Here is an 88,523-nt window from a genome sequence, read left to right on the forward strand (position 1 = left end):
ATTCACCACAGCCACATGCCGTCCGAGGCGACCGATGCGGTCGGTGAGCTTCAGCCCTCGCATCCACCCCAGAGTTGAGCCATGTCGACAGCGCCGAGCCCTTGAGGTTGTACTGCCGGGCAGCCGGCGGCGAAGCGATGGAAGTACTGAAGGAGCAGTTCCAAGACGAACGCGTAGGGGCCGGTGTCCGGGGGCCCGTTGCGGAACGCGGTGACCTGCTCGTCCAGATGCGTGGCCACCACGCCGACTTGGGACTTCGACAGTTGGGGGACGCCCAGGCGCGGACCGGTGACGTCATCGCCGCCATCGAACTCCTGGCCGCAGTCCACGTGCCGCACGTCGTTGACGGCAAACGGGTGCGTGGTTGTGGACCCTGTTGGCGCTGGCCCCGCTGCCGATCAGGTGGATGCCGGGCGCGGACGAGGTGGAGGTTTCTGTGCTGAGTGAGTCCTGCCAGTGTTTCAGTCATCGGCTTCCCCTTTGCTGCTCAGTGAGCCACTAACTGGTAGGAGAGGCGCTGTTGCTGCCTGAAGGACTGGCGGAAGGACTGACGGAAAGACTGGCGGAGGGCCTCGCGGAAGAGGTTGCCGTCTGCGAGGGCGAGCTGGGGCGGCGGCTGCTGGAGGCTCGGGGGGTCGGCTTCGCCTTCTCTGGTGGCGGCGCACTGGTGGTGGCGGGAGGCCGAGAGACCGGTGACGTGCTGCGAGTCGCCGTTGGCAGAGGACGCCGGGTGCCGTCACCGCTTCCGTCCTGGACGCCCTTTCGGGCCGGGTGCGTGGTCGCACGCTCCGGTGAAGCCTGTGGATCGGGAACGCGGACCCCGGGCTCTTCGGGTGCCGACTGTTCTGGGATCGAGGCTGCCCGTGGGGCCGTCGACTGGGGAAACAGCGATGCGGTGGCCAGGCCTCCGAGAAGAGCGAAGGCGGCTGCGGCGAGAGACCGGACGGCATATTTCTTCAGCCGCGCCGGACGGTCACACCGGTCAGTCGACAGGTCCTCCGAGACAGTCGGTGGCCCGGGAAGGGGCGACCCGGATGAGCTCGGTCCCTCGCTCAAGCAGACCTCCGGCATCGCGGCCTCGACGGCCGGAGCACCGCCTCTCCGATCGCTCAGCTGTGCCATGCCGTGGTCGTATGCCCCACACTCAGGGCAGGTTACGGCGCCGTTGAGCGTACGGCTGCACGGGACGCAGTAGTCCATGAAGCGACCGTTCTCAGTTCTTGAGTTGACGGGAGCAAAGGTGCACCCGATCCGGGCAGCAGTGAGTGGTGGGGAGACGCCGCTCGGTTTGTTTCGGACCGATCTTTGACATGTACGAACCTCACTTACCGGTCTGCAGGTGGGTCACCGGTTACTGGGCTCAACGGGGCGCGTCGAGTGAGTGCTCACCTGCAGGCTGAAAAGTGGGATATGTAACTCCGCTGGAAGGGATGTTGATGACCGGGAGGGCGCGGCAGCCTCGGTGTACGAGCCGAACGGTTGCAGCTCGATCCGGGCCGAGTGCTGCTCACTTCCCACGGCTCGACGTCCGATGCGCGCGACTTCTTCGCTCCTGCGATGTCCTGGGGCGGGGTGGTCAGGCGGAGGAGAGTCCCCCGGGCAGCAGCAACCGCACCGCGGCCACAACCGGTCGTCTTGGGCGGCCGCCGCGCCGGCTCCCACCTTTGAGACCTGTCAGACCGCGGAAAGGCACCCCGGAATTGAGCACTTACCGGCAAGGAGGTGAGGCGCGCCAGGCTGCCGGGCCTGGCGCGGCGACAGCGGTCGCACCAGCGTCGACGCTGCGGAACACCACCCTGGTCACGCAGCATGCGGCCAGGTTGTGAGCACCCTGTGCCGGCCTGCCCAACGGTGATGCTGTTGCCCCGCCCCACCCCGGAAGTGACGGTGATGGTGGTGCCGGTCTTGTTCACCAGCGTCGTGGTGAGACCGGGCGCATTGCTCTCCGGTGTGACGGCCGGTGTGCGGCCAGGGGCCGGCACCCCTGTTCTTCGATTACCGGATCGACCGCGAGCAGCAGTTCTTGCCAACTGCCTCGCATGGGCGGAGGGCCCAGTGGGAGATCGTGAAGGCGATCGCCACGGGATGGGAGCGGTCATGCCATGGGCTACGGCGCTGCACGCCAGGCGCGGACGCGGTGACGGTCCACAGTTCGGCGAATTCGGGGCTCTGCAGGACGAGATGTGCGGCTGTGCCACCGCTCAGGTTCTGAATGAGGCGTGGGTTACATACCGGCCGCAGGATGAAGACAAAGCCGCGCAGCCTACGTATTGCCTCCCTGAGAAGAAGAAGACGGAAACCCGCCACCGGGGCGCCCTGCGCAGAAGCCCTCGCAGTGATCACCACCCCCGCACCTGGGCTCCTGACCGCCGCTGATGAAAGAAATGGACCGTCAGAAACAAGACAGCTGAGGAGGACTCGGTGGGTCACAACGACGCCAACCCCGAGCGGACTCCCGGCTCGGTCCCTGACCTCGCGCAAGAGATCAGGGACTCCTTCCAAGCCGTGCTGGACGCTTTGGATGCCGCACGCGCCGACCTCCTGCGCGACGAGAACCAGGAACACTCCGAGGGCCCGTCTCAGCCCCAGAGCCGCCACGGTCACCCGACCGAGGATGCCCGCTTTCCCCAGCCGACCTCGTCCCCGCCGCCCCCGGCATCCTCCACATCCGGCCGGGCACTGCCAGTCAGACGTGTGCCGTCAGGAACGCAATCAGAGCGTCCCGGGCCCCACCGCCCAACTGCCATTGAATCGCTGCCGACTGGTGTCCCGCGCCAGGACACCCCGCAGGCTTTCGTGGCGGAGCCACCGGGGCTGCCCAGCGGGCTGGAGGCCATCCCGCCCCCGTCGATGGAAAAGCCGCCGACGGCTGATAGACCGGGCCCGGGGGCTGCCGCACCAGCCGTGCCTCATCCAACTCCGGCTCCATGGCAGGAAAGCGCGCCGAGCAGGAGTCCCTGGCCGGGCGCCTCTTGGTCGGACGTCCCCCACTGTCCTGCCGTCCCGCTCGACCAGCCCGACACCACGCCCTTGAAGGAATCTGCGCCATCCGCCCGCGCACACGGGAGGAAGGCCGGCGGCAGATGGAGGCGATTCACCGGCCGCAGGGACCTACGAATCACCGGAATCTTCGGGCTGGGCGCGGCGAGCGGATTGATCCTCGCCACTTGCCTATTGACCTACCACAACGCCGACCCTGCGACCTCCTCTTCGCCTCCCCGGCACATGAAATCCCCACTGCCGGGGGCTCCCGCGCCGAAGGACCCCTATCCCCCGACTGCAGGGCAGTCGAACCGCCCACAGCCCGGCACACCAGACCCGCCGCTCCCCGAAATCCCGGGCACGGGCGCCCTGCGCCAAGGCGACAGCGGCCATGGCGTCTACGAGTTGCAGGTACGTCTCCTGCAGATACCCGGCATCTACGACGGTGGGCCGATCGACGGCCGCTACGACGCGGAGGTCCGAGCGGCAGTGACCCTGTTTCAGAAGCGGTACAGGATCCGCGGCGATGAGACCGGGGTCTACGGCGACAACACACGTTTCGCCCTCACGCTGCGGACCAAATAACCAGCGCCAGAAGGTCGACGCCCTGTCATGGGTGATCGACCTCAACGGCGTCGGTATCGCACTGCCGTGGCTGCGCGCATGGCACAAGTTCGGCCGACCCGGACGACCGCCGATGGACTGGGTCGCGTACACGCCCGAGCGTGTACTCGCCATGGCGCAAGCGCTGCTGAACATCGCGAAAGCCCAAAAGCCCGGATACGCCGACCTCATGATCGCGGCCGACGACGACAAGCTGCCAGTGGCGGCCGAGACTGATCTCGACGGCGGGGTTCCCCGCTCCCCTGTCCCTGGTCCTGGAAGCGGGTCCCGGGTTCCTACTGGACGTCGACGAAGTCGCTGGCAGACGTCGCGGTGCCGGTGGCCTTGGTGCCCGCGTAGGAGAGGCGGTAGTACCCGTCACTCGTCGCGGTCGTGGTGGCCGTCACCGCTCCGCCGGAGCCGCTGGTGACGGTCTTGAGGGTCGTGTACGTGCTGGTGCCCGACTTGCGGTACTGGAGCTTCACCGACACGTTGCTCAGGCCCGCGTACGCATGGGTCTCCCAGTTGGCGCGGGTGAGCGTGCCCTTGACCGTGATGGTCCGGCCATGGACCACCGGCTCGGGCGAGGCATCCGCGGTCAGCGTGGTGTTGCGCTTGATGTGCACGGAGCCGGCGTAGCCGTCGCTGACGGAACCGCTCGGGCGGCCGTACGCGATGGCGTACGCGTGCCAGGTGCCCGCATAGGAGTTCGTGGTCATGTCAACCTTCGGCGTCACGGTGAAGTGGACCGTGCACGTCGACGTCTGGGCATCGGCCGCCACGCATGAGCCCGATCCCTCCTCGGCGGGCACCAGAACGCCGTCCCTGCCCTGGTCATCGAAGGAGGTGCCGTGCCACAGGGCGACCCAGCCGCCGGTGACGCCGTCCGGGTCGGTCGCGGTCACCGTGGCGGTGAACGACTTCTTGGCGGAGGTGCCGAGGACGATGTCCTTGCCCCCGTTGACGACGACCTTCGTGATCGTCGTGTCGTCACTGGTCATAGGCCCCGCGTGCGCCTGCGCGGCGGCGGGAGACACCAGAGCCGAAGAGAGAACCAGGGCGGCGGACAGAGCGGCGACCGAAGCGCGTATGAGCATATGCATCCCCACGGTGAGAAGAAGGGCCCCCGCGGGACGTTTCCCGACAAGTGCCCATGGGCGGACGCATCGTACAGATTCTTTCGAAGCTCAGCAGCAGCCCTCTACAGCTGCCGTATCAGACGTGGCTGCAGCATCGCCAGGAGTCGGCGTCCTCGACCGGCGCCTGAGTCGTTTCTGTTGGCTCATGGCCGATGACGTGGCAGACCTGAAGCTCAGCGTGGACATCGACCTCACTCGATGGAGACGACGGGCAGTGCTGCAGCGCCACTGCGCTCCCGGACTCCGGCACGTATCTCATGGCAGGCCATGTCACTTGGGGAGTCCGCGGTAGCAGATGAAGGCGACTGCGAGCGTGATGAAGGTCAGGAAAGTGGTCGGGCTTGCGCTCGTGTCGAAAGCACCGCTCCCACAACCGGTCCGGCACCGTCCACCATGATTATCAACCTCCTGAACGGCCTTCCGTCCTGGAGTTCTGCCGCCATTCACCGACGCCGCTCTGTTTGTGAAGAAAACGCGGGGGCACATGGGCGATACCACGACAGCGGGATACGCCCTACGGGGAAGCGCTCTTCCGTGACTTCCGACGAGAGGGCCAGGGACGCATTCAAGAAGTCATCGGAGGTGAGAGCATCCGCTCCATGGAGAATGGAGATGGTCGGGCGGCTCGGTGGTGGGCGGCGCTGCGCCGGGTGCCGGTCGCCGTCTGGGACGACGACGTAACGGACTGGGCCGCTGCGCTGACCTATTACGCGATGCTGGCCCTGTTCCCACTGCTGCTGGTAATCCTCTCGATCCTGGGTCTCACCGTGCCCACAGCCAAGCCGGAGGTCATCGACCGCATGTCGCAGGCCGCCCCGGTCGCGTCCCGCGCTCTGCTGCGCAGCGCCCTGCAGCAAATGGCCGGACAGTCGTCAACGGCATGGACGCTGGTCTTTCTCGGAGGTTTGGCAGCCCTGTGGTCAGGTTCCAGCTATCTCAGTGTCTTCCGCCGGGCGTTGCACGCCATGCATCGGATCGATGCGCACCGGCCGGTCTGGCGAACCGCTCCGCGCATCATCGCCACAGCCCTCGTCCTGATCACCCTGCTGCTGACGTCAACCCTGGCGTTGTTCCTCACCGGCAACCTGGCCCGGCGTCTGGGCCGTGCACTGAATCTGGGGATCGGGCCGCAGGCCGCCTGGGACGCACTCCGATGGCCGGTCGCGGCCGCGGTTGCCGTCGCCCTGGTGCTCGTCCTGTACCACTCGGGCCCTGCCTCCTCCCGCCCCGTGCGGAAGATGGCGCCGGGCGGCATGCTGGCGGTGGTGCTCCTGTTGAGCGTCTCGCTCGGATTCGCTGCCTACACCTCGCACGTCAGCACCTACCACCGTCTGTATGGATCACTGGCCGGCGTCGTGATCTTCCTGATCTGGCTGTGGCTGTCCAATCTGGCCCTTCTCGTGGGCGCGCAATTCAACGCAGAGTTGGCGAAGCCCGCTCATGGGGAAGGAACCGATCGTCCGTCACCTGCGGCGCCGCGCCCCTAGCTGACGGCCGCTACAGGCACCACGACACGCACGTGCCGACCCCGCCCCCACCGTGAGGGGACCGCTCGGGGCGGGTGCTTGGCGCGGTCGGCTGGTCGTGCCACGCACCCGCCGCTTGCGCTCCGGTTCCCCGGGCAGGGCGATGGAATATCGGTTGTTCCTGCACCATCCGGATCTGCGGCTGCGGGGTCCGCTCTACCGGCAGGACCCCGCGAGATGCAGTTACATCCGACATCTCCTCCGCTCCGCGAGGACACCGGGTCACCATCCGGCTGCCGGGCTGCCGGCCGTCAGGTGGTGCTGAGCATGCCTGCGCGCAGGCGTGTCAGGAGACGGGAGGTCAGGCGGGAGACGTGCATCTGGGAGATGCCGAGACGTTCGCCGATCTGGGCCTGGGTGAGTTCCTCGACGAAGCGCCAGTGGATGATCTTGCGGTCACGCTCGTCGAGTTCGGCGATCATCGGGGCGAGGGCGTGGAAGTCCTCGACCAGGCCGAAGGCGGCGTCCTCGTCACCGATGAAGTCCGCCAGCGCGGACTCGCCCTCCTCGCTGCCGCCCAGCGCCGCGTCCAGGGAGGCCGACTTGTAGCCGTTCGAGGCGAGTTGGGCCTCGACAACCTCGTCCTCCGGAAGGCTCATCAGCTCGGAAAGTTCTTCGGTCGTCGGTGCCCGGCCCAGCCGGCTGCGCAGTTCCTCGTCGGCACGGGCGAGTTGGACGCGTGCCTCCTGCAGCCGACGCGGCACGTGCACGGCCCAGGAGGTGTCGCGGAAGAACCGCTTGATCTCACCGACGATGTAGGGAATGGCGAAGGTGGTGAACTCCACCTCCCTCGTCAGCTCGAACCGGTCGATGGCCTTGATCAGGCCGATCATGCCTACCTGGACAATGTCCTCCATCTGCTCCGGACCCCGGCTGCGGAACCGGCCGGCGGCGAAGCGGACCAGTGACATGTTCATCTCGATGAGCGTGTTGCGCGCGTACTGGTGCTCGGGCGTGCCCTCCTCCAGCGTCGCGAGCTGCCCGAAGAACAGCCTCGACAACTCCCGCGCATCCTTGGGCGCGACCTGCGAAGGATCGGCGATCTCCGGCACGCCCACCTGCTCGGCAGTCTGCACGGTCGTCGTCGCCATGATGTGCCCCTCCCCATCAATCAGTCTTGGCTCAGCCAGTCCATGCTCCAGCAAGCACCCGCATACCCCGTGCGCGGACCAGCACTCCTGTGACCTCCGCCGGTCGACTCGGTGGGAACCTCGTTGGGGCCGCAGAGTCGACGTCCCGGCCGACACGATCGCCCATCTCAGGGCCTCGATGCCGCGCCGCCGGAGCGTTCGGCTTCCCGTTCGTAGCGGTATCGACGGTCATGGTGGTGCGCGGCCTGAACAACGAGGCGGCTCCTGACCCCACCCGGATCAGCATTGGGGAAAGTTGAGAGCGAGACCGCCGCGGGCGGTTTCCTTGTACTTGGTACTCATGTCGGCGCCGGTGTCGCGCATGGCGCTGATGACGCTGTCCAGAGGGATCAGGTGTCGTCCGTCGCCATGAAGGGCCAGGCGCGCCGCGGCGATGGCCTTGGCGCTGGCGATGGCGTTGCGTTCGATGCAGGGGATCTGGACGAGTCCGGAGACGGGATCGCAGGTCATGCCGAGATGATGTTCGAGGGCGATTTCCGCGGCGGCTTCGACCTGGGCGGGGGTCCCGCCCATGAGTTCGGTCAGACCCGCGGCGGCCATGGCGGCAGCGGTACCCACCTCTCCTTGGCAGCCCACTTCGGCACCGGAGATGGAGGCATTGCGTTTGACGATGATGCCGATGGCGGCAGCGGTGAGCAGGAAGCGGACGGTGCTGTCGTCGTCCGTGCCGGGTATGAACTGGTGGCAGTAGTGCAGGACGGCCGGGATGATGCCGGCGGCACCGTTGGTGGGCGCGGTGACGACGCGTCCCCCAGCGGCGTTCTCCTCATTCACCGCCAAGGCGTAGAGCGCAACCCAGTCCATGGCCGTCAGCGGGTCGGCCGGGTCGGTCTGCTTGCGGAGACGCCGGTACAGGGCGGGGGCGCGACGGGGCACGTTCAGCCCGCCGGGCAGGGTGCCCTCGTTACGGCAGCCGCGCCGGACGCAGTCGCGCATGACGTTCCAGATGTGCAGGAGCCGGTCGCGGACTTCGGATTCCGATTGCCATGCGGTCTCGTTGGCCAACATCAGTTCGCTGATGGGGCGTTCACCGACCAGGGCGAGTAGCTGCTCGGCGTTGGCGAACCGGCAAGGGGAGACGCCGGGTTTGTGGTCGGGGGTGTCGGACGGGTCGTCGAGCAGAAAGCCGCCTCCGATCGAGTAGTAGGTCTGGCTGTCGAGGACGATCCCGCGGCGGTCGAAGGCACTGAGAGTCAGGGCGTTGGGATGGGCCGGCAGGGTCCTGTCCCGGTGGAATCTGATGTTGAACGCGGCGGCATTCGATCCCGGCAGCCGGATCCGGCGCTCCGCAGAGAACTGACGGAACCGCTCGTCGGAGGTGGTGACGTCGACTGTTTCGGGCTGCTCACCCGCCAGTCCGAGCAGGACGGCCTTGTCGGTGCCATGACCGATGCCGGTGGCGGCCAAGGAGCCGTACAACTCGATGTCGATGGCGGCGACCTCGGCCAGCACGTCCCCCTTGCCGAGCCCGTGGACAAAACGGTGGCCGGCGCGCATCGGAGCCACCGTATGTGAGCTGGAGGGGCCGATGCCGATGGTGAAGAGGGCGAATGTACTGATCACAGAAGCTCCATGCGGCTGGATGAAGGAGAGCGCGGCGGCGGGGCACTTCTGGAAATGTGTACTCCCGGAAAACCCGGTGGGGTGGCACACGATGGCCACTGACGCATACGGGCGTATTCCTCTTCCTCTCGCTATGGCACCGACCACATACTCACCGGTTATATGGCGCCCCACGGACCGGGCGTGCCACGATGCCGCGCACCAACTCGCCCTGGAGGAACGGGAGTACGAGCGTTCCTTCCGAGCAGGTGAATGGTCCCCCGTTCTCACTGGGAGGTGCTCCAATGGCCGACGAGGACCTGCGGACTCATTTGTGTCGTCTTGGGCTGACCCGCCGACAGGCGGAGATCTATATGGCTCTGCTTGCCCTCGGTCCCTGTAAACGAGAGAGTCTGGCCGAGGACCTGGGACACGACCGCGGCGACCGGAGGAACGGGAGCCCCGACGAAGAAACTCGGAACCAGAATCAGGATCAGGACCCCTGTCTGGAGCGGGAGTTGGCTCAACTCCGCAAGCTGGGCCTGATCACCGTCTCCGGGACCGACGTCCGTGAACATGTGCCGGTCGAACCGACCATTGCGCTGGAATACCTGGCGCACGCCCGCACGGCCGAACTCCGCCAGTCACACCAGGCCGCCGTCAACGCCTATCGTGGCTACCGGCGCTCCGTCAGCCCACAGGCCACCGACAACCTGGTCGAGGTCGTCACCGGTCCATCCATCGCCGAACGCATCTGGAACATCGAAGAAGCAGCCGAGAGTCAGGTCCTGCGCTTCGACTCGCCGCCGTATCACACCCACGGCAGCGCCAATCCGATCGAGGTCGAGAAGCTCAAGAACGGTGTCGAGTACCGGGTCGTCTACTCCAAATCCGCGGTGGAGAATTCTGCCTACTACAGCATCAACATCCAGCCCTGCATAGCCGCCGGGGAACATGCCCGTGTCCTTCCGACCGTCCCCGTGAAGCTGACCATCTTCGACCACCGCCTGGCCATCGTGTCGATGTCCTTCGTCGAGGCCGAAGTCAACGACTCGCTGCTCATAGTCCACCCTTCCAGCCTGCTGTCGGCGCTGACGGGGCTGTTCGAGACCTCATGGCGGACGGCTCTGCCCATGCATCTGAACGAACGCGTGCCATCGGCACTCAGCCCGATGCATCGCCGCATCCTGGAGCTGCTGGCCACCGGCGTGACCGATGACACCATCGCCGAACTGCTGGGCGTGAGCCGCCGCACGCTGTCCCGCCATCTGGAGCAGCTCAACACCCGTGCCGGATCACTCACCCGGTTCCAGATGGCCCTGCACGCGACCCGTAGCGGATGGCTCTGATCCGCAGTGGACCGCTGATCGGGGCGGGCATCATCACGCCTCCGCCGCAAGCATCCGCAGCAGGAGCCGAACGCCGGCCCGAGTGAGCGACCAGCGAGCCGAGTCGTACGCAGCTCCGCCGGCGGCCACATCAATGCCGGCGGCGTCGGGTGCCGGGTGGGCCCCTGGCGGCCGTACGGGCAGTACTGCCCAGCAGCGCTTCCCGGCCGGCAGGCTTTCGCTGCCGTGGAGCAGGCACAGCGCGTCGACGAGCGTGAGGCCGCGTCCACCTTCGTCATCGTGATCCGCCGCCCTCGGCCGAGGCACTTCGGTGCTGCCGTCGACGACCTCGATCACCACGAGCCCGCCTTCCAGCGCGACGCCGACGGTCAGCGGGCCGTACGCGTGACGGATCGCGTTGGTGAGCAACTCCGTTGCCACCAGCTCCAGATGAAAGCGCACCTCCTCGTCCGACCGCACGTCCCACATCCGTACGGCGGCCGAGATCCGGTGGCGTGCCGCACGGACCGCCGCTGGGGTTGCCTCGAGAGCGAAACGGATCCGATGGCGGGACATGGCACATCTCCTCGGGAGCACGGCTCGTTTGCTTCACTCCTATCCGCCCCCGGTCCGCGAGGGTGGCCAGCCGTCGCTGATGGCATCGGATGGTCACAGGAGCGAGCATCGTCGTCCGGATGTCACGGATCGCACTCGCGCCCTTCTGCGCCACTGGCGACACGTCGTCACCGCGCGGGCCCGACTGGCGGTACACCGGTTCGCACTTGGATCCCGGAGGACCTCCCATCCCCCCTCTCTCCCTGGAGCCGACGTGCGCCCATCTGCCCGAATAGCCGCTCTCGCCGCCCTGGTGGTCACCGCCGCCCTGTCCACACAGGTCTCCCACGCGGCCGGCGCGAAGACACCGTCCGGCGGCGAGATCCGCACCACGGCCGACGCCGTCGCTGGGCGGTACATCGTGGTCCTCAAGGACACGGCCACCGCTCCCGTGCGGGACACGGCCCTGCGGCTCGCCCGCGCCCACTCCGCCAGAATCCGGCACACCTACAGCACCGTGCTGCACGGGTACGCCGCCGAGATGACACCGGAACAGGCACGTGCCACGGCCGCCGACCCTCGCGTGGCCTACGTGGAGCAGGACGCGGAGCTGCACGGCTCCGCCACGCAGAACAACCCGCCGTCCTGGGGCCTGGACCGCGTCGACCAGCGCAACCTCCCCCTCGACAAGAGCTACACATACCCCACGACCGCGAGCAACGTCACCGTCTACCTCGTCGACAGCGGACTTCGTACCACCCACAAGCAGTTCGAGGGCCGCGCCTCCATCGGCGTGGACGAGGTGGGCGACGGCCGCAACGGACAGGACTGCATGGGCCACGGCACCCATGTGGCCGGAACGGTCGGCGGCAAGGACTACGGCGTCGCCAAGGGGGTCAAGCTCGTCGCCGTGCGTGTCCTGACCTGCAACGATTCCGCGAGCACCTCGTCCATCATCGCCGCCGCCGACTGGATCACCGCACACGCTGCCAAGCCGGCCGTGGTCAACATGAGCATCAACGGCTCACGCAGCAGCAGCGAGGACGACGCGATCAAGAAGTCCATCGCCTCAGGCGTCACCTGGGTCGTCTCCTCCGGCAACAACGGCAAGGACGCCTGCAACAACTCACCCGGGGACATCACCTCGGCGATCGTGGTCAACAACGCCGATTCCAACGACACCCGGCGCTCCAGCTCCAACTTCGGCCGCTGCACCGACCTGTTCGCCCCCGGCACCGGCATCGTCTCGGCGTGGAACAGCAGCGACACGGCCACCCACACGCTGTCCGGCACCTCCATGGCGGCTCCCCACGTCACCGGTGCCGCCGCGCTGTGGCTCTCCGCCCACCCGAACGCCACGCCCGCGGATGTGCAGACGGCGCTGACCAACAGCGCCACGCCCGACAAGATCCGCGACGCGGGCAGCAACACCCCCAACCGCCTGCTGTACACGGGCAGCACCGCTGCCGGTGCCGGCAGGTAACCCCACCGTCCCCACCAATCACCACAAGGAGGGTTACACGATGCGTCTTTCCCGCATCGCCCCACTGCTGTGCGCACCCGCGCTGGCTCTCCTGGCCATGCACGTGCTCCCGGTGAAGTCGGCGGAGCATGCCCACAACGGCTCCGCGACCAAGCCGGTCGCCTCGGCGATCCCGCAGTACGACCACGTGGTCATCGCCATGTTCGAGAACAAGAACTACACGTCCGTCAAGGGCAGTTCCAGCGCCACCTATCTCAACTCCCTCGCGTCCCAGGGAACGCTGTTCACCAGCTCCTTCGGCCTGACCCACCCCAGCCAGCCCAACTACATCGGACTGTTCTCCGGCTCCCAGCAGGGCGTCACGAACGACGACTGTCCCAAGTCGTTCCGGACCGGCAACCTGGGGCAGCAGCTCCTGGACGCCCACAAGACCTTCAAGGGCTACTCCGAAGCCCTGCCCAAGGCCGGCTCCACCGACTGCAAGAGCGGCAAGTACCGGCGCAAGCACGCCCCCTGGGCGGACTTCCCCACCGTGAGCGGCTCCGCGTACAACGTGCCGTTCTCCTCGTTCCCGAGCGACTTCACGAAGCTGCCGACGGTGTCGTTCGTCATCCCCGACATGTGCAACGACATGCACGACTGCTCGATCGGCACCGGTGACTCCTGGCTCAAGAAGCACATGGACTCGTACATCCAGTGGGCCAAGACCCACAACAGCCTGTTCGTCGCGACCTTCGACGAGGACAACTTCACCAGCGTCAACCAGATCTACACGGTCATGGCCGGCGCCCACGTGAAGGCGGGCCACCAGTCCAGCACGCAGATCAACCACTACAACGTGCTGCGCACCCTGGAGGACATGTACGGGCTGCCCGCCCTCGGCAACGCCGCGAACAAGTCCGCGATCACCGACGCCTGGGACACCTCCTCGGCCGCCTCCGCCAAGGGCTGACCCAGCCCGACGCGAACCCGCCGGCGGCCGGACCCCACACCTGATTCCGGCCGCCGGCTCCTCCCCCGCCGCCCCGAGGAAGCGAGCACGGCCGTGTATCTGTCCACCATCGACCGACCGCCGAAAGACCGCCCCGACCGAGGCCGGCGCGCCGGCCCGGCCTCGGTCGGGGCCACCGTCCTGGCACTGGGGACGGTGAGCCTGCTCACCGATGTCTCCGCGGAGATGGTCACGGCCGTCCTCCCGCTCTACCTCGTCCTCACCCTGCACATGAGTCCGGCGGCGTACGGCATGGTCGACGGCCTGTACACGGGCGCGACCGCCCTGCTGCGACTGGTCGGCGGCTTCATCGCCGACCGCTTCCGCAGGCGCAAACCCGTGGCCGCAGTCGGCTACGGTGTCTCGGCGCTGGCCAAGCTGGGCCTCGTCGCCGCCGGCTCCTCGGTGCCGGCCCTCGGCGCGGTCATCGTCGCCGACCGCACCGGAAAGGGGCTGCGTACGGCCCCGCGCGACGCGCTCATCACACTGTCCGTCCCCGAACCGCTGCTGGGCAGGGCGTTCGGGGTCCACCGCGCCATGGACAGCGCGGGCGCGTTCGCCGGGCCGTTGGCCGCGCTCGGCGTGCTGGCGGCCGTGGGAACGGTCACCCCGGCCGCCTTCAACGCACTGTTCCTCACCAGTTTCTGCGTGGCCGCAGCCGGACTGCTGGCCCTGGCGTTCCTGGTCCGCGACCACCGCGACAAGCGCCCGTCGGCCGCGCCCGTCACCCTGCGCGCCGCCGCCGGACTCCTTCGCGAGGCACCCGTCCGCAGACTCCTGTACGCCGCCGGGCTCCTGGGGCTGGCCAGCATCGGCGACGGCTTCGTCTATCTGCTGCTGATGCAGCGCCACACCGTGACGACCGGCTGGTTCCCGCTCCTGGCCGTGGGCACGAACCTGGTGTACCTGCTGCTCGCCACTCCCCTCGGTGCGCTCGCCGACCGGTTCGGCCGCCGCACGGTGCTGCTGTCCGGTTACGGCGCGCTGGTGGCCGTATATCTGCTGCTGGGCAGCCCGTTGGACGGGATGCCGCTGGGCGTCGCGGTGCTCTGCTGCCACGGCGCCTTCTACGCCGCCACGGACGGAGTCCTGATGGCCCTGGCCGGCCCCGCCCTCCCCGCCGACCTGCGTACCACCGGCCTGGCCTGCGTGCAGACCGTCCAGGCCCTGGCCTACTTCGCCTCCTCCGTGGCCTTCGGGGCCGCCTGGGCGAACTGGGGAGGCACCACCGCGGCCTGGGCCGCCGCGGGCGCCGCCACCATCGCGGCCACGGCGACCGCCACCCTGCTTCCGCGCCCCACGATCGAGAAGGAATCGGTCACGTCATGAGCAAGCGCAACACCCGGCTCCTCACCGCGATCATCATCCTGGGCCATCTGGCTGCGCTGGCCGCCCTGGCAGCCCTGGCCATCCTGGACGCCCGGGACGCCGGTGCGTCCTCGCGGTCGGCGGCGACGGGCACCGTCTCGCTCGCCCCCGGGCCACGTCTGCTGGCCCGCAGCACGGCTGCGGACAGCCAAGGCCGTCTGGTCGCCGTACCGGCGAACGCCCCGGGCGGGAAAAGGGTGGTGTCGGCGCTGTCGTGCAGCAGGCTCTACGCGGCCGGGGGCACGGGCCTGTGCCTGCGCCTCGACCCGGGGCTGACGACCTACCAGCTCGTGGTGCTCGACCGGCATCTCAAGCCCACCCGTGAGATACCCCTGGTCGGAGTGCCCAACCGGGCCAGGGTCTCGCCCAGCGGACGGCTGGTCGCCTGGACGGTGTTCGTCGCCGGTGACTCCTACAACGGAGGGCGGTTCTCCACCCGAGTCGGCATCCTCGACACCCGTACTCAGGAGCTCACCCCGACGTTGGAGGACTGGAAGGTCACCGTGTCGGGCAAGCCGTACAAGGCCAGGGACCTCAACTTCTGGGGCGTCACCTTCACCGCCGACGACCGCCGCTTCTACGCGACCATGTCCACCTCCGGCCACCGCTACCTGGTCCTGGGCGACCTGGCCACCCACCGCCTGCGCACGGTCAGGGACAACGTCGAGTGCCCCTCCCTCTCCCCGGACGGCACCCGCATCGCCTTCAAGTCGGCCGTCGACGGCGACCCGCACCACGGGTGGCGGCTCTCGGTCCTCGACCTGGCCACCCACCGGGTCACTCCGCTCGCCGAGACCCGCAGCGTGGACGACCAGGCCGCGTGGCTCGACGAGCACTCCGTCGCCTACTCGCTGCCCCGGGGACGGGGCCACGCCGACGTCTGGAGTGTGCCCGCCGACGGTACCGGCACCCCTCGCCGGATCATCCCCGACGCGGAGTCGCCCGCCGCGCTCGACCCCGCTCCGCACAACCGCTGACCCCGGCGGAGCCGCAGCGTCCGCGCCCGCGCCCCGGTTAGGTACCGGCCTGCGTGATTGCACCGATGCCGAGGCGGCACGGGGTGCGACAGGCTTACCGGTGCTGCACCGAAACGACCTGTACTGGTCAGGAAGTTCCGCACCGTGCGGGCGGTGCGCGGTGGGAGGCAGAGTGGCTCAAGTCGTACGTGCTCACCATGTCGGCGCGGTCCGGGCGTTCGCGGAGCGCTTGCTGGCGTCGGTGATCGATGACGCGCCGGTGCGGGCGGCGAACGGTGATTTCGCCTGCTCGCCCATCGGTCTGTGGCTCGCGCTGTCGGCCGTTGCCGCGGGGGCCCGGTCACAGACGGCGCAGGAACTGCATGAACTGCTCGGTGCGGCCGGCGCGGAGGCCGCCTCCGCCGCCACCGAGGTGGCCGCCCGACTGTCGGAAACGGAAGGGCTGGCGGTCGCGACGGGCGTGTGGTCACGGATCCCGGTCTACCGGGATTTCCGGGACGATCTGCCGGACATCAGCTTCGGTCACCTGGACCCCGCCAACCCTTCGGCGATCAATGCCTGGGTGCGGAGAGCGACCGGCGGACTCTTCCGTGAGCTGCCGGACTGCCCGGACGAGGACGACCTGCTCCTGCTCGTCAACGCGCTGACGGTGGAAGGCAAGTGGGCATCCGGGTTCAAGCAGCAGAACACCGCCGACCGGACCTTCACCGACGCCCGGGGCGTCGAGCACCTCGTCCCGACCATGGCCAAGACGCTGCCGGGGCCACAGTGCGCCTGGACGGTGGAAGACCCCTCCGGCAGCGCCGCGGACGAGGTGGATGTGGTGGCGCTGCTCTGCGAGGCGGAGTCCGGTCGGCTGCCGCTGCAGGTGAGTCTCGTGCTGGGAGCGCCGGACCGGGGCCCCGCGGAAGTCCTGCCCGCCGCCTGGGCCCCGCACGAGCACCGACGGCCGGTCGACGCGGACGAGGTGACCATCGCCCTCCCGCGGCTCCACCTGCGTACGCGTCTGGAGGCGGAGCGGCACCTCGCCCCGCTCGGCGCGCCCTTGTCCGTGTCCGCTCGCGCCGACTTCTCCGGCATGTCTCCCGAACCGCTCCGTATCGCCGGGGTCACCCAGGAATCGGTACTCAGGATGGATGAGGAGGGTGTGCGAGCGGCGGCCGTGACGCAGGTCCGGAAGAGCACCCGGAGCGTCTCGGGCCGCGTGCCGCGGACCAGGCACAGAGCGTTCGACAGGCCGTTCGGCCTCGTACTCTTCGCCGGTAGCAGCGGACTGCCCCTGTTCGCCGCGTGGCAGGCCTCCGCGCCCCGGTCGCCTCATTCCTGACATGGAGCGACGAGTCGTGAAGGGAGTCCGGTCGGCGCGGTGTTCGCGCCCCTCCGGCTCCGGCACACAAGGGGGAGGCAGGGGTTGGTGAAGCTGCTGAGCGGCGACTACTGGAGGCGGGCGGTCCGCGCACGGTCGGGCACCGACATGCGGGGCGTGCTGTGGCCCGCCTCCTTTCCGCACGTGCCCAGGGCCCGGGTCACGGCTCACGCGCTCGCCGCGCTCGTGATCGTCACCGCGGTGTGCGGGGCGTACATCATCTTCTACTGGGCCGATGACCCACAGGTCACCGGCCGGTACCGCGTCGACGCTCTGTCCCGGGGCGCGTGCACAATGGCGATACCGGTGCTGTCGATGTGCATGGTGCTGTCCCGCGCGGTGCGGGGCCGGTTCGGCGCGCTGTACTGGCTGCTGTCCGCCCTGGCCTGGGTGACAGCGACGATGGCAGTCCCGTTGCTGGTGGTGGGAACCGCCGTGACGAACGACAACGACTACTGCACGGCGTTGCTGCCCGAGCATCCGCCGGCGGGCCATGTGCTGCCCGCGAGTTTGCTGGCCGCGCTGGCCGCGGGTTCGGCCTCCGCGTGGATCGCGTGGGCGATCTCTCACGGACGGGTACGGCCGACGGCTCTCTACACGGCCTGGCTCGTCACGGTGGCCGTCGTCGTGGTCGCGACCCTGGCCCCGCAGTTGCACTCGGCCCAGACCTGTGGTCCCGAGTCAGGGGCCGCGGCGATACCCAGTGGCTCTGCCCGGGAGTACTCATGGTGAGCTCGCTGATCGTGCTCACGCTCTGTCCAGTGCTGTTCGGGGCCTTGGTGTACGCCGTGCGCAGACGCGAGGCCATGGCCGCCGTGCCGGTTCCTCCGCCGCCTCAGGAGTTGGCTGCGGCGCTGGTGAACCTGCTGCTGGGGAAGGGCGAGGTCACCCCGAAGGCCATCGAGACGACCAGTCTCGAACTGGTCCACGCGGGCCGGCTACGGCTTGAGCAGAAGGCCGACGGCACGCGAACCGTCCGGCTCGTCGATGAGGCGGACAGCCGGCGACCCCTGCGCGCCTTCGAGGAGCTCCTGCTCGAACGTGTCCGCCACCGCTGCCGAGTCCACGTCGACCGAGTGCCGATGGAGGCGCTCGGGCCGGGGGACGGCGACGAGTACTGGCTGTGGTGGCGGGACTATCAACGCAGCGTCCAGGAGGAGGCGTTGGCCCTCGGGTTGATCCGGAAGACGCGTGATGAGTCCGTGACCTGGATGCTGAGAATCGCCGGGGGACTTACGTGGGTGGGCGTGCTGTACGCCTGCTCAGGATTCGGCCAGGTCGTGTTCGACGTGGTCTTCAAAGCGACCGTCCTGCCCTTGGTACCGGTGCTGTTGTGGTTCCAGCGACTCCCGCGCAGGTCCCGCTCCCGTCTTACGGCCGCCGGCCGGAAGGCGTCGACCTGGTGGCGAGCGTGCCCGCACGCCGCGGCACACCGGCTACCGGACCGGCAGGTGGGGTCGAACGGCCCGGAGTCGGCGTTGCCCGTGCGCGCGCCCCGGCGGATCTGGTCGTCGTACGAGAAGTCATGGCACGTCGTCGACACGGCGCCGCTGGACCGACCGCGCTGGGGCCACGTATGGCAACTCGTCATCCTGGCCGTCGTCGTGTGCGCCGCGACGGTCACGCTGTCTCTGACCGCACGCCTTCCTCATGGTGTGACACTCGACGCCGGCCCTGCACTGGTCGGCGCAGCCGTGGCGGCTCTCTGGCTGCCCGCTCACCGCCGGATCCGAAGGGTCCCGGCGGAGTCGGCCTTCCGCGGTGCGGTCATCTCCCGCTGGGACTACACCACGCATCACGACGATCCACCCACCATCACCGTGCACTACTGCTGTTCGATCGAGGACCCCGGGTCGCACAGGGCGTGGTCCTTCAAGGTGGACGAGTGGCGCCGCCCGATGTTCTCGAACAGTTCGAACCCGCAACTGGAGAACCGCTTCCGGGTGGGCGACGTTGTCGACGTGCACTGCAGTCCGCGCCGGCGAAAGATATACAGCATCACCATGGTCGAGGCCGTACCACGCTGACGGAATGCGCTCTGCCGTGGTCCGGTCTTTCTGAAATGCCAGGAGTGAAGAGCCGCTTGTCAGCGGAGACGGTTATCGTGCGCTGCATGGCTCACGATGTTCAGGATGGCGATTTGTCCGCCGCGCGTTCGACGCTGCCGGCTGACCGGTCGAATGTCGGGATCTCCGGTGGCGTCGATGCGGAGGGGCCGGAATCCTCTGAGCCTGACGGCACAGCACTCGCATCTCATGGGGTGCCTGCCCTCGCTCGTCGCCTGTTCGGTCGGGCGGCTCAAGTCGAGAAGCTGGTGGCCGCACTTGCCGATGTGCGGTCGGGCCGAGGACGGGCGATCGCGCTCGCCGGGGAGCCGGGCATCGGCAAGAGCGCGCTGATGTGGACGGTGGCTGCACATGCCCGGGCGACCGGCATCCAGGTGTTCGCGAAACACGTGCAGGGCTCGAACGCGCCCTTCCTTCCGGACACCCTGGACCTTGTGACCAGGGGCGGCTCGAACCGCCCTGCAGCGCAGCAGGCACCCGACCCCGCTCTGTTGGCGGCCGTGGACGACCTGCATCATCTCTCCGGCGAACAGATTGCGGACGCGGAGCGGCTGATCGAGGCGGCTGCCGTCAGTCCCGTGTTGTGCCTGATGGCCTATCGGCAGCGCCAGCTCTCGCCCGCGCTCGCTTCCGTACTGTCCCGCGCGGCATCAGCGGGTCTGCTGGAGGTGTGGAACCTCGGACCGCTGTCCCAGGAAGAGGCCGAGGAGCTGCTCCGTAACCATCCCGACGTGAGAGACGTCGACGAGGTCCGGCGTGAGGCCATGGGCAACCCCCAGTACCTCAAGGTGCTCGCCACCAACGGTGAGGCGAGCACCGACGCGGGTATGGCGATCCTCGGTGAACTGGCCGGTCTCGACCGCACCACTCTCACCACGGTCCAGGCCGCAGCGGTCATCGGCGAACGTTTCCGCCCTGAGCTTCTCGCCGCGGTGGCGGGCCTGGCGATGCCGGAGACCATGCGCGCGCTCGACACACTCACCCGCCTGGACCTGGTCCGGCCTGTCGAGCCCGCCCCGCAGCTGTCGCTGCGTCACCGGGCGGTGGGGGACGTCGTCTACCACCGGCTCGAACCCACCGTGCGCTTCGTCATGCACCAACGTGCCGAAAGGGCACTGGCCGAGCGGGCGGCTCCGATCACACAGCGCGCGCATCACATCGCACGCGCCGCCGACCCGAGCCAACCGGAGCACGTCACGACCTTGATAGCCGCGGCACGCGACTCGCTCCACACCTCCCCCCGGGTGGCAGCCCGCCATCTGCGGACCGCCTTGTCGCTGATCAACGAGGGCGAACCCCACTGGCACGAGGCGCAGGTCCTGTTCGCCCGCACTCGGCTGCTGACCGGAGACGCATCCGAGAGCCGAGCGCTTCTGGACGCACTGCGTTCGACCATCCCGGGCCAACCGCCCCACGACGCGAGCGCGATCGCCGACTCCAGCCGCCTCGAACGACGGCTCGGCCACTACTCCGAAGCCGGCGCCATCGCCCGCTCCGGACTCGAAGCGCTGGCCGACAACGACACCGCGACCGCCGCCGCCCTCCACACCGAACTGGCCGACTACGCCTACGACCGGCAGGACTACCGGACATCCCGGACGCATGCCGAAACGGCCGCGGAGATTGCGCGCAGGCACCATGACCGCGCCGGTGAGGCCAAGGCCCTGGCGCAAGCCGCCGTCGCCCATCTGTTCACGGCCGACCAGACCGCGGCACGGACGACGGCGACCAGGGCGGCCGAAATCATCGACGCCGCCTCCGACGCCACTCTCCTGGCCAACCTGGAGGCCACACACCAACTGGGCATGACGGAGGGCATGCTCGGACGGCTGGCCGACGCCGAACGCCATCTCGAACGCGGTGCGGCACTGTCCCGGCGCACCGGACAGACGTACATGCAACGGGAGATACTCTCCACGCTCGCGAACACCCAACTCCGTTCCGGAAACCTGCGTCGGGCGCTGGTGACACTCGACGAAACCGCTCGCCACGTCGAAGGCCTCGGCGGACCCGCTGCTCAGGCGATCATCGCGATGGTGCGGGCCGAGATCCTGTTCTGGCTGAACAGCCCCAGCGATCTTCAGGAGGTGCTGGCACTGGCCGAGCGCGCCGAAACCCTCGCCAGCACCTCCCCTTTCGCCTGGGCCGTCAGTGTCCGCTGCTTCCACGCGGAGTTCGTGCTGCTCACCGGCGACGCGGCGCGCGCCCGGTGGCTCCTCGTCGATGCCGCGGGAGGGCCCGAACTGCCCAGGCTCACCACCTGGCGCAAGCCGCGTTGGTGCGACACCCTCGCACAGGCGGCGCTTGCCGAGGGCGACCACGTGTCGGCCGAACACTGGGCGCGACTGGCGGAGGTCTCCTACGAACAGCTTCCCTCCACAGGCCGACGTGGCTTCCCCCTGCGCGCACGCATGCGCGCCCACGCGTTGAACGGGGACACCGATCGGGCGGTCGAGTGCGCACACGACGCCATCGCGGACTTCTCAGCCGGCGGTCAGCGCATCGAGACCTGCCGGACGCTGCTCGCGGCAGCGGACGTGTCCCGGGCCGCAGGACGAACCGATGACATGGACGGCCTGCTGGGCCGGGCCGCGGACCTGGCCCAGCAGTGCGACTCGGCCCGTCTGGCCGCTGAAGTCGGCGACCGGCGAAGCAGAGCTTCCACGCTCCCCGGTTCACCCGGCGCCGACGACGCGCTTGCCGTTCTCACCGGACGGGAACGGGAGATCGCCGGTCTTGTCAGCACCGGACTGACCAACCAGGAGATCGCCGCCAGTCTCTTTCTCAGCGTGCGGACGGTGGAGAGTCACCTGGCCCGGATCTATCGAAAACTCGACGTACCCAACCGTGCGAGCCTCACCCGCACGATGCTGAACGCGGTATAACGCACCCGGCCAGGGATCCTGCGCAAGTCACCCTCCTTTCACACGCTGCCAGCCGCTACTTGACGTCGACGTAGTCATCGGCCGACGTGGAGGCGGCGGTCGTGGCGGTGGCCGCGAAGGAGAAGCGGTAGTAGCCGTCGGCCGTGGCTCTGGTGGTGGTCCTGAGCGCGCCGCCGGCGCCGCTGGTGACCGTCTTCAGGGTGGTGTAGGTGTGGCTGCCCTTCTTCCGGTACTGCAGCAGGACCTTCTGTCCTGTGGCACCCACGTACGTGCCGGCGTTCCAGTCGGCGCGCTTCAGCTTGCCGGTGACGGTGATGGTCCTACCCTTCCTCACCGGTTCCGGGGTGGCGTCGAGGGTCAGCTGGGAGGCCTTCTTGATCCTGGTGGTGGCGACGTCGTCGTCGTAGCTGGCGTTCGCGTAGAGGTCGTAGCCGCCGAGGAACAGCTTCCAGGTCCCAGCGACACCGTTGTTCTTCAGATCGGAAACCGCGTTGATGTGGAAGACGGCCTTGCAGCTGTAGACACCGGTCCGGGTCGTCGACTCGGTGCAGACGGGGTCGTCGCCGGTACCCAGAGACCCGGTGATGGTGTCCGTGCTGGAGCTGTCGGTGCCCTGCCACAGAAAGGCTTCCGTGAGCGCGACACCGCTCGAACTGGTGGCGGTGTACGTGACGATGACGGTCTTCTTGGTGGTGACGCCCAGGACGATGTCCTTGCCGCCGTTGATGACGGCCTTCGAGAAGGTGATGTTGCCCAGCGAGGTGTCCGGGTGGGCGGTCTTCGCGGTGAAGCCGCCGAGCCCAGCGGACGTACCCGGACGCTCCGCCGCCTGAGCGGCTGCCGGAAGAGCGAGCGCGGACACAACGATGGCACCGGATACAACGGCGGCCGTGGCATGCGTACGCATGTGAATCCCCCCTGGTCGAGAGTGGCCCGCCGAAGTACCTTCTTCGGCCGGGTCTGTTGGCATGTGCACAGTACGCAGCACAGGGCACGGCCCCGCATCCGCGCAATCACGCAGTCCACTACGCAAGTCCGCCGCAGAAACCGCTGAACGGGTCGGCATGAGCAACGCCGCCCGAGCACCCGCGGTCCGCCATCACGCCGGCTGAAGTGAGCGGCCGTACCACATGGTGAGCGAGAGGCTGAAGACCCCGCAGTCGTGTCCGACGATCACCTCGGAACCAGCGGCAGCCAGGCAGGTGACCGCCACGTCCAGGACGACGTACTGCACCGTGCCGGTCTCCGGTTCCCATACCCGCAGGCTCCGCCCCTGCTTGCTCCCGGTGAGCAGGACGGTGCTCCGGCCCGGGAGCGTGGTGACAGCCATGGCCGTCAGTGAGCTGCCAGGACTGTCCGGGGGCAGGCCGTCACCGACCGGGGCGCCGGTCGCGGGATCCCAGAGCATGACCACGCCGTTGCGATCTCCGGTGGCCAGCAGCGTACGGTCGCGCACGGGCACAGCTGCCAGGACTGCCACGCGGTGACGTCGCTCCTCGAGTGCCCGTTTGCTCAGCGGTACGGCCGCGCCCGGTTCCCAGGGGTCGTCGACGGCCGGATCCCACATGTGTACGTCACCCTGTGTGTCCGAGGCCGCGATCAACGTGTGGCCGGGAGCGATCCGGACCGCAGCGATCGATTCGATCGGACGGCCGTAAGGGTTGAGACGCGCGACCGACTCACCCGTCGACGGATCGCGCAACCGGACCGCGCCTCGGGACGTAGCGGTGACGAGCAGGGTCCGGCCGTCCGGCACGGTCGCGGTGCACATCCCGCTCACTGCGCCGAGCCAGTTGCCGACCGGTTCGCGGACCGGACGCCCGGTGATCGGGTCCCACAGGGCGATCGTCCCGGTGTCGCCCCCGCTCGCCAGGAGGATGTCACCCTCAGGCAGAGGAAGAGCCGTCATCGACCTGACGGGGTCGGGATGTCCCGGCAGCGGGTCATGACGAAGTCGGCCGTCGGCCATGTCCCACAGCCACACCACAGCCCTGTCCCCGGCTCCCGCCACAAGAGTCGGTCCACCGGATCGTGACACGACCGCCAGCGAATTGACGCCCTCGTGAGAGCTGGGCGCGGAATCGGCGAACACGGTCACACGGCCCCGGGACGTGCCGTCGGCCGCAAGCAGAGCGCTCCCGTCGCGCCGAAGCCCGCTCACTGCCGCATCGGCTCGCCCGGCCGCTGCGGACGCCACCGCGGTGGCCGACCAGTCGGCGATCGTCCACGCCTGCTCGGCATGGTCCTGGGGCTGCGAGCCGCCGGGAGCATCCGCCAGACAGTCGGCGATCGTCCACGTCCGCTCGCAGTTCGGGCAGCGAAAGCATCCGGTGAGCAGCATCAGTTTCCGGGCCCATTCCCTCCCGGCCCATTCCGGGGTGCCCTTGACCGCGACCATGGCGGCGACCAGGCAGAGGACGGCCTGCCCCGGCGTCTCGGCGGGCACGCCTGCCGCCGCGACCGCGCGTGCCACCCCCAGGAAGGGTTCCCATCCTTCCCCCAGCGCCGCTTCCCGCAGCGCCGCGGCGACCTCGCCCCAGGGGTGATCTCCCTGACGGAGCTCAGCGGGATCGGGCAACCCCGGAGCCGGGAAGGGCGGACGCAGGGGGTCGACGAAGAACTCGGGAATCTCGGTGTCGATGTCGCACCCGGGGCACACCAGCTGGAGATGACGTTCCTCGGGCACGAGGAACCACCACAGCGCCTTGCCCATGTGGTGACCGGCGAGAGCCACGCAGGAGAGCGCGAGGTAGGCGCAGTCCGTCGCAGGAGTGTCGGCGGCGAGGAAGCTCTGCACAGCCGCCTGCTCGGCCGGACGAAGTGCGGCACGGAAACCCTCGTCGAGATCGGCAGGGACGGGAGCACTGCCCTCCGCGGTCACCATGAGTCCCATGTCCACCCACAGGTCCACGAACCGCGCCGGAGACTGCGCCGCTGCCACCTCCACGAGGTGCGGCAGCACTGCGTAGGCTCCGTCGAAGACGGTTTCCTGCTGCAACAGGCCGTCGGCCACGCACCTCCAGGCCGCTTTCCATGCGTCACCGGTGTCGGTGGCACCCGTGGACGCCATCGCCCCCAGGACCTTCTCCACCTCCTCGACCGCCACACCGTCGAGGTCGAGCCAACGGGGGCTGTGCAAGGGCAGCTTGGGAATCATGGGATGAGAACTCTCCATCAACTCTGACGACCGGGGCGCACGGCATCTCGCAGCCACTCTGCGCACATCAGCTCATCACCTGATCGACGACGGCGGCCATTGAACCGGGCGCGATCCGGTCCAGGAGCCTGAAGACAGGGGCCCAGCCGCCGAGGACCACGGCCTGTGCGGCGAATCTGCGGGCCTGGGAAGGCTCTGCCGACGTGGCGAGTACGACCATGGCTTCGGTTCGGGGCGAGCGGTAGGGAATCGAGCGGGCGAGTGCCTCGGCCCGGTCCCCATTGCCGTGGCGTGCGAGTTCCCGGACGACTTCGACGAGCGCCTCGGCTTGTGCCCAGCGGCAGGCGATCGAGTGGGCGACGGCCTCGGCCCGGTCCCAGTCGCCGCGGCGTGCGACCTCACGGACGATGTGTGCCAGCCGTTGCGCGCGCACATCAGGAGAGTCGATCGAGTCGGTGAGGGCTGTGGCCCGCTCCACCTGCCCGTGCCGGGCCAACAGGAGTGTCACTGCCCTCAGCAGATCGTCCCGGCCGAAAAGGTCGTCGTCCGTGCCGAGCAGTGTCTCCGCCCGGTCGGCCAGGGCGAGGGCCACGTCCTGACCTGCGGTGTCGGAGACCGCGTCCAGCACCGCCGCCAGGACCTCGCCATCGAGGGGTGTTCTCGGGGGAGCGACGCAGGAGAGCGTCGATCCGGTCCAGGTCTCCTCTGCGGGCTTCGGAGGCCAGGACCGCCGCGAGCATCCGCTCCTTCTCGGGGTCGAGCCGCCGGTAACGGTTCTTCCAGGATCGTGCGAAGTTCTCCACGCGGTCGGCGAACTCACCGGCCCGGACCTGGTCGCCGGTGGCCGCGGCCACCTCCACGAGCAGGACCAGTACGTTCACCGACCACAGCTCGTCGGCGGGGACGTGACGGCTCATCTCCTCGGCACGAGCGGCGAACCTGAGCGCATGACGGGTGTCGCCGTTGCCGGCCGCCACCTTCGCCAGCATGGCCCAGGCCCTGAGCTGCTCGTGCGGATAACGGAGCCCTTCTGCCAGGGCCGCAGCCCTGTCGTGTGCGCCGGTACGGGCCCACGACAGGAGCAGGGCGACCATTGCCCGATCCCGCAGCGGACGCTGGGGAATCGATTCGACCAGTGCCTGGGCGCCCCGGAGATCTCCGGCGCCGGCCGCGGCCTGCACCAGTTCCACCAGCACGTCGCCCCGGCAGTTCTGATCGCTGATCGTGTACGCCAGCTCAGCCGCGCGGGCGAGCCGGCGCGCGCGGGCCAGCCGCGTAATGAACCAGCGGGGATCCCACTTGTCGCCTCTGACCGCGTCGCACCACGCCGACAGACGCAGAACCGCCGACAGGCACGGCTCGAACCCGCTTCGAAGGATGTCCTGGCCGGCGTCGTTCTCGGGGACCAGACCGCCGCCGTCCTCCCCATCCCGTTTCGCCCGGAGCCAGGTGCCCCAGTTGTCCAGCCGGTCCAGCATGCCTGTGGTGCTCCCCTGATGCTTCCGTGGGCGCCGGTCTCCTCGGTCGGCCTGGACGCCGATTCTGCCGCGCACAGCATGGCTTCGAGTCCGTGGAATCACGTAGGTGATCACGGAAGTCCACGGGAGCGGAGCGTTCAGACCGGGCTTGCGGGGTGCGCCGCCGTCGAGGACCGGGGCGGCCAGGTCTGTGGTGAGAGGATGCCGAGTACGTAGGCTCGGGCGACCAGCGCCGGGCGGGTGGCGGCGTCGAGCAGGGCGCGCAGGCGGCTCAGGTGGTAGTCCAGCGTCTGCCGGGACAGGCACAGCGTCGCTGCGATGTCCGCGTTGCTGTGCCCGGCCGCCAGCAGGGCGAGTATGCGGACCTGGGCGGCCGTCAGATCCGGTCGGGCCTGATGGGGCAGGCCGAGGTGAGTGCCGACGGCCCACACGCCGGACACACCGGGGGTCGTACCGCACACGGTGCTCAGATGGATTCGGGCCCGGCGCCGCCGGCCGTCCTGGTCGACGAGTACGGCACAGGTGCGGGCGCTTCGGCGCCGGCCACTGATCAGGTCGTCCCAGATCCGGTGCAGGGCGCTCCGTTCGGGTGTCCTGGCGAGCAAGGTGTCGGCCGGCAGGCCTATCAGGTCGGAGAGCCGGATGCGCAGGACATCGGCGACAACGGTGCCGGCCTCGCTGACCCGGCCGTCCGGGGTCAGGCGGACGCAGAGCAGTCCGCTGTGGTCGCGCAGGGCCTGTAAGTCGGCCTCGGCCTGGTGTCGTTGGTCCAGCACCTGGGCGTAGTCGGTGACGTCGACGTAGATGCCCGCGACACAGCGGGCCGCGCCCCAGCGGACGGGGAAGCGGTAGCCCGCCGCACGGCCCGAGCAACCGTCGACGCGCCGGTAGGTGAGGGTGTGCCGTACCGGCCGGCCGCGCGTCAGGACGTCCTGGTCGAGGGCGAGGAACCGGGTGATGTCACCGGCTTCGTCGACGTCGGCGAGGTGACGGCCGATCACGGCGTCACGCGTGGTGCCGTACAGGTGGGCATAGGCATGGTTGGCCCACAGGTAACGGCCCGTGGCGTCGCGCACGAATGCCGCGGCCGGGGCGAGGTCGGCGAAGGTGGCGTACGGGTCGTCGTCCGGCCGGTCGACCACCTCGATCGCCACTCCCCTGCTGCCGTGCCGTCCCGGCCCGCCGCCGAGTTCCGGCCAGTGGACGTGGAAGGTTCTGCCCTCGAAACACGCACGGTACGGGCCGCAGCCGGACGCGCCGGACGGGCCGCCGCCGTCCGCGTGGAGGGCCTCGAGGAACCGGCGGGTGGCGCGCCGGTCGTCGAACGCGGCGCCCCCGCTGTCGACCACGCTCAGGCCGCTGTCGGCTTCCCACCAGGACACCGCAAGAGGCGCGAGTAACGCCTTGAAATCAGCTTCGTCCACGTCCAACTCCTTCAACCCTGCACCACATCACTTTGGGTGACACCTCATGCGTATCCCGTAGGGGATGGGGCATGCGAGCGGGGCAGACGCTCCGTGCTGTGGGTCGGCGGCGCTAGCGCATGACCACACCCTCACCTGGCGCGGATCGGCGGCAGCAGTAAGGCATTTGCCTGAGTGCTTCGGGAATCTCGGCGCCTCGGACGCGGGCAGGTGCTGGTTCGCTTGAGGGAGACGGCGTGGGCGGCCCAGTGACCGCCCGACGACAGCAAAGGAGTTGGAGTTCCGTGGACAAGGTGCTGTACGTGCATGCCAAGGGCGGCCCTCCGGTGGGCCATGCCCTGACGCGGGTGGCCGCGAGGTCCGCGGTGCACCTACTGGCGCTCAGCGAACTGCCCGCCCCCGTGGCCTCTGACGCCGCGAGGCTGTGCGCGTCGGTCGTCACACCCCTCGACGCCCGCGGTGGCGACCTGGCCGAGCTCATCACCGCCCGAGCCCGCGAGGTGGGGGCGGACGCCGTTGTCACCTTCTCGGAGTACGCGGTGGTCGCGGTCGCCGAGGCGTCCCGGCAGCTCGGGTTGAGGGGTGCCGGTCCCGCCGCCGCCCTCGCCCGCGACAAGCGCCTGATGCGCGCCGCGTGGGAGAGCCGCGACATACCGCAGCCGCGGTTCCGCGCCGTCACCGGCGCGGCCGAACTGGAGCGCGCGACCATCGAGTTGTCATGTCCACTACTTTTAAAAGCGGCCTGGAGCGCCGGCTCGACCGCACACCAGATCATCGAGCGGCCCGCGGACGCGCCGGCCGCCTGGCAGCGGTCGCGCGCGGTGATGGCCGAGTCCGCACTGCTCGGATTCGCGGAACTGCACGTTCCCGGCGCCTCGGAGGACTTCATCGTCGAGGAGATCGTCAGAGGATGTGCCGAGGAGTGGTTCGACGGCCCCGGCTGGGGTGACTACGTCAGCGTCGAGGGCGTGGTCGTCGACGGAGAATTCCGCCCCGTCTGCCTGAGCGGGCGGATGCCGACGGTGGCGCCCTTCACCGAGCGCGCCGGCATCACCCCGGCCGCCGTCGGAAGCGAGGCCCAGCACACCATCGTGGACCTCGCCCGGCACGCCGTGGATGCCCTGGGGCTGGAGAACTGCGGCACCCACACGGAGATCAAGCTGGGCAGGGAAGGCCGAATGTGGGTCATCGAGACGGCCGCGCGGTTCGGCGGGGCGATGACCGTGCCGCAGATCGAGGAGGTCTTCGGCCTGGATCTGATCGGTATGTTCACCGACCAGCTGCTCGGCGGCTCACCCGCCTGGCCCGCACGGGCGTTGACACCCGAGGATGCCACGGGCGCGGCCGGATCGCTGGTGGTCCTCGCCGTGCAGGGCGACGGCACCCCTTGGCCCCGCCGCCATCGATGGGACGCCTCGGCGGTCGTCCGTTCGGCGCCGGTCAGCGCCGGCAGCACGCTGTCCGTCGTCCGCGAGAGCTCTCTGCCGGACGGGGCCCCCGTGCCGGTCTACGAGCCTGCCGCCGGAGCCAACACCATGGCGGGCCTGTGCCTGTTGTCGGCGGACCGGCCGCAGTCCGTCGTCAGTGACTTCACCGCCCTGGTCGACGCGCTGCCGCGCATCCTGCCCACGGACGCCACCGAGGGGGCCCGGCCATGACCCACGCACCGCACAAGGCCGACATCCCCGACACGGCGGGCGATCGTACCGTCGTCGGCGCCAACCTCTCGCTGCCGTTGTTCCGCGCGCTGTCCGGCGTGCTCGCCGGACACCCGTACCTGAAGATCGTGGTGGACAGGTCCGAGGACACCTGGCACCTGCTCGACACCCGGGTGCACCCCTTCCACGTCGACTACATCGCCACGCGCATCCTCGGCATGAGGATGGACGAACTCGACACAGCTCTGGACGCGTTCAACGCATCCGTGTACATGGCACCTGACCGCCGCTTCCTGCTCGGGGTGCTGTCCTTGCACAGCGACGAGGACGCCGAGGGTTCCGAGCGGCCCTTCCTGGTCCTGGAGACGACCGAGGCGGACACCATGCACGCCGCACTGCTGGAGGAGTTCCACCACTACGTTCGCGCAAGGGTGGACGGACGGCTTCCCCTGCTGCTGAAACCGGCGAACCACGGGCAGGAGCACGAACTCGCCTCGGTCAGTGAGGCACGCGTACCGCGCATCCTCAGCCAGGAGCTGTTCGGCAACCGGACCCGGACCTGCCTCAACCCGGGCGTGACTGAAGGCCGACTGCGCTGGTTTCGCCATCTGGCGGAGTACCGCAGCGCCGCCCCACAGCTCGGCTGGGCGGACATCGTCGCGATGGCCTGCCTGCCCGACGACGTGCCCCGGGTGGCGGGGTTCGTCAACACGGAGCCCACGACGCCGCTTTCGCACACCAACGTCCTGGCGTCGGGCTGGGGCATCCCGAACGCCATCGTCCGCGACCTGGACGCTCTGGTGCGGCGAGACGGACTGGACGGCGCGTGGGTCCGCTACCGGGTGTCCGAGGACGCCATCACCCTGGAGCGTCTGTCCGACGCCCCGGTCCTGGAGAGGCCGGTCTGGCACCAGCAGCGCATCCGCATCGACGCACCCCTGCTGGACGAGGCGCCGATCATGGCTCTGCACCGGCTGCGGCGCGCCGACCGCGACAGCTACGGCACCAAGGCCGCCAACCTCGGCGAACTGCACCATGTCCTGGACAGCCGCACGGCGGACCTGACCGCGTTCTACGCACGCCCGCGCCCGCCGCGGCCCGATCTGCTCACCCACCTGGCCCTACGGCTCGGCGTGCCGGCAGCGCCCGTGGAACGGCTGCAGGCCGCGGCGGCCGAACGCGTGGCGGCCACCGTCCGGGCACCCGAGGGGGTGGCGCTCCCGTTCCGCCTGCACCATCTCTTCCTGACGTCGTCGAGCGCTCTGCAGCAGGGCATCGGCAAGCTGAAGATGGCGCTCGAACTCGAAGCGCTCGACGTGATCGACTCCCTCTGTCTGGACCTGCAGCGCCTGATGCACAGCACGCCGATCCCCGACGAGGTGGCTCGGGCCGTCACCGGCGCGGTGCCGGGTCTGCTGGCCGACGGACGTCGTCTCGTGGTGCGCTCGTCCTCCAACGCCGAGGACCTGCCCGGTTTCTCGGCGGCCGGGATCTACGACTCGGTGACCACCGTGCGTGGTGAGGAGCAGTTGCTGGACGCGGTGCGGCAGGTGTGGACGTCGTTGCTGTCGCCACGGAGCGTACGTCTGCGGCACGAGGCCGGCATCGTGCTGGACGACACCTACATGGGAGTGATCATCCAGCAGTACGTGCCCGCCGATCTCGGGGGTGTGCTGGTGACCTGCAATCCGACCCGGCGTGAGGACTTCCGCAACGTGTACGTCAACTGCACGGCCGGTTCGCCGGAGCGGGTGGTCGACGGCAAGGTCCTGCCCCACCAGTACTTGTACAACACGGTCGAGGGCGGCGGGCGCACCGTGGACGTCGGCTCGTCGGGTGAGGACCTCCCGTCGGACACCCGCACGTCACTGGGCGAACTGGCCCTGGTGGGGCGTCTGCTGCAGTCCCACTTCAGCGTGGGCGACCCCGACGACGCGCTGGACATCGAGTGGCTCATGACCACCGAGGGGGCGTTCCAACTGGTCCAGGTCCGCCCGTACGCCCGGTGAGGCGCTCCATGACCTCTGTGTGGCGCCGCTCCGCGGATCCGGCCATGACCCCGGCCGCCCGCCGCATCATCCGCCTCAACAACGGGTTCCAGCTGTTGTTCAACCTGTTGTGGTGGATGCCCGTGTTCTACGCCTACCAGCGTGCCGCGGGTCTGTCGGACGGCCAGATCTTCGGCATCCAGAGCATCTACTACGTCGCCTTCTGCCTGTTCGAGATACCCACGGGAGTCGTCGCCGACCGCGTCGGTGCCCGCAACTGCCTGCGCGCGGGCGCGGTGGTCATGACGGCGGCGAACATGGTGCCGGTGCTGGCGCCCTCGTACACGGGCTTCCTCGTGCACTTCCTCGCGATCGCCGCCGGGCGCTCCCTGACCTCGGGCGCGGCGAGCGCCTGCCTGTACGACGGCTTGCGCGCCGAGGGAGCGGACGCCCACTACCTCAGGGCGGAGGGAACGGCGCGTGCCCTCGGGCTCGCCGCCAAGGTCGTCTGCTGGCCGCTCGTCGGACCGCTGATGTCCGTGGCCCACCAGTCGCCGTACGTGCTCAGCGCGGCGAGCGCGGCGGGCTCTCTCGGCTGCGCCCTCGCCCTGCCCCGGATCGCCGCCGGCAACACGGGGGCGAGCACTCGGGGGCGGCGGAGGGGAGCTCTGCTGCGGGACACGGGCGCCGCCCTGCGCACCGTTCGGTCGTCGCCGTGGCTGGCCCTGCTCATGGTGCAGGGCGTGGCGGTCTTCACCTTGTCGCGGATCTGCCAGGTCAATCTGTTCCAGCCGGTGTTGCTCGAGCACGGCATCGCAGAAAGCAGCCACGGCAGTGTCCTCGCTGCGATGACGGTCGCCGAGGCGGTGACCTCCGCGCGGCCCCAGTGGCTGAGCCGGCGGTTGTCGCCCGCGGCCTGGGTGTCCCTGCTGAGCGTCGCGCTCGCCGCCGCACTCGCCGGCACCACTGTCGGCGGCCCCTGGGCCGTGGTCGGGCTGCTGTGTGCGTTCGCTGCGATCACCGGGTTCGGCTATCCGGTACAGCGCAAGCTCATCAACGACGCCATCCCGAAGGGGGCCCCGCGTGCCACGCTGCTGTCGGTGGAGAGCATCGTGGACCGCGGCGTGTGTGCGGTGGCGGCAGTGGCCGCGGGCGCTTATCTGGCGGCGGGCCGGCTCGACGCGCTTCTGTGGCAGTCCGCCGCGGTCACCTGCGTGCTGATACCGGTGCTGCATCTGGCTCTGCGCCGCGTGAGTCCGGCACCGGCCCCGCGTGGGACGCGTGGAGCACACGGTGCCGACGCGGCCTCCGCCGAGGCAGTCGCACAGCCGGTGGAGGAGCCCGTAGCGCTGCCCGTCGACGAGGGCGTGGCCCCTCACCCCTGACGCCTCCCCGAGCAGGCCACTGGGCGCGGTACCGGCAATGACGTCGAGGGCCAGGGACGGCACCCGGGGGCCCGGCTGCCGTCCCTGGCCTGTGAGGATCAGCTCACGTTGACTGCGGACCAGGCGGCCTCGACCGTCTTGTACTCGGTGCTCGAGGCACCGTAGAGGTCGGATGCCGCCTTGAGGGTGCCGGCGCGGGCGCCCTTGTAGTCGGTCGTCGAGGTGAAGTACGAGGTCAGCGCCTTGTACCAGATCTGCAGCGCCTTGTCCCGGCCGATGCCGGTGACCGTGGAGCCGTTCTGGGTGGGCGAGTCGTAGCTCACGCCGTTGATCGTCTTCGCGCCGCTGCCTTCGGACAGCAGGTAGAAGAAGTGGTTGGCGACGCCGGACGAGTAGTGCACGTCCAGGCCGCCCACGCTGGAGGACCAGTAGTCGGCGGAGCCGCCGTCCTTGCTGGGCTTGTCCATGTAGCGCAGCGGCTTGCCGTCGCCGTTGATGTTGATCTTCTCGCCGATGAGGTAGTCACCCGGGTCGGACGCGTTGTCGGCGTAGAACTCCACGCCGGTCCCCATGATGTCGCTGGTCGCCTCGTTCAGACCGCCGGACTCACCGGTGTACTCCAGCCCGGCGGTGTTGGACGTGACACCGTGGCTCATCTCGTGCCCGGCCACGTCGAGCGCGGTGAGCGGGTCATTGTTGCCCTCACCGTCGCCGTAGGTCATGCAGAAGCAGCTGTCGTCCCAGAACGCGTTCACGTACGAGTTGCCGTAGTGCACGCGGGAGTACGCGCCCACGCCGTCGTTCTTGATGCCGCTGCGACCGAAGGCCTTCTTGTAGAAGTCCCAGGTCTCCTGCGCCCCATAGGCGGCGTCCGCGGCGGCGGTCGCCGCGTTCGACACCGTTCCGTCGCCCCAGGTGTCGCTGGACTGGGAGAACAGCGTGCCGGTGCCAGAGCTTCCGTGGTCGAGGTTGTTGGTCTTGTGACCACCGCGCGAGGCGTCCGTCAGGGTGTAGGACGAGCCCGACTGTGTCGTCGACAGGTCCACCTTGCCGCTGTAGTGGGTGTTGCCGACGCCGGTCTCGATGCCCTGGTACTGGAAGAGCTTCTTGCCGGTGGCGGCGTCGGTGATGACGTGCAACTGGTTCGGGGTGCCGTCGTCCTGCAAGCCGCCGACGACCGTCTCGTAGGCCAGGACGGGCTCGCCGCTCACCGCCCATACGACCTTGCGCGGAGCCTGGTCCGCGGCAGTCTTCGCCGACCCCGCCGCCTCGGCCAGGCCCAGGGCCTGCTTCTCGGCCTTGGCGGCGGCGATCCGCGGCGTGAGCGAGGCTAGCTTCAGCTTCGCCCTCGTGGCAGTGGAGATGCCCTCGGTCCGGCCGGACTTGGTGGTGTGGACGACCAGGTCGCCGCCGAGCACCGGCAGGCCCGCATACGTGCGCTCGTAGCGGGTGTGGACGGTGCCGTCCACATCCTTCACGACGTCCTTGACGACCAGCTTCTCCTTGGCGCCGAGGCCTATGTGCTGCGCGGTCTCGGCCGCGTCGGCCTGCGCCTGCTGGAGCAGACCCGTACGGGCGGCCGCCGACAGCGTGACCGGAGCTGCGGCAAGGCGGGCGGGACCGGCGGTGGGCTGGGCGGTGGCAGTGGTGGTGAGCGCGGTGCTCAGAAGTGCCGATGTGGCGGCGACGGCTGTGGCCGCGGCCAAAGCGGTGCGCCGGCTGCGTGTGTCACGGGAGGTCACACAAGCTCCTTTGTGGGGGGAACGTCCGGCCGGTATGGGGCCGACCTGGACGGTTGTGGATGTTGTCGTGCTCGTGCGGCGGTGGGAGAGAGGGTGCCATGAATGGCATGTACATGCCATCACCATCAAGATGATGTCGATGACAAAGCGCCAATCCCCGAACGAGGTCCGAGGGGGGCTCAGGGCATGCCGACTGCGGCCCTCGCGGACACTGCATCCGCGGGCCGACGCGTTCTCCGACTTCGAACTGTTCGAGGACTCCGGCAAACCATCGGCACCGGAGGTCAGAGGGCGGTGCGGGAGGCTCAGTCAGGGCCTGCGGCGGCACCTGTTCCGCTCAGGGTCAGGGCAGTGGCAAGCAGGCCGAAATCGGCGGGGTGCATGAAGTCTCCATAGAGCGTGGGGGGTTGGAGATACACACACGAGGCAACCTCAGTCTCGACAGGATCCGCTACGCGCGTGGACCAGATACGACAACTCCCCCACCCAGCCTTCACGGGCAGCGCACAGAGACAGGTGCAGTGAGGTTCGCCCGCGCCTATGCCGCCAAGCTGGCATGGTGGCCACACGCATAACCAACCCCCGAACTATGTTGCCCCACCATATGTGCCCCTGACCTGCCTCTTCCTACGGTGTGCCGACACGTACCCGTCCCCACCGCACACGAGGAAGTGGCGCACATGGCCTCCGCAGCAGCATCCGCTCCCCCACCCCCCGCCAGCCTCCCCCGCATCGTCGCCGCCAGCCTCATCGGCACCACCATCGAGTGGTACGACTTCTTCCTGTACGGCTCCGCGGCCGCGCTGGTGTTCAACAAGGTGTTCTTTCCGGACTCCGATCCGCTCGTCGGGACGCTGCTGTCGTTTCTGACGTACGCCGTCGGGTTCGCGGCCCGCCCGCTGGGTGCGCTCGTGTTCGGGCACTACGGTGACCGGCTGGGGCGCAAGAAGTTGCTGGTGCTGAGCCTGCTGCTGATGGGCGGGGCGACCTTCGCCATCGGGCTGCTGCCGACGCACGCGACCGTCGGCTCCGCCGCGCCGGTGCTGCTGACCGCGCTGCGTCTGGTGCAGGGGTTCGCGCTCGGCGGTGAGTGGGGTGGCGCCGTGCTGCTGGTGTCCGAGCACGGGGACGCACGGCGGCGCGGGTTCTGGGCCGCGTGGCCGCAGACGGGGGCGCCCGCCGGGCAGTTGTTGGCCACCGGTGTGCTGTCGCTGCTCACCGCCGTGCTCTCGGACGACGCCTTCGGCACCTGGGGCTGGCGGATCCCGTTCCTGCTCTCCGGTGTGCTGGTGATCATCGGTTTGTGGATTCGACTCTCTGTCGATGAATCGCCTGTCTTCAAGGAGGCGTTGGAGCGGGCCGAGTCACGGCGGTCCGTCGAGACGGAAAAGCTGCCGATCGTCTCCGTGCTGCGGCACCACTGGCGGGACGTGCTCGTCGCCATGGGCGCCCGCATGGCGGAGAACATCAGCTACTACGTCATCACCGCCTTCATCCTCGTGTACGCCACCACGTCCGCCGGCGTCTCGAAGCAGACGGCGCTCAACGCCGTCCTCATCGGCTCCGCCGTGCACTTCGCCGTGATCCCGGCCTGGGGCGCGCTCTCCGACCGGGTCGGGCGGCGGCCGGTGTACCTGCTGGGCGCGGCCGGCGTGGGTCTGTGGATATTCCCGTTCTTCTCGCTCGTCGACACCGGCTCCTTCGGGTACCTGGTGCTCGCCGTGACCGTCGGGCTGGTGCTGCACGGTGCGATGTACGCGCCCCAAGCCGCCTTCTTCGCCGAGATGTTCGCCACCCGGATGCGGTACTCCGGTGCCTCCATCGGTGCCCAGTTCGCCTCGGTGGCGGCCGGTGCGCCCGCCCCGCTCATCGCCACCGCGCTGCTCGCCGACTACGACAGCTCCACCCCGATCGCGCTGTACGTGATCGCGGCCGCCGTGCTGACGCTGATCGCCGTGGGCGTGGCCCGCGAGACCCGTCACCGGGATCTCGCCCAGGTGGAGGCCGGGGACGGCGATCAGACCGCCGTGAGTGCGGCGGCCGACGCTCGGACGGTCTGACCGGCGCGACGGCGCGATCCGACGACCGGCCCCCGTGCGGGGGCCGGTCAGCGCCGTACCGGTGCCGCCAACCGGTGCAGGCGCAGGGCCAGTTGGATCTCCAGGGCGCGGGCGGGGCTCTGCCAGTCCTCGCCCAGGAGGCGGCCCACCCGCTCCAGCCGCTGGGCGACCGTGTTCACGTGCACGTGGAGTGCGTCCTTGGTGCGGGCCGGGCTCAGCCCGCAGTCGAAGTACGCGTCCAGGGTGCGCAGCAGCTCCGTGCCACGGCGCGCGTCGTAGGCCACGACCGGGCCGATGGTGCGGTCCACGAAGCCGCCGATGTCCCGTTCGCCCGCGAGGAGCAGACCGAGGAAGCCGAAGTCCTCGGCCGCCGCGCCGTCTCCGTCACGGCCGAGGAGGTGCAGCGCGTCCAGGCAGCGGCGGCCCTCGGCGTAGGCGGAGGCCACGGTGTCGGGGTGGGCGGCGAGGTCGGTGACGGGGGCGGAGGCGCCGACCGTGACGGGCTGGTGGACGGCCGTGCCGAGGTGGCGGGCGGTACGGCGGGCCACGTCCGTGGCGGTGTCGCCTGCGGCGAGCGGGAGCAGCAGGACCGTGCCGCCGTCGCGGGCCGCCGCCAGACCGTGCCGGGTGGCGGCGAGGTGGGAGGCGGCGGACCACAGGCGGCGGCGGGCGGCGGCTTCCTCGTCGGCGTCGGCCGCCGGGCCGTCGAGGCGGGTCGCGAGGACGACGTGGGTGGCGTCCAGGTCGGCGTGGAGCCGGGCGGCGCGTTCGCGCAGCAGGCGTGGATCCCGGTCGCGGGCGTCGAGCAGGTCGTCCAGCAGTTCGCCCCGCACACGCTGTTCGGCCTCGGAGGCGGAGCGGCGGGCCAGCAGGAGCAGCGAGGTGACCATCGCCGCGCGCTCCAGGGTGCGCTGGTCGACCGGGTCGAGGCCGGGGTGGCCGCGCAGCACCAGCGCGCCGAGGAGTTCGCCGCCCGCGGTCACCGCGGCGATCCAGTCGCTCCCGTGCCGTACGGCGTGCCCCTCGGCACGGGACGCCTCCAGAGGCTCGGCCGGTGCGGTACCGGCCTCGGTGAACTCGACCGTTCCGTCGAGGACTTGGGAGACGGCCGCGGCCACGTCGTGCACCCCGCCGCCGCGCAGCACGAGTTCGGCGAGCCGGTCGTGCACGTCGGAGGCGCGCTCGATGACGGCGCTGCGGTCCCGGATGATCTCGTTGGCGTGCTCCAGCCCGGCGAGGGCCGCGCGGGTCTCGGTGAGCAGGTTGGCGGTGTCGATGGCGGCCGCGGCGAGCGCGGCGAAGGAACCGAGCAGGGCGATCTGCTCGCGTTCGAAGACGCGGGCCCGCCGGTCCGCGGCGAAGAGGACTCCGATGACGTGCGGGCCGAGCATCAGCGGCACACCGAGGATGGCGACCAGGCCCTCGTCGTGGACGCCGGCGTCGATGGTGAGGGTGTGCTGGAAGCGGCCGTCCTGGAAGTAGTCGTCCGTGACGTACGGCCGCGCGGTCTGGGCGACGAGTCCGCCGAGCCCCTCGCCCATGCCGAGGCGCAGCTGCTGGAAGCGGGCGGAGACCGAGCCCTCGGTCACGCGCATGTAGGTGTCGCCGCGTGCCGGGTCGTTGAGGCTGAGGTAGGCGATGTCCGTGCCGAGCAGGGAGCGGGCGCGCTGCACGATCGCCTGGAGGACGGCGTCCAGGTCCCTGAGCCCTGCCAGGTCGTGAGCGGTCTCGAAGAGCGCCGACAGTTCCGCCTCGCGCCGCCGTCGCCCTTCCAGTTCCGAACGCACACGCAGGGCGAGGAGCTTGGCGCGCTCCAGGGCGGCGATCCGGTCCGCCGGCTGTCCCTCCGCGCGGGCGAGCAGCACCGGCTGCTCGTACGCCTCCACCGAGGCGTCGCGGGCCAGCAGCTCGAGATACGGGGCCTCCGCGCTGCCGTCGGACACCCCGGTGGCGCCCTCGGTGGTGGGGCGCTCGGCCGGCTGGACGTGATCGCGAGACATGGTCACAGGATTCCGCATCGTGCGCCCGGCCCGTCGGGCCTGTGGAAAACTCTCCGGCCGGGCGCCGCCGGCCCGCTCAGTGGGCCGTCCATCCGCCGTCCAGCACCAGCGAGGTGCCGGTGACGAAGGACGCGTGCGGGCTGCACAGGTAGGCCACGGCCTCGGCGACCTCCTCCGGTTCGATGAGCCGCCGGACGGCGCTGTCCCTGAGGAGGATGTCGGACAGGACGCGCTCTTCGGGGATGCCGTGCGCCTGGGCCTGGTCGGTGATCTGTTTCTCGACCAGTGGGGTGCGCACATAGGCCGGGTTCACACAGTTCGAGGTCACACCATGGGGGGCGCCCTCCAGGGCAGCGGTCTTGGAGAGGCCTTCGAGACCGTGTTTGGCGGCCACATAGGCGGCCTTGAAGGCCGAGGCGCGCAGCCCGTGGACGGAGGACACGTTGACGATCCGGCCCCAGCCCTGCGCGTACATGTGCGGGAGGGCGCCGCGGACGAGCCGGAACGGCGCCTCCAGCATGACGGTGAGCACCGTGTGGAAGACGTCGGGCGGGAACTGCTCGATGGGGCGCACCAGCTGCAGCCCCGCGTTGTTGACCAGGACGTCGGTGCCGGCGGCGGCGTGTTCGGCGGCATCCAGGTCGGTGAGGTCCAGGACGTGCGGCTCGACAGTGCCCGCCAGGTCCTGGGCCCGGTCGGTGAGTGCGTCCAGGCCGGCGGCGTCCCGGTCGACGGCTCTCACCTTGGCCCCGGCGGCCGCCAGCCGCAGCGCGCAGGCCCCGCCGATGCCGCCGGCGGCACCGGTGACGAGGGCGGTGCGGCCGCCGAGGTCGAGCGAGGGGGCGTGGGGGCCGGGCAGGGCACTGGGCTGGCTCATGTGCCGACCCTAAGCAGCACCCCCGCCCGGCCACATGTGGTCAGACCCCATACTTCATTCGAAACTCGTAGGGGCGAACCATGTGGGTTCGTCCGACAGGGCCTGCTTGATCCGGACCAGCTGATGTTCGTCCATCGGCGGCAGCGCATCCACCTCGAACCAGCCGACGTCCAGCGACTCGTCGTCGTTGACCCGTGCCTCGCCGCCGACGGCCCGGCAGCGGAAGGTGATGTCCATGAACTGGCAGATGTCGCCGTTGTTGTAGGTGATCCGCTCGCCGGACTTCACCATGACGATCCGTTCCGCCACGCACCGTACGGCCGACTCCTCGTACACCTCGCGCACCGCGGCGGCGGCCGGCTGCTCACCGGGCTCCGGGATGCCGGAGAGCAGCGCCCACTGGTGGTTGTCCGCGCGCTGCCCCAGCAGGATCCTGCCCTGGTCGTCGAAGACGACGGCGCTGACTCCCGGGAGCCACAGCAGTTGGTGGCCCGCGGAGGCCCTGATCGTGCGGATGAAGTCAGGAGTAGCCATGGAACCGACCCTAACGGGCCGGTTCCGTCAAGCCGACGGGTCATCGGGCGTACACAGGGCGTGCGGCTACGCGTCACCCGAGCGCCGGGCACGTGTCCCGGACCCGATCGCCCAGCCGAGACCGCCCGCGGCGACCAGCACCAGGGCGATCTCCGGCAGGATGCCCAGCTTGGTCGCGGGCGTCTCGGAAGTGCGCAGCGGGACCTTCTGGACGAGGTAGGCGGGCACGAACATGCCGGTCTTCTGGGTGATCTTCCCGTCCGGCATGATGATCGCGCTGACGCCGCTGGTCACCGGCACGGTCACGGTCCGGCTGTGCTCGACGGCGCGGATCCGGGACATGGCGAGCTGCTGGTAGGTCATCTCGCTGCGGTCGAAGGTGGCGTTGTTGCTGGGCACGGAGATCATCTCCGCGCCGTGCGTGACGGTGTCCCGCACGGCCCAGTCGAAGGCGGCCTCGTAGCAGGTGGCGAGGCCGACCTTGGCGCCGTCGATGTCGAACACGCCCGGCTCGCTGCCCCGGCTGAAGTCCTGGCGGACCATGCTGGTCCAGTTCTTGTTGATCGCGCCGACGAGCCCGCGCAGCGGAAGGTACTCGCCGAACGGCTGCACCTGTCGCTTGTCGTACGTCTGGGTCGGCCCCTTGGCCGGGTCCCACAGGATCTGCTCGTTGAGCAGCCTGCCGCCCTTCTCGACGACTCCGCCGACCGAGATGGGCACCCCGACGGCCCTGGCGGCATTGTCGATGACGGCGGCCGCGTCGGAGTTGGTGAAGGGGTCGATGTCGGAGGAGTTCTCCGGCCACAGCACGTAGTCGGGCTTGGCGACCTTGCCCGCCTTGATGTCGGCGGCGAGCTTGAGGGTCTCCCGCGCGTGGTAGTCGAGGACGGCCCGCCGCTGGGCGCTGAACTCCAGCCCGGCCCGGGGCACGTTGCCCTGGATGACCGCGACGGTCGCATTGCCGTCCTCGGCCTTGTCGCTCACCAGCGGCCGCGCGGCGACCGCTCCCGCCACCGGTACGGCGACGCTCAGCAGCGCGACGGCAGCGGCCCCGCGCCGGAGGGTCCGGGTGCGGCGCCGCTCGGCGATCAGGCGCCCCGCCTCGTACAGACCGAAGCCGCACAGGACCACCGCGAAGCCGAGCACAGGGGTGCCGCCCACAGCGGCGAGCGGCAGGAAGACGCCGTCGGCCTGGCCGAAGGCGATCTTGCCCCAGGGGAAGCCACGGAAGGGCACGCGCGCGCGTACCGCCTCGCCCGCGATCCACAGGGCGGCCGCCCACACCGGCCAGGCAGGCAGCTTGGCCACCGCGGCGACACCGACGCCCACGAGGGCGACGAAGACCGCCTCGATGGCGACCAGCGCGAGCCAGGGGCCGGGACCGACCTCCACGCCGGTCCACACCAGCAGCGGCAGGAGGAAGCCGAGGCCGAAGAGGTAGCCGAGGCCGAACGCCGCCTTCCGGGTGCGGCCGCGCAGTACCCAGGCGAAGCCGGCGAAGGCGGGCAGGGCCAGCCACCACAGGGGGCGCGGCGGGAAGCTGACGTAGAGCAGCACTCCGCAGAGCGCGGAGGCGACGGCCGGGACCAGGCGCAGCAGTCGGCGGCCGCGCGCGCTCGGCGCGGGGGACGGCTGGAGGCCGGACTGGTCCACGGAAGTTGCGGTGACGGTCACCCGGGGAGTGTACGGCGGTTGACGTTGCCGCCGACAGCACGGGCTGGTGCGAGCGGTGCCCCCACCTGCACCGCGCCGGAATCACGACGTTCCTGCTCTGCACGTGCCCAAATCGGTCATCAGCCGTTACGGTGTGCCCGAGCCTCAGTGGTGCGGCCGGTCCCGGTGCGTGCGGCCGGGGCCTGCCACAGGTCGGGGGACCGGGGTGCGAGGGGCGACGGGTGGGGTCGACGGGGACGAGGTCCGCCACCGGTGCGGACGCTTACAGAGACAGACGAAACGTTTCTGACGGGGCGGGCATGATCCTGCTGGGAGCATGCGCCGCCTGGTCGCTGATCACGGCGGCGGCCCACGACGGGCGGCCCGAAGGGATGCTCCTCGCGGTGCTCGCCGTGATCGCCGGTTATGCCGCGGGCCGGATCTCCGGTGCGCTGCTTCCGGTGGCCGCGCCCTGCGCCGGTGCGTCGGTGGGACTCGCACTGGCCGTGGTCCTGCCCGACCTCTCCCCCGGCCCCCGGTACGCCGCCCCGCTCGGGCACGCCGGGGCCACCGCGGCCCTGCTGGCGCTGGCCACCGGCGCCGCGTGCTGTGCCGCCTGGGCCGCGCGCGGGCCCGGGTTGCGACTCGGTCTGCGGCTGCTCGCCGCCGGGATCGCGCTGACCGGGGCCGCCATGGGCTCGGCCATCGGCTGCGCGGCCAGTGCCGCGGTTCTGCTGTGCTCCCTCGCCGCGGGCTCGATGCCCCGCCGGGGCGTCGGAATCGCTGGTCTCGCGCTCGCGGCGGCCCTGGCGGCGGGGACGATCTGGGCGGTCGCCGCCGGTGCCCTGCCCGAGGCGCTGGAGAGCCGGTTCACCCCGCACCGGGTCCAGCTCTGGCAGGACGCGCTGCGACTGGCCCGCCGGGACACGGGCCTGGGCATCGGCCCGGGCCGCTTCGGCGAGCTGAGCGACGCCGCGCCACAGGCCGTCCTGGCCGACGACAGACCGCATTCGGCCCTGCTCCAGCAGGCGGCCGAACAGGGCCTCGTCGGGGTGCTCCTGCTCGCCGCCGGATTCGGCTGGGCCCTCTACGCCCTGTGGCGCACCCCGCGCTCCACACCGATCGCCCTCACCGCGGGCGCGGCACTGACCGCCCTGGCCGCGATCGCCTCCGTCGGCAACGCACTGAGCTTCACCACGGTGACGGCCGGCGCGGGTCTGCTGGCGGGGTGGGCTACGGCACGGCCGTGGACGGGCGACAGCACGGAGCTTTAGCGAGGCAGAGGGCGGGAGCGCGGAGTCCGGCGCGCGCGGGGTCAGCGCCTGGTGTCAGCGAGTGGCGGCGTCCGACGCGAAGCGGCCCGGATTCCCGAACGAGCCCGGCAGCCCGACGCTCTCAGCCCAGCCGGTCCTGATGGCCCGCGCCGCTCGCCTCGGCGCGCTCAGGCGCAGAGCGGGAGCGCGGCGTCCGGCGCACGCGAGGGCAACGTCCGGTGTTTGCGAAGGCAGCATCCGACTGCAGCCCGCCGCCTACGCGCGCTCAGGCACAGGCTGAGAGCCTGGCGTCCGACTCGAAGCGGCGTGCGTTCCCCACATGACCCGGCCGCCCGCCGCTCTCAGCTCGCGCCCCCCGGCGTCATCGTCCGCAGCCGGTCCCTGATGGCCCGGACCGCCGCCTCCGCGTTGTCCACGGTGATCGTGAAGGTGTGGCCGTCCCACAGACGCAGGACGATGCCCTCGCCCCGGCGGACGACGACCGCGGTGCCCTTCTCGGGGCGCCAGCGGTAGCCCCAGCCGCCCCAGTGACGCGGGGTGACATGGGCGGTGAAGTCGGCGCCGGCGACCTGGGAGAGCGGGATGCGGCGGCGCGGCACGCCGATGTGGCCGCAGCGCACCTCGACGCACTCCTTGTCGAGCTTGAGGTCGACGTGCACGAAAGCGAGCGTGCCGAAGAGGACCAGCAGTCCGGCGGCGATGCAGCCCACGACGGACATCACCAGCGGGGCGATGCCGGAGCTCCAGGCCGAGTCCACGGCCAGCTCGATGCCGAGCGCCATGCAGGCCGCGCCGCCCAGCGCCAGCAGCCACTGCACCCGGTTGGTGGCACGCCCGGTCCAGACGTCGGGGTGCGAGGTGTCCTCGGGGTCGCGGTGCTCCCTCATGTTTACGAGGTTACTCAGGTTTCGCTCCGCGGGTACCGGCGTGCGGAGGGTGACTGTTCCGGGCGGCGCGCCCGGTGGAGGCGGCCGCCCCAGGTCACCGGCGGTCGGCGAGCAGTACGGCGGCGGGCAGCAGCCGTCCTTCGGCATAGTGCAGCGCGGGCGCGGGCAGCACGCCCTCGCGACCGCTCAGCAGCACCGTCAGCGTGCCCTCGGCCGGGGCCTCGGGGGCGGGCTGTTTGCCGAGGCGCCGCAGGGCCTGGGCGACCACGGCGCCGGCGGAGCCGTGCAGCGCGAGCGGAGCGGCACCGGGGCGCTGGACGGCGGCGCGGATACGTTCCGCCACCAGCTCGTAGTGGGTGCAGCCGAGGACGACGGTCGTCACGTCCTCCGGGGTCAGCGCGGCCGCGGCGGCGATCGCCACGTCGATGGCCGCCTCGTCCGCGTGCTCCACGGCCTCCGCGAGCCCCCAGCAGGGCACCTCGGTGACCCGGACGCCGTCGGCGAAGTCCTCGATGAGACCGCGCTGGTAGGGGCTTCCAGTGGTGGCGGGCGTGGCCCAGATGGCGACGGGGCCGCCGCCGGCGGCGGCCGGCTTGATCGCCGGGACCGTGCCGATCACCGGGACGCCGGGCTCCAGGCGCGCGCGCAGGGCGGGCAGGGCGTGCACGGTGGCGGTGTTGCAGCCGATGATCAGGGCGTCGGGCCGGCGGGCCACGGCGGCCTCGGCAACGGCCAGGGCACGTCGGGTGAGGTCCTCGGGCGTGCGCGGCCCCCAGGGCATGCCGTCGGGGTCGAGGGAGAGGACGAGATCCGCATCGGGGCGCAGGCGCCGTACCACGGCGGTGGCCGCCAGCAGGCCGATTCCGGAGTCCATGAGCGCGATCTTCACCCGGCCACGATAGACGATGCGCCCTTGCGCCCCGGTCCGGTGGGGCAGACTGCGCCCGTGAGCGCGATCGTGTGGACCACCGTCGTATCCCTCGCCGCCTGGTGCTGGCTGCTGCTGTGCCAGGGCTTCTTCTGGCGCACGGACGTCCGGCTGCCTCCGCGCCGGGAACCTGCCGTGTGGCCGTCGGTCTGTGTGGTCGTACCGGCCCGTGACGAGGCCGGTGTGCTGCCCGCGAGCCTGCCGTCGCTGCTCGCGCAGGACTATCCGGGGCGGGCCGAGGTCTTCCTCGTGGACGACGGGAGCACGGACGGCACCGGGGAGCTGGCCCGCGAGCTGTCGCGGCGGCACAGCGGGCTGCCGCTCACGGTGGACTCCCCCGGTGAGCCGCCCGCGGGCTGGACGGGCAAGCTGTGGGCGGTGCGGCACGGCATCGGCCTCGCACGCGCGCGTGAGCCCGAGTATCTGCTCCTGACGGACGCGGACATCGCGCACGCCCCGGACAGTCTGCGGGAACTGGTGGCGGCGGCCCGCACCGGGGGTTTCGACGTGGTGTCGCAGATGGCGCGGCTGCGGGTGGAGAGCCTGTGGGAACGGCTCGTGGTCCCGGCGTTCGTCTACTTCTTCGCGCAGCTGTATCCCTTCCGGTGGATCGGCCTGCGGGGGTCGCGGACGGCGGCGGCCGCGGGCGGCTGTGTCCTGCTGCGCGCGGACATGGCCGAGAAGGCGCGGATCCCGGACGCCATCCGGCACGCCGTCATCGACGACGTCGCCCTCGCGCGCGCGGTGAAGGGCTCCGGCGGTCACATCTGGCTCGGGCTGGCCGACCGGGTGGACAGCGTGCGTCCCTATCCGCGGCTGCGCGACCTGTGGCGGATGGTCTCGCGCAGCGCGTATGCCCAGCTGCGGCACAACCCGTTGCTGCTGCTCGGCACGGTAGCCGGGCTCGCCCTGGTGTACCTGGTGCCGCCCGCGGCCGTGGTGGCCGGTGCCGTCACGGGCAGCGCGGCGACGGCGATCGTGGGCGCGGCCGCGTGGGCGGTGATGACGGGGACGTACGTGCCCATGCTCCGGTACTACCGGCAGCCGCTGTGGACGGCGCCGCTGCTGCCCTTCACCGCACTCCTCTACCTCCTCATGACGGTCGACTCCGCCGTGCGGCACTACCGGGGGCGCGGGGCGGCCTGGAAGGGCCGCACCTACGCGCGTCCGGACGCCGTGCCCGACGAGAGCTGAAATGCGGCTACTTGCGGCCCGGTGTCCAGTTCATTCCCCACCCGTAGGCGTGGTCTATGGTCCGCTGCGGGCTCACTCCGCGCTCCGGTACCAGGTAGCGCGCCTCACGCTGGACGACGAGGTCGCCGCCGGTGTTGGTGATCAGGGCGAGCGCGCACACCGTGGAGGGGATCGTGCACTCGTCCAGTGAGAAGTCGATCGGGGCGCCGTGCTGGGGCTGGAGGGTGACCGTGGCGTGCAGGTCGGCGAAGGAGGCCGCGCCTTCGTAGATGGTGACGAAGACCAGAATGCGCCGGAAGTCCTGTTTGTGGTCGAGATTGACGGTGAGGTTCTCCCCGCTCGCCACGGCGCCCGTACGGTCGTCGCCGTCGAGGTGGATGTACGGCGGCCGGTTCAGGGACCCGAAGGCGTTGCCTAGTGCCTGTACGACGCCCTTGCGGCCGTCGGCGAGTTCGTACAGGGCGCACAGGTCGAGATCGAGGTCCCCCTGGCCACCGCCCCATCGGCCGCCCCAGCCCGGGAACTGCTTGCGCACCTGCCAGTTGAGGTTGACCCGCATGGCGCCGGAGGTGCCGCCCTGCTTGGCCAGGGAGACGGAGGGGGCCGCCTTGGTGAGGGTGACCTTGGAGAGGCGGACCGGCGCGGCCGGAGGGGTCGCCGGGGGTGGCGGCAGGGGCACGGGAGCGGTGGTCGGCGGTGGCACGGTCGAGGCCGGCGGAACCGGCGGCGCGGCGGGGGACGCGGAATGCGGTGCGACTGCCGTGCGAGGAGGCGCGGCGTGCTGCGGTTCGTCGACGGTGATGCCGAAGTCCGTTGCCAGGCCCTCGAGTCCGCTGCTGTAGCCCTGGCCGACGGCGCGGAACTTCCAGCCGCCCTGACGGCGGTAGAACTCGCCGAGCACGAAGGCCGTCTCCACGGTCGCGCCGGGGCTGTCGAAGCGGGCGACCGCGACACCGGCGCTGTCGGTCACTTCGATGTAGAGGTCCGGGACCTGCCCGAACGTCCCGCCGTCCGCGGAGGCCGCGAGGACGACCCGCTCGATCCCGCTCTCCACGCGCGCGAGGTCCACGAAGAGGGTGTCGATGACGCGCCCGCCGACGGTCCGCTTGCCCTCGTGACGGACCGCGCCGGAGAGGTGCGCGGGCTGGTTGTAGAAGACGAAGTCCCCGTCGGAGCGGACCTTTCCGGCCGCGAGCAACAGTGCCGAGGCGTCCGCGTCGGGCACGCCGGGTCCGGAGCGCCAGCCCAATTCGACGCGCAGGGCCGTGGTCGGCACCGGCGCATTCGATCCTTTCGGCATTGTCATGTCCGCCCCCATCGCGTGTCGACGTCCCGGACGTACCCGGGCTCCCGAGATCATCCCTACCCGCCCAACCTATTCCCGAGGACGGGGAACGCCCCACGAGCAGCACAGGAAGATCGCCGGTCAACCGCCGGTAACCCGCCAGGAAGTCGGCATTTACACGATCCAAACGTTGAACGGCGTCCATTTTTGCCAAGTTCGCTCGGATTGGGGATCCCGAGTCACTGCGGACACGGAAAACAACCCTCTTATCGGTCTCCCCAACCAGCACATCGTGGGCTTAACTTATGTGCCATGACCTCCCCCCGCTCCACCTATGGCGGCGGCTACTACTCCGCCTCCTTCCCGGACACCCCGATCTACGACTCGCTCGTGGCCGAGCGGGGCACCCCGCAGATCGCCCCGATCCGGGTCCCCGCCGCGTACGACACGGGCAGCAACCTGCCCGCGCTCCCGTCGGCGCTGCCCGCCCTCCCGGCGGCTCCGTCCCCACAGGTCCCCGCCTACGGCTACGGCTACCCACAGGTCCAGCCCGCCCCGCTGCAGCAGGCGCCCACGGCGTACATCCCGCAGCAGGCGAGCGCGCCCCGCGGCTATCCCGGCCAGCAGGCCCCGCAGCCGCCGCGTCCGATGGCGGGCGGCACGGGCTACGAGGCCATGCGCCCCGCCGCGCCGCGGCCCGCCCCGGCTCCGTACCAGGACCCGTACAACAACCAGCAGTACCGCGGCTACTGACCGGCGCGCCCCGGCTGTCGGTGCCACCTGGCACGATGGCGTCATGGGGAACGCCGAACTGCAGTCGATCCACGTCCATCCGGTCAAGGCGTTCCGGGGTGTCGCGCCCCGGGCAGCCGTGGTGGAGCCCTGGGGGCTGGCCGGAGACCGGCGCTGGACTCTCATCGACGACGGGGGAAAGGTCGTCACACAGCGCGAGGAGCCGCGCCTCGCACTGGCCGCCGCCGAGCCTCTGCCCGGCGGCGGCGTTCGTCTCTCCGCGCCCGGTCAGGAGCCGCTCACGGTCCTCGTCCCGGAGCCGGGAGCGACGGTGCCGACGCACGTCTTCGGCACGAAGGTGGAGGCGGTCCTCGCCTCCGACACGGCTCACGACTGGTGTTCCGCCTATCTCGGTGCCGATGTCCGTCTGGTTCACATGGACGATCCGGCCACCCGGCGTCCGGTCGACCCGGAGTACGCACTGCCGGGCGAGACGGTCAGCTTCGCCGACGGCTACCCCCTGCTGGTCACCACCGTCGCCTCCCTCGACGCCCTGAACTCCCTCATAGCCGAGGGCGACGACGCCGCCGAGGGCCCCCTGCCCATGAACCGTTTCCGTCCCAACGTGGTCGTGGCGGGGACCGAGGCCTGGGCCGAGGACGACTGGGCGGAGATCGCCATCGGCGAGGTGGTCTTCCGGGTCGCCAAGACCTCCGGGCGCTGCGTCGTGACCACGACCGACCAGGACACCGCCGTACGCGGCCGTGAGCCCCTGCGCACGCTCGCACGGCACCGCAGGGTCGGCTCGCGGCTGCTCTTCGGCCAGAACCTGGTCGCTCTCACATCCGGCACGATCCGGGTCGGGGACCCGGTGCGAGTGCTCACGTAGCGAAACGGCTCGGCGGGCGGGGAACCCAGGGGCGGGGCCCGGTCGTTGAGACGACGTGAGAATTGCGTGAGAGGCCCCGGGCCCGGAGTGATCTCGATCTCTCCGGGTCCGGGCCGGGGGTGAGCGGCTCCGTCGGGGGTTGTCGCGGAGCGGAAGGGGGTGGGGGGGACGTGCGAGCAATCCGCGGCCTGTGGCGCTGGCGGCGCAATCCGCTGCGCCGCGCGACCGACATGGCCGAGGCCTGGGTGGCCCTCGTGGCGCTGGTGCTGGTCACGGTGGCCGCGCCCGTGATCGGTTGCCTGGTCGGCGTGGCCGCGCAGGACTCCCTGCAGCGCTCCGTGCGGGAGCAGCAGCACTCCCGCCACCTCGTCACGGCCACCGTGGTCCGCGGGCTGGGCAGGGCCCCGACGGAGACCGACCCCGACACCGGCACCGCGCACGACGTCCGCAGTCGCGTCCTCGCCGACTGGACGGCGCCGGACGGCACCCGGCAGCACGGAGCTGCGCTGGCGAACCTCAAGTCCCCGCACGCGGGTGACCACTTCAGGCTCTGGACGGATCCGCACGGCCGAATAACGACCCGCCCGCTGGACTCCCCCACGGCGACGACGCACGCGGTGCTCGCCGGATTCGGTGCGGCTCTGCTGACCGTGGGCCTGGTCGAGAGCGGCCGGCGGCTGATCGTCTGGCGCATGGTCCGCCGCCGGTACGCGCGTTGGGATCAGGCCTGGGACCGGGCGGGTCCGGACTGGGGCAAGGCGGGCACCGGCAGCTGACGGCCTTTCCGGCTCTGGTCAACCCACCACCCGCGCGCACGCTACGGTGGACCGGCCGACTCGCTTCGGCATCAAACCCGCGTACTACGAGGTGGGGGCACAGCAACGCCATGGCACAGGGCACGGTCCAGGTGACGCACACCGGTACATCGCGGTGGCGGCGCCGCACGGGTGAGTACGCTTCGCTCGCCGCCGCCCTGGAGGCCGCCGCCGACGGCGACGTCCTCACCATCGCGCCCGGTACCTACCGGGAGAACCTCGTCGTCCAGCGGTCGGTGACGCTGCGCGGGCCGGAGGGCTCGCCGGGCTCGGTGCGGATCGCGCCCGTGGACGGGGTGCCGCTGACCGTGCGGGCCTCAGCGGTGGTGCAGGACCTGCACGTGGAGGGTCAGGACGCGGCGGCGCCCGCCCTGTTGGTGGAGGACGGCACGCCCGAGCTGATGGACCTGCGGATCGTCACGCGGTCCGCCGCGGGCATCGAGGTGCGGGGCGGGGCGCGTCCGACCGTGCGGCGCTGCACCGTCGACAACCCGGCCGGCATCGGCATCGCCGTCCTCGACGGCGGCGGCGGGGTGTTCGAGGAGTGCGAGGTCGTCGCGGCCGGACAGGCGGGCGTGGCGGTCCGCGGCGGCGCCCATCCCCGCCTGGAGCGGTGCCGGGTGCACCACGCCTCCGGCACCGGCCTGACCGCGACCGGGGAGAACTCCGCTCTGGAGGCCGTCGGTTGCGAGGTGTACGAGGTCCGGGGTTCCGGGGTGCAGGTCACCCAGCGGGCCACGGCGCACCTGACCGACTGCGACGTGCACCGCACCACGGCCGACGGTGTCACGCTCGACACGGACGCGGTGCTCACGCTCGCGGACTGCCGGATCCACGACATCCCGGAGAACGCGGTCGATCTGCGCTCCCGTTCGGTGCTCACGCTGACCCGGACAACCGTGCGTCGGTTCGGGCGCAACGGCCTGTCGGTGTGGGACCCGGGCACCCGGGTGGACGCCAACCAGTGCGAGATCTTCGACAGCACCGGCGACTATCCGGCGGTGTGGGTGAGCGACGGCGCCACCGCGGTGCTCGAGTCCTGCCGGGTGCACGACGTGCCGGACGCACTGTTCGTGCTGGACCGCGGCTCGCGCGCGGACGTCGTGGACAGCGACCTGTCCCAGGTGCGCAACACGGCCGTGTCGGTGAGCGACGGCGCGACCGCGCAGCTCGACGACTGCCGGATCCGGGAGGCGGCCACCGGCGCCTGGTTCCGCGACCACGGCAGCGGCGGAACGCTCAACAACTGCACCGTGGACGGCACGCAGACCGGTGTGATCGTCACCAAGGGCGCCGACCCGACCATCGAGCGGTGCACGGTCGACTCGCCCGCCGAGGCGGGTTTCTACGTGTCCGCCGGCGGCCGGGGCAGCTTCCTGAACTGCCGGGTCAGCGGCAGCGGCGGCTACGGCTTCCATGTGATCGACGGCTGCCGTACGACGCTGCGGAAGTGCCGCACGGAGCGGTGTTCGCGCGGCGGTTACGAGTTCGCCGACGCGGGGCCGGACGCGGGGGCCGGAACGGGACCCGTCGTGGAGGACTGCACCAGCGACGAGAGCGGCAGCCTCAGGCCGCCGGCGGCCCGCGAGACGGTGGTACAGACCTCCTCCCCCTCGACCGGGCTGCTCGGCGCGATCCCCGGGCAGCGCACCACGGAGCAGGAGCCGCTCGTCGCCGCGGCCGAGCCGGAGAAGGCGGCCCGGACGTCGAAGGCCGTGCTCGGTGAACTGGACGCGCTGGTCGGGCTGGAGAGCGTCAAGCGCGAGGTGCGGGCGCTGACCGACATGATCGAGGTGGGCCGGCGCCGGCAGCAGGCGGGCCTGAAGGCGGCCTCGGTCAAGCGGCACCTGGTCTTCACCGGCTCCCCCGGCACCGGCAAGACGACGGTCGCCCGGCTGTACGGCGAGATCCTCGCCTCGCTCGGGGTACTGGAGAAGGGCCACCTGGTCGAGGTGTCCCGGGTCGACCTGGTCGGCGAGCACATCGGCTCCACCGCGATCCGCACCCAGGAGGCCTTCGAACGGGCGCGCGGCGGTGTGCTGTTCATCGACGAGGCCTACGCGCTGTCCCCGGAGGACGCCGGACGGGACTTCGGCAAGGAGGCCATCGACACGCTGGTGAAGCTGATGGAGGACCACCGGGACGCGGTGGTGGTGATCGTCGCCGGCTACACGGCCGAGATGGAGCGCTTCCTCTCCGTCAACCCCGGTGTCGCCTCCCGCTTCTCCCGGACCATCACCTTCAGCGACTACGGCCCCGACGAACTGCTCAGGATCGTCGAGCAGCAGGCCGACGAGCACGAGTACCGGCTGGCGCCGGGTGCTTCGGAGGGCCTGCTGAAGTACTTCACGGCGATCCCGAAGGGCCCCGCGTTCGGCAACGGCCGTACCGCGCGCCAGACCTTCGAGGCGATGGTGGAGCGGCACGCGAGCCGTGTCGCGCAGCTGGAGGACCCCAGCACCGACGACCTGACCCTGCTCTATGCGGAGGACCTGCCGGAGCTGCCCTGAGGACTCACTCCGGCGCCCCCGGTACCAGGCGCTGCCCCGGGAGGTCCGGGTGCAGGCGGGCCAGCAGCCTGGCCCTCTCCCGTGCGAAGGCCGGGTCCGCCTGGTAGTCGGAGTGGCCGAGGATCGGGGCCGGGAGCGGTTGGCGGGAAGTGCGGCCGTAGGCGAGCGGGTCCTTCAGGGGCTGGTGGTCGACCTCCGGGCCGCAGTCGCCGGGGAGGCGGACCGGGCCGCCGATGGGGTCGGTGCGGCGGTGGAGGTTGCGCCAGCAGGCGACGTCGCCGTGCAGGGCGGCCAGTGCCCGCGGGCCGAAGTGGGCCGGGAACCAGCGGCCGTACAGGCGCTCCAGCGGGGAGCCGTAGGTGAGCAGGGCGACCCGCTTGCGCACGGACGGGGTCAGCTGCCACGCCGCTGCTGCCGCCAGGACGCTGCCCTGGGAGTGGCCGGAGAGGACCAGACGGCCGCCGGTGCGCCGGGTCCAGGTCGCCATCCGCCAGGTCAGGTCAGGTACCGCGCGCTCGGCGTAGCAGGGCGGGGCGAAGGGATGGGCGGCGCGCGGCCAGAAGGTGCCGACGTCCCACAGGATGCCGATGGTGCGGCGGGCGGAGGCGTCCCGGTAGGCGCGCCGCGCCCAGGTGACGAACAGGACGAAGCCCACTCCGACCAGCCAGGAGCCGAGCGTCTGCGAGGTCTCGGCCACGGCCTGGACGACGTCGTAGGTCCGCCGGGCCGCGCCCTCGGGGGGCTCTCCGGTGGCCAGGGCACCGGCCAGCGCTGCGGCGCCGATCAGCAGGGTGGTGGCGGCGAGTACAGTGATGATCAGCGGCGCCCGGTCGGTGAGGGTGGCCATGGCGCGGGCCTGGGCGATGGCGCGGGTGCGGGACGGGTCCTCGGGCTCGCCGGGGTGCTCGTCACGTACGCGGTCGCGTTCGGCGCGGGCGAGCCGTGCGGTGCGCAGGGCCAGGTGGGCGACGACGGCGAGCAGCACCGCGAGGATCGGCGGGATCGCGGACGCCTGCCAGGTCAGCAGCACCGGGGGTCCGTCGAGCAGGGCCCGGGTGCCGTCCAGCCAGTCGGCGACCCGCTGCGCGACGCCGCCGGACATCACACCGCCCAGCGCGCAGGCGAGCAGCGCGACCGCCGGGCCGCCGAGGCCGCGCATCCCGGCGCGCGGGTCCGGGTGCCGGCGGTACAGGTCGTGGGCGACGGCGGCGAGGACGACGACGAGCAGGCCCTGGGCCAGCATGAGGGCGCCGAAGGCCGGGTCCCCGGGCAGCCGCCCGGCGGACCGCCAGCCGGGGCGGGACCAGCCGGTGTACAGCACGGTGAGCAGCAGCAGGGCGAGGGCGCCGAGCGGCAGGCGGCGTACGAGGTGGCGGTCGAGCTGCTGGTCGAGGCGGTTCTCGCTGCGGCCCCGGCGGCAGACCACGCCCACCACGGCGGCCACGCAGCCGAGCAGGGCGGCGGTGAGGATCCAGCTGAGGGTGTCCAGGGCCGCGGGGCCGCCGGAGCGGTGGTCGAAGTGGGCCGCGGGCGTCAGGACGGCGGCGGCGACGGTGAGCAGGCCCGCCGCGGTGTGGGCCGCGCGCAGCCGGGCGACCAGGCGCCGGCCGTACCAGAAGCCGGGCCGGGCCAGGGCGCTGCCGTCGGTCTCCGGCTCGGGGTCGCGGGACATTGGCCGGTGGGACTCGTAGGCGCTCCAGGTGCGGTGCGAGAGGTACCAGAGCAGGGCGGTGAGCCCGGCCGGGACCGACGCGGCCAGGGCGAGCCGGCGGCCGGGCAGGCTCCACCAGCCGTCACCGGAGGCGGCGGGTGAGAGGAAGCCGAGCCAGGAGTGGCGCTGGGCACAGGCGGCGACGCCCGCGCACTGCCAGGCCACCAGGTCGAGGGCGACCTCGCAGGCCGCGGCCACCAGCAGCACCGTGAGGGTGAGGGCGGCCAGACGCACGAGGAGGCCGTAGAACCGGACGGTGCGTCCGCGGCCGAAGGCGGCGGGGCGCATCCAGTGGGCGAGGTTGACCACCATGAACGGCAGTAACAGAAGCCATAAGGCGCGGCTGCCGTCGCCGGAGGTCAGATTGCACCAGACGTACGCCTCCTGCACCGGCTCACTCTGCGGCTCCTGCCCGGCCGGGGCGTCCGCGGTGTGATCGGCGCGCCGGAAGACCGCGGCGGTGTCGTCGCCGGTGATCCGGACGGTGCGCGGGTCGCCGAGCATCTTCTCCGGGGTGGTGCCGCCGACTCCGTGCACCAGGAGTTCCAGCTCGGGCTCCGCCTTCGTGACCTGCGCGCCGGGACGGTCCGTCTCCTGCGCGGCAATGCGTTCTTCTGCACGTTCCACTGTTCTCGCACTTCCCCCGTGACGCGCCTCAAGGCATGTGACCGTGCGCGCATCAGGATCTCCGTTTCGGGGGCGTCGTACACCTCTCGTCACGGAATCTCCCCGATCCGTGTGACTGCGGGTGGGAGACATGAGGCCCGGTTGTGCCCGAATGACATGAGCGCGTCGTAACGGGTAGTGGCGCAACCGGTACCCTCCCGTGAAAAGATGGGACCGCCGCGCACCGAAGACGGATGGAACGTCCAGGTCGGAGCAGGTGCGGCGGGCGTGTCGGACGGATTGCGGCGAAAGGACCGGAGCGTACGTGAGTGAGAATCAGAACCTCCTCGCGGAGCAGCGCCGCGCCCTGATCGTGGACGAGGTCCGGCGCCGGGGCGGTGTGCGGGTCAACGAACTGACCCGCAAGCTCGGCGTGTCGGACATGACCGTGCGCCGCGATCTCGACGCGCTGGCCCGCCAGGGCGTGCTGGAGAAGGTGCACGGCGGCGCGGTCCCGGTGGTCGAGGCGAGCACCCATGAGCCGGGCTTCGAGGCCAAGTCAGGTCTGGAGCTGTCGGCCAAGGAGGACATCGCGCGGGCCGCCGCCCGGCTGGTCACTCCGGGTACGGCGATCGCCCTGTCGGGCGGTACGACGACCTACGCGCTCGCGCAGCACCTGCTGGAGGTGCCCGATCTGACCGTGGTGACGAACTCGGTGCGGGTCGCGGACGTCTTCCACGCGGCGCAGCGCACCTCGGGGCAGCGGCAGGGCGCGGCCACGGTGGTGCTGACCGGCGGGGTGCGCACCCCGTCCGACTCGCTGGTGGGCCCGGTGGCCGACCAGGCGATCGCCGCGCTCCACTTCGACCTGCTCTTCCTCGGGGTGCACGGGATATCGGTCGAGGCGGGCCTGTCGACGCCGAACCTCGCGGAGGCCGAGACCAACCGGCGGCTGGTGCAGTCGGCGCGCCGGGTCGTGGTGGTGGCGGACCACACCAAGTGGGGCACGGTGGGCCTCAGTTCGTTCGCCGCGCTGGAGCAGGTGGACACGCTGGTCACCGACGCCGGCCTGCCCACCGATGCGCGGGCGGAGATCTCCGAGCACCTGAGGCGGCTGGTGGTGGCGGGCGAACCGGAAGAGGACGAGGACATCTGACATAGCGTCAGCTAGGCTGCCCGGTGCAACACCCCGCTTTCCCGAGGGACTTCACGAGGGGGTTCGTCACCATGGCTCACCGTCTGCGCCCGGTGGAGTTCGACTTCGTCGAGACCGCCCCCGTCCGGCTCGTGTTCGCCCGGGACGTCGCGGCCGCTCCAGAAGCGGTCTTCCACGCGCTCGCCGAGGACGTGCCCGGCTGGCCGGAGTGGTTCTCGGCGGTGTCCTCGGCCCTGCCGACCGAGGGCGGGCGCCGGGTGCGGCTCCGGGGCGGCATCCGTTTCGAGGAATCGGTGCTGGTGGCGAAGGCGCCCGAGGTGTACGCCTACCGCGTCGACGTGACCAACACCCCGGGGGCCCGTGCCTGGATCGAGGAGTGGCGGCTCGCCCCGGCCGGCACCGGAACCCGGGTCCGGATGACCTTCGCCCTGGACGGCACGGCCGCGTTCCGCCTCGTGTGCCGCCTCGCCCGCCCGGGGGTGGGCCGCGCGTTCCGGGACGCCGTCACGGCACTGGACCGGCGACTGGGCGGGTGACCCGCACCCCCTGACCTCCCCCACTTCCCGCGATCGGCACGGAGAGCGAGCGGTTCGCCGCGCCCCGGCCCGGCAGTCCACGGATGCGACCAGCGCGCGCCGCGCCCATGCTGGAGAGGGCCGTGCAATCCGGACACATGTGAGGGATTCCGTCATGACTGCCCAGCCCGCCATCGGCGACGTCGTCCTGGAGCCCGCCTCCCAGGAACTGGCCGACGCCACCTCCCAGCCGCCGTTCCTGTACGAGATCGGCGTGGAGAAGGCCCGCAAGGTCCTCGACGACCTCCAGGCTCAACCGATCGAGAAGCTCCCCGTCGACGAGGAGTGGGTCACCGTGCCCTTCGACGTCGACGGCGTGCGGGCACGCATCGTACGGCCGCCGGGCGTGGCGGAGCCGCTGCCGGTGGTGCTGTACATGCACGGGGGCGGCTGGATCCTCGGCAATGCGGACACCCACGACCGGCTGGTGCGCGAACTCGCCGTCGGAGCCCGGGCCGCCGTCGTCTTCGTCGAATACACGCGATCACCCGAGGCGCAGTACCCGGTGGCCCTGGAGCAGGGATACGCGACCGCCCAGTGGATCGTCCATCACGGCGCCCCGCGCGGGCTCGACGCCTCCCGGCTGGCGGTGGCGGGCGACTCGGTCGGCGGCAACATGACCGCGGCGCTGGCCCTGCTGGCCAAGGAGCGCCGCGACTTCTCCTTCGTCCACCAGTCGCTCTACTACCCCGTCACCGACGCCGGAATGGACACGCCCTCCTACCGGCAGTTCGCCCAGGGCTACTTCCTCACCGCCAAGGCGATGGAGTGGTTCTGGGACGCCTACCTGCCGGAACCCTCCCAGCGCTCGGCGATCACGGTCTCACCGCTGCGGGCGAGCCTGGAGCAACTGGCCGGGCTGCCGCCCGCGTACGTGGTCGTCGACGAGGCCGACGTCCTGCGCGACGAGGGCGAGGCCTACGCGGCCAGGCTCCGGGCCGCGGGCGTGCCGGTCACGACGGTCCGCTACGCCGGGATCACGCACGACTTCATGATGCTGAACCCGCTCAGCGGCACGCACGCGACGCGCGCAGCCGTGGCCCAGGCCGTCGCGGTGCTGCGCACGGCCCTCGGCACGAACGAGCCGTAGAGCGCCCGCCTCGGAGACCGGCTCAGTCCGGCCACACGCCCGTCGCCAGCAGGGACTCGATCGCCTCCGTGTACGGGGCGATGTCGAGGCCCTGCTCCTCGAGCCAGGTGTCCGAGTAGTACTTGTCGAGGTAGCGGTCCCCCGGGTCGCACAGCAGGGTGACCACACTGCCCGTGCGGCCCTCGGCCACCATCTCGGAGACGATCTTCAGCGCACTCCACAGGCCCGTGCCCGTCGAACCGCCCGCCTTGCGGCCGATGGCCCGCTCCAGGGCGCGTACGGCGGCCACGCTGGCCGCGTCGGGGACCTTCATCATCCGGTCGATGGCGCCGGGCACGAAGCTCGGCTCCATCCGCGGCCGGCCGATGCCCTCGATACGGGAGCCGCAGTCGCACGTGACGTCCGGGTCACCGGTCGTCCAGCCCTCGAAGAAACAGGAGTTGTCCGGGTCGGCGACGCAGATGCGGGTGTCGAACTGCATGTAGTGGACGTAGCGCGCGAGGGTCGCCGAGGTGCCGCCGGTACCCGCCGTGGCCACGATCCAGGCCGGCTCCGGGAACCGCTCCAACTCCAGCTGGCGGAAGATGGATTCGGCGATGTTGTTGTTGCCGCGCCAGTCGGTGGCCCGCTCGGCGTAGGTGAACTGGTCCATGTAGTGGCCGCCGGTCTCCACCGCGAGGCGGGCGGACTCCTCGTACATCTTCCGGGAGTCGTCCACGAAGTGGCACTGTCCGCCGTGGAACTCGATCAGGCGGCACTTCTCGGCGCTCGTCGTGCGCGGCATGACCGCGATGAAGGGCACGCCGATCAGCTTGGCGAAGTAGGCCTCGGAGACCGCCGTCGAGCCGCTGGACGCCTCGATCACCGGGCGGCCCGGGCGGATCCAGCCATTGCACAGACCGTAGAGGAACAGGGAGCGGGCCAGCCGGTGCTTGAGGCTGCCGGTGGGGTGCGTCGACTCGTCCTTGAGGTACAGGTCGATGCCCCACTGCTCGGGGAGCGGGAACTTGAGGAGGTGCGTGTCGGCCGAGCGCTGGTGGTCGGCCTGTACCTTGCGGACGGCTTCTTTGAGCCAGTCGCGGTAGGCGGCGTCGCTGCGGTCGACGTCGAGGGTGGCGCCGGTCCGGGTCTGTGGGGTGGTGCTCACGACGGGGCTCCTTAGGCTGGGCACCGACAGCGCTTCGCGCGGCCGACACCTCGATCATAAGCACCTTCCACACCGCTTCCCACCTGCATAAACGCATCTTTGAGCCACCCAAAGACAGGCTGGGGCACACCCATGCGCGGCACTCGGGGGCGCATTGGCGCGAGTGCTCCGACGTCCCGTCGCACGCGCCACCTGCGTACTGGTGCTCCAGGCCGCATCGGGGCAGACTGCACCGGACGGGACGATCGTCCCGAACAGGGGCGCACACCGGATCGGCAGAGCCGGTACGGCCCCGGGCGGTACGACCGGACACGGGCCGGATCCGGACCCACGCGGGCCGGGGTCCGGCGAGCGACGCACAAGGGGGCGGCGAAGGATGGCGGAGCCGGAGTTCACAGCCACGGGCGTGCGGATAGGCAAGCGGATGCGTTCGCTCACCCGGGCCGGAAAGGTCCGGATCAGCGACGGCAGGGTGGAGTTGCTCAACAGCTACGGCAGCGAGATCGACAGCGCACCCGTGCAGGCGGTGCGCGCCTCCAAGCCGTGGTTCGCACCGGAGGACCGGGCGACGGCGGACCTCAACGGCAACCGGTACCTGCTGACGCTGGGCGAGCAGGACCCCGCACCGGGCGAACCGGGGCCACCCGCGGCGCGACGGTTCATCGAGGCGGTGCGCCGGGCGGCCGGACGCGGCACCTGAGCCCGGTCCGATCTCGTCTGACCTGCGTCCGGTCGCTGCGAGTTGCGGGAGCGCACCCGCTGCGTCACGCTGGTCTCACGTCACTCTGGGTTTACCGGCGATAACGCTGCGAACCAGCCCGCCGGCCACGACAGCAGGCGGACGTTTGGACGCAAGCACCCTGCTGGATCCGTTGTTCTCCGTGTTCCTCCGGTTCCTCCGGACCTCACATCGGGGAGTCGCAGCCGTGATCAGTCATCCAAGCAGGCACTGCATGGTGGAGCTCCAAGCCCTGCCGTCGCGGATCGGCCAGGTCCGCAGAATCGTATCTGCACAGTTGCGCTACTGGCATTTGGACCCGTTGATAGACCGGGCCGCGCTCGGTGTGACCGAGTTGCTCAGCAACGTCCACCGGCATGCCCGGCCCGACAAGTCGTGCACCGTCGAGCTGGAACTCCTGGTCGACCGGCTCACGGTCTCGGTGCGCGATCACGATCCGCGCCTCCCGGTGGTGGCCGACACGACGGACGTCGCTCCCCTGGCCACCTGTGGGCGCGGCCTGGCGATGGTGGCCGCGATGAGCGAGAGCTGGGGGGCACGCCCGGACGGCGACAACGGCAAGATCGTGTGGTTCACGCTGCCCGCGCCGTCCACGGCCCAGCGGCAGCCGGCCCGCTCGCCCCGCCCCATGGCCGAGCCGCAGCCGGTACCGCGGCTCACCGAGGTGCAGCCGGCGCCGACCCCGGTCGCCGCTGCTCCGACCCCCGTGGTGGCCCACGCCTCGGCCGCGGCACCCGCTCCCGCCCGGTCGGCCGTCCCCGGCTGACCGGGCGGTGAGTCGGTCACCTGCCGCGGTGACTTCCGCCGCACTTCCGTAGGGAGGCGCCGCAGGACGTCTCACTCGGTGGCGATCGCCCGCAGTACGTCCAGGCGGGCGGCTCGGCGGGCCGGACGCAGGCCCGCGAGGGCGCCTGCCGCCAGGCCGACCAGAACGACCACGGCGAGCCGGGCGGGCGGCAGGGCGAAGGCGAACGCGGTGTCGCTCGCGCCGTCGGAGGCCTTGACCAGGACCCAGCCCAGGAAGCTGCCGAGGGCGAGTCCACCGGCCGTGCCGAAGGCGGCGACCAGGACCGACTCCCAGCGGACCATGGCCCGCAGCTGGGCCCGGGTCTGGCCGACGGCCCGCAGCAGGCCCAGTTCCCGGGTGCGTTCGTGCAGCGCGAGGGTCAGCGTGTTGGCGATGCCCAGCAGCGCGATGACCACCGCGAGGGCGAGCAGGGCGTAGACGAGCGTGAGCATCATGTCGATGCCGCCGGCGGAGGACTGGGCGTACTCCTCCCGGGTCTGCACCTCGGGGCTGCCGTACCGGGCGGCCACCTTCCGCACGGCCGCCTTGCCCGCGTCGGCGCTCACGCCGTGCCGGAAGGTGACGGCGATCAGCGTGTCGGCGTCCTGGGTGCGGTGCGGTGCCCAGGCGGCGCGGGTCATGACGTAGTCGCCGGCGAGTTCGGACTGACCGTAGAGGGCGCGGACGGTGAAGTTCTGCGTCCTGCCGTCGGTGAAGGTGAGCCGAGCCGTGTCACCGGTGTGCAGGCCTTGGCGGTCGGCCTCCGCACGAGTCAGCGCGATGCCGTCGGTGCCGAGGTCGCGCAGGGATCCGGTGATCGCGCCGAGGTCGAAGGTGCGGGCGAGCGCGGCCGGATCGGTCACGGTCAACGCCCGCCCCTTGCCGTCCACTTCGGCGACCCCGCAGCCGAGTCCCACGGCGGTGTCCACCTCGGGCAGCCGCTGCAGGGCCGGGGCGAGCCGGGGGCTGAGCCCGCTGCCGCCCGCGCCGAACGAGGGCGTGCTGACGGCGACGTCACCCGCGAAGGACCGGGACACCGTCCGGTCCATGGTGGCCTTCAGCGAGGCGCCGAACACGGTGAACAGGGACACGACGGCCACGCCGATCATCAGGGCGCTCGCGGTGGCGGCGGTCCGCTTCGGGGTGCGCAGGGCGTTGCGCCGGGCGAGGGCTCCGGTGACACCGCGGACCCGGTCCAGGGGTGCGCCGAGGAGTCGTACGGCCGTGGCGGCGGCGAGGGGGCCCAGCACCACGAAGGAGACCAGGGCCAGCAGCGCGCCGAGTCCGGCCAGCCACACGGACGGTGAGACGAGGACACCGGTGAGGGACGCCGCGAGAGCCGCGGCGCCGAGGACCGCTCCGGCGACCGCGCGGAAGCGGGAAGCGCCGGAGGAGTCGACGGCGGTCTCGCGCAGCGCGGCCAGCGGGGCGGTGCGGCCGGCGCGCAGGGCGGGCAGCAGCGCCGAGCCCAGGCAGACCACGATGCCGACGGCGAGCGGCAGGACCATCGACAACGTCTTGATCACCAGGTCGCCGTCGGGGAAGGGGAATCCGATCGCCGGGAACAGCGCCTGGAGCCCGGCGGCGATGCCGATCCCGCCCGCGAGCCCGGCGACGGAGGCCGTGACGGCGACGACGCAGGCCTCCGCGAGCGCCGCGGCGGACACCTGGCGGCGGGAGGCGCCGAGGGCGCGCAACAGGGCGTTCTCACGGGTGCGTTGGGCGACCACGATCGCGAAGGTGTTGTGGATGGAGAAGGTGGCGACGAGCAGGGCGACGCCGGAGAAGACGAGCAGGAAGGTCGTGAAGATCGTCAGGAACTGGCTGGAGATCATGTCGTTGTTCTCCTGCGCCGAGTCCTGGCCGGTGATGGCCTCGACTCCCTTGGGCAGTACGGGAGTCAGCCGCCGCACCAGTTCTCGCTGGCTCACTCCGGGGCCGGCCCGCACCTGGATGCTCGCCGCCCGGCCGGCCCGCGCGGTGAGGTACTTCTCGGCGTCGGCCTGGGTCATGCCGGTGAAGGTCACCTGGGCCATGCCGTCCTGGCCGCCGAACGTCGCGAGGCCGACAATGGTCACCCTGACCGGGTCCGGGGTGCGCAGGGTGGTGGTGTCACCGAGCTTCAGGCCGCCCTTCTTCGCGGCTCCCCGGTTGACCACGACCTCGCCCGAGCGCGCGGGGAGGCGGCCCTCGGCGAGCTGGTACGGGTTGAGTTCCGGGTCGGTGATCCAGTTGCCGGCGAGGGTCGGCGGGCCCTGGCCGCCGACGGGTTTGCCGTCGGCGCCGACGAGTTGACCGGCGCCCTGGATGTTCGGTGCGGCGGCCGCCACCCCGGGGACCCGCTGGACGGTCCTGACCAGCGAGATGTCGACGGGCCGGCGTACGCCCTGGGCCTCGCCGGGTGTGGTGATGGCGTCGGCGCCGCGTACGACGGCGTCCGTACCGCTGGTGGCCTCGCCGAACATGGAGCCGAAGCTGCCACGCAGCGTGTCGCCCATGACCAGGGTGCCGGCCAGGAAGGCGACGCCGAGGAACACCGCGAGGAACGTGCCGGCGAAGCGCCGCCGGTGCGCGCGCAGCGAGGTGAGACTCAGCCGGAGCGAGGCGTTCATGACCGCACCTCGAAGGCCTTCATCCGGTCCAGGACCTTGTCGGCGGTCGGGGACGCCATCCGGTCGACCAGCCGGCCGTCGGCGAGGAAGAGGACCTCGTCGGCGTGGGCGGCGGCGACCGGGTCGTGGGTGACCATGACGACCGTGCGGTCCATGTGCCGTACCGCGCGGCCCAGCAGGGCGAGGACCTCGCCGCCCGAGCGGGAGTCGAGGTTGCCGGTCGGCTCGTCGGCGAAGACGATGTCGGGGCGGCCCGCGAACGCCCGTGCCACGGCGACGCGTTGCTGCTGTCCGCCGGACAGCTCGGAGGGCCGGTGGTGCAGCCGGTCGCGCAGCCCGACGACGCCCACGAGCGCGTCGATCCACTCCCGGTCGCCCCGCTTCCCGGCGAGGTCCAGGGGCAGGGTGATGTTCTCCGCGACGGTCAGCGTCGGCACCAGGTTGAACGCCTGGAAGACGAAGCCGACCCGGTCGCGGCGCAGCAGGGTCAGCCGGCGGTCGTCCAGCGCGCCCAGCTCGATGTCGCCGATGTGGGCGGTGCCCGAGGTGAGCGTGTCGAGGCCGGCCGCGCAGTGCATCAGGGTGGACTTGCCGGAGCCCGAGGGGCCCATGATCGCGGTGAAGCGGCCGGCGGGGAATTCGACGTCCACGCCGTCCAGGGCGCGTACGGCGGTGTCACCACCGCCGTACACCTTCACCGCGCCCACGACGCGGGCCGCCGTACGCAGGGCGGTCGTGGTCATGCTGCACCGCCCTTGCCGATGCGGCCGAACTGCTCCTCCAGGACGGAGAGCCGGCGCCAGTACTCGTCCTCGTCGATCTCGCCGGAGGCGAAGCGGCGGCCCAGGACCGCGAGCGGCGAGTCGCCCGCCGGGCGTGCACCGTCCATGGGCCGCCAGGGGCCGCCGCGGCCGCGCCAGACGGTGCGGCGCAGGAAGGTGACGGCGCCGATCACGACGACCGCCCAGATCAGCGGGAAGAACAGGATCCACGGGCCGGGTCCGCCGTCCCAGTTCGCCAGGGTCTGCATGTCGGTTCAACTCCCTTGTCGGCAGGGTCTCGGGGTGATGCCACGAGACTCCCTCCGGCAGGGGGTCCGGGTCGTCGTGCGGCCGGCGGCAGTGCGCGTACCTCCGCGGGAGTACGGCGGTGGGACGCGGCTGCTCCTTGAGGACTCGCGAATTGTAACTACTAGTATGTACAGTTGTTTCATGAGCACCTCGGAACGACTGATCGAGTCCACCCGCGAGCTGCTGTGGGAGCGCGGCTACGTGGGCACGAGTCCCAAGGCGATCCTGGAGCGCGCCGGGGCCGGCCAGGGCAGCATGTACCACCACTTCAAGGGCAAGCCGGACCTGGCGCTGGCGGCGATCCGGCGGTCCGCCGAGGAGCTGCGGGCCACCGCCGAGGGCGTACTCGACGGGCCGGGCACGCCGTACGAGCGCATCGAGGCGTACCTGCTGCGCGAGCGTGACGTGCTGCGCGGCTGTCCGATCGGCCGGCTGACCATGGATCCGGACGTGATCGCGAGTGACGAGCTGCGTGCGCCGGTGGACGAGACGATCGCGTGGATCCGGGGGCGGATCGCCGGGATCGTCGAAGAGGGCAAGCGGCAGGGGCAGTTCGCACCCGGCCTGGACGGCGAGGAGATCGGCGCGGCCGTCCTCGCGACCGTGCAGGGCGGCTACGTACTCGCCCGCGCCTCCGGCTCCCCCGCCGCGTTCGATGCCGGCGTCCGCGGCCTGCTCTCCCTGCTCGCACCCCGAACTCACTGACTGGAGAGGCGATTTCCGTGCACATCACCAGACGGCGTCCCGAGAGCCTGCGGGGTCCGGCGGAGAACTTCACCGGCTCGGTGTGGCTGGACGAGATAGCCGCCCCCGCCGCCCCGTCCCGGCTGCGCATGTTCAACGTCCACTTCGCGCCCGGCGCGCACACCGCCTGGCACCGGCATCCGCACGGTCAGGTGCTGCACGTCCTGGAGGGCGAGGGGCTCGTGCAGCGCAGGGGCGGTGCGGTGGAGGAGATCCGGGCGGGCGACACGGTGTGGATCGAGCCGGGCGAGTGGCACTGGCACGGTGCCGCGCCGCGCACCTTCATGAGCCACCTCGCGGTCGTGGAGGCCGCGGTGGACGGCACGACGACCGAGTGGCACGAGCACGTGAACGACTACCCCGCCTGAGACGGACGACCGACTCCCCCGCCCGAGAAGGGAACCGCGACATGCACGCCATGCAGTACGAGTTCACCCTGCCCGCGGACTACGACATGGGCATCATCCGCTCCCGCGTGGCCCGGGTCGCGCATCGTCTGGACGACTGGGACGGCCTCGGCATCAAGACGTACGTGCTGCGCGAGCGCGGGGTGCACGGCTCGCCGGTGAACCAGTACGGGCCGTTCTATCTCTGGAACACGGTGGAGGGCATGAACCGCTTCCTCTGGGCCGGCGCCTTCCAGGGACCGGTGGACGACTTCGGGCGGCCGCGGATACGGCAGTGGACGGGCCTGGCCTTCGAGGAGGGCTCGGCCGCCGGCTCCCCCGCCGCGTTCGCCGTGCGGCGACGCCAACCGGTGCCGGACGGTGTCGAGTTGGCCGCGTTCATGGCCGACGCGACGAACGAGACCGGGCGGCTGGCCGCGGCGGACGGGGCGGTGCTGGCGGCGGCAGCCGTGGACACGCGCGCGTGGGAGGTGGTCCACTTCTCGCTCTGGGCGCATGACGCACCCGAGGCCGAGGGCGACGTGTTCGAGGTGCTGCACCTGTCGGCGCCCGGGCGGGGTGACCTGCCGCGCGGTCGGCAGTGGTGAGCACGGTCCGTACGGTCCTCGGTGACATCCGCCCCGAGGAGCTGGGCGTGTGCGACGCGCACGACCATCTCTTCCTGCGCAGCCCGCAGTTGCCGGGTCAGGAGCTCGACGACCTCTCCGCCGCGCGGGCCGAGCTGACGGCGTTCCGGGCGGCGGGCGGAGACGCGGTCGTGCAGTGGACGCCGTACGGCATGGGCCGGCGGACGGCGGACCTGCCGGGGCTGTCCCGGACCACGGGTGTGCACCTGCTCTGCGCGACGGGACTGCACCAGGCGGCGCACTACGCCCCGGAGTCGCTCGACAGGCTGAAGGGAGGACTGGCCGAGCTGTTCGTCGCCGAGTTGACGGAGGGCATCGGCGGTTCGGGGGTCCGGGCCGGGCTGATCAAGGTGGCGGGCGGCTTCCACGGCCTCGACGCGCACGCCCGCCGGACGATGACCGCGGCGGCCGAGGCCCATCACGCCACCGGTGCGCCGATCGCCGTCCACCTGGAGCTGGGCACCGGCGCGCTGGACGTGCTCGACCTGCTGTGCGGCGAGTCGGGCGTACCCGGGCACCGGGTGATCCTCGGGCACCTCAACCGCTTTCCCGACCCGGTGGTGCAGCGGCATGCCGCCGAGTCGGGCTGCTGGCTGGCCTTCGACGGGCCCTCCCGCGCCCACCACGCCACCGACTGGCGGATGCCCGAGGCGGCTCGTGCCCTCGCTGAGGCCGGATACGGGGACCGGCTGCTGCTCGGCGGTGACACGGTGGTCGCCGGGGCCCGGTCGGTGGACGGCGGGCCCGGGATGCCGTATCTGCTGCGCCGGGTGCGGCCGCGGTTGAGGGAGGCGCTGGGCGCGGAGCTGGTGCACCGCATCCTCACCGAGCACCCGGGGCGGGCGTTCGCGGTCGACTGGAAGTGACCGGGCGTGGCCCGATCATGTCGATCCCTGTCCCTCGGGTCGGTTCCGGCGCCGACGGCAGTCCGGAGGATGGGAGTCGGCACACCGCCGCCCCGCTGTCCGAGGAGATGAGACCGCCATGCCCCTGGAGATGCGAGACCACTGCGAGCGCTGCGAGACCACCGAGCTGCCCGCGGACGGCCCTGCCCGAATCTGCTCCTACGAGTGCACGTTCTGCGTGGCGTGCGGCGAGGCGATGGGGCAGGTCTGTCCCAACTGCGGCGGGGAATTGGTGGCGAGGCCCCGGCGGGTGACCGTCGCCCGGCGGCTCTGAGCCGCGCGTCTCACACCAGTTCGGGTTGCGGTTCCGGTCGCGGCGCCGGCGCGGCCTTCGGTACCCACAGTCTGGTGGTCCGTATGTAGCCGTGGACCACGGAGAGCATCGCCAGAATGAGAAGCGGTCCGAACACCCACGGATGGTCGGCCATCTCCGTCGGCAGATAGCGATACGACACCAGGAGCGCGACGAAGACCGTCGCGCCGTGCGCGACCAGCTGGATTCCCGACCGGTCCCAGCCATGGTCGTGCGCGCGCAGAGCGCCCTCGATCGTGAGCGTGAAGACCACGCCGGCGATGAGGTCCGCGCCGTAGTGGTAGCCGAAGCCCAACGTCGCACTGAGCGTGGCAATCAGCCAGAAGGCGCCGGCGAAGCGCAGAATGCGCGGGCCCTTGCGGGAATGAATGAAGATCGCGGTGGCCCATGCCGTGTGCAGGCTGGGCATGCAATTGCGGGGGGTGAGCTGGTCGAACGACATCGGGTGCGGCGCGTTGACCGGTGGCGTGTCCGGCCACAGGTCGGCCACCGCCCAGTGCAAGCCGCCCGTGCCGAAGGCGCCGGGACCGTAGGCGAAGACCGGCCCGACCACCGGGAAGATCATGTAGATGGCCGGCCCGAGCAGGCCGATCGCCAAAAAGGTGCGCACCAGATGGTGGGTCGGGAAGCGGCGCTCGACCGCCACATGACGCAGCTGGTACAGCGTGACGACGACCGCGGCCACCGCGAGCTGGATGTAGACGAAGTCGAGAACATGGGCGCCGATCGGGCCGGTGGCCCTGACGATCCGGCCCGCCAGCCACGACGGGTCGCCCAGCGCGTGGTCGGCCGTTGCCACGTACTGGTCGAGCACCGTCGGGCGGGTCTTCGACGTGATGAGCAGCCAGGTGTCGCCTGTCTTGCGGCCGGCCACCAGCAGCAGGGCCAGCCCGACGCCCTTCAGCAACAGGGCACGTTCCCGGCCGGTGCGGCGTGTGACGGCGATGACCGCACAGCCCAGGATCACCCACAACGCGCCGTTGCCGAAGGGGTGGCCGTCGGTCGCCTCGTCGCCGACCGCCCACCGCACCAGAAAGAAGCCGACGTCGATGCCGATCGCGGCACCGGCCGCGATGAACCTCTCCCGCCGGGTGAGCACCACCATCATCAACGCCATGCTGGCGTACAACAGCGGCCCCGACTTGGGGCGGAACACCACCTCTTGCACCTGGCTGGTGAGCGGCCCCGGCAGGCCGTAGTGACGTGCGGCGATCTCCAGCGTGATGAGGAATCCGAGGACTGCCACACCCGCCGCGGCCCACAGCATCGCCCGTGGTCGACGCCACGCGGCGGACTCAATTCTGCAGTTTTGTCTAGATATCAATTGCTCGGCCGTTTTGTGAGGTTTAGTTAAACAGGCGACAAGGGCACTCACCGTGAGTTCGAACATGTTATCGGCGCGGGTGAGTTTCACCGGTCCCGGGTCACGGCACATCCCGTACGATGCGCTGTCGTGGCAATACAGAATCCCTGGGGAGCACCGTACGGCAGCCCGCAGCCGCCGCCGAACATCCCGGCAAAGGACTTGCGCCCGCGGCGCATCTGGTACCTGGTGGCTGCACTGCTCGGGCTGGTACTGGCCGGTGTCGGCGTCGCCTTCATCGTGGTGACGGTGAAGAACACGGTGGACTCGGTCAACACCGCCCGGAGCTTCTCCAGCGGAGACTCCCAGCCGTTCGACTTCGTCCAGGGGAAGACCGAGGCGATCTACGTCTCGCAGTCCGGGAAGGGTCAGGTCGACTGCCGGATCCCGGGCATGGAGTCCGGGTCGATGTCCCAGCCGGACAGCACCTTCCACATCACCATCGGGTCCCGCACCTGGGAGCGCATTTTCGAGGTGAACCCCGCGAGCAGCGGCAAGTACACCGTCATGTGCACCTCAGAGCTGCCGGCCGAGTTCGCATTGGGAGACAAGCCCCGGGTGGGCGCGACCATCGGCGGTATCGCCGCGGGGGTCGTCTGCTTCCTCGCCGCGTTCGCCACATCCGTGACCATCGTCGTCGTCACCGCCGTCCGCCGCAGCCGCCACCGTCGACGACTCACCACCATGTGGGCACCTCCGCCGCAGTGGGGCGCACCGCCCTACGGCCCCAACCCGGGGCCGCCGCCCACTGTTTGAGCAGGGTGGGATCGGGCCGCCGTTGCGGCCCTCCCGCCTAGGCGCTCCCGACCAGCGCCCCCAGCGGATCGTCCAGCACCGGCTGCCAGGCCAACTCCGCCGCGCCGACCAGGCTGTTGTGGTTCAGGGTGCAGGGCAGGATGGGGACGCCGCCGCTCTGGCCCCACAGGCTGCGGTCGGCGACGACCGCGCGCAGGCGTTCGGGGTCGGCGTCGAGCAGGGTGCGGTGCAGGCCGCCGAGGATGATGCGGTCGGGGTTGAGGATGTTGACCAGACCGGCGAGGCCCAGGCCCAGGCGGTCGATCAGGGCCTCGGCCGCGGTGCGGACGGTCGGGTCGGCGTACTGGGTGCGGAGCAGGTCGTTGGCCTGCTGGAGCAGGGAGACCTCGGGGCCCGGATCGCGGCCCGCCTCCAGGAGGAGGGCCAGCGGGTCCGCCTCGACGTCCAGGCAGCCCCGGCCGCCGCAGTGGCAGGGCCGGCCCTCCGGGTTGACCGTGAGGTGACCGACCTCCAGGGCCAGGCCCGAACTGCCCGTGTGGAGGCGGCCGTCGAGGACCAGGGCCCCGCCGACGCCCCGGTGCCCGGTGGCCACGCACAGCAGATCCCGCGCGCCCCGGCCCGCGCCGTGCCGGTGTTCGGCGAGCGCGGCGAGGTTGACGTCGTTGCCCGCGAAGGCGGGGCCGGTGATGCCCGCGGCGCGAACGCACTCGTCGAAGATCCGGCGGACCGGTGCGCCCACCGGCCAGGCCAGGTGGAGGGGATTGAGGGCCAGGCCGTCGGGTTCGGCGACGGCGGAGGGGACGGCGAGTCCGGCGCCGACGCAGCGGCGGCCCGTCGTACGGAGGAGTTCCGCGCCGGCCTCCACCACGGAGCCCAGTACCTTCGCCGGGTCGGCGTCGACGGTCTCGCAGCCCGGCGCGGTCGCCACGATCCGTCCGCCGATGCCGACCAGCGCGGCCCGGAACCCGTCGGCGTGGACCTGCGCGGCCAGCGCGACCGGGCCGTCCTCGGCGACCTCCAGCCGGTGCGAGGGGCGCCCCTGGCCACCGGCTGCCGCGCCCGGCCGGGCGTCGACCCGGATCAGCCCGAGCGCCTCCAGCTCCGCGGCCACCGCTCCGGCCGTCGCCCGGGTGACCCCGAGTTCGGCGGTGAGCACGGCCCGGGTCGGCGCCCGCCCCGTGTGCACGAGCTCCAGCGCGGGTCCGAGCGCTCCGCGCCCCCGGTCCAGCCGCACCCTCGAGGTGGTCCCTTCCCCCGCCTGCCGGGGGTCCGCCTTGCCGCTCATGAGGGTGAGTCTCCCATGATCCGCAGCTGTCGGGGCCGGTGCCGCGATCTACAGTCCGCTCACCCGCAGCGTGACGTTCAGCCGCCCGGCGAGACCCAGTTCCGGGGGCGCCGTACCGGGGTGCACGCGGGGCACGCCGTGGTGGGCGAGCCGGGCGGGCCCACCGAAGACGAACAGGTCGCCGCTGCGCAGGTCCACGTCGCTGTACGGCTTCGTACGGGTCTCGTTGTTGCCGAAGCGGAAGACGCAGGTGTCACCGAGGCTCAGCGACACCACCGGCGCGTCCGACCTCTCGTCGGCGTCGCGGTGCATGCCCATGCGGGCGGTGCCGTCGTAGAAGTTGATCAGCGCGATGTCGTACGGCTCGGCCGGGACCGCCTGCGGGCCGAGCGCGTCGGCGACCGCCCGGCGGCCCAGCTCGTCCAGCCAGGCCGGGAAGGGCTTCACGGGGGCACCGTCGCCGTCGACGACCGTGCGGGCGTAGGCGTACGGGTACCAGTGCCAGCCCAGGCAGACCTGCCGGGCGGTCATCGTGCCGCCGCCGGGCGTGCGGACCGTGCGCAGCCCGGCAGGGGGGCGCGCCCACTCGCGGCAGGCGGCCAGGAGCGCGCGTTGCCGCTCGGCGTCGAGCCAGTGCGGGACGTGCACGGCGCCCGGTGCGACCTCGGCCCGCTCCCGCGGAAACAGTTCCACGTCCATGCGCTCCATCCTGCCCGAGCCCCGTCCGACCGGCCCTGAGCTGCGGCTCGGCTAGCCTGGGGGGCGATGAACGACCGTATGACGACTCCGTGGGGCGAGTTCGAGCTGTCCCGCTTCCCCGAGGATCCCCGCGACCGGCTGCGTGCCTGGGACGCCTCCGACGCGTACCTGCTGCGGCACCTGGCCGAGGAGGCGGTGCCGCTCACGGGCACGGTCGTGGTGGTCGGCGACCGCTGGGGCGCACTGGTGACGGCGCTCGCGCGGCACCGGCCGACGCAGATCACCGACTCCTACCTGAGTCAGGAGGCGACCCGGGCGAACCTGGCGCGGGCCGGTGTCGAGCCCGGTGCCGTGGGCCTGCTCACCACCCAGGACCCGCCGCCGGAGCGGGTCGACGTGCTGCTGGTGCGCGTACCGAAGAGCCTGGCGCTGCTGGAGGACCAGCTGCTGCGGCTCGCTCCCGCGGTGCACGCGGAGACGGTGGTCGTCGGCACCGGGATGGTGAAGGAGATCCACACCTCCACGCTGGAGCTGTTCGAGCGGATCCTCGGGCCGACCCGGACCTCTCTCGCGCAGCAGAAGGCCCGGCTGATCTTCTGCACCCCGGACCCGTCCCTCGAGCGGCCCGCGAACCCGTGGCCGTACAGCTACGCGCTCCCGGACGGCGTCGGCGCGGTCTCCGGGCGGACGGTCGTCAACCACGCGGGCGTCTTCTGTGCCGACCGGCTCGACATCGGCACCCGGTTCTTCCTGGAGCATCTGCCGGCCGGGACGGGCGGTGGGCGCGTGGTGGACCTCGGCTGCGGCAACGGCGTGGTCGGTACGGCGGTGGCGGTGGCCGATCCGCAGGCCGAAGTGCTGTTCGTGGACGAGTCGTTCCAGGCCGTGGCCTCGGCGGAGGCGACGTACAAGGCCAACGGGGTGCCCGGGCACGCCGAGTTCCGGGTCGGGGACGGGCTGGCCGGGGTGGCGCCCGGCAGTGTGGACCTCGTCCTGAACAACCCGCCGTTCCACTCCCACCAGGCGACGACGGACGCGACGGCGTGGCGGATGTTCACCGGGGCGAAGCGTGCGCTGCGCCCCGGCGGTGAGCTGTGGGTGATCGGCAACCGGCACCTGGGGTACCACGTCAAGCTGAAGCGGCTGTTCGGGAACAGCCAACTGGTGGCGAGCGACCCGAAGTTCGTCGTACTGAAGGCCGTCAAGCGGGGCTAGCGCCGGACTCTCGGACGAGGACGCCGATGATCCGGGCGACCTCCCGGGCCATCGCCTCCCTGCCCACGCTGAGGTACTTGCGTGTGTCGACGGCCTCCGGGTGAGCGGCGAGGAAGGCCCGGATGGCGCTGGTCATGGCCGCGTTGAGGGCGGTGCCGACGTTGACCTTGGCGATGCCGCCCGCGACGGCGGCGACCAGGCCCTCGTCCGGCACGCCGGAGGACCCGTGCAGGACCAGCGGGACGGTCAGCGCGGCGGACAGCCGTTCGAGGAGGCCGTGGTCGAGGGCGGCGGTGCGGGTGGTCATGGCGTGCACGCTGCCGACAGCCACGGCGAGGGCGTCGACCTCGGTGCCGGCGACGAAGTCACGGGCCTGGTCGGGGTCGGTACGGGCGCCGGGCGCGTGGGCGTCCAGCGGGGGCCGGCCGGCCTTGCCGCCGATCTGCCCCAACTCGGCCTCGATCCACAGCCCTTGGGTGTGCGCCCAGTCGGCGGCGGCCCGGGTGGCGGCGAGGTTCTCGGCGTAGGGCAGGCGGGCGGCGTCGTACATCACCGAGCTGAACCCGGCGTCGGGCGCCTGGCGCAGCAGGTCGTCGCTCTGCACATGGTCGAGGTGCAGTGCGACGGGTACGTCGGCGCGTTCGGCGGCGGCGACGGCGGCGCGGGCGAGTGGCAGTAGCCGTCCGTAGCGGAACTTGACGGCGTTCTCGCTGACTTGGAGGACCACGGGTGCGCCGGCTGACTCGGCGCCCGCGATGACGGCCTCGACGTGTTCCAGCGTGATGATGTTGAAGGCGGCGACGGCGGACCGGGCTTCGGCGGCACGGCTGACCAGCTCGCCGGTGGTCGCGAGGGGCACGGCTTGACTCCCTTCCGGGGCGCGGGTCAGTCGGCGAGGATCACCGAGCGGGTGAGGTGGCGCGGCCGGTCGGGGTCGAGGCCGCGGTGGGCGGCGACGGCCACCGCGAGGCGCTGGACGCGGACGAGTTCGGCGAGCGGGTCGAGCGACCCCTCGACCCAGAGGGCTCCCGTGCTGCGCACCTGTTCGGCGAGTCCGGCGGGTGCTTCGTCGAGCATCCAGGTCGCGGTGCCCTCGGTGGTGACGCTGATCGGGCCGTGCCGGTACTCCATCGCCGGGTAGGCCTCGGTCCAGGACAGTGAGGCCTCCCGCATCTTCAGGCCCGCCTCGTTCGCGAGCCCGACGGTCCAGCCGCGGCCCAGGAAGGTGAACTGGGTGCAGTCCACCAGCTCTTCGGGCAAGGGAGAGACGAGGGCGGTGCGGGCATCGGCGACGACGGCGTCGGTGTGCAGGCCGAGGTGGGCGCGCAGGAGGGTGAGGGCGGTGGTGGCGAACCGGGTCTGGACGACGGAGCGTTCGTCGGCGAAGTCCAGCACGACGAGGTCGTCGGCGGCCGTCGTCACGGGGGTGGCGGGGTCGGCGGTGAGGGCCGTCGTCCGCGTGCGGCCCCTCAACTGCCCGAGCAGATCCAGCACTTCGGTGGTGGTGCCGGAGCGGGTGAGGGCGACGACCCGGTCGTACGACCGGCCGCGCGGGAACTCGGAGGCGGCGAACGCGTCCGTCTCCCCCTGCCCCGCGGCCTCCCGCAGGGCGGCCACCGCCTGCGCCATGAAGTACGACGTCCCGCACCCGACGATCGCGACCCGCTCCCCCGCACCCGGCAACGCTCCGGCGTGCCGCCCGGCCTCCTCGGCCGCCCGTATCCAGCACTCGGGCTGGCTGTTCAGCTCGTCCTCGACATGGCTCATGCCACACCCTCCCCTTGCTGATTGTTCCTGCAAGATATAGCGAGTTTTCGAGCACAATCAAGCATTCGAGCGCAGGCGGGGGTGCGCTAGGGTCGCCGGAGAGACGGAGAACGGAGGCTGCGGATGTCCCGGGACGCCCGCTGGAAGGCGCTGCTGGAACTGCTCGTCGAGCGCGGCCGGCTGGAGGTCGAGGAGGCCGCGGCCGAACTGGAGGTGTCGGCGGCGACGATCCGCCGGGACTTCGACCAGCTCGCCGAGCAGCAGATGCTGGTGCGCACCCGGGGCGGGGCGGTGGTCCACGGGGTGTCGTACGAGCTGCCCCTGCGCTACAAGACGGCCCGCCGCGCCTCCGAGAAGCAGCGGATCGCCAAAGCGGTGGCGGATCTCGTGGCGCCGGGCGAGGCGGTGGGGCTGACCGGCGGCACGACCACCACGGAGGTGGCCCGCGCGCTGGCCGTGCGCGGCGACCTCGGCACCGGCTCGCCTGCGCTGACCGTCGTCACGAACGCCCTCAACATCGCCAACGAGCTCGCGGTACGACCACAGTTCAAGATCGTGGTGACCGGCGGGGTCGCGCGGCCGCAGTCGTACGAACTCATCGGTCCGCTCGCGGACGGCGTGCTCGGCCAGATCACGCTGGACGTCGCCGTCCTCGGCGTGGTCGCGTTCGACGTCACGCACGGCGCGGCGGCACATGACGAGGCGGAGGCGGCGATCAACCGGCTGCTGTGCGAGCGCGCCGAGCGGGTGATCGTGGCCGCGGACTCCAGCAAGCTCGGCCAGCGGGCGTTCGCCCGTATCTGCGCGGCGGAGCTGGTGGACACGCTCGTCACCGACGCGGCGGTGGGGCAGGACACCGTGCGCCGTTTCGAGGAGGCGGGCATCCGCGTCCTCGCGGTGTGAGTCAGAAGCCGCTGCGGTCGGCGCTCACGAACCCCGCGCCACGCTGGTCGTTGCAGCCGGCCACCGCCCGGTCGACCGGGTCGGGCCAGGCCTGCTGGGCCTGGAGCGCCATGCTCACGAGGGTCAGCAGCAGGTCGACGTCGCTCGCGGCGTCGAGCCTGAGGGTGACCCATTGCGAGCCCGGCACGATCCGGATGGCGCCCGTGTGTTTCAGGTCCCGGGCGAACCGCCGGATGGCCCGGGCGGTCAGCCGTAGATCGACATCACGGTCGGAGTGGAAGTGGGCGATCTCGCCCTGGGCCGAACACACGGCCTGTCCCAGGCCGCAGCTCGGGACGGCCGGTCTCAGGTCCGGCCAGGTCGCCAGTTGCGCGAGCGCGCGCGAGGCCAACGTCATGGGCCCATCATGGCCTGCTCACCCGCCCGCAACCAGCTCGTGAGCAAGCATTAACCGACCTGTTTCCATGACCGTTTCGGACATCCCCGGATGTGCCCGCATCGCGAACAGGGCCTGCCGGACCCCTGGTTGACCCCGCCGGACCGAACGGCGAGCCGGAATTCATCCCTGGTCAGAGGCGCTTATGGGGCATACTTCGCCTATCGAATTCGGTATGACAAACAACCTCACGTGTGACCAACCCGTGCGCCTGTTCTCATTCTTCGGAGCCCCGGCGGGTGATGGCCAGCCACTCCGGTGCCTGTTCGGGGGCGCTGTAGTTGTCGTGCCAGTTCCACCATTCGTACGGCGGGGTCCGGGGGTAGCCCTCGGGCGAGTCCTCCCAGGTCTCCTGCCGTCCGAGCGCGGTCATGTCGAGATAGCTCCAGGTGCTCCCCAGCGCCTCGTCACCGCGGGAGTTGATGAAATAGGTGCGGAACACATTGTCGCCGGCGTGGATGAACGCGTTCGTGCCGTGCCACTCGTCCACACCGAAGTCGGCGTCGAAGTCGTCGGTCAGCGAGTACCAGGGAATCGTCCAGCCCATCCGCGCCTTGACCCGCTCGATGTCCGGCTGCGACGCGCGCGAGACGAAGACGAGAGTGGTGTCGCGGGCGTTCAGATGAGCCAGGTTGCCCACGTGGTCGGCCACCATGGAGCAGCCGCGGCAGGCATGGTCCGGCCAGCCGAACACGCCGGGCTCGAAGAAGGCACGGTAGACGATCAGCTGACGACGGCCGGCGAACAGGTCGAGCAGACCCGCCGTACCGTCGGGTCCGTCGAACTCGTACTTCTTCTCCACGGCCACCCACGGCATCCGCCGACGCTTGGCGGCCAGTGCGTCACGGGCACGGGTCAGCTGCTTCTCCTCCACCAGCAACTGCCGGCGCGCAGCCTCCCACTCTTCCGGCGAGACGATCGGAGGTGTCTTCATGGTGGCGTTCACCTTCCAGGGGTGACCCGGGCGCCGCTGCAGGCCCCGTCTCTCCAGGGTCGAACGCCACCGACGCGTTCGCATCTTCGGCAAGGTGAGGGCTTTTCGTCTCGCGGCCGGGCCTGTCCGTCCACAGCGGGCGAGGAAGGCAAGGAGGAACACCCACTCCTTGCCACTCTCAACGTATAGCGCACCGGGGGGCTTGCGGCAAGGCCCCGGTGGTGGCGCAGAATCGCTGGCCGAGGCCACAACCTGCGGAAACGGGAGATTCACAAAGTATGCATGCTTTTGCCGAGGTCGGAGCTGGTGCCGAGGTCGGAGCTGGTGCCATGAACCCCCTGCCCACCAGCGCTTTCGACCTTCCCGACCGGCTCGCCCCCAAGGCCGACCCGACGCTGATCGCCGGCGACGAGCAGCACTTCGCGGCCATCGCGGAGAGTCTCGAGCAGGCGATCGCCGAACTGTCCGGCCAACTGGACGACTTGCGCAAGGCGCCCGGCGGCAACGGCCGGCAGGCGCTGGACCGGGACCTGGAGATCCACCGGCTGACCGCGCGCCTGCGCACCCTGCGCCGCTTCGGCCTGGACCTGTGCCTCGGCCACATCGTCGGCACGGACGACCCCGCGCCCCTGTACATCGGACGACTCGGGCTCACCGACAGCGCGGGCCGCCGGCTGCTGCTCGACTGGCGCTCCCCCGCGGCCGAGCCGTTCTTCGCGGCGACCCACGCCGACCCGATGGGCCTGGCGAGCCGCCGCAGGTATCGGTGGACGGGCGGCCGGGTCAGCGACTACTGGGACGAGGTGTTCGCCGCCGACGGGCTGGAAGGGCACGCCGCGCTCGACGACCAGTCCGCCTTCATCGCCGGCCTGGGCAGCACCCGGTCGGCCCGGATGCGGGACGTGCTCGCCACCATCCAGGCCGACCAGGACGCGATCATCCGGGCGGGCTCCCGCGGCGCCCTCGTCGTCGACGGCGGTCCGGGTACGGGCAAGACCGTGGTCGCTCTGCACCGCACCGCGCACCTCCTCTACTCCGACCCCCGCCTCGGTCACCGTCGGGGCGGCGTGCTGTTCGTCGGTCCGCACCAGCCGTACCTGAACTACGTGGCCGACGTCCTCCCCAGCCTCGGCGAGGAGGGCGTGCAGATCTGCACCCTGCGGGACCTGGTCACCGAGGGAGCCGGAGCAGCGGTCGAGACCGACCCGGACGTGGCGCGGCTGAAGTCGTCCGCGGACCTGGTGAAGGCCGTCGAGACGGCCGTCAGGTTCTACGAGGAGCCGCCCGGCGAGGCGATGACAGTCACGACCGACTGGGCCGACATCCGGCTGGGCGCGGACGACTGGGCCGAGGCGTTCGAAGCAGGAGGAGCGGGTACCGCGCACAACGAGGCGCGTGACCAGATCTTCGACGAGCTGGTCACGATCCTGCTGGACAAGCTCGACCGCGACGACGTCACGCCCGACCAGCTCCGCACGGTGCTGCGGCGCGACAAGCAACTGGTCACCGCCCTCCACCGGGCCTGGCCGCTGCTCGAAGCGGCCGACCTGGTCGGCGACTTGTGGTCGGTCCCCGCCTACCTGCGCATGTGCGCGCCCTGGCTCGGTCCCGACGACGTACGCAAGCTGCAGCGCAAGGACGCACCCCAGGCCTGGACGGTGTCCGACCTGCCGCTCCTGGACGCCGCACGGCAACGGCTCGGGGACCCGGAGGCGGCGCGGCGCAAGCGTCGGCAGGAAGCCGCTCTCGCCGCCCAGCGCGAGCGCATGGCCCAGGTCGTCGACAACCTGATCGCGGCCGACGACGACGGCGAAGGCCTCATGACCCAGCTGCGCCGAGAGGACTTCCAGCGCAATCTGGTCGACGAGTCCGAACTGCCCGCCCTCGCCCCGGACCTGCTCGCGGGCCCGTTCGCGCACATCGTCGTCGACGAGGCCCAGGAACTGACGGACGCGGAGTGGCAGATGCTGCTGCTGCGCTGCCCGTCCCGGAGCCTCACCATCGTCGGGGACCGCGCGCAGGCCAGGCACGGGTTCACGGAGTCGTGGCGGGAACGGCTCGAACGCGTGGGACTCGACCGGATCGACGTGGCCTCCCTGAGCATCAACTACCGCACCCCGGAGGAGGTCATGACGGAGGCCGAGCCGGTCATCCGGGCCGCACTCCCGGACGCCAACGTGCCGACCTCCGTGCGCGGCACCGGTGTTCCCGTCGCCCATGGATCCGTCGCGGACCTGGACTCGGTCCTCGACGCCTGGCTCGCCGAGCATGCCGACGGGATCGCCTGCGTCATCGGCGATCCCACGTTCCGGGAGACGTCCCGCGTCCGGTCGCTCACCCCGGAGCTGTCGAAGGGGCTCGAGTTCGACCTGGTCGTCCTCGTCGACCCGGAGAAGTTCGGCGAGGGCATCGAAGGAGCGGTCGACCGCTATGTCGCGATGACGCGGGCGACCCAGCGACTCGTCGTCCTCACCAGCTCCTGAGGGCGGCCGCCGAGGCAGACATGCGGTTCCGCTACCTGAACGGCATGCCCTGGTCGTGCAGCGTCCGGGGCAGCCCGAACAGCGGGAGGAGGCTGCTGTCGCCGAACCGGGTGACGGCGGAGATCCGGTCGCCCTCCAGGGTGAGCACCAGCAGCCCGTAGGCGTGCGCGATCGGGCTGTGGGGGTCACGCAGGTAGGAGCCGAAAGCGGGCTGGCCGTTCGCGCGCGTGGGTACATGGCGGAGCGCTCGGCCGCCCCACCACGGGAGCGTCGGGTAGAACCCGGCGATCGCCGTGTGGCCCTGGTACTCGAGGGGCTCGGGCGGCATCGTCAGCCAGGCGTCCTCCGTCAGCAGTGCGACGAGCCCGTCGATGTCGGAGTTCTCCAGCGCTTCCACGAACCGCCCGACGAGCCGGCGCTCCCGCGGTGAGCGGGGCAGCGGCGCCCTGTCGCGGTCGCGTGCGGGCCTCTGGTCGTCCAGGGCCGTGCGCGCTCGCTGCAGGGCGCTGTTCACCGAGACGCCACTGCTGTCGAGCAGGTCCGCCACCTCGGCCGTACGGAAGCCGAGCACGTCGCGCAGCACGAGTACCGCGCGCTGTCGCGGCGGGAGGCGCTGGAGTCCGGCCATGAAGGACAGCGCCAGCGCTTCTCTCGTCTCGTAGCGGGCCTCCGGTCCCGGGGTGGTGTCCGGCAGGTCCTCCAGCAGGGCGTCCGGGTAGGGCTCGAACCAGGCCGGTTCGGAGCGGCGTGTGGGCTCGGGCACGTCGCGCGGGGGGCGGGCCGGTTCCCGCGGCTGCGGCCGGCGGCCGGTGTCGCGCAGCGCGTTCAGGCAGCGGTTGGTCGCGATGCGGTACAGCCAGGCGCGTACGGAGGCTCGCTCCTGGAATCCCCCGAGCCCGCGCCAGGCGGCCAGGAGGGTCTCCTGGACCATGTCCTCCGCGTCCTGCACGGAGCCGAGGATCCGGTAGCAGTGCAGTTGGAGCTCGCGCCGGTAGGGCTCGGTGAGCTCGCGGAACGCCTCCCCGTCACCCGCCCGGGCCCGGTCCAGGGTCTGTTCGATCACCACGACGTCCTCGCCTCGTCTCTTCGCCTCGTCCTCCAGGTAAGGACACCGTCCGGACCGAAAAGTCATCGGTGAGTTCTCCGCGGCGGCCGTGTCTCAACGAGCGACCGCAGTTCCTACGTATCTCGATGAGGAACGGAGATCACCGCCATGACGAACATCGCGGCATCACCAAGCACCAGCACGACGGTTCGCAACGCCCTGGTCATCGGCGCCGGCAGCGGCGTCGGCCGTGCCACCGCCGACGCCCTCACCGCCGCCGGAGCCCATGTCCTGGCCACCGGCCACGAGCGGGACGCAACGGACCCCGCCCAGGTCGCCGCGCTTCTCGCCGAGGCCGACCCGACCCTCGTCGTGGTCACCGCGGGTACGCGCCCGCGGATGGCGCCGGTCGCGGAACAGAGCTGGGAGTCGTTCTCGGCGCCGTGGAACGTCGACGTGAGGATCGCCTTCGAGGTCGGCCGCGCCGTCCTGGCCCGGCCGCTGCGTCCGCACTCGACCGTGGTGATCGTGTCCAGCGGCGCCGCGCTCGGCGGCTCACCGCTGTCGGGCGGCTACGCGGGCGCCAAGCGGATGCAGATGTTCCTGGCCGACTACCTTCAGTACGCCGCCGACGCCCGCGACCTCGGGATCCGGTTCGTCGCACTGGTCCCGCGCCAGCTGCTGGTCGGCACCCCGATCGGTGAGGCCGCGGCCGCCGCCTACGGCGCCCTGAACGGCCGGTCGGCCGAGGCCCACCTGAAGGAGCACTACCCCGTACCGCTGGATCCCGCCGGAGTCGCCCGCGCCATCGTGGCGATCGCCACGGACGAGGAACTCCGCCGGAGGACACTCCTGGCCGTGACGGGCCAGGGACTCGAGGTGATCTGACTCCGGCCGGCCGCTGTGCCGCAAGGGGGTGCCGGGCCCTGCTCCCGACCACGGACCGGCACCCCACCCAACCTGCGTTTATGTCGCGAACAAACAAAACCCGGACGCCCAGCGAGAACAGAACCGCGGAGCGCGCTTAGGATCCGGACATGGCAGACATCCCGGATGAATTGATCAAGCTGGAACGTTCCGCCGAAGAGGAGCGGGCCAAACTGGCCGGCCTGACGGGCGACGAGTACGACGAGCAGTGGCGCCGCTGGCGCACGGCATCGGAGGCCGTACAGGCGGCGATCACCGCGCACGCCGCGGCGACCGAAGCGAGCCGGTATGAACTGGAACAGGCGGTGAAGTGTGCGGTGCGGCAGGCGCAGGAGGATCCGGCTGTCGAGTAGTGAGTGCGCGCAGTGCGCCCCCCTGCACAACCGTGCGCGCCCAGCGCTGTACGGCGATCTGTCTCGGTCAGCGGCGCCGGCCTCGATAATGACGTGACGCCATGCGTGGGTCACGGACGGGGGAGGAACTGTGGCGCGCAGAAGGGCACTCGAAGGCGTACCCCATCGAGCAGTGATCACGGAAGTCGCCAGGGACGTGATCGAGGAGATAGCCCGGGACGAAGTGCCGATGTTCTCGGCGATCAGCCGGACGTACTTCGCCGATCCTCGACGGGCGGTGTCCAGGAAGGGGTCACGGAGGTCGCCGCTCGGGTTCGGATCCGAGGCGGTCGACCTCATCCTGACGCCCGTCGTCCTGGCCGCCACGGCCAAGGCCGTCGAGTGCCTGGCCGACATGTTCCTCAAGCACACCACGGGGGAAGGCACCACCGCGGCCCTGCGACGGATGTTCCGTGTCGGACGGCGCTCCCCGGGCGAGCCCGCACCGAATGCGGCTGCCGCGGGCACTTCCTCCGAAGCCGAAGCCGTCGCCGTCGCTGTCGAATTGCGGCAGGAGGACATCGAGCGGCTCAGGCACGTGGTGGAGAGCACCCTCCACGACTGTGGGGCCGCTCCGGAGACTTCCCGTCTGATAGCCGACGCGATCATCGGCCGGTGCCGTGCTCCACGGCCGGCCGGCTAGCACCGCGGAAGCGTGATGACCACAGCCAGGAAGGCATCCACCGGGCGGCGTGTCGGACGGCGGGTATCAGGCGTTCCGGGCGGCACGACCAGCCGGTTCGTCCTCCTGATCGCGACCGTGACCGCAGGCGGGCTGTATGTCTTCCTTCAGGCCTACTTCCTCGTCCCGCAGAACGCCGAATTCTTCTTCGGTACGTTCAGCCGATGCTTCCAGGACCGCCGGATCGCGCTCCCGGAGCAGACCAACCACGGCTACCAGGAGTCTCGGCGCCTGTTGTCGATCTGTCAGCAGCCCGCCTTCGTCGACCAGGCGCAGTGGGTCGGCATCGGGTTCCTGCTGCTGTGCGGCGTGGCGTCGGCCTGCTATCTGTCGCACCCCTGGTGGGTGACCCGCGCCAGGTGCGAGAGGCTTCCGGCGCTGCCGAGCCTGCGCTCGCGCAAGCTGTCGCGGTTCCCGTCGAAGGACGAACCCGACGAGCGGGAGATCGCGGAGTACCTCGACCAGCTTTGCCGCACGGTCGGCGTGCAACCTCCGCCCGTCTGGCTGCTGGATGCCTGGGCGGATTCGCCGAACGGACTTGCCTTCGGCGTGCCGTGGCGACGACGCGTCATCATCGACGCAGGTCTGGTGAAGCTTTTCCGCAGCGATCGCGACACGTTCCGTGCCGTGATCGTGCACGAGTTGGCGCACCTGCGCAATCGCGACGTGGACAAGACCTATCTGGCTTTCGGAATCGGGTGGGCCTTCCTGATCGTCGCGGTGCTGCCCTTCGGAGCCCTGTCACTGCACAGTGCGATGTCCGGCGGGTCCCCCGTGGTCCCCCGGGGCGCCGTGCGGTATCTCGCGGACGTGCCGCACGCCCTGGGGCTGGCAGCCGCCCTCACCCTGCTCGTCCGCCTCGTGCGCAACGCGGTCCTGCGGGCCCGCGAATTGCATGCCGACGCCACGACTGCGGAGCAGCTCGGGTACGAGGGGGCAGCGGCGATCACCCGGGCGTTGGGGGACCAGCCCTCCTCGGGCCGAAGCTCCGCACTCGGCGCCTCGGCCCGGCTCACAGGCCTGCTGGGGTACTGGCCGACGCCCGAGATGCGGGATCGTGTCCTGCGCGAACCGGCCCTGCTCACCCGCCCGACGGTGTGGGAGATGCTGGGTGCCGGAGTCGTGGCAGGCGTCTTCACAGCCAGTGCCGATGACCTGGTGGGCACGCTGTTCCGCCTGCTCTGGGGCAAACTCAACACCACTGCGGGCGACCTGACGGTCGGCTGCGCCATCGGCGCCGCACTCACGGGAGTGCTCGCCGCAGCCGTGTGGCGCACCGTCGCGGCGTCCGACCTGACACCTCGGTCCACCTGGGCCACATGGCCGGCGCTTCCCGCCGGGCTCGTCGGAGGGTATCTCGCCGGAGCCAGCCTGCCTCTGATCACGGACGGAAACGAGATACCTGCCACCACGCTGGAGGTTCAGGGCTTTGCGTGGCTGCTGAGGACGGGACCGGTGCTGCTGGCCGGGGCCGCGTGCGTCACGGTCTGGCTGGTGTCTGCGGCGCGCGCCCTGCTCCCTCGGACCCGCGGCCGGCGAGGCTTGTACGCGGTGGCGGCCACGTCCGTCGTCTCCTTCGCCCCGTGGTTCGCCGTCTGGTACTCCGTCCGCCGCATCAGCGAAAGCAACGGATTCCAGCCCGTCCTGGGGAACGCCTCGGACATCGGCTCCTCGATCGGCTGGTACACGGCTCTCAGCCGCTGGACGGGCTCCATGTGGCAGCCGCTCACTGTGCAGGGGCATCTCCCGTCCGCCCTGGTGGGCCTGATGCTGCTCTGGCTCGTGCCGCTCGCCCTGTCCCTGGTCCCGGCCAACGCGAACCAAACCGACGCGGACGAAACCGACACGGACGAAGCCGACTCGGACGTGCGGCCACAGATCAGGACGGCTCTGCTCGTGGGCCTGGCCGGCGGGATCTCGGTCATCGGCGCGGGCGCGGCCATGCCGTTCCTCGCGCGGACCGCGCTGCCGCCCGCTGTCCTGCACCATTCCGGAACGCAGTACGACACGGGGTTCCCGGCCGTGTACTGGCACACCTACATCGCCCTCGCGTGCCTCGCCCAGGGTGCCGTGGCCATGGTGATCGCGGCCGTTGTCCCGAGGAACCGGCCCGCGCTCGTCCTGGTCGGCTCAGCAGTGACCGCGTTCGCGGCGGCTCTCGGCCGCGCGCCGGCCTTCACGGTGGCCGGCTGTACCGGCCTCTTCGGGTCGGCTGCCCGTCGGTGTTCCGTCCCGTTCGTCCCCGAGGTCCTCGCGGGGGACCTGCGGACCATCGCCCTGCGCGGGCTGCTGGCCGTAATTCCCGCAACCCTCCTGGGAGTCGGCGCAAGAGCACTCGCACGGAGCCGGTCCCCCGCCCAGGGCGATGCGCGCACAGCGGGCGGATCCCGGAAACCTGCCCGGAAACCTGTCCGGCCCCATGCCTGGGCCTGGGCACCGGCTACGGCCCTCATCGTCCTCGTCGCGGCAGCCATCGCCTCAGTGGCTCTGACGCTTCCCGGAGACCGGTACGTCTGGGAGATCTGGCTCAGCGGCTGACACCGCGCGCCCGGACACCCCGCCCGCGTCGGTCAACCGACCAGCACAGACACGCTCGCCGGGCAGCCGACCCGCGTCAATCCGCCTCTCCCGTACTCCCCCTGACCACGAGCCGAGGCGCCAGCACCACCTCGCGCGGCTCCTTGCGCCCCTCGTCGAGCCGCTCCACCGCCGCCCGGACCGCATGCCGCGCCTGGTCCTCGGCGCTCTGGCTGACCGTCGTGAGGTCGACGAGGCTCAGGCGGGAGAGCGCGTCGTCGTCGTAGCCGGCCACCGAGACCCGGCCGGGGACGGCCACGCCCGCGCGGGACAGCGCGGCGAGGACGCCGATGGCGCACTGGTCGTTGTAGGCCACGACGGCGGTGGGGAGTTCGCCCTCGTCGAGCAGGCGCCGGGCCACGCGCTCCCCGGAACGCTCGGTGCGGTCGCCGGACAGGATCCGGATGTGCTCGGCCAGGCCGTGCCGGCGCATGGCGTCCCGGTAGCCGCGGCGGCGGTCGGTGGCGATGACGCCCTTGCCGCCGTCGACGTGGGCGATGGCGCGGTGCCCGAGGGCGACGAGATGGTCGACGACCTGGCCGACTCCGTCGTCGTCCGCGGTGCGTACGACGTCGAGTTGTGCGCCGGGGATACGACGGCCCACGGCGACCACGGGCACCTTGCGGTGCAGGGCGGCGAGGGTGTCGGCGGGGGCGACCGGGCCGAGCAGGATGAGCGCCTCGCTGCGGAAGGCGAGCAGGGTCCCGACGGCGGTCTCCTCGTCGCGGGTGCGGGTCTGGGTGCTCAGCACCAGGTCATAGCCGAACTCCTCCGCCGCGGTGTGCAGATGCTCGACGAGTTCGGCGTGGAAGGGGCTGTGCACGTCGACCATGACGCCGAGCAGCCGGCTGCGTCTGCTGGCCAGCAGACTGGCCGTGCGGTCGACCTGGTAGCCGAGGTCGGCGGCGGCCCTCAGGACCCGCTGCCGGGTGCGCTCGCTCGGGCCGGGCACACCGCGCAGAACCAGGGACACCGAGGCGGTGGACAGGCCCACCCGCGCCGCCACGTCCTCCAGCCGGGGGCGGGAACCTGCGTCGGCCACTGATCCTCCTGCCGGATTCCCCTGCTGCGACACCCTTGGCATGTCGGCGGGACCGGTTCGACAGTACCAGGATTTAAAGCGTTTAAAACGCTCTGCCGGCCGGCTCACCACCAACGGAACCCGCCGATCCGGACGCCGACGCCTTCGAGCACGCTCCATCCGGCACACTCGCCCCCATGGAGACTGCCGAATTCCTCGAGACCCTGGACCGGGAGGGCCGGCTGCTGGCCGCCGCGGCCGAGCTTGCGGGTACGGACGCCAAGGTGCCGACCTGCCCGGAGTGGCAGGTCAAGGACCTGTTGCGGCACACGGGAGCGGTGCACCGCTGGGCCACGGCGTTCGTCGCCGACGCGCACACCACGCCGCGCCCCCTCACCGACGGCCCGGACCTGGACGGCGCCGAGCTGGTGGCCTGGTACCGGGACGGCCACCGCCGGCTCGTGGAGACCCTGGCGGCCGCGCCGGCCGACCTGCAGTGCTGGACGTTCCACCCGGCACCCTCCCCTTCGCCGCTGGCGTTCTGGACCCGGCGGCAGGCGCACGAGACGACCGTCCACCGTTACGACGCCGAGGCCGCGCGGGGCGGTACGGCGTCGCCGATCGCCACGGAGTTCGCGGCCGACGGCATCGACGAGCTGCTGCGCGGCTTCCACGCCCGGCCCCGGAGCCGGGTCCGCACGGAGCAGCCCCGCGTGCTGCGGGTGCGCGCGGTGGACGCGGGCGCGGTGTGGACCGTACGGCTGTCGGCGGAGCCGCCCGTGACCTCGCGGGACGGATCCGGGGAGGCGGACGCCGAACTCGTGGGCCCTGCCGACCAGTTGTACCTGGCTCTGTGGAACCGGACGCCCGTACCGGGCGTGACGGGTGATCCCGCTCTCGCGGCGCTGTGGCGGGAGAAGTCCGGGATCTGAGGTTCCGTCAGTCTGCGTCGGCCAGCATCCGGGCCAGCACCGCGCGCTGCATCGGCCGTACCTCGCCGTGCAGCGCGCGCCCCTTGGCCGTGAGCACCACGCGCACCCCGCGCCGGTCGTCCGGACACATGGCCCGCTCGACGAGGCCGTCCTTCTCCAGGCGGCCGATCAGCCGGGACAGCGCGCTCTGACTCAGATGGACCCGCTCCGAGATCTCCTGAACGCGGTAGGCGCAACTGCCGTCCGCCGCCGCGCACTCGGCGAGCAGGTCGAGCACCTCGAAGTCGCTGGCGCACAGGCCGTGTCCGTGCAGGGTCCGGTCCAGCTCGCACTGGGTGCGGGCATGCAGCGCGAGGATGTCCCGCCACTGCTCCACGAGCGCCTGCTCAGCCCTGTTCGCCGCCATGCGCGCACCGTAGCAGAGAAACAAGATTGTTGCATCGGAATTAAATGCATTTGCATTCGATGCATGCGCATGTAGTGTCGTCGGCATGACCTCTCCGCTCACCACCCCTGCGGCCTCGTCCTCGACGGTCCGCTGGACTCCCCGGTTGTGGGGCACCCTGCTGGTGCTGTGCGCCGCGATGTTCCTGGACGCGCTCGACGTGTCGATGGTCGGCGTCGCGCTGCCGTCCATCGGCTCCGATCTCCATCTGTCCACGTCGACGCTGCAATGGATCGTCAGCGGCTACATCCTGGGATACGGCGGCCTGCTCCTCCTCGGCGGCCGCACCGCCGACCTGCTGGGCCGGCGCCAGGTGTTCCTGGTGGCCCTCGGCATCTTCGCGCTCGCCTCGCTGCTGGGCGGGCTCGTGGACTCGGGCCCGCTGCTGATCGCCAGCCGCTTCATCAAGGGCCTGAGCGCGGCCTTCACGGCGCCGGCGGGCCTGTCGATCATCACCACGAGGTTCCCGGAAGGCCCGCTGCGCAACCGCGCGCTCTCCATCTACACCACCTGCGCCGCCACCGGCTTCTCGATGGGCCTGGTCCTCTCCGGCCTGCTCACCGAGGCCAGCTGGCGCCTCACCATGCTGCTGCCCGCGCCCATCGCACTGATCGCGCTCGTCGCCGGCCTCAGGCTGCTGCCGCGCAGCGCACGCGAGAAGACCCACGCCGGCTACGACGTCCCAGGCGCCGTCATCGGCACCGCGTCGATGCTGCTGCTCGTCTTCACGGTCGTCCAGGCCCCCGAGGCGGGCTGGGCCTCCGCCCGTACGCTGCTGTCCTTCCTGGCCGTCGCCGTCCTGCTGACCGCGTTCGTCCTGGTCGAGCGGCGCTCGCCGAGCCCGCTCGTCCGGCTCGGGGTGCTGCGCTCGGGCAGCCAGGTCCGCGCCCAGCTGGGCGCGGTGGCCTTCTTCGGTTCGTACGTCGGGTTCCAGTTCCTGACGACCCTGTACATGCAGTCCCTGCTCGGCTGGTCCGCGCTGCACACGGCGCTCGCCTTCCTGCCGGCGGGTGCGCTGGTGGCGGTGTCCTCGACGAAGGTCGGCGCGATCGTCGACCGGTTCGGCACCCCACGGCTGATCGCGACCGGCTTCGCGCTGATGGTGGTCGGGTACGCGCTGTTCCTGCGCGTCGACCTGGACCCGGTGTACGCGGCCGTCATCCTGCCGTCGATGCTGCTGATCGGCGCGGCCTGCGCGCTGGTCTTCCCCTCGCTCAACATCCAGGCCACCAACGGGGTGGAGGACCACGAGCAGGGCATGGTCTCCGGGCTGCTCAACACCTCCGTGCAGGTGGGCGGGGCGATCTTTCTGGCCGCCGTGACGGCCGTGGTGACCGCGGCCGCACCGGCCGAGGCCACCCCGCAGGCCGTCCTCGACAGCTACCGGCCGGGCTTCATGGTCGTCACGGGCGTCGCCGTGGCCGGCCTGCTGATCACGCTCACCGGGCTGCGCAGCCGTCACGCCCAGCCGTCGATCGTGGTCACCGGATCCACCGTGAAGGAGGCGGAGGCGGAGCGCGTGGCGGTCCGCGACTAGGGCCTGTCGACACCGCCGGGCAGGCGGGAATCTGACGACAGGCCCTGGGGGGAACGCCTCCAAGCGTGGGGCCCGCGGGGGGTGGTTGTGCCGCCGGGCGCCCCGCTTGGGGTCGGGCCGGGTGGCGTCACCCCGGGGGCGGCGCCCCAACGGCGCGCCGGTCGCCGCCCCCGGGGGGCTCCGCGACGCACGGGGGAGCGCCCC

Annotated in this window: 74 protein-coding genes (1 of these 74 running past the window's edge); 41 read left to right on the forward strand and 33 right to left on the reverse strand. The window is 71.1% G+C overall.

Annotated elements, in window-relative coordinates:
• Both ACIRVH_RS32985 and ACIRVH_RS32990 read right to left on the reverse strand, forming a co-directional pair.
• Positions 1–63, reverse strand: the 5' end (the start) of a protein-coding gene (locus tag ACIRVH_RS32985) for a hypothetical protein (protein ID WP_403960859.1). It extends 291 nt beyond the left edge of the window; the window shows 63 of its 354 coding nt (coding positions 1–63); it begins with the start codon at positions 61–63; the stop codon falls past the left edge of the window.
• The gene (locus ACIRVH_RS32990; RefSeq protein ID WP_403960862.1) at positions 51–338 is read right to left on the reverse strand and encodes a hypothetical protein; all 288 of its coding nucleotides are present in this window, start codon (positions 336–338) and stop codon (positions 51–53) included. Before ACIRVH_RS32990 ends, ACIRVH_RS32985 begins: the two co-directional genes overlap by 13 nt.
• Positions 339–3,225: 2,887 nt before the next feature.
• On the opposite strand from ACIRVH_RS32990, the gene ACIRVH_RS32995 reads away from it, so the two are divergent.
• Positions 3,226–3,567: a peptidoglycan-binding protein gene (locus ACIRVH_RS32995; RefSeq protein ID WP_403960864.1), complete on the forward strand. Its 342-nt coding sequence runs from the start codon at positions 3,226–3,228 to the stop codon at positions 3,565–3,567.
• 314 nt (positions 3,568–3,881) lie between these two features.
• Here ACIRVH_RS32995 and ACIRVH_RS33000 read toward each other — a convergent pair whose 3' ends face one another.
• Positions 3,882–4,586: a calcium-binding protein gene (locus tag ACIRVH_RS33000; protein ID WP_403960867.1), complete on the reverse strand. Its 705-nt coding sequence runs from the start codon at positions 4,584–4,586 to the stop codon at positions 3,882–3,884.
• A 737-nt stretch (positions 4,587–5,323) separates the two neighbouring features.
• Between ACIRVH_RS33000 and ACIRVH_RS33005 the strand changes: the two genes are divergently transcribed.
• Positions 5,324–6,211 (forward strand): YihY/virulence factor BrkB family protein, encoded by an 888-nt coding sequence (locus tag ACIRVH_RS33005; RefSeq protein WP_403960870.1) that lies wholly within the window; start codon positions 5,324–5,326, stop codon positions 6,209–6,211.
• A gap of 290 nt (positions 6,212–6,501) precedes the next feature.
• Here the strand turns inward: ACIRVH_RS33005 and ACIRVH_RS33010 are convergent, their stop codons facing one another.
• Positions 6,502–7,341 carry an RNA polymerase sigma factor SigF gene (locus tag ACIRVH_RS33010; RefSeq protein ID WP_403960873.1) on the reverse strand — a complete coding sequence of 280 codons (840 nt, stop codon included), beginning with the start codon at positions 7,339–7,341 and terminating at the stop codon, positions 6,502–6,504.
• A gap of 279 nt (positions 7,342–7,620) precedes the next feature.
• Positions 7,621–8,985 carry an L-serine ammonia-lyase gene (locus ACIRVH_RS33015; protein ID WP_403961214.1) on the reverse strand — a complete coding sequence of 455 codons (1,365 nt, stop codon included), beginning with the start codon at positions 8,983–8,985 and terminating at the stop codon, positions 7,621–7,623.
• Positions 8,986–9,248: 263 nt separating this feature from the next.
• On the opposite strand from ACIRVH_RS33015, the gene ACIRVH_RS33020 reads away from it, so the two are divergent.
• Positions 9,249–10,292, forward strand: coding sequence for a helix-turn-helix domain-containing protein (locus ACIRVH_RS33020; protein WP_403960876.1), 1,044 nt, complete (start codon positions 9,249–9,251; stop codon positions 10,290–10,292).
• A 33-nt stretch (positions 10,293–10,325) separates the two neighbouring features.
• Here the strand turns inward: ACIRVH_RS33020 and ACIRVH_RS33025 are convergent, their stop codons facing one another.
• Complete coding sequence (locus ACIRVH_RS33025) at positions 10,326–10,847, reverse strand: ATP-binding protein (RefSeq protein ID WP_403960879.1); 522 nt, start codon at positions 10,845–10,847, stop codon at positions 10,326–10,328.
• Positions 10,848–11,100: 253 nt separating this feature from the next.
• On the opposite strand from ACIRVH_RS33025, the gene ACIRVH_RS33030 reads away from it, so the two are divergent.
• The 8 genes from ACIRVH_RS33030 to ACIRVH_RS33065 all read left to right on the forward strand — a co-directional run bounded on the left by ACIRVH_RS33030 (position 11,101) and on the right by ACIRVH_RS33065 (position 21,962).
• Complete coding sequence (locus tag ACIRVH_RS33030; RefSeq protein WP_403960882.1) at positions 11,101–12,309, forward strand: S8 family peptidase; 1,209 nt, start codon at positions 11,101–11,103, stop codon at positions 12,307–12,309.
• Positions 12,310–12,349: 40 nt separating this feature from the next.
• Complete coding sequence (locus ACIRVH_RS33035) at positions 12,350–13,261, forward strand: alkaline phosphatase family protein (protein ID WP_403960885.1); 912 nt, start codon at positions 12,350–12,352, stop codon at positions 13,259–13,261.
• Between the two features lie 93 nt (positions 13,262–13,354).
• On the forward strand, positions 13,355–14,629 hold the full coding sequence (locus tag ACIRVH_RS33040) for an MFS transporter (protein WP_403960888.1): 1,275 nt from the start codon (positions 13,355–13,357) through the stop codon (positions 14,627–14,629).
• The gene (locus ACIRVH_RS33045) at positions 14,626–15,645 is read left to right on the forward strand and encodes a TolB family protein (protein ID WP_403960890.1); all 1,020 of its coding nucleotides are present in this window, start codon (positions 14,626–14,628) and stop codon (positions 15,643–15,645) included. The genes ACIRVH_RS33040 and ACIRVH_RS33045 overlap by 4 nt, the downstream gene beginning before the upstream one ends.
• A gap of 172 nt (positions 15,646–15,817) precedes the next feature.
• Positions 15,818–16,972: a serpin family protein gene (locus ACIRVH_RS33050; RefSeq protein ID WP_403960893.1), complete on the forward strand. Its 1,155-nt coding sequence runs from the start codon at positions 15,818–15,820 to the stop codon at positions 16,970–16,972.
• 87 nt (positions 16,973–17,059) lie between these two features.
• Positions 17,060–17,743 carry a hypothetical protein gene (locus ACIRVH_RS33055; RefSeq protein ID WP_403960896.1) on the forward strand — a complete coding sequence of 228 codons (684 nt, stop codon included), beginning with the start codon at positions 17,060–17,062 and terminating at the stop codon, positions 17,741–17,743.
• Positions 17,737–19,038 (forward strand): DUF2207 family protein, encoded by a 1,302-nt coding sequence (locus ACIRVH_RS33060; RefSeq protein ID WP_403960899.1) that lies wholly within the window; start codon positions 17,737–17,739, stop codon positions 19,036–19,038. The genes ACIRVH_RS33055 and ACIRVH_RS33060 overlap by 7 nt, the downstream gene beginning before the upstream one ends.
• Positions 19,039–19,124: 86 nt before the next feature.
• The gene (locus tag ACIRVH_RS33065; protein ID WP_403961217.1) at positions 19,125–21,962 is read left to right on the forward strand and encodes a LuxR C-terminal-related transcriptional regulator; all 2,838 of its coding nucleotides are present in this window, start codon (positions 19,125–19,127) and stop codon (positions 21,960–21,962) included.
• Positions 21,963–22,017: 55 nt separating this feature from the next.
• Here ACIRVH_RS33065 and ACIRVH_RS33070 read toward each other — a convergent pair whose 3' ends face one another.
• The 4 genes from ACIRVH_RS33070 to ACIRVH_RS33085 form a co-directional block, all read right to left on the reverse strand.
• Positions 22,018–22,869 carry a hypothetical protein gene (locus ACIRVH_RS33070; protein ID WP_403960902.1) on the reverse strand — a complete coding sequence of 284 codons (852 nt, stop codon included), beginning with the start codon at positions 22,867–22,869 and terminating at the stop codon, positions 22,018–22,020.
• A 192-nt stretch (positions 22,870–23,061) separates the two neighbouring features.
• Entirely contained in the window at positions 23,062–25,119 is a 2,058-nt protein-coding gene (locus tag ACIRVH_RS33075; RefSeq protein WP_403960904.1) for a WD40 repeat domain-containing protein, read from the reverse strand.
• A 67-nt stretch (positions 25,120–25,186) separates the two neighbouring features.
• On the reverse strand, positions 25,187–25,747 hold the full coding sequence (locus ACIRVH_RS33080; protein WP_403960907.1) for a hypothetical protein: 561 nt from the start codon (positions 25,745–25,747) through the stop codon (positions 25,187–25,189).
• 987 nt (positions 25,748–26,734) lie between these two features.
• A complete protein-coding gene (locus ACIRVH_RS33085) occupies positions 26,735–28,021 on the reverse strand; it encodes a PAS domain-containing protein (RefSeq protein ID WP_403960910.1) in 1,287 nt (428 codons plus the stop codon).
• Between the two features lie 284 nt (positions 28,022–28,305).
• On the opposite strand from ACIRVH_RS33085, the gene ACIRVH_RS33090 reads away from it, so the two are divergent.
• Genes ACIRVH_RS33090 through ACIRVH_RS33100 form a run of 3 tightly spaced genes read left to right on the forward strand, consistent with a single transcriptional unit; the run spans position 28,306 to position 33,052 of the window.
• Positions 28,306–29,679, forward strand: coding sequence for an acetyl-CoA carboxylase biotin carboxylase subunit family protein (locus ACIRVH_RS33090; protein ID WP_403960913.1), 1,374 nt, complete (start codon positions 28,306–28,308; stop codon positions 29,677–29,679).
• Positions 29,676–31,688: a PEP/pyruvate-binding domain-containing protein gene (locus tag ACIRVH_RS33095; RefSeq protein ID WP_403960915.1), complete on the forward strand. Its 2,013-nt coding sequence runs from the start codon at positions 29,676–29,678 to the stop codon at positions 31,686–31,688. Before ACIRVH_RS33090 ends, ACIRVH_RS33095 begins: the two co-directional genes overlap by 4 nt.
• Before the next feature lie 8 nt (positions 31,689–31,696).
• The gene (locus ACIRVH_RS33100; RefSeq protein WP_403960918.1) at positions 31,697–33,052 is read left to right on the forward strand and encodes an MFS transporter; all 1,356 of its coding nucleotides are present in this window, start codon (positions 31,697–31,699) and stop codon (positions 33,050–33,052) included.
• Positions 33,053–33,150: 98 nt separating this feature from the next.
• On the opposite strand, the gene ACIRVH_RS33105 is transcribed toward ACIRVH_RS33100, so the two are convergent.
• Positions 33,151–34,794, reverse strand: a complete 1,644-nt coding sequence (locus tag ACIRVH_RS33105; protein WP_403960921.1) for a M4 family metallopeptidase — start codon at positions 34,792–34,794, stop codon at positions 33,151–33,153.
• Between the two features lie 680 nt (positions 34,795–35,474).
• Between ACIRVH_RS33105 and ACIRVH_RS33110 the strand changes: the two genes are divergently transcribed.
• Positions 35,475–36,854 (forward strand): MFS transporter, encoded by a 1,380-nt coding sequence (locus ACIRVH_RS33110; RefSeq protein WP_403960924.1) that lies wholly within the window; start codon positions 35,475–35,477, stop codon positions 36,852–36,854.
• A 47-nt stretch (positions 36,855–36,901) separates the two neighbouring features.
• On the opposite strand, the gene ACIRVH_RS33115 is transcribed toward ACIRVH_RS33110, so the two are convergent.
• The 4 genes from ACIRVH_RS33115 to lnt all read right to left on the reverse strand — a co-directional run bounded on the left by ACIRVH_RS33115 (position 36,902) and on the right by lnt (position 41,939).
• The gene (locus tag ACIRVH_RS33115; RefSeq protein ID WP_403960926.1) at positions 36,902–38,854 is read right to left on the reverse strand and encodes a helix-turn-helix domain-containing protein; all 1,953 of its coding nucleotides are present in this window, start codon (positions 38,852–38,854) and stop codon (positions 36,902–36,904) included.
• A 76-nt stretch (positions 38,855–38,930) separates the two neighbouring features.
• Positions 38,931–39,731: a 3-hydroxybutyrate dehydrogenase gene (locus ACIRVH_RS33120; RefSeq protein WP_403960929.1), complete on the reverse strand. Its 801-nt coding sequence runs from the start codon at positions 39,729–39,731 to the stop codon at positions 38,931–38,933.
• Positions 39,732–39,785: 54 nt separating this feature from the next.
• Positions 39,786–40,265 (reverse strand): NUDIX hydrolase, encoded by a 480-nt coding sequence (locus tag ACIRVH_RS33125; protein ID WP_403960932.1) that lies wholly within the window; start codon positions 40,263–40,265, stop codon positions 39,786–39,788.
• Between the two features lie 66 nt (positions 40,266–40,331).
• The gene (gene lnt / locus ACIRVH_RS33130; RefSeq protein WP_403960938.1) at positions 40,332–41,939 is read right to left on the reverse strand and encodes an apolipoprotein N-acyltransferase; all 1,608 of its coding nucleotides are present in this window, start codon (positions 41,937–41,939) and stop codon (positions 40,332–40,334) included.
• Between the two features lie 299 nt (positions 41,940–42,238).
• Here lnt and ACIRVH_RS33135 point away from each other — a divergent pair, with 299 nt between their 5' ends.
• Positions 42,239–43,192: an O-antigen ligase family protein gene (locus ACIRVH_RS33135; protein ID WP_403960941.1), complete on the forward strand. Its 954-nt coding sequence runs from the start codon at positions 42,239–42,241 to the stop codon at positions 43,190–43,192.
• A gap of 341 nt (positions 43,193–43,533) precedes the next feature.
• Here ACIRVH_RS33135 and ACIRVH_RS33140 read toward each other — a convergent pair whose 3' ends face one another.
• Both ACIRVH_RS33140 and ACIRVH_RS33145 read right to left on the reverse strand, forming a co-directional pair.
• Complete coding sequence (locus ACIRVH_RS33140; protein ID WP_403960944.1) at positions 43,534–44,079, reverse strand: hypothetical protein; 546 nt, start codon at positions 44,077–44,079, stop codon at positions 43,534–43,536.
• Between the two features lie 94 nt (positions 44,080–44,173).
• On the reverse strand, positions 44,174–44,968 hold the full coding sequence (locus ACIRVH_RS33145) for a glutamate racemase (protein ID WP_403960947.1): 795 nt from the start codon (positions 44,966–44,968) through the stop codon (positions 44,174–44,176).
• A 57-nt stretch (positions 44,969–45,025) separates the two neighbouring features.
• Here ACIRVH_RS33145 and ACIRVH_RS33150 point away from each other — a divergent pair, with 57 nt between their 5' ends.
• Positions 45,026–46,201 (forward strand): glycosyltransferase, encoded by a 1,176-nt coding sequence (locus ACIRVH_RS33150; RefSeq protein WP_403960951.1) that lies wholly within the window; start codon positions 45,026–45,028, stop codon positions 46,199–46,201.
• Between the two features lie 7 nt (positions 46,202–46,208).
• Here the strand turns inward: ACIRVH_RS33150 and ACIRVH_RS33155 are convergent, their stop codons facing one another.
• The gene (locus ACIRVH_RS33155; RefSeq protein WP_403960954.1) at positions 46,209–47,519 is read right to left on the reverse strand and encodes a TerD family protein; all 1,311 of its coding nucleotides are present in this window, start codon (positions 47,517–47,519) and stop codon (positions 46,209–46,211) included.
• Between the two features lie 279 nt (positions 47,520–47,798).
• Between ACIRVH_RS33155 and ACIRVH_RS33160 the strand changes: the two genes are divergently transcribed.
• The 4 genes from ACIRVH_RS33160 (at position 47,799) to ACIRVH_RS33175 (ending at position 52,432) form a co-directional block, all read left to right on the forward strand.
• Complete coding sequence (locus ACIRVH_RS33160; RefSeq protein ID WP_403960957.1) at positions 47,799–48,239, forward strand: DUF6643 family protein; 441 nt, start codon at positions 47,799–47,801, stop codon at positions 48,237–48,239.
• Between the two features lie 43 nt (positions 48,240–48,282).
• Positions 48,283–49,107, forward strand: a complete 825-nt coding sequence (locus ACIRVH_RS33165) for an MOSC domain-containing protein (RefSeq protein WP_403960960.1) — start codon at positions 48,283–48,285, stop codon at positions 49,105–49,107.
• A gap of 170 nt (positions 49,108–49,277) precedes the next feature.
• Positions 49,278–49,883 carry a hypothetical protein gene (locus ACIRVH_RS33170; RefSeq protein ID WP_403960964.1) on the forward strand — a complete coding sequence of 202 codons (606 nt, stop codon included), beginning with the start codon at positions 49,278–49,280 and terminating at the stop codon, positions 49,881–49,883.
• Between the two features lie 110 nt (positions 49,884–49,993).
• On the forward strand, positions 49,994–52,432 hold the full coding sequence (locus ACIRVH_RS33175; protein ID WP_403960967.1) for a right-handed parallel beta-helix repeat-containing protein: 2,439 nt from the start codon (positions 49,994–49,996) through the stop codon (positions 52,430–52,432).
• Between the two features lie 4 nt (positions 52,433–52,436).
• On the opposite strand, the gene ACIRVH_RS33180 is transcribed toward ACIRVH_RS33175, so the two are convergent.
• A complete protein-coding gene (locus ACIRVH_RS33180; protein ID WP_403960970.1) occupies positions 52,437–54,770 on the reverse strand; it encodes a hypothetical protein in 2,334 nt (777 codons plus the stop codon).
• A gap of 304 nt (positions 54,771–55,074) precedes the next feature.
• On the opposite strand from ACIRVH_RS33180, the gene ACIRVH_RS33185 reads away from it, so the two are divergent.
• The 3 genes from ACIRVH_RS33185 (at position 55,075) to ACIRVH_RS33195 (ending at position 57,570) form a co-directional block, all read left to right on the forward strand.
• Positions 55,075–55,905, forward strand: a complete 831-nt coding sequence (locus tag ACIRVH_RS33185; RefSeq protein WP_393478710.1) for a DeoR/GlpR family DNA-binding transcription regulator — start codon at positions 55,075–55,077, stop codon at positions 55,903–55,905.
• A gap of 71 nt (positions 55,906–55,976) precedes the next feature.
• Complete coding sequence (locus ACIRVH_RS33190; protein ID WP_403960974.1) at positions 55,977–56,441, forward strand: SRPBCC family protein; 465 nt, start codon at positions 55,977–55,979, stop codon at positions 56,439–56,441.
• A gap of 154 nt (positions 56,442–56,595) precedes the next feature.
• Positions 56,596–57,570, forward strand: a complete 975-nt coding sequence (locus tag ACIRVH_RS33195) for an alpha/beta hydrolase (RefSeq protein WP_403960977.1) — start codon at positions 56,596–56,598, stop codon at positions 57,568–57,570.
• 22 nt (positions 57,571–57,592) lie between these two features.
• Here ACIRVH_RS33195 and ACIRVH_RS33200 read toward each other — a convergent pair whose 3' ends face one another.
• Positions 57,593–58,717, reverse strand: coding sequence for a PLP-dependent cysteine synthase family protein (locus ACIRVH_RS33200; RefSeq protein WP_403960980.1), 1,125 nt, complete (start codon positions 58,715–58,717; stop codon positions 57,593–57,595).
• Positions 58,718–59,093: 376 nt separating this feature from the next.
• On the opposite strand from ACIRVH_RS33200, the gene ACIRVH_RS33205 reads away from it, so the two are divergent.
• Together ACIRVH_RS33205 and ACIRVH_RS33210 are read left to right on the forward strand one after the other, a co-directional pair.
• The gene (locus tag ACIRVH_RS33205) at positions 59,094–59,417 is read left to right on the forward strand and encodes a hypothetical protein (RefSeq protein ID WP_403960983.1); all 324 of its coding nucleotides are present in this window, start codon (positions 59,094–59,096) and stop codon (positions 59,415–59,417) included.
• Between the two features lie 226 nt (positions 59,418–59,643).
• Entirely contained in the window at positions 59,644–60,222 is a 579-nt protein-coding gene (locus tag ACIRVH_RS33210; protein ID WP_403960985.1) for an ATP-binding protein, read from the forward strand.
• Between the two features lie 71 nt (positions 60,223–60,293).
• Here ACIRVH_RS33210 and ACIRVH_RS33215 read toward each other — a convergent pair whose 3' ends face one another.
• The 3 genes from ACIRVH_RS33215 to ACIRVH_RS33225 are packed head-to-tail and all read right to left on the reverse strand — an operon-like array spanning position 60,294 to position 63,885.
• A complete protein-coding gene (locus tag ACIRVH_RS33215) occupies positions 60,294–62,855 on the reverse strand; it encodes an ABC transporter permease (protein WP_403960988.1) in 2,562 nt (853 codons plus the stop codon).
• Positions 62,852–63,598 carry an ABC transporter ATP-binding protein gene (locus ACIRVH_RS33220; RefSeq protein ID WP_403960992.1) on the reverse strand — a complete coding sequence of 249 codons (747 nt, stop codon included), beginning with the start codon at positions 63,596–63,598 and terminating at the stop codon, positions 62,852–62,854. The genes ACIRVH_RS33215 and ACIRVH_RS33220 overlap by 4 nt, the downstream gene beginning before the upstream one ends.
• On the reverse strand, positions 63,595–63,885 hold the full coding sequence (locus ACIRVH_RS33225) for an SHOCT domain-containing protein (RefSeq protein ID WP_094221859.1): 291 nt from the start codon (positions 63,883–63,885) through the stop codon (positions 63,595–63,597). Before ACIRVH_RS33225 ends, ACIRVH_RS33220 begins: the two co-directional genes overlap by 4 nt.
• Positions 63,886–64,066: 181 nt before the next feature.
• Here ACIRVH_RS33225 and ACIRVH_RS33230 point away from each other — a divergent pair, with 181 nt between their 5' ends.
• From ACIRVH_RS33230 to ACIRVH_RS33250, 5 genes are all read left to right on the forward strand, one after another.
• A complete protein-coding gene (locus ACIRVH_RS33230) occupies positions 64,067–64,630 on the forward strand; it encodes a TetR/AcrR family transcriptional regulator (protein WP_403960995.1) in 564 nt (187 codons plus the stop codon).
• Positions 64,631–64,647: 17 nt separating this feature from the next.
• The gene (locus ACIRVH_RS33235) at positions 64,648–65,037 is read left to right on the forward strand and encodes a cupin domain-containing protein (protein ID WP_403960998.1); all 390 of its coding nucleotides are present in this window, start codon (positions 64,648–64,650) and stop codon (positions 65,035–65,037) included.
• 41 nt (positions 65,038–65,078) lie between these two features.
• Positions 65,079–65,663, forward strand: coding sequence for a DUF4865 family protein (locus ACIRVH_RS33240; RefSeq protein ID WP_403961001.1), 585 nt, complete (start codon positions 65,079–65,081; stop codon positions 65,661–65,663).
• Positions 65,657–66,568 carry a phosphotriesterase gene (locus ACIRVH_RS33245; protein WP_403961004.1) on the forward strand — a complete coding sequence of 304 codons (912 nt, stop codon included), beginning with the start codon at positions 65,657–65,659 and terminating at the stop codon, positions 66,566–66,568. Before ACIRVH_RS33240 ends, ACIRVH_RS33245 begins: the two co-directional genes overlap by 7 nt.
• A 118-nt stretch (positions 66,569–66,686) precedes the next feature.
• Positions 66,687–66,881 carry a DUF1272 domain-containing protein gene (locus tag ACIRVH_RS33250; protein WP_403961007.1) on the forward strand — a complete coding sequence of 65 codons (195 nt, stop codon included), beginning with the start codon at positions 66,687–66,689 and terminating at the stop codon, positions 66,879–66,881.
• A gap of 10 nt (positions 66,882–66,891) precedes the next feature.
• Here ACIRVH_RS33250 and ACIRVH_RS33255 read toward each other — a convergent pair whose 3' ends face one another.
• On the reverse strand, positions 66,892–68,187 hold the full coding sequence (locus ACIRVH_RS33255) for a phosphatase PAP2 family protein (protein WP_403961219.1): 1,296 nt from the start codon (positions 68,185–68,187) through the stop codon (positions 66,892–66,894).
• 186 nt (positions 68,188–68,373) lie between these two features.
• Between ACIRVH_RS33255 and ACIRVH_RS33260 the strand changes: the two genes are divergently transcribed.
• On the forward strand, positions 68,374–69,039 hold the full coding sequence (locus ACIRVH_RS33260) for a serine/arginine repetitive matrix protein 2 (RefSeq protein ID WP_403961010.1): 666 nt from the start codon (positions 68,374–68,376) through the stop codon (positions 69,037–69,039).
• 37 nt (positions 69,040–69,076) lie between these two features.
• On the opposite strand, the gene ACIRVH_RS33265 is transcribed toward ACIRVH_RS33260, so the two are convergent.
• On the reverse strand, positions 69,077–70,324 hold the full coding sequence (locus ACIRVH_RS33265) for an ROK family protein (RefSeq protein ID WP_403961012.1): 1,248 nt from the start codon (positions 70,322–70,324) through the stop codon (positions 69,077–69,079).
• 48 nt (positions 70,325–70,372) lie between these two features.
• A complete protein-coding gene (locus tag ACIRVH_RS33270) occupies positions 70,373–71,023 on the reverse strand; it encodes an alpha-ketoglutarate-dependent dioxygenase AlkB family protein (protein WP_403961015.1) in 651 nt (216 codons plus the stop codon).
• Positions 71,024–71,101: 78 nt separating this feature from the next.
• Between ACIRVH_RS33270 and ACIRVH_RS33275 the strand changes: the two genes are divergently transcribed.
• Positions 71,102–72,238 (forward strand): methyltransferase, encoded by a 1,137-nt coding sequence (locus ACIRVH_RS33275; protein ID WP_403961222.1) that lies wholly within the window; start codon positions 71,102–71,104, stop codon positions 72,236–72,238.
• Here ACIRVH_RS33275 and ACIRVH_RS33280 read toward each other — a convergent pair.
• Positions 72,225–73,097, reverse strand: a complete 873-nt coding sequence (locus ACIRVH_RS33280; RefSeq protein ID WP_403961018.1) for a class II fructose-bisphosphate aldolase — start codon at positions 73,095–73,097, stop codon at positions 72,225–72,227. The two genes, ACIRVH_RS33275 and ACIRVH_RS33280, sit on opposite strands and share 14 nt — an antisense overlap.
• A 26-nt stretch (positions 73,098–73,123) precedes the next feature.
• A complete protein-coding gene (locus ACIRVH_RS33285) occupies positions 73,124–74,005 on the reverse strand; it encodes an SIS domain-containing protein (RefSeq protein WP_403961021.1) in 882 nt (293 codons plus the stop codon).
• Between the two features lie 123 nt (positions 74,006–74,128).
• On the opposite strand from ACIRVH_RS33285, the gene ACIRVH_RS33290 reads away from it, so the two are divergent.
• A complete protein-coding gene (locus tag ACIRVH_RS33290; RefSeq protein ID WP_403961024.1) occupies positions 74,129–74,908 on the forward strand; it encodes a DeoR/GlpR family DNA-binding transcription regulator in 780 nt (259 codons plus the stop codon).
• Between the two features lies 1 nt (position 74,909).
• Here the strand turns inward: ACIRVH_RS33290 and ACIRVH_RS33295 are convergent, their stop codons facing one another.
• Complete coding sequence (locus ACIRVH_RS33295) at positions 74,910–75,305, reverse strand: luciferase family protein (protein ID WP_403961027.1); 396 nt, start codon at positions 75,303–75,305, stop codon at positions 74,910–74,912.
• Positions 75,306–75,561: 256 nt separating this feature from the next.
• Positions 75,562–76,278 carry a DUF899 domain-containing protein gene (locus ACIRVH_RS33300; RefSeq protein WP_403961030.1) on the reverse strand — a complete coding sequence of 239 codons (717 nt, stop codon included), beginning with the start codon at positions 76,276–76,278 and terminating at the stop codon, positions 75,562–75,564.
• Positions 76,279–76,607: 329 nt separating this feature from the next.
• Between ACIRVH_RS33300 and helR the strand changes: the two genes are divergently transcribed.
• A complete protein-coding gene (gene helR / locus ACIRVH_RS33305; RefSeq protein WP_403961032.1) occupies positions 76,608–78,761 on the forward strand; it encodes an RNA polymerase recycling motor ATPase HelR in 2,154 nt (717 codons plus the stop codon).
• 31 nt (positions 78,762–78,792) lie between these two features.
• Here helR and ACIRVH_RS33310 read toward each other — a convergent pair whose 3' ends face one another.
• Entirely contained in the window at positions 78,793–79,824 is a 1,032-nt protein-coding gene (locus ACIRVH_RS33310; protein WP_403961034.1) for a sigma-70 family RNA polymerase sigma factor, read from the reverse strand.
• A 150-nt stretch (positions 79,825–79,974) separates the two neighbouring features.
• On the opposite strand from ACIRVH_RS33310, the gene ACIRVH_RS33315 reads away from it, so the two are divergent.
• From ACIRVH_RS33315 to ACIRVH_RS33330, 4 genes are all read left to right on the forward strand, one after another.
• On the forward strand, positions 79,975–80,694 hold the full coding sequence (locus ACIRVH_RS33315; protein WP_403961037.1) for an SDR family oxidoreductase: 720 nt from the start codon (positions 79,975–79,977) through the stop codon (positions 80,692–80,694).
• A gap of 149 nt (positions 80,695–80,843) precedes the next feature.
• Positions 80,844–81,086 (forward strand): hypothetical protein, encoded by a 243-nt coding sequence (locus tag ACIRVH_RS33320; protein WP_403961040.1) that lies wholly within the window; start codon positions 80,844–80,846, stop codon positions 81,084–81,086.
• A 172-nt stretch (positions 81,087–81,258) separates the two neighbouring features.
• Positions 81,259–81,768, forward strand: a complete 510-nt coding sequence (locus ACIRVH_RS33325; protein ID WP_403961043.1) for a hypothetical protein — start codon at positions 81,259–81,261, stop codon at positions 81,766–81,768.
• Between the two features lie 15 nt (positions 81,769–81,783).
• Positions 81,784–84,345 carry a M48 family metallopeptidase gene (locus ACIRVH_RS33330; RefSeq protein ID WP_403961045.1) on the forward strand — a complete coding sequence of 854 codons (2,562 nt, stop codon included), beginning with the start codon at positions 81,784–81,786 and terminating at the stop codon, positions 84,343–84,345.
• A gap of 76 nt (positions 84,346–84,421) precedes the next feature.
• Here the strand turns inward: ACIRVH_RS33330 and ACIRVH_RS33335 are convergent, their stop codons facing one another.
• Complete coding sequence (locus ACIRVH_RS33335) at positions 84,422–85,468, reverse strand: LacI family DNA-binding transcriptional regulator (protein WP_403961047.1); 1,047 nt, start codon at positions 85,466–85,468, stop codon at positions 84,422–84,424.
• A gap of 134 nt (positions 85,469–85,602) precedes the next feature.
• On the opposite strand from ACIRVH_RS33335, the gene ACIRVH_RS33340 reads away from it, so the two are divergent.
• A complete protein-coding gene (locus ACIRVH_RS33340; protein WP_403961050.1) occupies positions 85,603–86,337 on the forward strand; it encodes a maleylpyruvate isomerase family mycothiol-dependent enzyme in 735 nt (244 codons plus the stop codon).
• 7 nt (positions 86,338–86,344) lie between these two features.
• Here the strand turns inward: ACIRVH_RS33340 and ACIRVH_RS33345 are convergent, their stop codons facing one another.
• Positions 86,345–86,743, reverse strand: coding sequence for a MarR family winged helix-turn-helix transcriptional regulator (locus ACIRVH_RS33345; RefSeq protein ID WP_403961052.1), 399 nt, complete (start codon positions 86,741–86,743; stop codon positions 86,345–86,347).
• A gap of 85 nt (positions 86,744–86,828) precedes the next feature.
• Between ACIRVH_RS33345 and ACIRVH_RS33350 the strand changes: the two genes are divergently transcribed.
• Positions 86,829–88,319, forward strand: coding sequence for an MFS transporter (locus tag ACIRVH_RS33350; protein ID WP_403961055.1), 1,491 nt, complete (start codon positions 86,829–86,831; stop codon positions 88,317–88,319).
• Positions 88,320–88,523: the final 204 nt, after the last annotated feature.

The sequence above is a fragment of the Streptomyces sp. NPDC101165 genome (genome assembly GCF_044768135.1).
GTDB lineage: Bacteria > Actinomycetota > Actinomycetes > Streptomycetales > Streptomycetaceae > Streptomyces.

What these genes read in the sequence shown, in the direction of transcription:
- ACIRVH_RS33275 (WP_403961222.1), top strand. Translation starts at nt 71,102, where the DNA reads ATGACGACTCCGTGGGGCGAGTTCGAGCTGTCCCGCTTCCCCGAGGAT.
- ACIRVH_RS33140 (WP_403960944.1), bottom strand. Translation starts at nt 44,079, where the DNA reads ATGAGGGAGCACCGCGACCCCGAGGACACCTCGCACCCCGACGTCTGG.
- ACIRVH_RS33065 (WP_403961217.1), top strand. Translation starts at nt 19,125, where the DNA reads ATGGCTCACGATGTTCAGGATGGCGATTTGTCCGCCGCGCGTTCGACG.
- ACIRVH_RS33295 (WP_403961027.1), bottom strand. Translation starts at nt 75,305, where the DNA reads ATGACGTTGGCCTCGCGCGCGCTCGCGCAACTGGCGACCTGGCCGGAC.
- ACIRVH_RS33005 (WP_403960870.1), top strand. Translation starts at nt 5,324, where the DNA reads ATGGAGAATGGAGATGGTCGGGCGGCTCGGTGGTGGGCGGCGCTGCGC.
- helR (WP_403961032.1), top strand. Translation starts at nt 76,608, where the DNA reads ATGAACCCCCTGCCCACCAGCGCTTTCGACCTTCCCGACCGGCTCGCC.
- ACIRVH_RS33010 (WP_403960873.1), bottom strand. Translation starts at nt 7,341, where the DNA reads ATGGCGACGACGACCGTGCAGACTGCCGAGCAGGTGGGCGTGCCGGAG.
- ACIRVH_RS33240 (WP_403961001.1), top strand. Translation starts at nt 65,079, where the DNA reads ATGCACGCCATGCAGTACGAGTTCACCCTGCCCGCGGACTACGACATG.
- ACIRVH_RS33220 (WP_403960992.1), bottom strand. Translation starts at nt 63,598, where the DNA reads ATGACCACGACCGCCCTGCGTACGGCGGCCCGCGTCGTGGGCGCGGTG.
- ACIRVH_RS33070 (WP_403960902.1), bottom strand. Translation starts at nt 22,869, where the DNA reads ATGCGTACGCATGCCACGGCCGCCGTTGTATCCGGTGCCATCGTTGTG.
- ACIRVH_RS33350 (WP_403961055.1), top strand. Translation starts at nt 86,829, where the DNA reads ATGACCTCTCCGCTCACCACCCCTGCGGCCTCGTCCTCGACGGTCCGC.
- ACIRVH_RS33330 (WP_403961045.1), top strand. Translation starts at nt 81,784, where the DNA reads ATGACCACAGCCAGGAAGGCATCCACCGGGCGGCGTGTCGGACGGCGG.
- ACIRVH_RS33160 (WP_403960957.1), top strand. Translation starts at nt 47,799, where the DNA reads ATGACCTCCCCCCGCTCCACCTATGGCGGCGGCTACTACTCCGCCTCC.
- ACIRVH_RS33120 (WP_403960929.1), bottom strand. Translation starts at nt 39,731, where the DNA reads ATGAGCCAGCCCAGTGCCCTGCCCGGCCCCCACGCCCCCTCGCTCGAC.
- ACIRVH_RS33110 (WP_403960924.1), top strand. Translation starts at nt 35,475, where the DNA reads ATGGCCTCCGCAGCAGCATCCGCTCCCCCACCCCCCGCCAGCCTCCCC.
- ACIRVH_RS33335 (WP_403961047.1), bottom strand. Translation starts at nt 85,468, where the DNA reads ATGCCAAGGGTGTCGCAGCAGGGGAATCCGGCAGGAGGATCAGTGGCC.
- ACIRVH_RS33265 (WP_403961012.1), bottom strand. Translation starts at nt 70,324, where the DNA reads ATGAGCGGCAAGGCGGACCCCCGGCAGGCGGGGGAAGGGACCACCTCG.
- ACIRVH_RS32995 (WP_403960864.1), top strand. Translation starts at nt 3,226, where the DNA reads ATGAAATCCCCACTGCCGGGGGCTCCCGCGCCGAAGGACCCCTATCCC.
- ACIRVH_RS33155 (WP_403960954.1), bottom strand. Translation starts at nt 47,519, where the DNA reads ATGGGGGCGGACATGACAATGCCGAAAGGATCGAATGCGCCGGTGCCG.
- ACIRVH_RS33060 (WP_403960899.1), top strand. Translation starts at nt 17,737, where the DNA reads ATGGTGAGCTCGCTGATCGTGCTCACGCTCTGTCCAGTGCTGTTCGGG.
- ACIRVH_RS33285 (WP_403961021.1), bottom strand. Translation starts at nt 74,005, where the DNA reads ATGAGCCATGTCGAGGACGAGCTGAACAGCCAGCCCGAGTGCTGGATA.
- ACIRVH_RS33225 (WP_094221859.1), bottom strand. Translation starts at nt 63,885, where the DNA reads ATGCAGACCCTGGCGAACTGGGACGGCGGACCCGGCCCGTGGATCCTG.
- ACIRVH_RS33315 (WP_403961037.1), top strand. Translation starts at nt 79,975, where the DNA reads ATGACGAACATCGCGGCATCACCAAGCACCAGCACGACGGTTCGCAAC.
- ACIRVH_RS33000 (WP_403960867.1), bottom strand. Translation starts at nt 4,586, where the DNA reads ATGACCAGTGACGACACGACGATCACGAAGGTCGTCGTCAACGGGGGC.
- ACIRVH_RS33215 (WP_403960988.1), bottom strand. Translation starts at nt 62,855, where the DNA reads ATGAACGCCTCGCTCCGGCTGAGTCTCACCTCGCTGCGCGCGCACCGG.
- ACIRVH_RS33270 (WP_403961015.1), bottom strand. Translation starts at nt 71,023, where the DNA reads ATGGACGTGGAACTGTTTCCGCGGGAGCGGGCCGAGGTCGCACCGGGC.
- ACIRVH_RS33135 (WP_403960941.1), top strand. Translation starts at nt 42,239, where the DNA reads ATGATCCTGCTGGGAGCATGCGCCGCCTGGTCGCTGATCACGGCGGCG.
- ACIRVH_RS33190 (WP_403960974.1), top strand. Translation starts at nt 55,977, where the DNA reads ATGGCTCACCGTCTGCGCCCGGTGGAGTTCGACTTCGTCGAGACCGCC.
- ACIRVH_RS33100 (WP_403960918.1), top strand. Translation starts at nt 31,697, where the DNA reads ATGACCTCTGTGTGGCGCCGCTCCGCGGATCCGGCCATGACCCCGGCC.
- ACIRVH_RS33025 (WP_403960879.1), bottom strand. Translation starts at nt 10,847, where the DNA reads ATGTCCCGCCATCGGATCCGTTTCGCTCTCGAGGCAACCCCAGCGGCG.
- ACIRVH_RS33020 (WP_403960876.1), top strand. Translation starts at nt 9,249, where the DNA reads ATGGCCGACGAGGACCTGCGGACTCATTTGTGTCGTCTTGGGCTGACC.
- ACIRVH_RS33345 (WP_403961052.1), bottom strand. Translation starts at nt 86,743, where the DNA reads ATGGCGGCGAACAGGGCTGAGCAGGCGCTCGTGGAGCAGTGGCGGGAC.
- ACIRVH_RS33125 (WP_403960932.1), bottom strand. Translation starts at nt 40,265, where the DNA reads ATGGCTACTCCTGACTTCATCCGCACGATCAGGGCCTCCGCGGGCCAC.
- ACIRVH_RS33095 (WP_403960915.1), top strand. Translation starts at nt 29,676, where the DNA reads ATGACCCACGCACCGCACAAGGCCGACATCCCCGACACGGCGGGCGAT.
- ACIRVH_RS33230 (WP_403960995.1), top strand. Translation starts at nt 64,067, where the DNA reads ATGAGCACCTCGGAACGACTGATCGAGTCCACCCGCGAGCTGCTGTGG.
- ACIRVH_RS33340 (WP_403961050.1), top strand. Translation starts at nt 85,603, where the DNA reads ATGGAGACTGCCGAATTCCTCGAGACCCTGGACCGGGAGGGCCGGCTG.
- ACIRVH_RS33205 (WP_403960983.1), top strand. Translation starts at nt 59,094, where the DNA reads ATGGCGGAGCCGGAGTTCACAGCCACGGGCGTGCGGATAGGCAAGCGG.
- ACIRVH_RS33165 (WP_403960960.1), top strand. Translation starts at nt 48,283, where the DNA reads ATGGGGAACGCCGAACTGCAGTCGATCCACGTCCATCCGGTCAAGGCG.
- ACIRVH_RS33255 (WP_403961219.1), bottom strand. Translation starts at nt 68,187, where the DNA reads ATGCTGTGGGCCGCGGCGGGTGTGGCAGTCCTCGGATTCCTCATCACG.
- ACIRVH_RS33290 (WP_403961024.1), top strand. Translation starts at nt 74,129, where the DNA reads ATGTCCCGGGACGCCCGCTGGAAGGCGCTGCTGGAACTGCTCGTCGAG.
- ACIRVH_RS33075 (WP_403960904.1), bottom strand. Translation starts at nt 25,119, where the DNA reads ATGATTCCCAAGCTGCCCTTGCACAGCCCCCGTTGGCTCGACCTCGAC.
- ACIRVH_RS33115 (WP_403960926.1), bottom strand. Translation starts at nt 38,854, where the DNA reads ATGTCTCGCGATCACGTCCAGCCGGCCGAGCGCCCCACCACCGAGGGC.
- ACIRVH_RS33320 (WP_403961040.1), top strand. Translation starts at nt 80,844, where the DNA reads ATGGCAGACATCCCGGATGAATTGATCAAGCTGGAACGTTCCGCCGAA.
- ACIRVH_RS33250 (WP_403961007.1), top strand. Translation starts at nt 66,687, where the DNA reads ATGCCCCTGGAGATGCGAGACCACTGCGAGCGCTGCGAGACCACCGAG.
- ACIRVH_RS33045 (WP_403960890.1), top strand. Translation starts at nt 14,626, where the DNA reads ATGAGCAAGCGCAACACCCGGCTCCTCACCGCGATCATCATCCTGGGC.
- ACIRVH_RS33195 (WP_403960977.1), top strand. Translation starts at nt 56,596, where the DNA reads ATGACTGCCCAGCCCGCCATCGGCGACGTCGTCCTGGAGCCCGCCTCC.
- ACIRVH_RS33300 (WP_403961030.1), bottom strand. Translation starts at nt 76,278, where the DNA reads ATGAAGACACCTCCGATCGTCTCGCCGGAAGAGTGGGAGGCTGCGCGC.
- ACIRVH_RS33035 (WP_403960885.1), top strand. Translation starts at nt 12,350, where the DNA reads ATGCGTCTTTCCCGCATCGCCCCACTGCTGTGCGCACCCGCGCTGGCT.
- ACIRVH_RS33175 (WP_403960967.1), top strand. Translation starts at nt 49,994, where the DNA reads ATGGCACAGGGCACGGTCCAGGTGACGCACACCGGTACATCGCGGTGG.